Source organism: Nocardia neocaledoniensis (assembly GCF_003182135.1).
In the GTDB taxonomy this organism is placed as follows: domain Bacteria; phylum Actinomycetota; class Actinomycetes; order Mycobacteriales; family Mycobacteriaceae; genus Nocardia; species Nocardia neocaledoniensis.
In genome coordinates, this window is sequence record NZ_QGTL01000011.1 from 56,779 (window position 1) to 168,372 (window position 111,594).

The window sequence follows — 111,594 nt, forward strand, 5'->3', positions numbered from 1 at the left end:
TCCGGACCGGGATCAGCGAGCGGCGCACGAAGTATCTGGCCGCGGACTCGGTGTTCGCGGCCGACTTCGCCACCGTCATCGGGCGGCTGGACGCGAACGAGCGTCGTGGGATCCCGGCCGAGCGGGTCGCCGCGACGGTGCTGCGCGCGATCGAGGCCGAGCGGCCGCGCCCCCTCTACGCCGTCGGCAGCCGCGCGCCGCTGGCCTTCACCGCGCGTCGGCTGCTGACCGGGACAGCGATGGCGACGCGGGTTGCCCGCGCGCACGGGCTGACACGGTGACGACAGCCGGGACCTCTACATTTGCGAGAATCGTCGGTCCGATATTGGTGGTATGGATGAATTTCGGGTGGTCTTGCGGGATTCGTGGCCGGACTCCTTCTGAATCGTGCAATCTTCACTTTGATTGCATCGCTGTGATGCGATCTCGTTCCGAAGGAGAGTTTCATGTCCGGTTCCGCTTCCGATTTCCTGGCGTCGATCTTCACGCGCATGATCCAGAACATGTTCAGTTCGATCAGCGCCGGCTGAGCCGGGATCCGTCGGTACCGACCCTTCGCGCGGGAGGGTCGGTACCGGGCAGGGCGGCTGGGAGAATCGGGCGCGGATGCCGCTGTACCCGACAGGATCGAGCGTCCGGTATCGGAGGGCATTCTTCGCTGTCGCTGGTCGGATCACTGCGGGTTGGCTGCGCCTGACGTCTCGGGAGTGGTCGTGAGTTCGTGGACAGTCAGGGCCGCAGCCAGGATCCGGGAATCGTGGGGATCGGTCGGATCGAAACCGGTGAGGTCGGCGACGCGACGTAACCGGTAGCTGAAGCTGTTCGGGTGTAGGTGAACTGCCGCTGCCGCGTGTTTGCGATTCCAGCCGAAGCGGATGTGTGCCCGCAACGCCTCGAACAGATGGGGGTGGGCGTACAAAGGGGTGATTCGTGAGGCCAATCGATCGCGGGCCGGGCCGGGTCGGGTGAGCTGGTACTCGAGCATGAGGTCGTCGAGAGTGTAGGATCCGGCGGGTCGGCCGATGCCTCGGGCCAGCTCGGCCAGTTCGCTGATATCGGCCGTGGCATCCGCGAGGTCGGCGCGGGGAACGTTGTGCAGCTCGACGATGACCACTGGCTGTTCGAGCCGCCCGGTGAGCTCACTGGCGAACTCGTGATAGCGGGTGCCGTCTGCGCTCGACGTCGGCGGCAGGAGGGCGAAGCCGGCTCTGCCGTCAAAGGTGTACAGGGCGCTCGACCCGGCCAGGTCGTCGACCAATTCTCGCGCCAGCCGCGCGCGACGACGCGCGAGGAGCTCGGCGGCGGGTGGTGTCCGGCCCCCCTCGTCGAGAACCTGGATCGAGAGCAGGTCGTACTCGTCGCACAGGGTGACATCGGCCCTGACTGTGAGCTCGTCGACGGGCCGGCCGTGTAGCAGGGCCGCGGAGAGTTCGCGCCGGGCATCGCGTTCGCCGCAGCGCACCGGGTGCGCGAGATCGACATAGGTGCCGGCCATGGCGGTGATCGTGTGCTCGAGCAGATCCAGATACCGCGCGGAAATCAGGGCCAGATCGTCGATGTCCTCGGACGCGGCCTGCTCGGTGACCTCCTGCCAGACCCGTCGCATCCCGGCGAAGTAGCCACGGGTGACGAGGGCGAGGGGAATACGTTCCTCGACCGCCAGCTCGATCACTGGGGTCACGATCGCGACGACATCGTCGGCCTCGATTGGGCTCTCCTCGGCGATGGATCGAGCGACCACCGTCACCGCTTGGACGATGCTCGTCGCCAAGTGGGGGCCGAAGTGATCCGCGGGCAACTGATCGGTCCCCGGGATCTGCGCCGTACCCACGGCAGCGAACTCCGCCGCCAGCTCGATCAGCCGCGGAATCGACCGTGTGATCAGCGGTGAATCAATGCCGCTGCCTCGCCTTGTCGCCATGTCTGTCGTCCAGTGCTTGTCGAATAGTCCGTCTAGTCCGTCGGAGTTTCCTGCACGCCGTGTGGGGAGCGGACCCGATCACTCTAAACAGGAAACGATCATTCTCCAAATTACACCGGTCGGCGTACCGATGACATACTGTCGAGATGACCGCATCCACACCGCGGGCCCGGCGATCCCAACAGGAGCGACGGGCCGTCACCGTCGACCGCCTCGTCGCGGCCACCGTCGAGACGATCCTGGAACTCGGCTATTACCGCACCTCGGTGAAGGAGATCTGCACCAGGGCCGGTCTCTCGGTCGGTGCGATGTTCCGGCAATTCGATTCGCGCCTCGAGCTGATCGGCAAGGTGGCACTGGATCTCACCGAACAGATCCTGGAGTCCTACCGATCCGCTGCGAAAGTTCTCCAGGCGCAACCTGATCCCCGGAGATCTGCGATCGAATTCCTGGCCGCGTCGGCGTCGGCTCCGCTGACGGACGTGTGGCGTGAACTGATGATGGCGGCCCGCACCGATGCTGAGCTGCGGGCGATGATCGCTCCGTCGCTGCCGCTGCTCTACGAAGGTGCGTACGAGCTGACCGAGGAACTCGGGCTCTTCGGGAACGTCCCGGAATCCGAGCGCCGAGTGCTGCTCTTCTCGATGATGCACATGTTCTCCGGCGCCACGTTGACCCGGCCGATCTACCCGCTGCCCGACATCGATGAGCAGCGGGTTTCGCTGGCGGCGCACTACCTTTCGCTGGCGGCGGATCTCGAACCGTCAATTCCCGGTGAGGTCACGACGTAGCAGCTTGCCCGTCGCGGTCCGCGGCAGGTCGTCGACGAAGGTGACATCCCGGGGGACCTTGAAGCGGGCGAGGTTGTCGCGGACATAGCGCCGGACGTCGTCGGCATCGAGCGTGTGACCGGGCCTGCGCACGATGTAGGCGGCCAGTCGCTGCCCGAACTCCTCGTCGTCGACGGCCGCGATCGCCGCCTCCGCGACGCCGGGGTGGGCGTAGAGCAGCTCCTCCACCTCGCCTGGATAGACGTTCTCGCCGCCGGAAACGATCATGTCGTCGTCGCGGCCGTCGATGAACAATCGGCCGCCGTGGTCCCAGTGTCCGACATCGCCGGAGGAAAGGAGCCCGTCGATGGCCTTCTTTCCACCGCCGCCGGAATAGCCGCTGAACGACAGCGCGCTGCCGACATAGATCGTGCCCGACCGCCCCGGCTCGGTGATCTCCACATCGTGTTCGTCGTAGATCCGCACGGTGCACGAACGCGGCGGCGAGCCCACGGTGCCGGGGGCGGCATCCCACTCCTCGGGGGTGGAAATCGTGGCGACGCCGACCTCGGTCGAGCCGTAGAAGTTGTAGATCACCGGCCCGAAGGCCGCGTGCGCGGCGTTGCCGAGAGCGGCGGGCAACGCCGCGCCGGCGCAGAACACGATGCGCAGACTCGAGGTGTCGTGGAGTTCGCGCACCGCCGTGTCGACATCGAGGATGCGACGCAGCATCGTCGGAACCACCACCAGCGCTGTCGCCCGGTGGGTGGCGATGCTCGCGATCGTCGCCTCGGCGTCGAATCGGCGTCGGATCACCACGGTCGATGCCAAGGACAGCGCCATGATGAACTGAGTCAGTGCGGTGCCGTGGAACAGGGGCGCGGCCGACACGACAACCTCGTTGCGGCGCAGCGGAACCCGATCCAGGAAGGCCGCAGCCGCCAGGGGAGAGGACACCTTGCGTGGAACGCCGCGTGGGGTGCCGGTGGTTCCGCCCGTGAGCAGGACGAATCCGCCTTGGCCGACAGGCGGCTCCAGCTCGTCGTCGCTGTTGGCCGCGATGATGTCTTCGATGCGCGCGACCGAGTCCGTCGTCGTGCTCCACGCCAGGAACCTGGTGACCGAGGGCGCGACACCTGCGAGTAGCTCGCTGAATTCTTCGTCGTAGACCAGCGCCGTGACATCCTCGCGGACCGCCACATCCGCCAGTTGTGGGCCGCTGAATCCCGTGTTGAGCAGCACCAGCCGTGCCCCGATCTTGGCGGTGGCGATCATGACGTCGACGAGACCGCGATGATCGCGGCACAGTGCTGCGACGGTGGCGCCGGGGCCGACACTCGCGGCGGTGAATCCGCGCGCGAGCGCGTTACTGCGCTGGTCGAGTTCGCGATAGGTCAGCGAGCCGATCTCGTCGATCAGCGCGATGCGATCCGGTTCCCGGCGCGCAGACGCCCGGAGGGGCCCAGCGATCGCGCCGTAGGTACGGACTGTGCGCGAGGTGTGCAACACCTGGGCGGGAGCGGTCAGATCGATCATCCCGGCGCGCTGCAATACCCACACCGAATGGGCGTTCACGGCGATCGCGCGCAGTGTTCTGCCGAGGGAGCTCATGGATGCCTCTACTTGCGTTCGACGGTCGTGCCACCGGATGGGGCAACTAGCGCCATCATAAACAGGAAGCGATCGTTCTCCAAGAAATTGTGTCCGATGGTCGTCCGTGTGAGCCGCCACTCTATGATTCGGAGAAGATGCCCTGCTGTATTGGTCATAAGACACCAATCGCCCATCGAATCGCTGGGTCGACCCGGCCGTATTCGCGACCTGATTGCGAGCCGGGTGTCCTGCGACACTTCCGGAGTTTCTTGCAGCTTGGATCACAGTGCTGCATAGTTCCTGACAGTCGAACAGCGGTTTGAATCTCGCAAAGGAGCAGAAGTGAAACCGGGAACACGGAAACGTCGAGGAATCGCCGTCGTCCTCACTCTGGGTGCGATGCTGTGGGGAACGGCGCAGGCGAATGCGGAGCCGGTCGTGGTCGAGCCCGCCGCCGTGGTTCCCTCGCCGCCGGAGCTCGACCCCGGTTTCTATCGCCCCTCTGCCGACAAGTACGCCGACAAGGCGCCCGGTGAGATCATCGCCGCGAGGCAGATCAATGCCGCCAACTTCGGATTGATCCCGTTGAACGTCGACGCCTGGGCGATCTCGTATCGGTCGAACAACAGCCGAGACGAAGCCATCCCGGCGGTCGCGACGATGTTGAAGCCACGCGGCTCCAGTCCCGACAAACTTCTGTCGATGCAGATCGCCGAGGACTCGCTGGCCGGCTACTGCGCTCCGTCGTACACGGTGCAGCAATGGTCGCTGGGCCTGCTGGGCGGCCAGGTCACAGTTCCGGCGGAGTTCATCGCCGCCCAGGGCGCGTTGCAGCAGGGTTGGGCGGTCGTCATCCCCGATCATCAAGGGCCCGACGAGGCCTACGCGGCGGGGCCGCTCGCCGGTCGGATCACGCTCGACGGTATTCGTGCCGCCCGCGCCTTCGAACCGCTCCGGCTGGCCGAGCAGGCGCGCATCGGGATGGTCGGCTACTCCGGCGGTGCGGTGGCGACAGGACATGCGGCGGAAATGAAGCGGGACTATGCGCCGGAGTTGAACATCGTCGGCGCGGCCGAGGGTGGCGTCGCGGCAGACCTCGCCGCGGTGGTCAACCAGAACAGCGGCCAGCTGGGGGCGGGTGTCATCATGGCCGCCATTCTCGGAGTCGGCCGGGAGTATCCAGAGTTCGGTGACTTCCTTCGTCGCGATCTCGATCCGCTCGGGCAAGGTTTGTCCCAGGTGAAGAGCGGGCTGTGTGTGGCATTGCAGGCCTCGGTGTTTCCGTTCCTGAATATCAAGGGACTGATTCGCGGCGACGGCGATCCGCTGCAGCACCCGGTCGTTCGCAACGTGTTGAACGAGATCCGGATGGGTAAGCAGGTGCCGGATATGCCGATGTTCATCTGGCAGGCCAACCCCGACGAACTCATTCCGGTCGGTCAGGTCAACACCTTGGTAGACACCTACTGCGCCGACCCGCGAGCGCAAGTCCAGTACACGCGTGAGCACCTCGGCGAACACATCGCCACCGCGGTCTCCGGCCTGCCCACCGCCATGCTCTGGCTGCGGGACCGGCTCGAAGGCATTCCCGCGGCCGCCGGATGCAGCACCTTCGACGCAGGGTTCATGGCTCTGAACCCCGAGGGGTTTGCGTTGCTGTCCTCGGTCTTCGGCGAGACTGTCGCTTCGTTCTTCGGTAAAGCGATCGGAACGAAGTAGGCGAAATCTCGACTGGTCACCCGGCGCTGCGGTGGTCGATGTAGATAGTCAGTTCAGCCGGTTGGATTCGCGTACATTCCAACCAAGACAAAGGATTTCGGCACAATGCACTTGCCTGACCGGTCGATCGACCGCGTTTCGATGTCGATCGATTACCGTTTTCGGTCGGTCGCCGACAAGTTCTTCCGGTATTTCGAGAGATCAGCCGGGACTGGTGGAGCGTTGGCGATACGACTACACGGCGAACCGGTACTCGACATCTGGGCGGGCTGGGCCGAGAAGGGACGTCCCTGGACCGCAGACACTCTCGCGCTGTCGTACTCGACCGGCAAAGGCGTAGTCGCCACGATCGCCAACCGCCTGATCGACCGAGGCGTTCTCGACCTCGACAGTCCGGTCGCGCACTATTGGCCCGAATTCGCGGCGGAGGGAAAGGCGGAAATTACTGTCGGCCACCTCTTGGCCCACCGGGCGGGGCTGCAAGGCATCCGACGGCTGGGCCTCGAGCCAGACGAGTTGCTCGATCACGACCGGCTCGCGAACGCCCTTGCCGCCTCCCGTCCAGATCGAATGCGCTACAAGGCGTCCGGCTATCACGGACTCACCTTCGGCACACTGGTCGCCGAGATCGCACAGCGCGCTTCCGGCCGAAGCCTCGCCGAGCTGATCAGGACCGAACTCGCCGAACCACTGGGTGAGTCCGACTTCTATTTCGGTGTCCCCAAGTCCCAGCGCAGCCGCGTCGCGCCTGTGCCGCCGGGTCTGCACATCGCCAGAGTCCCGGTCGATACCCTGGCCGGCCCGCTGGTCCGCTGGCCGATCGCGCGGACCCCTCTGAGTGCGATGTACACGGGCTGGATCGAGTCGACCACCGGCGAACATGCCTACGACATCGTCATGCCGAGCTGGAACGGCGTCTTCTCGGCGCGGTCACTGGCCACGATGTACAGCGCGATCGCCGGCGGCGGTCAGGTTCGCGGGCGACGCCTGTTCACCCACGAGACCAACCGGTTGATCGTAGATATGCCCGCCAACAGCAACTGGGACTACGTCCTCGGGGCTGGGCCGCACTGGTCGCGTGGCTATCACCGCGGCGTGGTCGGTGCCCGGATCAGCCGCCGAGCAGTGGGGCACTTCGGATTCGGTGGGTCCGGCGGCGTCGCGATTCCAGACCTTGGGTTGTCGATCGGATTCGTCACCAATCAGCTCGGAAACGCCGCGATGTCGGTTGCCGACTCCCGTCTACCGAGGCTGGCTCTGCTCGCTGCTCGGGCGGCTCAGGTCGGGCTGCTCGGGCGGTGAGTACCTCGAGACATTTTCAGGCTCGAGCCTTGTCGGGATCTTCTGGGTGACTCAAGCCGCCTGCTCCGCTGGAAATGGACAGAACCTGGTCATCGTTGCGTTCGACGAGCAGCGCAATGAAGTCCCGGTCTGGGGCGTAGGCAATGACGCGGACATACCCGCCACCGTCGACTTCGCGTGCCGATCTCGGCAGTTTGGCACCAGCCGCGACGACCTTCCTGGCAGTGGACCGCTGCCGAGGCTGGTCGGAACGGGGTGCTCGCCTTCGCGACCACCATTGAGGTGGGTTCGTTCCGGCCTGACCAACGGGGGGCAACACACACGCCGTTCGAACGGCCGACGATGAGCGAACGTGCGGAACCAGCTGAGCGGACCCGCTCGCACCGCATCCGGCCGGTGGTCGAGCGTGACCCCGACGAACCGCACCGCGCGGCGATGCCGCTCGAGCTGCGCTTCGATCTGAGCTTCGGTGTCGCCAGCTCGATGGCACAACGCGGTCTGCTGGTGGCGACCGGCCGGACCGGTTCGACTTTCACGAGGACGAACAGGTGACCCGGCGCACGAGCGGCTAGCGTCGGGCACGAGGGGCCCCGCCGTCGGGTCAGGTGAACTCGGCGCGCCAGATAGTCGCCGCGCGGCGGACCGGTCCTCACGCGAAGCCACCGAACTCTTCGTTGGGCAGCGGGTTCCAGTCGGTGTCGTAGTAGACGGCGTCGAGGTGGGTCAGCGGGAGTTCGTGGTGGGCGGCGAGCTGGTTGGCGAGGTGTGTCTTGCCGCTGCCGCCGCAACCGATGATCACGATTGGCTGGTCCACGCCCGGCCACGTTACCGGCCCCGACCCCAGCGGTCGGAGAGGGCTTCTAAATGGTGTTGCATCCTGTACCTGGGTACAGGCTTACCGTCGAAGCATGACGATTTCACCTGGCCCCGAGGGGTGGGTACGCGGTGCCTGCACCCTGCCCACGGCGCAGCAGCCGATCCGTATCGCCGGGCGATTTCGTCTTCTCGGGCCAGGTGGGATCCAGAAGTGGATCTGCGGCGCGGTGGCGTCCGTGAGCAGGCGTGTCGATATCCGGGAATCCCGTTCGACCTAGGAATGAGTAGGCCTCGAAAAGAGACCTGACCAACCATTCGAGCGAGGTAAACACATGACTGGCAACGATCTCGATGTCCTGCTCGGCTCCTGGGAACTGACCGGGCGCTCGCACCGGTCGGATCAGGACGACATCAGCGGGGTGCTCACCGCCACCCGTGTTCTCGACGGCGGCCTCTTGCAGCTCGACGGCAGCATGCGGGTGGGAGACACAGAAATCCGCAGCCTGGAATTGATCTGGCCGGACGAGCCCTCCGGCGGTTTCGCCGCGCACGTGTACTCCGGCTCCGGTGTGCCGCTGGACTATCGATGGAGCCGTCAGGGAGACACGCTCGTCCACGCCGGTCTCGGCATGACCTACACCGGCACCATCAGTGCCGACGGTGCCACGATCACGGGCACCTGGTTGCCCGACACGGACCGCCCGGACATGGCCGAGGCGGCCTACGACGCCACGATGCGCCGGGTCTGACCGAGCCGTCGCGGTGTCGTCACGGCACGTGAGCCGTGGCGAAGGTGGTGAATTCGGTGCGGAAGGCGCGGTAGGCGTGGCGGAGGTCGGCGCCGGGCCAGGGTTCGGGCAGGAATTCCGGGGGGAGGATCGGGTCGTGCAGGATGTGGCGGACCACCGCTGCCGCGACCTCGAGGCGGTCGCGCATCGTGTCGGCGGTGTCGAGGGCGGCCAGGAGCTTTGTCGCGGTGTCGGCCCAGTCGGCGGGGTGGAACAGGCGGGTGGCGAGTTCGGCTGGGTCGTCGGGGCGGCCGCTCACGTAGGTCAGCCGGTGGGCCGCGGTGATCCGGGCGGCGGTGCCCAGGTTGTCCGGGCGACCCCAGACGCCCTCGCGGAGCTCGCCGAACTTGTTGGCCTGCAATGATTCCCGGAGTAGGGTCCGGTCGGCCGCAGCCTCGGCGCCGGTGGTGACGATCGCCAGGCGCCAGTCGCCGTCGTAGGGGCGCAGCACCGGATCGAGGGCGAGGTCCTGCAGTTTCTGGCGGTTCAGCAGTCGCGGGGTGAGCCGGTAGGTCGCGTCGTCACGTTCGAGGTCGCCGGCCGACACCATGCGGGTCAGGGCCGCGCGCACCGTCGAGTCCTGCAGGCCGAGTTCGGTCGCCAGATGCACGATCGCCGCCGCGGGCGCCTGCGCCGGATGCGCGCCCAGCAGCACGCTCAGGATCGCCGATCGCGCCGTGAGCCTGCGCAGCGGCAGCGAGTTCCGCACCATCGCTCGATGGTAGCCAGTCGGCGAAGCGTATCTGCCAACGATCTCGATCGGCCTGACCATGACGACGCCAGCGGGGTTCTCACGGGTGCACCTGGTGCCCGAGCCGGACCGCGCGGACACGGCCGAGGCGACCTACGACGCCCCCGTGCGCCGGGTCCGTCCACGCAGCCACAGGTAACCGACGAGCACGGCGGCGAGAACGAGGAAGTGGAACACGATGTCGTCGGTCCGTCCACCATTGGCGACGAGGAACAGGCCGAACAGCCACAGGGCCAGCACGGCGCCGAGGCAGCCGTCGAGGCGATGTCGCCCACTCCAACCAGGGCGCGCCACCCAGCGGCGCAGAATCGTGGCGAGGGCCGCGGCGAATAGCAGTGCGGCCAGCGTCCACACCACGAACGGTGCCGGGGTGCCGATGAAGGCGACCAGGTACAGCATCAGCCACGCCAGTCCCGCACCGAAACCGATCCAGCCGACGGTCGCGGGTCCGGGGCATCGCTTCGTCGATGTGGTGGCCCACGGTCGGCGGCACCTGCCCGCCGACCACACCAAGAGGATCGCCGCCGCGACACCGCCGATGATCTGCGCCGCGGACAGGCGGAAATCGGACCGAACGAGCGAGATGAACACGAACACGGCGAACCCGAGGGCGAACACACCCGCGAAGACGTTCAGCATCGACCGCGACAGCCAGGCGGTGTGTCGCTGGGCGGGAAAGATCAGGTGCGTCAACACGATCGGGATGACGATGCTCCACACCGCGTGGTATCCGGTGACCACGACCGCCCACAGCCAGTTCACTTCGAAGGCCCGCCCGTAGACGGTTTCGCCGTCCATGCCTCGCGGATTGAAGATCGTCTGTAGTCCGAGCCCTTCCTCGAGGACGGCGAAGGCGACGGCGAGCAACAACAGCCCCCACCCGTTGAGGCCCCGGCGATGCACTGTTTCGCGGATCAGCAGTGCGCCTGCGCCGTAGAAGCAGAGGATGGCGACGGCTCGCAGCGGTTGGGTGAGATAGCTGAATCGAAAGGCCGCCCCGACGATCTCGCCGATCAGGGGTGACAGCACGAACAACACAGAGACCGCCAGCGCGGTCGTGGAAGAGCGCTGAGAACGCGCGAGCCGGCCTGTGCAGCGGCCACTACGTTGCACCATGATCGGCTCCCTTTACTGTCGTGGCGATGCCGCTGACGAACAGCGACGGCCAATCGCGTTCGAACACCGCGCGATCGGCATCGCCGCGATCGCGGATCTCCCGTGGCAGGTCCGTCATCGCGTTCATCAGTACCGAGGCGACGAGCCGGGCGTCCGTCGGCCGGAACTGGCCGCAGTCCTGTCCTTCGGTGACGAACGAGCGCAATTCCGCCAAGCCCTTGACCCGCTCCGCGTCCTCGGTCACCCCACCCGCCTGGTCGTGGCGGGTGAACTGCGTCAACACCAGCATGGCAGGCAAGTTGTCGAGGCAGTACGTGGCGAACCGCCGCAGCATCCCTTCCAGGGCCGAGACGTAGCTGTCGTCGACCTCGACGGGCTGCATCGCTTCGTCGACTCGCTGCTGGATCGTCGCGCGCATCTGGTTGATCAGACCCTGCCGGGACCCGAAGTGATAGTTGATCAGTCCCGGGCTCACCTGCGCGCGCGCCGCGATCGCGGCGTTCGACGCCTTCGCCAGTCCTACCTCCGCGATCGTCTCGATCGCGGCATCCACGAGTTGCCGCCGCCGTGCCAGCTCGATGAAGCTGGTCTTCACCTTCGCTGATGCCATAATCAGGATTTTAATCGATGAATCAAATTTTCGACGCAGACGCGGGCATTGCAAAATTTCGTCATGCGATTCAAACTTGCAATATCGCGTGAGTGACCCGCGACACGGACTGCCGGAAGGATCAGCATGGCAACCCACGAGGTGACGAATCAGGTACCGCCGCTGGTCGACTACGACCCGGCCGACTATCCGGTGGTGCTCGAAGCGCTGCACCGCGCCGACGCCGGCCACGCCCTCGACGAGTTGCACGAGGTCGGCAGGCTGGCGGGCAGCGCGCGGGCGCAGGAGTGGGGCGACCTCGCCGAGGCGCACCCGCCGGTGCTGAAGACCCATGATCGCTACGGTCATCGCGTCGACGAGGTCGTCTACGACCCCAGCTACCACCAGCTGATGACCAAGGCCATCGGCTTCGGCCTGCACGCCGCGCCGTGGGCCGACGACCGCCCGGCGCCGCACCTGGTCCGGGCCGCCAAGATGAGCGTCTGGGCGCAGGTGGACGCGGGCCACGGTTGCCCGATGTCGATGACCTACGCGGTGGTGCCGGCGCTGCGGGCGAACCCCGAACTCGCCGCGCGCTACGAGCCGCTGCTCACCAGCGCGGTCTACGACCCCGAATTGCGGGTGCCCGCAAGCAAGCTCGGCCTCACGGCGGGCATGTCGATGACCGAGAAGCAAGGCGGCTCCGACGTCCGCGCGAACACCACCACCGCCGTGCCCCAACCCGACGGCTCGTACCGGATCACCGGCCACAAGTGGTTCACCTCGGCGCCGATGTCGGACTTCTTCCTCGTGCTCGCGCAGGCGCCCGGCGGCCTGTCCTGCTTCTTCGTGCCCAGGGTGCTCCCCGACGGCACGCGCAACCCGTTCCGTCTGCAGCGGCTGAAGGACAAGCTGGGCAACCACTCCAATGCCAGCAGCGAGGTCGAGTACGACGACACCGCCGGCTGGCTGGTCGGCGACGAGGGCCGGGGCGTGCCGACCATCGTCGAGATGGTGAACCTCACCCGCCTCGACTGCATTCTCGGCAGCGCCGCGGGCATGCGGGTCGGGGCGACGAACGCGGCCCATCACGCCGCGCACCGCAGTGCCTTCGGCGCGACCCTCATCGACCAGCCGTTGATGCGCAACGTGCTCACCGATCTGGCCGTGGAGGCCGAGGCCGCGACGCTGGCCGGACTGTGGCTGGCCGAGCTCACCGACCGCGCGACGGCCGGGGACGAGCACGCCTCGACCCTGCGCCGGATCTCGCTGGCGGTGACCAAGTACCACGTCTGCAAGCGCGGTCCGATCCACGCCGCGGAGGCACTGGAATGCCTGGGCGGCAACGGGTATGTCGAGGAGTCGCGGATGCCGCGGCTGTACCGGGAAGCGCCGCTGATGTCGGTGTGGGAGGGCTCGGGCAATGTCGCGGCGCTGGACACCCTGCGCGCCATGGCCAAGCAGCCCGAGACCCTCGGCGTCTTCCTGGACGAGGTGAAGTCGACGGCGGGCGCCTCGGCCGAGCTCGACGCCGCGATCGCTCGCCTCGAGCGGGAATTCGGCGACTTCGAGACCATGCAGTACCGGGCTCGCCGCGTCGTCGGGCTGATGGCGCAGGTGCTGCAGGGTGCGCTGCTGGTCCGCTACGGCCACCCGGCCGTCGCCGACGGGTACCTGCGGACCCGGCTCGCGGGCGACCGCGGCGACGTCTTCGGCACGCTTCCACTCGGCATCGACACCGCCGCGATCCTCGAACGATCCACACCGAAGCTCGCCTGAGCCGGACAAGGAACTCACTCCCCGTCTGATCCGAAGGAGCCACATCGTGTCCCACCCCGAGCCCGGCGAACGACCGGCGGCCTGGTACGAGAGCTGGACCGAAGGGCCCGACTCGCCGTGGCGGCACCGCCCCGATCCGGACTTCGAGCGCGAGTACTCCACGCTCACCTACGAACGCGACGGCCGGGTCGCCCGGATCACGTTCGACCGCCCGGACAAGGGCAACGCGATCACCCCGCACACCCCGCGGGATCTGGCGCACGCGGTGGAGCGGGCCGACCTGGATCCGCGCGTGCACGTGATCGTGGTGTCCGGGCGCGGCAAGGGGTTCTGCGGTGGCTACGACCTGGACATGTTCGCCGAGCAGAGCTTCGCGGGCGCGGACGGGCCGGACGAGGTCACCGGGACGGTGCTCGACCCGGTGGTCAACGCGATCAACCACAACCCGCAGGGGGTGTGGGATCCGATGATCGATTACGCCATGATGAGCCGGTTCACCAAGGGCTTCGCCAGCCTGATGCACGCCAACAAGCCGACGGTGGCGAAGCTGCACGGCTTCGCGATCGCCGGTGGCACCGACATCGCGCTGCACGCCGACCAGATCATCTGCGCCGACGACACCAAGATCGGCTATCCGCCCACCCGGGTCTGGGGCATTCCGGCGGCGGGCCTGTGGGCGCACCGGCTCGGTGATCAGCGCGCCAAGCGGCTGCTGTTCACCGGGGACTGCATCAGCGGCAAGCAGGCCGCCGAATGGGGACTCGCGGTGGAGTCGTGCCCCGCCGAGGAACTCGACGAGCGCACCGAGGCGCTGGTGGAGCGCATCGCGCGGATGCCGGTCAACCAGCTGATGATGGCCAAGCTCGCGCTCAACTCCGCGCTCACCACCCAGGGCGTCGCCAACTCGGCCATGATCAGCACCGTCTTCGACGGCATCTCCCGGCACACCAGGGAGGGCTACGCCTTTCAGACCCGTTCTGCCACTGCGGGTTTCCGCGAGGCGGTGCGCGAACGCGACGAGCCCTACGGCGACCACAAGCGCGCCCAGTTCGAGCGGTGACGCAGCCTCGACCGGCTCGTCGGTCGCGCGGGGGGCAGTACAGCCGGCGGAGCATCCGCGCCCAGCGGTTGGTGGCCTGGGCGCGACGGCGGGAGTCAGCGCGAGTTCGCTCTGGTCTCGGCCCGCGTCCGCTCTCTACACTGGATTCATGCAGGCAAACGTAGGCGATCGGCTCGTTTTGCACGGCAGGACCGTCGGTCAGCAGGACCAAGAGGCGGAGATCATCGAGGTGCTCGGTTCGGACAGCGAACCCCTGTTCCGGGTGCGGTTCGAGGACGGGCACGAGACGGTGTTCTCGCCGGGGCCCGACACCGTCGTCCAGCATTCAGCGCGCTAGGCGCCGGCAAACGGTCACTCGGCGGACGGCGGTGTCACCGTCGGGTGCGGAGACCGTTGTTCGGCGCTTTCGCCGCGTAGAGGGCCCGGTCGGACTGATCCAGCAGGCTCGACACCTCGGCACCGGCCGGGTGGACGAGCACCGCGCCGACGCTCATCGTCATGGTCGATTCGGCGCCGCCGAGGGTGAACGGCTCGCGCAGTGCGGCGCGCAGTGAGGCGACGACGGCGTCGAGCCGAGCGGCGTCGGCCGGTGGGCCGACCAGCACGATGAACTCGTCACCGCCGGTGCGCGCGAGCAGGCAGTCGTGTTGCGCGGCGGCTGATTCCAGCCGGGCCGACAGCGCGGTCAGAATGCGGTCGCCTGCACTGTGGCCGTAGGTGTCGTTCACGTGTTTGAAATTGTCGAGGTCCAGCGCGCAGATGCCGGCCCGCGCGTCGGCGTCCGCTTCGGCGATCACGGTCGCGAGGCGATCGAGCAGGAATCGGCGGTTGGGTAGCGCGGTGAGCGGGTCGTGCAGGGCCTGCCATTGCAGTTGCTCGGTCGCGGTGCGGCGTTCGGTGATGTCTTCGGCGAAGGCGAGAAGGTAGCCGCGGTCGGCGTCGGCGGATCGGCACCGCTGAATCGTCCACGCGACGATCGACATCGTCCCGTCGGTGCGCGGGAAACGGCCCTCGACGGTGAACGCGTCGGCGCGGGAGGCCTCGATCCCGGAGCGCACCAGGTTCCGCATCTCCGCGCGCCGCTCCGGGGTCATGAGTTCGTACCCGCTGCCGGCCGTGCGCAGTTCGGACAGGCTCCGGCCGGTGAGGCGTTCGAAGGCGGGATTGGCGTCGAGGATGCGGCCCTGTTCGTCACTGATCGAGACCGCGGTCGGCGCGTGACGGAAGATCATCTCGTAGCGTTCGCTCTCGGCGCGGGCCGCTCGCAGAGCGCCGGCGTAGCCGGTGCCGAAGCCGCCGAGGACGGCGTCGAGGGCGGCGGCGTCGGCGGGGCGCACCCGGTCGAGGAACCGGCGCAGCACCGGGACCGACACGGCGATCACCGCCGGGTCGGTGAATCCGAGCGCCCCCAGTTCGCCGCCGACCCGCGTGGCCGGGGCGGGGTCGGGAACGGTTGTCGCGAGCTCGCCGAGCGCCTGCGTGAGCGTACGGCCGAGCGAGGCGGCGGGCACAGGCAAAGGGCCGAGGCCCGCCAAGGCATGGATCCAGTCCTGAACGCTGTCATCGAGGGGCGTCATCGCGGTCTCCACGTCGGTCCGGGCCCGGGTTGTTCGAAGCGCTACGACCGCTGCCGGCGGGCCGACCAGGCGGTTCCCGACCGCGGCGTGCGCCGTGGTGGATCGGCGACGCCATGGTAGCCGCGAATTCGCTGTTCGCGACGTAAGGCGCCGAGCGACGGACCCACCGCGGTCCGTAGCCCACTCTATGCAATGTAAGGTAAGCCTACGCAAAATACGAGAGGTGAGTTCATGCGCATCGTGTCGTTCGGCTTTCAAACCTGGGGTCGCAAGACTTTGCAGGCGCTCATCGACTCCGAGCACGAGGTGGTCCTCGCGGTCACCCACCCGGCCGCGGATTCCGCCTACAAGGCGATCTGGAACGACTCGGTCGAGGAGCTGGCCCGCGAGCACGGCATCCCGGTGCACCTGACCGAGCGCGCCGACGCGGAGACCATCGCCCTGGTCAAGCAGGCCGAACCCGACGTGATCGTCGTGAACAGCTGGTACACCTGGATGCCCGCCGAGCTCTACGACATGCCGCCGCACGGCACCCTCAACCTGCACGACTCGCTGCTGCCGAAGTTCACCGGTTTCTCGCCGGTGCTGTGGGCGCTGATCAGCGGCGCCGAGGAATTCGGCCTCACCGTGCACCGCATGGACGAGCAGCTCGACACCGGCGACATCCTGGTGCAGAAGCGGCTGCCGATCCCGGCCGGCGCCACCGGCACCGAACTCGTCCTCGCCGGCATGGAACTGATCCCGGGCGCCGTGCACGAGGCGCTCGCCGCGCTGACCGACGGCACCGCGGTCTGGACGCCGCAGAACAAGGCCGAGCGCACCTACTTCCACAAGCGCTCCGATCGGGACAGCCGCATCGACTGGTCCTGGGACGCGGTCGACCTGGAACGGTTCGTGCGCGCGCTGTCGGCGCCCTACCCGCGCGCCTACTCCCACTACCGCGGTGAGCGCGTCGAGGTGCTCGACGCGGTGATCTCCGAGGCGCGCTACGGCGGCACCGCCGGTCGGGTCATCGTGCAGGAAGGCGGCGGCGCGGTGGTCTGCGGCGCGCACGCGCACCGCGGCGGCAATCCCGCGCTGGTCATCACCCGGGTCAGGACGGCCGACGGCGTCGAGCACGACGGCGCCGAATTCTTCGCCCGCGGTGGCTATCTCACCGACGACCCCGCCTGACCCCACGCTCAGTCCGGTGCCCGCGCGCGGGCGCCGGTTCGCGCTCCCAGCTCCAGAGGCACCATGACCCACCCTGATGAGACCAGCCACGCCCGCCGACCGCTCACCGCGGCCCAACGGGAGGTGTGGCTGGCTCAGCAGCTGCTCGGGCCGGTGCCGCTGACCGTCGCGCAGTACGTCGACCTGAGCGGGCCGCTCGACCTCGCGCTGTATCAGCGCGCCGCGCGCGCGGCGGCCCGGGAGCTCGGCGCCTACGTGCGGTTCACCACCGTGGACGGCGAGCCGGGCCAGCAGCTCGATCACGGTCTCGAGGACCGGGTGGTCGTCCGGGACCTCTCCGCCGACCCGGACCCGCACGCCGCCGCGATGGCCTGGATGCGCGCGGACCAGTGCGCGCCGTTCGACCTCGCCGTCGACCCGCCGATCGTGACCACCGTGCTGCGGCTGGGCCCGACCCATCACCTGCTCTACACGCGCGCCCATCACGTGGCGCTCGACGGCTACGGCGCCCTGCGCATGCAGCAGCTGCTGGCACGGCACTACGAGGCCGGGCTGGCCGGGGACGAGCTGCCCGTGGTCGCCACCGACTCGACGGCGGTGCTGGCCGCCGCCGAACGCGACTACCTGGCCTCGCGCCGGTACGAGACCGACCGGCGGTACTGGAGCGAGCGGATCGGCGCACTGCCGGCGCCGGTCAGCCTCGCGGCGCGGCCGGGCGATCCCGATCCGCTCCCGCGCCACGCACGTGCCGAACTCCCCGAATCGCTGGTCGCGCGGCTGGCCGACCGTGGTGGTCTGCCCGGCAACGCCGTGGTCCTGGTGGCGGCCTTCGCCGCGTTCCTCGGCAGGCTCACCGACGCGGACCCGGTGCCGCTCAGTCTGCCGGTCACTGCGAGAACCGTTGCCGCGCTTCGTGAATGCGGCGGCATGACGTCCAATATCGTGCCGCTGTGCTGCTCGGGCGCCACCGTCGGCGCGGCCGTGGCCTCCGCCCGTGCGGCGCTGAGCGGGGCCCTGCGGCATCAGCGTTATCGCGGCGCCGACATGCTTCGCGACAGCGGGCGACAAGCGCGCTCGCTGGGTTTCGGGCCCGCGGTGAACATCATGAACTTCCACCGTGAGCAGGTGCTGGGGGAGGCGCGCGGCACGATCCATCTGCTGTCGACGGGACCGGTCGAAGATCTCGCGCTCAACGTGTATCCCGTCGGCGGGGCAGGGCTGCGGGTCGAGTTCGAGGCGAACCGTCATCGGTACACCGACGCCGAGGTCACCGCGCATCTCGACCGCTTCGTCGGCTTCCTCACCGCCTTCGCCACCGCCGCCGACGACGTGCCGATCGTCGACCTGCCCGTGCTCAGCGACGCCGAACACGAAGCGCTGGTGCCCTGGCGCGGGCCGCGGACGGTGGCACCGGCGACACTGAGCGAACTGATCGCCGCCGCCGTCGCCGAGAACCCGGACGGCATCGCCGTCGCCTACGACGGAAAGCGCTGGACCTACCGGGAATTCGACGCGTGGACCGACCGGATCGCCGAGACGCTGCGGGCCGCGGGCGCGGGCCCGGAGACCCTGGTCGCCATGGTCATGGAGCGCTCGGCCGCCTCGGTCGGCGCCGTGTGGGCCATCACCAAGACCGGGGCCGGGTTCGTGCCGATCGACGCGGGCTATCCCGCCGAGCGCATCGCGCACATCCTCGGTGACTGCGGCGCGAGCGTCGGGGTGACCACCGCCGAGCACCGCGCGAGCGTGCTGGACTCGGTGGCGTGGACGCTGCTGGACCCGGCGGGCCCCGGCCCCGGCGACACGGTGCCGGCTCCGCCCCGCACCCGGCCGACGATCCGCCCCGAGAACCCCGCCTACCTGATCTACACCTCCGGCTCGACCGGCGTTCCCAAGGGCGTGCTGGTGACACACGGCGGCCTGGCCAACCTCGCGGCGGAGCGGCGCGACCGCTACGCGCTGCGGCCCGGCGCGCGCACGCTGCACCACGCCTCGCCCGGTTTCGACATGGCGGTCGGCGAGATCCTGTGCGGCCTCGCGGGAGCGGCCACCCTCGTCGTAGCCCCGCGCTTCGTGATGGCCGGACCCGACCTGGCCGAACTCATCCGCCGGGAACGCCTGACCAACGCCATCATCACCCCAGCCGTTCTGGCCACCCTCGATCCCGAGACGCTGCCCGACCTGCGCGTCCTCGGGGTCGGCGGCGAGGCGATCCGCCCCGACCTGGTCGCCGCATGGTCGCGAACCAGGTTGATGCGCAACGGCTACGGGCCGACCGAGGCCACCGACATCGCCACCATCGCCGAGCTCGAGCCCGAGCGCGCGGTCACCATCGGCGCGCCGCTGCGCGGGTTCCACGCGCTGGTGCTGGACGCCCGGCTGCGGCCGGTGCCGCCCGGGGTCATCGGTGAGCTGTACATCGGTGGGCCCGCGCTCGCCCGCGGCTATCACGGCAAGCACGCGCTCACGGCGGCACGTTTCGTCGCCGACCCGTTCGGCCCGCCCGGTGGCCGGGTATACCGCACCGGTGACCTCGTCACCATCACGCCGGGCGATCGGCCCGAGCTGATCTACCACGGCCGCAGCGATTTCCAGATCAAGGTGCGCGGGCACCGCATCGAGCCGGGGGAGATCGAGACCGCGCTCACGGGCCTGCCCGGGGTCGCCCGCGCGGCCGTCACCGCGCACGAGGACGCGCGCGGCACCCATCTGGTGGCGTACCTGGTGCCCGAGGGGCCGCTCGAGGTGAGCGCCGTGCGCGCGCGGATCGCCGAGAACCTGCCGCCCTATCTGCGGCCGAGCGCCTACATGGTGCTCGATTCGTTGCCGCTGACGCCCAACGGCAAACTCGACAGCCGACGCCTGCCGCCACCGGTGTTCGCCCACAACGGTTCCCGCGCCGCCACGACGGCGGCGGAGCGGACCGTCGCGGGCGCCGTCGCCGAGGTCCTCGGGATCGACGCGCCCGGCGCCGAGGAGGACTTCTTCGAACTGGGCGGCACCTCGCTCACCGCGACCGCGCTCGCGGCCCGGCTCGGCGTCGGTGTCCGCGCGGTCTTCGACGCGCCGACGGTGGCGGCGCTGGCACTCCGGCTCGACGACCCGGCCCGGGCCGAAATGCCCGCGCCGGTACCGGCGCCACGACCCGAGGTCCTCGCGCCCGCCCCCGCGCAGCTGCGGATGTGGCTGCTGAACCAGCTCTACCGCGAGTCCGCGGCCTACCATCTGCCGCTCGTCCTGCGCCTGCGCGGACCGCTGGACGCGGCCGCGCTGGCCGCCGCCGCTCGCGACGTGGTGGACAGGCACGAGGTGCTGCGCACCGTGTATCCCGACAGCAGCACCGGACCGCGGGTGCGCGTGCTGCCCGCCGACGCGCACGCGCCGCTCCTCGCGCGACCGGTCACCGCGACGGAGCTGGGCGCCGAACTCGCGAGCATGATCGCCGCACCGTTCGACGTGACCACCGACCTGCCCATCCGCACGGCGCTGTGGCGGCTGGCCGCCGAGGAGCACGTCCTCGCGCTGGTCGCGCACCACATCGCCGCCGACGGCTGGTCCTACGGACCGCTCGTCGCCGACCTGACCACGGCCTACGCCGCCAGGGCCGCCGGTATGCCGCCCCGCTGGGACCCGCTGTCCCTGCAATACGCGGACTACACCCTGTGGCAGCACCGGCGGCTCGGCGACCGCGGCGACTCGCGGTCGCTGGCCGCGCGCCAGCTCGCCCAGTGGATGCGCGCGCTCGACGGCGGGCCCGAGCGGCCGCCGCTGCCCACCGATCGGGTGCGCGCGCCCGGCGCCGGACGACCCGGCGGCGGGGCCGGCGCGACGGTGGACTTCGCGCTCGGCGCGCGGACCGCGGCGGGACTGGCCGACCTGGCCAGGCAGCACGAGGCGACCCCCTTCATGGTCGGCTACAGCGCCTTCGCCGTCCTGCTCGGCCACCTCGCAGGCGCGACCGATGTCACCGTCGGAACCCCCGTGGCCGGGCGGGGGCATCCCGCGCTCGACCCGCTGGTCGGCATGTTCGTCAACACCCTGCCGCTGCGCCTGACCATGGACCCCGACGCGCGCTTCACCGCCGTGCTGTCGCGGGCGCGCGAGGTGACCCTGGCGGCCCTCGACAACGCCGACGTGCCCTTCGACCACATCGTGGAGGCCGTGAACCCGCCCCGCGACGACACCAGGCATCCGCTGTTCGACGCGGTGTTCTCCTACGAGAACCTCCCCGAGCCGCCACCGCTGCGGCTGGGCCAGGCGTCGGTGGACATGCTCGAAACCCCCACCGGCACCACCCATTTCGACCTCTCGCTGACCTTGCGCGCGCACTCGGGCAGCGACGGGCTGGCGGGCAGCTTCCACTTCGCCACCGACCTGTACGACCCGGCCACGGTCCGGGGCTTCGCGGCGCGGTTCGAGCGTCTCCTCGCCGAGATCCTCACCCGGCCCGACGCCACGATCGCGCAGCTGTGGGACGGCCTCGCCGCCGGACACGGGACGCCGGACCGGACCGCGGGGGAGACTGCGCCCACCGTCGAGGCGTCCGTGGCACCCGCGGAACCGCCCACCGTGCGCGAGCTCGCGGTCGCCCGGGTCTTCGCCGACGTGCTCGAACGCGACTCGATCGGGGTCGACGAGAACTTCTTCACCCTCGGCGGCACCTCCCTGCTGGTGTTCACCCTGCGCGCCGAACTGCGCGCCCAGCTCGGCATCGACGCCGATCCGCGCACGCTGTTCGAATCGCCGACACCCCGCGCGGTGACGGCGGCGGTCTCGGCGGAATCGATCGCGGCGTCCGACGCGCACTGGCTCGCGACCCTGACCGCCGATGCCCGCCTCGATCCCGAGATCGTGCCGCCGGAGCGGTTCGCGCCCGCGCCGCTCGACGCCCGCGAGGTGCTGCTGACCGGCGCGACCGGATTCGTGGGCATCCATCTCTTGCGCGAATTGCTCGACCGCACCGGCGCGCGGATCTGGTGCCTGGTCCGCGCCGAGGACGCCGATGGCGTGCGCAGCAGGCTCCGCGCGACCCTCGAGCGGTACGGGCTCGCCACCGACGGGCTCGCGCGCGTCGTCCCGGTGCCCGCCGATCTGGCCGCGCCGCGGTTCGGTCTCGGCGACGCCGAGTGGGCGGAGCTGGCCGAGCGCGTCGAGGTGATCTACCACAACGGTGCCCGCGTCAACCATCTCGAGTCGTACGCGACGTTGCGCGCCGCCAATATCGCGGGCACCGCGGAGATCCTGCGGCTGGCGGTGGACACCACGGTGAAGACCGTGCACTACGTCTCCACGGTGTCGGCCGCGGTCGCGACCGGGCACACCGGCGTCGTCACCGAGGACAGCCGCATCACCGTGGACCAGGTGCCGCGCAACGGATACCTGGCCACCAAGTGGGTGGCCGAGGAACTCGTGGTGGCGGCGGCCGAACGCGGGCTGCCGGTCACCATCCACCGGCCCGGACTGGTCGCCGGCGCGATCGGCAGCGGCGCCATCAGCACCGACGACGCGTTCTGGACGCTCATCCGCTCGGCGGCGCACCTGGGGGTGGCGCCCGACATCGAGGGCGCCGAGGTCACCTTGGCCCCGGTGGACTATGTCGCGCGCGCCCTGGTGGCGCTGGCCACGCAGCGGCCGGCGCGCGGCGAGGTGCATCACCTCGTCAACAGCGCGCCGACCGGCGTCGGTGACATCCTGAACACCCTGCGCCGCAGGGGGTTCCCGATCGAGACCGTGTCGGTGGAGGTCGCCGCCGACCGGCTGAGCGGCCGGCTCTCCGAGCACGCCGATCTGATGCGCGCGGCCCTGATCGCCGAGAACTATCTGAACGGCGGTGGCGACGCACTGCTCGTCGACGACACCGCCACCCGGGCCGTCCTCGCCGAGCTCGGCGTGCGGTGCCCGCGCATCGACGGGACCGTCCTCGATCGCTACGTGGCAGGGTTCATCGCCGCGGGTCTGCTCCCCGCGCCGATCGGCTGAGGAACGCGAGGTCGCACCGCCCGCCCGAGATTTTTCGGGCGGGCGGGCCATCCGGACCGATGGGCTGGCCGAACTCCGTGGCATCCAAACCAATGCGGCCTCTTCGCCGCTCGACGGAAGTGACGGAACGACCATGCGAACCCTTCGCACCACCCTCGCCGCGACCGCTGTGCTCGGAGCCGTGCTCGGCGCCACGGCCTGTTCCGATGACGACACCACCACCTCGGCGTCGACCTCGGCCATGCCGACGACCTCCGCGATGGGCACCACGACGGCATCCGCGGCCGCCGGCCTCGTCGGTCCCGGTTGCGCCGACTACGCCGCCCAGGTCCCCAGCGGCCCCGGCTCGGTGAACGGAATGGCACAGGACCCGGTGGCCGTCGCCGCGTCCAACAATCCGATGCTCACCACCCTGGTGTCCGCGGTGTCGGGCAAGCTCAACCCCCAGGTCAACCTGGTCGACACGCTCAACGGCGGCCAGTTCACCGTGTTCGCGCCCGTGGACTCCGCGTTCGCGAAGATCGACCCGGCCACGATCGACTCGCTGAAGACCGACTCGGCCACCCTCACCAAGATCCTGACCTACCACGTGGTGCCGGGCCGGATCGAGCCCCCGTCGATCGCGGGCAAGCACAAGACGGTCGAAGGCGCCGAGGTGACGGTGACCGGCTCCGGTGACACGCTCGCCGTCGGCGACGCGAAGGTCGTCTGCGGTGGAGTCCAGACCGCGAACGCCACCGTGTACATGATCGACAGCGTGCTCATGCCGCCTGCCGCATGACCGCTCCGGCGCTCGGGCGAGAGAGGATGATGGCGACAGCGAAGAAAGTTGCCGACGGCGCCCATCCGAACCGTGGCGCTGGCCGAAGTCCCTCTCATGCTGATGCGAGCAGGTACCACACGATGACGAACGGGCAGCGCGCCGTACCGATCCGGCTGCGGTCGGTGAGCGATCCCGCGCCCGCGTGCCCCGCCGTGGCCAAGCCCGACCACGCCGTCCAGGCCCGGCTCATCACCTTGCTGGACGAGGTGGCCGCCGGTGACCGTCGCGCGTTCGCCGAGTTCTACCGGGCGACGAGCCCGCGGGTCTTCGGGCTCGCGTTACGGGTGGTGCGCAACCACGGCGCCGCCGAGGACATCGCGCAGGAAGTCTTCCTGCAGGTGTGGTCGCTGGCGGGGGAGTACGACGCGAGCAAGGCCAGCCCGATCGGCTGGTTGATGATGCTCACCCACCGCCGCGCGGTCGACCGGGTGCGGGCCGAGCAGTCCGCCACCAACCGTGACCTGGTGTTCGGCCACGCCCACCTCGGCCGCGATCACGACATCGTGGCCGAGGAGGTCGGCCAGCGGCTCGACGAGCAGTCCGTGCTGGACTGCCTCGACACCATGACCGAGCTCCAACGCCAAGCGGTGGCGTTGGCCTACTACAGCGGGCGCACCTACGCCGAGGTGTCCGAGACCTTGGCGGTGCCGTTGCCGACGGTGAAGAGCCGGATCAGGGACGGGTTGAAGCGCCTGGAGAACTGCCTGACCGGAGGTGCCGCCCGATGAGCGAGACAGAGCGGCGGACACCGCGACCATGGCTCGACGAAGCCTATCCATACGCGCTCGACGCGCTCGATGACGACCAGCGCCGCGCGGTCGACGAGTGGCTCGACGCCGCGGGCCCCGACACGGCTGCGGAGTTCCGTGCCGCTGTCCGCCGTATCCAGGAGACCACGGCGGCGATGACCGTCACCGACGCCGTGCAGCCCCCGGCCCGGCTCGAGGCCGCGTTGATGCGTGCCCTCGACCAGCTCGACCCGCAGGTACGCCCGCTCACCCGGCGGGACCGAACCGGAGGTCAGTGGCCGTTGCGGTGGCTGCTGGCCGCGGCCGCGTTGATCGTGGCGGTCGGCGCGGGTTCCTGGCTCGCGGTGGTGGTGGACCGGCCCGACGGCGGGTCCGGCGCGATCACCGCGCAGCAGGTGCTCGACGAGCCCGACAGTCGCGAATCGTCGGTCCCGATCGACGGTGGCGGGGCGATGACGGTGTCGCAGTCCGCGGCGCTGGGCGCCGCGGCGGTGTCCTTCCAGGACATGCCGCCGCTGCCCGCCGACCGGGCGTATCAGCTGTGGCGCATCCCGACAGGAAACGCGCCGAAGTCGGTGGCCGTCATGACCGATGAAGCCTCCGTGGTCACCGCCGTCGATCCCGCCGACACCCTCGCGGTGACAGTGGAACCCGCAGGCGGGTCGCCGGGGCCGACCTCACCACCGATCGTCAGCATGACCGTCGGCTGACCCGCCGTCGGCGGGCCGTGCCGGCACTCGAAACCCCAGGAGTGACAGCATGGTTCGCAGACTACGTGCGCTGAGCCGCACCGCGGCCGCGGTGGCCGCGACGGCGGCCGCCGCGGCGATCCTCGGCGTCGGCCACCTCGTCGCGGCGTTCGTCGATCCGAACGCGTCCCCGTTCTTCGTCCTCGGCGCCACGGTCGTCGACCGGACGCCGAAGTGGCTGAAGGACAGCGCCATCCGCTGGTTCGGCACCAACGACAAACTGGCGCTGGCGATCACGATGGCGGTGGTCATGGTGGGGGCGGCGGTGCTGATCGGACTCCTCGCGCGGCGTGCCCCGTGGCTCGCCGCGGGCGTGCTCGGGGCGCTCGGCGTCGCGGTGGCGGGTCTGGCGCTGCTGCGGCCCGGCGCGGGCCCGCTCTTCGCGGTTCCGGCCCTGGTGGGAACCGCGGTGGGAACCGCAGCGTTCTGCCTGCTGGTGACCGCGCCGGCCGCACACCGGCGCGGTGACGGGCCGACGCGCCGCGGCTTCCTGTTCGCGGTCGCCGCGGTGGCAGCCGGTGCCGCGACGGCGGGAGCGGCAGGCAGGTTCATCGGGACCAGACTGCGCGACATCGCCGCCGACCGTGCGGCTTTCGTGCTGCCCCGGGTGGCCGAAACCGCCGCGCCCGTGCTGCCCGAAATGGATCTCGGGCTGCCCGGACTGACCCGCATGGTCACACCGGCGGCGGATTTCTACCGCATCGACACGGCCCTGCAGCTGCCCGCGCTGACCCGGGCGCGGTGGCGGCTGCGCATCCACGGCATGGTGCGGCGCGAGATCGTGCTGGACTTCGACGCGCTGACCGCTCGTCGCGCCGTCGAGTCACTGATCACGTTGACGTGCGTGTCGAACGAGGTCGGCGGTGATCTGGCCGGCACGGCCGTGTGGACCGGTTACCGCCTCGCGGACCTGCTGGCGGAGGCGGAACCCGAGCCGGGCGCCGACATGGTCCTCTCGCGCAGTGTCGACGGATTCACCGCGGGCACACCGCTGGACGCGATTCTCGGCAATCCGGACGCCCTGCTGGCCGTGGGAATGAACGGCGCCCCGCTGCCGGTCGCGCACGGCTATCCGGCCCGGCTGATCGTGCCCGGCCTGTACGGCTATGTCTCGGCCACCAAGTGGGTGGTCGACCTGGAGCTCACCCGTTTCGACCGTGCTCGTGCGTATTGGACCGAACGTGGCTGGGCCGCAAGGGCGCCCATCAAGACCGCGTCGCGGATCGACGTCCCCGCGGCGTTCGCGACGCTCGCGCCTGGCCCGGTGACGGTGGCCGGAGTCGCCTGGGCGCAGGGGCGGGGAATCGCGGCGGTCGAGGTGCGGGTCGACGACGGCCCGTGGCAGCAGGCCACCCTCGCCGCCGCGTACTCCCAGGACACCTGGCGGCAGTGGACGTGGTCCTGGGACGCCTCGCCCGGCACCCACACGCTGCGCGTGCGCGCGATCGACGGCACCGGGACGGTGCAGACCGACACCAGGACGACGCCGTTCCCCGACGGCGCCACGGGCTGGCACAACCGGGTGGTGACAGTGCGCTGACGCGAGGTCGGCGCACACGAACGGAAGGGAGTACCGCATGGGCGAGATCATTGTCGCGAGCACCGTCCGCGACGGCGAGCGTGAGTTCGGTATCGAGATCTCCGAACCGGAACAGGACGCGGCCACCCGGGGCTGGCAGTGCACCTACCGGGTGGACGGCACGCGGACCCGCCGCGTGCGCGGCCCGGACCGCTTGGCCGCCCTGTACGCGGCGCTGGTCGATGTCGACAGTCCCGCAGTCCTTTTCGGCCTCGCGCAACGGGGCGAGGACGGCCGCCGGGAACCGCCGATGGCCCGCCGACCCGATGGCGACTCGGGTGCGCGCGTGCCGAACGCTCGCGAGTTCGGACCGCCGCTGGGCGCCCGCGCTGTCGAGACGGCGCATGGTCCGGTGGTGGTCGTTCTCGGACGCCCCCGCCGCGATCCGAACCGCACCCACACCTGCCTGTGCCCGTTCCGCATCGCCGACCGCACCGAAGCCTTCGGCCACGGCTTCGACGACGTGCGCGCCGTGCTGTCCGCCATCCGCGGCGTGAGCGCGATCCTGGGCATCCGCCCCGACTGGCCGTCCCCACCGGATCGACCGAAACCCGCCGCCGTGCGGCCGCAACCGCTCGGTGTCCGGCCCCCGCTCCCACCGCTCGACGAGAGGATTCCCTGACAGTGCGAACACAGCGACGAACCGGCGGCGCGAGAATACGGTCGCTGACGGTGGTGAGCGCGATAGTCACGGCCTGCGTGGTGATTCCGGCCGCGGCGGCACACGCCGAGCCGGAACCCGCGCGCATCGTGTCGGTCGCCTCGATCGGCGATCGGCGCGAGGACATCGCGGTCTTCTCACCCTCGATGGGCAGGCCGATCACGGTGCAGGTGCTCCGCGCGGCGGACTCCGCCGGCGCGCGGCCGACGTTGTATCTGCTCAACGGGTCGCAGGGCGGACCGAACGGGAGCGGGTGGGACGCGCAGACCGATGTCCACCAGTTCCTGCGCGGCAAGGATGTCAATGTCGTCACCCCCGTCGGCGGCGCGAGTTCGTACTACACCGATTGGCTGCGCGACGACGCGGTGCTCGGTCGCAACAAGTGGCAGACGTTCCTGAACGAAGAACTGCCGCCCGTGGTCGAGGGCTACCTGAACGCGAACGGCGACCGCGCCGTCGCGGGTGTCTCGATGAGCGGCACTTCCGTGCTGAATCTGGCGATCGCCAAGCCCGGTTTCTGGAAGGCGGTGGCCTCCTACAGTGGTTGCGCGCAGACCTCGGATCCCCTCGGCCAGGAGTTCGTGCGGATCACCGTCGAGAACTGGGGCGGGGGACAGAGCATCGAGAACATGTGGGGGCCGCGCGACAGTCCACACTGGCGAGCGAACGACCCGCTGATCAACGCGGAGAAGCTGCGGGGGACCGGCGTCTATCTGAGTACCGGCACCGGACTTCCCGCCGCACCGCACGACACCCCCGCGGACCCGCGCGTGCGGGACGGCAAGATCCCGCTCCCGATCCAGATCGCCTTCGGCGGCCCGATCGAGGCGGCCGTGCGCTACTGCACCCTCAACCTCGCCGGCCGTCTACACGACTTGGACATCCCGGTCACCGTCGACGAGCGTCCGGTCGGCACGCACTCCTGGGGCTACTGGGAGGACGATCTGAAGACCTCGTGGCCGTTCCTGGCCGGATCGATCGGCAGCCAGACGCCCTAAGGGTTGCCTTGCCTTACTCGATGTCCTAGGGTTCGCGGAACGGTAGCCGTATCGAGGAGGGTCGTCATCGCGAACGAAGATCGACAGGGCAGTGCCCTCAGCCGCCGCCGCTTCTTCGCGGTGGCCGGGGCGGTCGGGTTGGGTGCGGCGCTGGCGGCCTGCGCGGGTGGTGCCGACGAGGCGGCCGACGGCGCGGGGAGCTGGGAGTTTCCCGACGGGCGCGGTGGCACCATCCGGGCCGGGCAGACGCCGGCCCGGGTCGTGGCGTTCACCGGGTCCGCGGGCGCGCTGGTCGACTACGGGGTGCGCGAACGCATCACGGGCATCTTCGGCGAGGCGCGGTCGGCGGAGCTGCTGGGCGATCTCGATCCGAACGCGGTGACGGTGATCGGCGACGCCTGGGGCCAGTTCGACATCGAGAAATACGCGACCCTCGAACCCGACCTGCTCGTCACCGATTCCTATGTGCCGGGGCGGCTCTGGTACGTCCCCGACGACAACCTGGCCAAGATCGAGTCGGCGAACCCGAACGTGGTCGCCGTGGAGATCGCCGGTCACCGCCTGCCCGACATCATCGGGCGGTACCGGGCGCTGGCCGAGGCGCTCGGCGGCGACACCGCGTCCCCGGCGGTCGCGGCCGCCGAGCAGCGCTTCGCCGCCGCGTCCCAGGCGGTGCGCGACGCCGCGGCCGCGAACCCCGGCGTGCGCGTGCTCGCGGCCTCCGCCGGTCCCGAGCTGTTCTACGCGTCCGACCCCCGCGCGTCCGCCGATCTGAGCTATTTCACCGAGCTCGGTGTGGATGTCGTCGTCCCCGATCAGGTGGACCCCGGCGGCTATTTCCAATCCCTGAGCTGGGAGATGGCCGACCGTTATCCGGCCGATCTGATCCTGCTCGACGATCGCGACTCCAGCTTGCGGCCGAACGCGCTCGCCGACCGCCCGGTCTGGCGCAATCTCCCCGCGGTGGCCGCCGGTCAGGTCGCCCCGTGGTCGCCGATCTTCCGCTTCTCCCACGCCGCCACCGCGCCGTTGCTCGAACGGCTGGCGGCCTCGATCCGCGACGCGAAGAAGGTGCGCTGACCGCACGGGTATCCGCGAGGCCCGGCTGATAACACGGCCGCGAGGAATGGCGATCTTGTCACGCTGTTCACTTCGCACCCAAGGAGTTCCGTGAGCCAGCCGCAATATCCCCTCGGTCCGTACCCGCCGCACCCGCCGCGCCGGAACAACACGACGCTGTGGGTGTTGCTCGCGGTCTTCGGCGTCCTGTTCCTGGTGTTCGGCAGCTGCACCGCCGCGGTGCTCGTCGCCGCGGACGGCGCCGAGCAGCGCCCGAGCACCGAGGTCGCCCCGCCGAGCGGCAGTCCGGGCGTGCCGTCATCGACGAAGCCTCCGCGCACGAGCGCCCCGCGCCCGACCACCTCGACACCGAACGCGACGGTCGACCGCAAGCTGGCGGAGCAGGTGTACATCGCGACACTGGACGAGCAGGGCATCTACTACTCGTCCCGGCAGGCCGCCCTGGACCTGGCGACCGCGGTCTGCGACGAACGCGCGGCGGGCGTGTCCGAGGTCGAGATGGTCACCGCCCTCGCGGAGAAGGGCTACTCGATCGACGACGCGGCCTACCTGGTCGCCGCCGCGGAGACCCAGTTCTGCCCCGAATACGCCTGACCGGTACCGGGCTCGTCGTTCACGGCACGAAAGGCGTTGCGGCGCGGGCGGTTCGCAGGGCGCAGGCCCACCAGGTGAGCTGGTCGAGGGTGGCTTCGACGGCGTCGTGCAGGTCGGGGTCGCGGCGGGGCCAGGAGCCGTCGACGGTGAAGCGCTGCCAGGCCCGTGAGACGGTGACGGTGCGGCGGATCGGGACGGCGTTGAGCTCGCCGAACACCTGCCGCAGCTGAGCCGCGCCGTGCCCGCCCTCGGCATCGCGGCAGTAGGTGACGACCGAGACCGGCTTGGCGGCCCACTCGCTGTCGAACCAGTCGATGGCGTTCTTCACGGCGGCGGGGAAACTGCGGTTGTACTCGGGCGTCACGACGACGAAGGCGTCGGCGCCCGCGAGCCGGGAACCCAGCGCGCGCACCGGTTCCGGGCGCGGCTCGTCGAGGTCGGGCAGCTGGTCGGGAAGCGCGGCGGTGGCCAGGTCGATCCGGTCGACCGTGAGGTCGGGACGGCGGGCGCAGCGTCCGGCGAACCAGTCGGCGACCAGCGGCCCGAAGCGGCCGGAGCGGGTGGAGCCGAGGATCAGCGCCACCCGCAGCACGTCGCTCATCGCGCGTCCTTCACGGGCGCGTCGAGGAAGGCCGGGATCATCGGCAACAGCAGTTCGGGACGATGCGGCGCGGTGATGTGCGAGGTACCGGGCAGAATCGCCAGCTGCGCGTTCGGCAGGCCTGCGGGCGTGTCACCCATGACGCCGCCGCCGAAGAGACGGAACATCTCCACGGAGTGCTCGGGCCGGACGATGTCGGAGTCGCCGATGATGGTGAGCGTCGGCGCTGTCACGGTGCGCGCGGCCTCCGGCGACACCGAGGGCATCCCGTTCAGGTCGTGGTCCAGAACCCGGGCGACCAGTTGCGGGAAGTCCGCAGGGCGCGGGGCGTTCTTCAGATAGTCCGTGTGGAAGGTCGAACCGTGCAGGTGCTCGGGCTTCAGCTCGCCCATCCCCTCCATCAGCCCGGGATGCATCGCGTCGGCGCCGAGGCCGCCGGAGAGCAGGATCTGCTTGCGGACCAGCTCGGGATGACGCAGCGTGATGTCGAGGGCCACCCCTGCGCCCATGCTGTAGCCGAGGAGGTCGACCTCGCCCAGACCCAGCTGACCGAGCAGGGCGACGGTGTCGTCGGCCATCTGCGGGGTCCGCAGCGGCCGGTCGATGTCGGCGGTGCGCCCGTGCGCCTGCTGCTCGATCGCGATCACCTCGCGGGTCTTCGACAGTTCCGGGATCAGCTCGCCGAAGTCGGTCCCGATCCCGGACAGCGCGCCGTGCAGCAGCACCAGCGGCGGCTGCTCGGTGGCGACGCCGTACCGCTCGTAGTACATGCGCAGACCGTTCACCTCGGCGTACGCGCCGGGCTCCACGGTGTCGACGGTCCGGCCGCCGCAGGCGGACAGCAGTGCGGCGGCGGTGAGGCCGGCGGCGAGGGCGAGTGCGGTGCGCTTCATGGTGTTCTCCTGGTGTCGAGTGCGTCGAGACAACAGTGCGCGCGGGTCCTTCCGGTTTGTTTACGGTCCGATTCCGGTGCGACCGGCAGCGGTTAGGGTGCGGATATGCGTTTCGGAGTGCTCGGTCCGTTGACGGTGTGGACCGACGGTGGCGCCGTCGTCCCGATCCCGGGCACCAAGGTGCGGGCCCTGCTAGCCGACCTGCTGCTCGCGGCCGGTCAGCCGGTGTCGGCCGACCGGCTCGTCGACGACATCTGGGGCGAGGACCCGCCCGGCAACCCGGCGGGCACCCTCGCGGCCAAGGCCTCGCAGCTGCGCCGCGCGCTCGACGACGCCGAACCCGGCAGCCGGGACCTGGTGGTCTCCCCGCCGCCCGGCTACCGCCTCGCGAGCACCGAGGTCGACGCCCTGCGCTTCCGTGCCCTGCTGGCCGAGGCGCGCACCGGCACCGACCCGGGCGCGCGGATCGCGACGCTCACCGAGGCACTCGGCCTGTGGCGCGGACCGGCCTTCGACGACTTCCGCGACGCGGAGTTCACCCGATCCGGCATCGCCCAGCTCGACGAACTGCGCCTCGTCGCGGTGGAGGAATTGGCGGAGACACGGCTGTCCCTCGGCGAATACGGCACCGCCGCAGGCGAACTCGCGCCCTTCGTCGCCGCGCATCCGCTGCGGGAGCGGCTGCGCGCCGCCCAGCTGCGCGCGCTCTACGGCGCGGGCCGCCAGGCCGACGCGCTCGACAGCTACGAGGACCTGCGCAGGCAGCTCGCCGACGAGCTCGGCCTCGATCCCAGCCCGGAACTGGTCGACCTGCACCGCTCGATCCTCGGCCAGGACCCCGGCCTGGTGATCGCGCGTCCGGCCGCCGTGGTGCGCAGGCGGGCCACCAACATCCGCGCCGAGCGGACCGAATTGATCGGCCGGGCCGCCGATCTCGCGGCACTGACCGCCGCGGTCGGGGAGTCCCGCCTGGTCTCGCTGATCGGGCCGGGCGGAGTCGGCAAGACCGGGCTCGCCACCGCGACCGCGGCGGGCCTGACCTTTCCGCACGGCACCTGGCTCGTCGAACTCGCGCCGCTGGCCCCCGAGACCACCGACGCGGACCGGGTCGCCGACGCGGTCGCCCGGGCCGTCGGCGTGCGCCCGGGGGAGGGCGCCGACCCCGTCGAGGCGCTCGAGGACGCCCTGAGCGAGCAGGAGTTGCTGCTGGTCGTCGACAACTGCGAGCACATCATCGAGCACGTGGCCGATCTGGTGGCAGCCCTGCTTGGCGCGGCGCCCGGCCTGCGCGTGCTCGCGACCAGCCGCGAACAGCTACGCCTGGCGGGGGAGCACGTGGTTGCGATCGAGCCGCTGGCCCTTCCCGCGCCGGGCAGCGACCCGGCCGCGGTCGCCGAGTCGGACGCGGTGCGGCTCTTCGTGACCCGAGCCAGGGCCGGGGCGCGCGAGTTCACCCTCGACGCGGGCAACGCCGACGCCGTCGCCACCCTGTGCCGTCGGCTCGACGGCATTCCGCTGGCGCTGGAACTGGCCGCCACCCGGGTGCGCGCGCTCGGCGTGCACGAGATGGTGGCCCGGCTCGACGACCGGTTCCGGCTGCTCGCCACCGGGCATCGCGGCGCGCCACCGCGCCAGCAGACGCTCGCGGCCATGATCGACTGGAGCTGGGGACTGCTGGACGGCGACGAACGACTGGTCCTGCGCAGGCTCGCGGTCCACGCCGGTGGCTGCACCTTGGCGGCGGCCGAATCCGTCTGCGCCGCTCCCGCATCCGACGCGGAGTCGATCGATCCGGCGCTGGTGGTCGATGTGATCGCGCGGCTGGTCGACCGCTCGCTGGTGTGCCAGGCCGGCCGCCGCTACCACCTGCTCGAATCCGTCGCCGCGTTCAGCCTGGACCGCCTCGCCGAGACCGGTGAGGAAGCGGCCGTCCGTCGCGCGCAGCACGCCTACTACCTCGCACTGGCCGAGCGGGCCGCGCCGGAACTGTACGGCGCAGATCAGCGACGGTGGCTCGCCGCCCTCGACGCCGAGGACGCGAATCTGCAAGCTGCCCTTGATGGTTACCTCGCGCTCGGTGACGCCGAGGGCGCGCTGCGGCTGGCCGACGCGCTTGCCTGGTACTGGCTGTTGCGCGGCAGACTGCAATCGGCCCGCCGGCGGTTCGCCGCGGCGCTGGCGCTGGGCGGCACCGCCCGCCGTCGCGCACCCGTCGCGGCGTGGGAGCTCGCCGCCGCGTTCCGGCAGGGAGACTTCGCCGACGTCACCGCGCGACGCACCGAGGTGACAGCCGGATTGGCGGCCGTCGACGATCCGATCGAGCGGGTCAGGGCGGAGGTCGTCCTGCTGGTGTCGGCGCTCGAGGCGGGCGCCAACCAGGATCTGGAAACCTCCGTGCGCGCCCTGCTGGCCGACGCCGAACAGTTCGGTGACCGGTGGACGATCGCGACCATCCAGGTGGCACTGGCCAAGTCGGCGCACAGCCGGGCCGATGTGGACGCCCTCGCCCGCCACGCCACCGAGGCCGCCCGGCTCTTCGCCGAACTCGGCGACCGCTGGGGACGCCTGCAGGCCGCCGAGTGGCTCGGCGGCCTGGCCGAACTCACCGGCGATCTGGCCGGCGCCGCCGAGATCCACCGCGAGGCACTGGTACTGGCGAAGGAGCTCGAGCTGTGGGGGCAGGTGTCCGCGCACCTGTGCTGGCTGGGCTGGATCGCCATGCAGCACACCGAGTTCGGCGAAGCCCGCGACCTGGCCGAGCAGGCGATGGTGCTCGCCGCCGAACAGGGCGACGGCGCCGGGCGGCTGTTCGCCTCGATCGTGTTGGCGTTCACGGCCCGCCGCGGCGGTCGGCCCGAGGAGGCCGAGCGGCTGCTGCGGGCACTGCTCGCCGACGCCGCCGACGACACCGAAACCCCGTTGTTCGTGCCGATGCTGCAGGTCGAACTCGGCTACCTGCTGGAACTGCGCGGCGAACCGGCGGCCGGTCTGGCCGAGCATCTACGCGCATTCGACGGCTCGCAGCGTATCGACGCGCCCCGCGACGCCGCGTTCGCGCTCGGCGGCGCTGCGGCCGCTACCGCCGCGCTCGGCGAATTCGACACCGCCGCACGGCTGCTCGGCGCCGCCGAAGCACTGCGCGCCGACACCGGGATGCCCCTGCTGCCCGCCGAACGGCCCGACATCGACCGCGCCACCGATCGGGTCCGCGCGGAAATGGGCGCAGACGCGTTCACCGCCGCCCACGCTGCCGGTCTCGGCCTGACCGCGGCCGAGGCACGCCGCCTCATCGACGCCGCGGCGATGTCCTCGACTCCGTGAGGGCGTCGACCGTGGCCGCCGTCTGAGCGCAGGCCCGAACAGCTGCTATCCCGTACCGTCAGGACGCGGCGGGAACGTAACGCAGGCCGACGATTCCGCACTCGAACCGCGTCGCCGACGCGAGCGCGAACCGCTGATCGGCTCCGGTCGCCGCGAAGACCGGCAGCCCGGCGCCGATCGCGGTCGGGTTGACGAACAGGTTCAGCTCGTCGAACAGGCCGTCGGCGATCAGGCTCGCGACCAGTTCCCCGCCGCCGTAGGCGATGATGTCGCCACCCGGCTTCGCCTTGAGCTCGCGAAGGGCGGCGGCCGCGTCGGCGGCGACAACGGTGTTGTCCCAAGGGGATTCGGTGAGCGTGCGCGAGATGACCACCTTCGGCGTCTTGTTCATGGTGTCGATCGCCTCCTGCGGCTCGTGCTCGGGCCCCGCCGCCCAGTGCGGGATGAAGCCCTCGGCGAGCTTGCGCCCCAGCACGATGGTGTCGACCGGCTCGGTGAGCGCGCCGATGTGGGCAGCGAGGTCGTCGCTCCAGTCGAACGTCAGCCAGTCCATCTCCCCGTTCGGGCCTGCCATGAAGCCGTCGATGGTGGTCTGGACCTGGAGCTTGAACTTGCGCATGATGGGCATCCCTTCGCGTTGTCGCCGGTGTGATGCCACTGTCGCCGAACCGCCTTACGGAATGTTTACGCTGCCGCCGACCAGCCGCAGCACGCTCTCCCGGAGCGCCTTCTCCGCCTCCGGTTGCTCCATCCGGCCGGACCTGACCTCGTCGCCCGCTGCGTGGCTGACCGCGACGATCGCGGCGACCAGCCAGGGCGCGCTCAGGGTGCCGTCGAACTCGCCCGCCCGCTGGCCACGCCGGACGAGCCGCAACAACCGGTCGTTGACGGGCAACTGCCGGTCCTCGTCCCGCTGCCGGGCGAACGCACCGACGTGGTGGGCCAGCGGGGCGACGCGGAAGAACCGCCAACCCACCGCGAGCATGCGCAGCAGGGCATCGCGCGCGGGCCCGCTGTCCAGGTCGGCCTCGCGCATCGCCGCCGCCGCCCGCTCGGTCGTCCGGGTGATCACGGCGTCGACCAGCTCGTCGCGAGAAGTGAAGTGCGCGTAGACGGTTTGCCGCGTCACGCCTGCCTCGGCGGCGATGGCCGCCATCCCCGCGTCGGGGTGGGTTGCCAGCAGCCGGGTGGCGGCGTCGAGGACGGCGGCTCGGCTGCGGGCTGCGTCCGCGCGCCGCTTCGGTTCCCGTGGTCCGGTCAAAGTCTTACACCCTTGTCAAATTTATCGGCCGAACTTAACCTTTACATGTCTGTAAGAATTCTACGGCTGGAGTGCTGTGAAGTCCCTGTCCACGCTGGCCCGCCCGCTCGCCCTGTGCGCCACCGGCCTGCTCGCCGGTGCCTTCGGCTACGGCGCCGCCAATCTCGTCCCGACGTTCCATCGCGTGCCGCTGCAGATGCGCCTGGAATTCCATACCGAACTCATGCGCAACAACAGCATCAGCATGCAGGCCACCATGGCCGCGGCCGCCCTGAGTTGCCTGGTCGTCGCCGTGTTCGCGGCCGGGCGCGCCCGATGGCTCGCCGGAGTGGCGACGGCGTTGATCGTCGCCTCGTTCGCGATCACCCGGCTGGGCAATGTGCCGATCAACCATCAGATCAACCGCTGGGCCGTCGACGGGGCACCGCCGGACTACGCGTCGATCCTTGCTCGCTGGGATCAGTTCCACCTGTTCCGCACCGGGACCGCCCTGGTGGCCTTCGCCCTGGTGATCGTGCTCGTCACTGTTGATGCCGGCAATCGGAGGGATGCCTAACCGATATCGGGCGTCATAACGGCGGCGATCCAGTCCGGATGGGGCCAGGCATGCGCGCTGCTCGCGTTCGCGCTGCTCGTGACGACGATCGAACTCCAGGTACGCGTCGTCGAAGAGCCCTACCTGTCCAGGGTCCACGGTGCGGACTATCGCGACTATCGCGCCACGACAGGAAGATTCGTCCCCGGCCTCGGTCGCGCGGCCGACGCGTGACGCGACGGCGGTGCGCCCACCCGGCGCACCCCCGCACGTCGTCCCGCTCAGTGACCGCGGGCGATCCAGTCCGCCAGTGCCGGCTTCTCGGCGCCGATGGTGGTCGTGTCGCCGTGGCCGGTGTGGACCGTGGTCTGCTCCGGCAGGGTGAGCAGCCGGTCGCGGATGGAATCGATGATGGTGTCGAAGTCGGAGAACGAACGTCCGGTGGCGCCGGGGCCGCCGGCGAACAGGGTGTCCCCGGTGAACAGGGCCGCCAGCTCCGGCAGGTGCAGGGAGACCGAGCCGGGGGAGTGGCCCGGGGTGTGCAGGATGTCGATGTCGGTGCCCGCCACCGTGATCCGCTTCGTGTCGGCCAGGGAGCGATACGCGGCATCCGGGTGGGTCATCCGCCACAGCGGCTCGTCACCCGGATGGAGCAGCACCGGCGCGTCCAGGCGGGCGGCCAGCTCGGGGGCGACGGTGACGTGGTCGTTGTGGCCGTGCGTGCACAGGATCGCGGTGACGTGCCGGGAGCCGACCGCGGCCGCGATGGCCTCGGCGTCGTGCGCCGCGTCGACGACGAGGACCTCCTCGTCGTCCCCGATCAGCCACACATTGTTGTCGACCTCCCACGTGCCGCCGTCGAGCGCGAAAACGCCCGAGGTCACGACCTTCTCGACGCGGGCGGTCACCGGACCACCACCGAGCGCAGCACCTTGCCCGCGCCCATGGCCGCGAACGCGGCCTCGACGTCGTCGAGGCCGATGCGCTCGGTGACGAAGCGGTCCAGCGGCAGCCTGCCCTGCCGGTAGAGGTCGACGAGCATCGGGAAGTCGCGTTCGGGCAGGCAGTCGCCGTACCAGGACGACTTGAGCGCGCCGCCGTGCGAGAACAGGTCGATCAGCGGCATGTCCAGGGTCATGTCCGGAGTCGGCACGCCGACGAGCACCACGGTGCCCGCCAGGTCGCGGCCGTAGAACGCCTGCTTCCAGGTCTCCGGCCTGCCGACCGCGTCGATCACCACGTCGGCGCCCCAGCCGTCGGTGAGCTCCTTGATCCGCTCCACGACGTCCTCGGTGCTCGCGTCGATGGTGTGGGTGGCGCCGAACTCGGTGGCCCACTCCAGCTTCTGCGGATCGCGATCGATCGCGATGATGGTGCCCGCGCCGGCGAGCCGGGCCCCGGCCACGGCCGCGTCGCCGACACCGCCGCAGCCGATCACCGCGACGCTGTCACCGCGCGAGACGGCGCCGGTGTTCATCGCGGCGCCGATGCCCGCCATCACGCCGCAGCCGAGCAGGCCGGCGACCGCGGGATCGGTCTCGGGATCGACCTTGGTGCACTGCTTCTCGTGCACGAGGGTCTTGTCGGCGAAGGCGCCGATGCCCAGCGCCGGGGTGAGCGGGGTGCCGTCGGTGAGCGTCATCGGGACGCTCGCGTTGTGGGTGTCGAAGCAGTACCAGGGTCGGCCGCGGCGACAGGCCCGGCACTCCCCGCAGATCGCGCGCCAGTTCAGCACCACCACATCACCCTCGGCCACGTGGGTGACCGCGGATCCGACGGTCTCCACCACGCCCGCGGCCTCGTGGCCGAGCAGGAACGGGAACTGGTCGTTGATCCCGCCCTCGCGGTAGTGCAGGTCGGTGTGGCAGACGCCGCAGGCCTGGACGCGGACGACCACATCGTGCGGTCCCGGATCGGGGATGACGATGTCGACGGTCTCGACCGGCGCGTCCTGCGCTCGGGCGATGACGGCGCGTACGGTCTCGGGCATGCGGTACTCCTCGGGTCGGGATGATCTCCTCCCACGCTAGCGCCGCGCCCGCCCGCTCAGTCGGGGATGGGTGGTATCCCGCCGGTCGGCGTGCCGAGTTCCTCGCGCACATGGTGTTCCACGAGCAACGGCACGAAGTCCCGGACGTGCACCTTCGCGAAATGGTCGTAGGCGTGCTGGACGATGTCGGCGATCTCGGCGGGGGCGATCGTGGGGTAACGGATGGTCAGCCGTTCGATGACCTCGTCGAGTTGCTGGTCCTCGTGAGCAGTCATACCTCAGGATTACCCCTCACCCCGCCGGGGCAACAGGTCATTTCTCGTCGAAGACCAGATCCGCGGGCGGATGGGTCAGGCGCACGGTGTCGCCCTCGACGACGGTGATCGTGTCCAGGCCGGTGGTGGAGTGTCCGGTGGACAGGATGAAGAAGCGGTCGGCGGCCTGGGCGAGGAAGGCGGGGAACCCGGCCAGGGAGAGATCGCCGTCGCCGAGCTCGAGATAGTCGGCCAGGCGGCGGAAGAGCTTGGGCAGCAGCACCAGATCGTCGGTGAGCGAGGTCGGGGAGGTCACCGCCGCGCCGGTGGTCGTCACGTCGGACGCCCACACCCCGAGCGGGGTCGGCGCGGTGGCGGCGGCCGCCGAGACCGCGGCGAACTCCGCGCGCAAGGTGGGGAACAGGCTGCGGTAGAACGTCGGATAGGCCAGTCCGGTCGCCAGCTGGTGGTGGTTGAGGGTGAGCCGCAGCAGAGCGACGTCGACGAACATCTCGCTGCCGGATTCCTGCGGCGCGGCCCCACGACCGGCGAAGGCGACGCAGCGGCCGTGCAGATCGGCGCCGCGCGTGAGGACGAAGCCGGGGACGGTGTCCTGGTCGGTGGCTGTCACGGTCTCCGCCTCGTTGCGCACCACGCCGGTGAAGCCCAGCCAGGCGAGCAGCTCCGCCGCGGCCGCGTGGGCCAGGGACAGCGGCTGGTGGGTGCGGGTGCCGTGCCGGGGCGTGTAGTGCGTCTCGAGGGAGTCGATGCCGTCCAGCCGCAGCTGAGCGGCGCCGGCGGCATTGCGCTTGACGCGATGGGGGCCGGGCACACGGTCCCATTCGGTCGGGTCGTCGGGCCGGAAGCGCACCGAGTCACCGTCGGGCTGGGCGCCCTCGGCGACGAAAACTCCGGAGATCAGCAGAAACGGCATCGCGTGTCATTCGTCTCGTGCGCGGCCGGGCGGGGCGAGGCGGTCGCGCGGGCGTACCGCACCCAGTCTGGATATGCGCTGGCGCGCAAGGCAATACGACGGCCTCGATGGTTCGCCCGCTGTTCACGCGACGGTCACCACGGCTGCCATAGACAGCGTCGATCGAGATGATCGGCGCTGCGTCCTGGACGCGATCGCCGCTGGTGGGCACGGTGGAGGCGAGCTGACCAGAGGAGAAAACATGAATCCCGCTCGATCGACAGTCCGTGGCGCCCGCGCGAGTGTGCTCGCCCTCGCTGTGCTCGCGGTGGGCGTCGGTGCCTGCTCCGCCGACCCGGAGCCGCCCGCGGCGGCGACCTCGACCTCGGCCGTAGCGCCCGCGGGCACGACCACGCAGGCCCCGCTGACCACCCGTCAGCTCGACCACAGCCTCGACGACGACCTGTTCGACGCCGCCGAGGACGACGACGCGAACCGCGTGCGTGACCTGATCGCACGCGGCGCCGACCCGGAATCGCGCCACGACGACGGCCGCACCCCGCTGGTCGAGGCCACCAAGAACCGCGCGAGCGCGGCCGCGCTCGCGCTGATCGACGCGGGCGCCGACGTGAACGCCAAGGACGACCTGCAGGACTCGGCGTACCTCTACGCGGGCGCCGAGGGCATCGACGACATCCTCGCCGCCACCCTCGCGCACGGCGCCGACCTGCGCAGCGTGAACCGCTACGGCGGCACCGCGCTCATCCCCGCCAGTGAGCACGGGCATGTGAGCACCGTGCGGATGCTGATCGCCGCCGGGGTCGACGTCAACCACATCAACACGCCGCGGTGGACGGCGCTGCAGGAGGCGATCGTCTACGGCGACGGGTCCCAGCGCTACCAGGAGACCGTCACTGCCCTGCTCGACGCGGGCGCCGACCCGGACATCCGCGACGCGGACGGGCGCACCGCGCTGCAGAATGCCGAACGCCTCGGGCAGGACGCCATCGTCGCGTTGCTGCGCGAACGCTGAGACGCACCACCGTTCACCTGCGCGGACTATCCTCTTCCCATGGCCGAGGAAGCGCTGTTCCTGGACCCCGTGATCGGTCGACCGGCGATCAAGATCGGCTACTTCCCCGATCAATGGGCCTTCGACCGGTTCGCCGCCGCCTACAACGCCTCCATGGCGGTGTTGCCGCGGCCCGATGCCATCGCCGCGGTCTCCACGACCTTCGGCCCGGTGCGCGCCTACCGCTTCGGCCCCGGCGGGGATACGCCGCTGGTTCTCCTGGCCGGACGGCAGGCCAGTACCCCGATGTGGGCGGCGAATCTGCCGAGCCTGCTGGCCCAGCGCACCGTGTGGGCCCTCGACAGCATCGGCGAACCGGGTGCGAGCGCCCAGCATCGCGAACTGGCCGACGGTCGCGATCAGGCGACGTGGATCGCGGAAACCCTTGCCGGACTGGGTGTTGCGCGCGCGCACCTGCTCGGAGTGAGCATCGGCGGCAACCTGGCCGTGCAGACGGCGCTGCACCGGCCGGACGCCGTCGCCTCGATCACCCTGCTCGATCCGGCCAACACGTTCGCGCCACTGAGCTGGAAGATGATCGCGGTGTCGCTGGGCAGCACCGTGCCGATGATGCCGGACGGCGTGCGTCACCGGTTGCTGAGCTGGATCGCCGGCGGCGCCCCGGTCGACGAGACGGTGCCGGAAGGGCGGCTCATCGCGTCGGGCATGAAGGACTACCGGGTCGCGCAGCCGCTGCTGCCGCGCCCGACCGAGGAGCAGTTGCGCGGCCTCACCGTCCCGGTGCTCGCCCTGTTCGCCGGTCGCAGCATCGTGCACGACGCGGCGAAGGCCGCCGAGACCGCGCGGCTGATCCCCGGCGCCCAGGTGGAGGTGTGGGCGGACGCCTCGCACGCGATCAACGGCGAGCACCCGGACCGGATCGCCCGGCGCTTCGCCGAATTCACCGCGACGATCTGACCGTCCCGGTGTCGCCGTGCCGCGCGAGCGTGGCCCGGTAGTGCGCGGGCGCGACACCGAACTGCCGCACGAACGCCTGCCGGAGCGATTCGGCCGTCCCGAAACCGCAGCGCGACGCGATCGCCGCGACCGGCGTCGTGGTGTGCACGAGCAACTGCGCCGCCGCCTCGACCCGCGCGCGGCGGATGTGGCGGCCGGGCGTGACGCCGAGATACCGGCCGAACAGGCGGGTCAGATGACGCGCGCTCACCCCTTCGCGCGCGGCCAGCGCCGCGGTGGACAGATCGTCGGCCAGGTGCGCGGCGATGTGGGCCGTGACCCGGCGCACGAGCGCGTGCTCGGCCTGCGGCTGCGCGAGGAACATGCTCATCTGCGCCTGCGAGCCCGGCCGCTGCAGATAGGTGACCAGACCCCGCGCGACCTGCCTGGCCGGCTCGGCGCCGTGGTCCTCCTCGACGAAATCGAGCATGAGATCGATCGCGCTGGTCATGCCCGCGGCCGTCGACACCCGGCCGTCGCGGATGTAGATCGGTTCGGAATCGACAGTGATCTCGGGGTATTCGGCGGCCAGTTCGCCCGCCGTGATCCAGTGCGTGGTCGCCCGCTTGCCGTCGAGCAGCCCGGCCGCCGCCAGCACGCTCGCGCCCGTGCAGACGGAGGCGACGCGGCGGCTCACCGCGGCGAGCCGCCGGACATGGGCGACCAGGGCGGTGTCGCGCGCCGCGTCCTGGTGACCGAGGCCGCCGGAGACGACCAGCGTGTCGAGGGGACCGGTGATCTGCTCCAGCCGCGCCTCGCCGTGCAGCCGCAGCCCGGAATCGCAGGTGATCGTTCGGCCGCCCCTGGTGGCCAGCTCGACCCGGTACGCCGGGTCGACGCCGATCCGGTTCGCCAGAGCCAGCGTCGTGGTGACGCACGACAGGTCCAGCAGTTCGGCGCCGTCGTAGCCGATGACGACGACGGTCCTGGCGCTCATGTGGTCAGTGTAGGGGCGTCCGGGCGCATCGGCGCGGGTCTGTTCTGCCAGGAATCCCAAGAAAACAGACGCGGTGGGCCGGGGCGGTCGACCTCCGCCGGATCGGGCGCGACGCTGGGCGGACATCGATCCACGGAGGCCCGACATGACTGCCCGAACCGAACGTATGTCCCTGCGGCGCGGGTCTTTTCCGGACGTGGTCGTCCACCGTTGGCCCAGCCTGCTCGCCCTCGGACTGGTGCTGCTGATCTGGCCGACCGGGGCCGAGAACACGGTGCGCGTGCTCGCCGAGGTGCTCGTCGTCCTGCCGCTGATCTATCTGGTCACCGCGGCGCTGGGCAGGCCCGATCGCACCTGGGTGGTCTTCGGCGTGCTCACCGTGCTGTTCGGCGCGCTCGCCGCCCAGGACGTCGTGCCGACGACGGCGGGCCTGTCCGTGGTGGCCGTGCTCGCGGTCGCGGTGGCCGCGCGGACCGGTCGGGTCGACCGCGCCTTCCTGCTGCAGGTCGCGGGCTTCGTCCTCTTCAGCACGATCGCGGTGCTCGCCCAGCAGGTCGGCCTCGGCTGGGCGCGGGTCCTCGTCGCGGCGGGCTGGTTCGCCCACGGTCTGTGGGACTACGAACACCGCCACGCCCACCGCACGGTCGCCCGCACCTTCGCCGAGTTCTGCGGCCTGATCGACGTCATCGTCGGCGCCGCCGTCCTCCTGGTGCCCTAGCGCGACCACGGACCACGACGACGCCACGGCCGACGGGGCCGTGGCGTCGTCGACCGGCGATCAGCCCAGCACCGACACCGCGAGCCCGAGCAGCGCGCCGCCGAAAACCACGGTGTTGCGGACCTTCTGGAGGGTCCAGGTCCAGGCGGGGAAGCCGGCCTCGGCGCGGTCGAGCAGGGCGGGGACGTCGATGCGGGCCAGCTCGGAATCCCCGGCCCGAGCGAACGCGGCCTTCACCGACTTCGTCGCGGTGAGATTGCTGTAGACGATCACACAGTTTCCGAGCAGGACCAGGCCCAGCACCACCCAGTTCACCGGGCGGGCGAGGTCGAGGCCCGCCAGGTTCAGCGCGGCCGCGCCGAGCATGATCGCGGCGACCCCGAGCGGTGCGGCGCTCTCGTGCCCACTGGCGTCGAAGCGCATCCCGTGCTCGTGCAACGCGGACGTGCGCACACCCTGCCTGGCCAGCTCGGTCTGTGCCGACGCCATGGCGGCTCCGCCGTAGCGGTGCCGCACGACCGGCATGCTCAGAAACGCGGCGGCGATGGCGATCTCGATGACGGCGACGAGGGTGCGCGCCTCTCGTGACGGCATGGCACGCGACACCTTGACCAAGGAGCAGATCGTCGGCGCGGCGATCGCGCTGCTCGACGAGGAAGGGCTCGACGGGCTGAACATGCGCAGCCTCGGTCAGCGCCTCGACTCCGCCGCGACCGCCATGTACTGGCACGTGAAGAACAAGGACAATCTGGTCCGCCTCGCCGTCGACGAGGTGTGGGGCGAGATCGCCCTGCCGGATCCGGCGGCCACCGACTGGCGGGCCGCGGCCGAGGCCATGGCGACCGGGATGTACACCGTGCTCGCCCGGCATCCCTGGCTGGTGCAGGCGCAGGCGAGCCATCTGCTCTACGGCCCCAACAAGTCCCGGCACGACGAGCGCGCGCTGGCGATCTTCGAGGCGGCGGGATTCGACGACGACGATGCCGATCGCGCGGTCGCCGCGATCTTCCTGTTCGTGCTCGGCAACGCGACCGGACCTGCCGCGAATGTCTCCCTGCGCCGCCGGCTGGGCAAGGGTGGCGCCGATCCGGAAACCCAACTGGCGCAGGCGATGACGGAGGCCACGGCGATCGCGGGGAAGTTCCCGCGCCTGCGCGCGCGGATCGAGCGGGCCGCGGGCACGGGCTACAACGCCGCGCCCGACAGCACCTTCCGGTTCGGGCTCGCGGCGCTGCTGGACGGCCTCGGCGCGCGAACGGCCAGCTGACGCAGCCCTATTCGGTGGTGGTGGCGATGCGGGCGAGGACGGCGGTGACGACCAGGAAGCCGCTGTCGACGACGTCCTCGAGGGGTTGGCGGTAGTCGTCGAGGACCCACTTCTGGGCGATGATCAGGATGGCGCCGACCAGGCCGAGGACGACCATCCGCACGCTCACCTCCGGGTGGTTGTCCAGGTCCACATACGGCGTGAGCAGGGCCAGGCAGATGTCGACCAGGGCGTCCAGGACGTCGTGATAGGCGCGATCGACCGTCGGGCTCACGCCGAGGATCTCGAAGAAGGCGATCCGCGGCACCCGGGGGTCGTCGCGGATGAGCCGGAAGTACGCCGTCAGCGCGCCGCGCACCCTGGTGTCGATGTCGGCCTCGGTGTCACCGATGCCGAAGTGGATCGCCTCGAGCATGCGGGCGGTGACCTCGCGATAGACCTCGAGCAGCAAATCCTCACTGTCGGTGAAGGATTCGTAGAAGTACCGCTTGCCGACCCCGGCCGCGGTGCACAGTGTGATGACGGTGGTGTTGCGGTAGCCCTCGGTGCCGAAGGCCTCGGTCGCGGCCTCGATCAACCGGGTCCGGCGCTCCCGCTGCCGCTGTCCGGGCGCGGCACCGCGGTACCTGCGTCCGTCGGGATCGAGTTCGGGCGCGCTCACGACACCGATTCTGTCAGGTGCGGTCGCGGAGCCGCCGCGCGCGGGGGGATCGCCGGGAACATGTTCTTGCGATCGAACGTGACGCAGGCTACGTTACTTCCCGGTACGGGAACGTTGTGGTTCCCGATGGTGGAGGGCTGAGACCGAAGCATGATCAAACATCGAGGGCGTTTCGCCGCCCTGGTCGCGTCTGTCGTGGTGCTGGTGGGGGCGGTCGCCTCGGCCCCGGTCGGCCAGGCCCTGCCTGCCAACGGCGGCCTGGACGCGCAGTTCGTCGCCACGCACAACGGGCCGCAGCAATACCCGAACGTCTTCATCGAATGGGACGTGCCGATCACCATGAGTGACGGAACGGTATTGAAAGCCAACGTCTATCACCCGGCGGGCGCTGACGGTCAGCCGATCGCCGAGCCGACGCCGACGATCGTCAACATGACGCCCTACACCAAGCTGGTCTCCAACATCGCGGACTCCACGCTCGCGGTGCCGGCGCTGTCGGACCTGCTCATGCCGGTGCTGCAGAACCTGGACTTCTCGCCGTTCGGCTTCAGCACCCTCAGCGACATGATGAAGGCGCTGCCCGGCGGCGCCGCCCGCACCTTCGGCGTGGACCGCAACCTGATCCGTGGCGGCTACACCCAGGTGGTCGTCGACGTGCGCGGCACCGGCTTCTCCCAGGGCACCTGGCAGGTGTTCGGCGAACGCGAACAGCTCGACGGCGTCGAGGTGGTCGACTGGGCCGCGAAGCAGGGCTGGTCGAACGGCAAGATCGGCATGAGCGGCATCTCCTACTCGGGGATCAACCAGCTGCAGACCGCGCAGCGGCAGCCCGAGGCGTTGAAGGCGATCTTCCCGATCGTGCCCGGCAGCGACCTCATCCGCGATGTCGCCGCGCCCGGCGGCGCGCTCGGCATCGGTTTCATCCCCGCCTGGCTGCTCGCCGTCGACGGCGCGAAACTGCTGCCGGACCTGGTCTCCATCCTGAGCGGCAAGTTCGACTGGCAGTGGCTGGCCGATCGGGTACGCGACCCGTTCACCTTCTTCAACGTCCTCATCGCGGCGCTGACCACCCCGACGGTCGAGCAGATCCCGCCGGAGATGGCCTCGATCCTCGACGACGAGAGCCCGCTGCGCACCGCCTGGGTCGGCGAACCCGATCAGGTGCGGGTGCCGACGTTCCTCTACGGCGGCTGGCACGACATCTTCACCTACTCGACCCCGCGCATCTACAACGCCGTCGACGTGCCCGCCGAGCAGAAGAAGCTCATCATGGGCGACGTCTACCACGTGACGGTGAGCTCCGGGCTGGGTCAGGCCGGCGCGCCCGCACCGCTGGAATCGTTGCAGCGGGCCTGGTTCGACAAGTGGCTCAAGGGCATCGACAACGGCATCGACCGGTACGAGCCGGTCACCCTGTGGCAGCAGGGCAGCGAGCAGTGGACCTCCGACGTCGCGTTCCCGCGTCCGGGGATGCAGCACCGGCGGCTCTACCTGGACGGCGCGCCGTCGGGGACCGCGCCGGGCGCCAGGTACGACGGCAGCCTGGTCGCCTCGCCCGGTGCGGCACAGCGACTCTCGGTCGACCCGAGCCTGACCACGATCTGCTCGCGCGACGCCGCGCAGGGCACGGCGGGCCTGGTGCCGCTGCCGGACATCTGCGTGGAGGACGCCAGGATCAGTGAGGGCGCCGCGCTCACCTTCACCTCCGCCCCGGTCACCCAGCCGACCCGGATCTCCGGCGCGATCGCCGCGCACCTGAACACGGTGCTCGACGCGACCGACGGATACTGGACGGTCACGGTGAACGATGTGGCCCCCGACGGCCGCTCGACGGTGTGGACGCAGGGGCAGCTGATGGCCTCGCTGCGCGCGGTCGACGACGGCAAGTCGACCCGCTCGCCCAACGGCGACTACACCGATCCGTATCCGATCCTCACCCTCGACACCCGCCAGCCGGTGGTGCCGGGCGAACCGACCACCATCGACATCGGCATCCGCGCCACCGACGGCGTGCTGCAGCCGGGCCACCGGCTCCGGGTGGACGTGTTCGCGAGCAACTTCCCCAGCGGAATCCCGTTGCGGCCGTTGCTGAACGAGAGCGGTCTGCGCACCCAGCACCTGGAGCTCGATCCGGCGCGGCCGAGCTGGATCAACGTGCCGATGGACACCGATCCGGGCTGGTGACCCGGCCTCACCCCGCCGCGAACAACCGCCGCAGGTCGTCGACGAACGCGGTGTAGGCCTGCGCGCGGTCCTCGGCGCGCAGCACCGCGGCGGGGTGCACGGTCACCCCGACCCGGTGGTGCTCGCCGTCGACGACCTGTCCGCGCAGTGCGGTGACCTTGGCCTTCGGGCCGAGCACCGCCTGCGTGGCGATCGCGCCGAGGCAGATCACCAGCCGCGGGGCGATCAGCTCCAGTTCGGTCGCCAGCCACGGAGCACAGGCCACGATCTCGGTCCGGCGTGGTTGCTGATGGATGCGGCGCTTGCCGCGTTCGACGAACCGGAAGTGCTTGACCGCGTTGGTCAGATACAGCGTGTCGCGGTCGACGCCGATTTCGGCGAGCGCGCGATCGAGCAGGTGGCCCGCCGGTCCGACGAACGGGTGCCCGTCGAGATCCTCGTCGTTGCCGGGCTGTTCGCCGACCAGCACCGTGTCGGCCGTGGCCGAGCCCTCGCCGAAGACGGTCTGGGTGGCGTCGCGATAGAGATCGCACCCGTGGCACCGTTCGGCGGCGGCGCGCACCGTGGCCAGGTCCTCGGTGCGCGGAACGTACTGCGCCGCACCCGGATACTTCGTCATCGGGAGCGCCCCGCCGTGGCCGTCGCAGGCTCGGGTACGCGGGTGACGGGCGCGCCCGCCCGGTCGGCCAGCCGCGCGAAGGTGATCGCGTCGCCGACCGCCGCCCCGCCCGGATCGTTGTTGAAGTAGACGTGCAGGTCGGCATCGGCGGGCCAGCTGTCGAGCAGCCGGTGCACCCAGCTGTCGAGGGCCTGGCGGCCGTAGTGCGGTGGCGGGTAGGCGCGGCCGGCGTGCAGACGCAGATAGGCCCAGTCGGTGGTGCGCCAGCGCGGCGTCACCGGATGCGAGTCCCGATCGGCCCAGGCCAGGGCCGCGCCGTGCGATTCGAGCACTGTGCGGACGTCGTCGGTCCACCAGGATTCGTGGCGCGGTTCCACCGCCACCCGCACCGAGCGCGGGAAGCAGCTCAGGCAGTCGTCGAGCAGGGGCGCGTCCGCGCGCAGGGTCGGCGGCAGTTGCAACAGGATCGGCCCGAGTTTGCCGCCGAGGCCCTCGGCTCGGTCCAGCAGGCGGCGCACCGGTTCGGCCGGGTCGCGCAGGCGCTTGATGTGCGTGAGGTAGCGGCTGGCCTTCACCGAGACCAGGAAGTCCTTCGGTGTGCGGGTTCGCCACGCGCCGAAGGTGTCCCGGCTCGGCAGCCGGTAGAAGGCGTTGTTGGACTCGACCGTCGCGAAGGACTCGGCGTAGTGCTCGAGCCAGCGGCGCACCGGCATGTTGTCCGGATACAGCAGCCCGCGCCAGTCGCGGTACTGCCAGCCGGAGGTTCCCACCCGGATCACCGCATCACCTCCCTTTCCTGTGGTCAGCCGGGCGCGGCGCGCAGGAGCGGATCGAGTTCACTCGCGTAGAAGTCCAGGAACGCGTCCATGTCCGGGCCCGCGTTCATCAGGACCACGCGATCGAATCCCGCGTCGGTGTACTGCCGCACCGCCTCGACATAGCGTTTGGGGTCGTTGCCGCAGACGAAGGCGTCGAGCATGTCGTCCTCGCGGACGGTCGTCGTCGCGGCGGCGAAGTTCGCCGGGTTGGGCAGCTCGCTCATCACCTTCCAGCCGCCGACCGCCCAGCGATTGGTCGACAGCGCGGCGGCCGCGGCCTCGAGCTCGGTCTCGGCGAAGGCGACGCCGAGTTCGGCGTAGCGCGGCCCCGTGCCGCCCGCGTGCTGGTAGGTCCGCACGAGTTCGCCGTTGGGCTCCGTGCTGAACAGCCCGTCACCCAGTTCGGCCGCGACCCGCGCGGCCGCGGCGCCACCCGCCGCCACCGCGATGTCGGGCAGCGGGTCGGGCAGGTCGAACACCCGCGCGTCCGACAGCGACAGGTAGCGGCCGTCGTAGCTGCGATACCCGCCCTGCCAGAGCAGCCGGATGATCTCGAGCGCCTCGCGCAGCATGGCCTGGCGCGTCGCCACGGGCGGGAACTCCCGGCCGACGACGTGCTCGTTGAGCCGTTCCCCCGAGCCGATGCCCAGGGTGAAGCGGCCGTCGGAGACCAGCGCGGTGGTCGCGGCGGCCTGCGCGATGATCGCGGGGTGGTAGCGGATGATCGGGCAGGTCACGCCGGTGGCCAGGCCGATCCGTTCGGTACGCGCGGCGAGCGTGCCCAGCACGGTCCAGACGAAGGGGGAGTGGCCCTGCTCGTCGAGCCACGGATGGAAGTGATCGCTCATCTCGACGAAGTCGAAGCCGGCGGCCTCGGCCCGAACGGCTTGGCGCACCAGCTCGTTCGGGCCGAACGCCTCGGCGGCCAACTTGAATCCGATCTGCATGGCGCGCCTTTCGTTGCGGGGTCAGTCGCGGCCGAGGGCGTGGGCCAGTTCCTGCTTGTTCATCTTCGAGCGGCCGTCGATGTTGCGACGGCGGGCTTCCTCGTAGAGCTGGTCGCGGGTCAGCCCGCGCGGCCCCTTGCGATGGGCGCGCTGACCACCGCGCCGCTGCGGCGAGGTGTCGGTGCGCGAGAGCTTGCTCGAGCGCTTGGCCTCCCCGGACTGCGCCCGGTTCTTGTTCACCGTGCGCGCCGCGATCTCCTCGGCCCGGTCCTCACCGACGCCCTTCTCGCGCTGCGACTCCTTGATGTGCTTGTACTGCCGTTCGCGCTTGTCACTCCATGCTTGCTGCGGCATCGCTACACCTCCACATCTCGACGGGTGCTTCTGCCTGCCGTCTACCCGGGCAGCGCGAACGGAAACAGCGCGGGCCGGGCCGTCCCGTCCCTGGCCGCCGCGGAGAAGAATTAGGTGTTACTTCGAATACTACATATGTGTATCATTGGGCCAACCGCACCACCGGCGCAGCGGCGCGCCGGGTACTCGACGAGTATCGCGGGAGGACGAGGAGTACCGATGAAGTTGCTTCGGCGTAGCGCGCGGCGACCGGAACTGGATCCGGGAAAGGTCGCGCTGCAGGCCCGCAATGTGGCCTTCGACTGGTCGGCTGTCGACCTGCACTGGATGTCGGCGGAACCCTACGCGTCACACCTGATCAGCGCGTTGAACATGCTGCTGCCCGAGGGTGAGCGCATGTTCATCGTCACCTATCGCGAGGCGCTGGCCTATGTGAAGGACGAGAAACTGCGCGAGGACATGCTCGGCTTCATCGGGCAGGAGTCCATGCACGCGGAGACCCACGAGAAGGTCCTGCGCGAGGTGCTCATCGCCAACGGCATCGACGCCGAACCCTATGTGCGGCAGATGGAGTACCTGTTCCGCAAGACGCTGGGCCCCCGGGGCGGCGACGACCGCGCGGGCAGGCAGATGCTGGTCGAACGGCTGGCGTTCATCGCCTGCCTCGAGCACTTCTTCGCCTGGCTCGGCGACTGGGTGATCAACGCCGACCTGGAGAAGTTCGGCGCCGACCCGCGCATGGCCGACCTGTTCCGCTGGCACGGTGCCGAGGAGGTCGAGCACCGCAACGTCGCCCACGATGTCGCCGAGTACTTCGGCGTCGGCTACGTGCGCCGCTGCGCCTCGATGGTGCTGGTGTTCCCGATCTTCATCGCTTTGGTGGTGCGCGGCGCGAAGTTCCTGGTGCATCAGGATCCGCGCTTGCCCGATCACGGCTATCCGCGCGTCATCGCCTCGGTGCTCGGCGCGATGTGGCGTGGCGCGCTGCCGGGCATTCCGTCGCTGCTGGTCAGCGCGCTGTCGACGTTCCAGCCCGGCTACAGCCCGGAGAACGTGGGGTCGACCGCCCAGGCCGTCGCCTACCTGGCCCAGTCGCCCGCCGCGCGGGCGGCGGCCTCGTGACCGTGCGCGAGGTGCCGGACGCACTGCCCGGCGACCTGTACGGCAAGCACCGGCACGATCCCGGCACCAGGGTGCTCGACGCGATCGCGACGGCCCGGCTGCGCTGGAGTTCGCTGGTCAATCGACGGGACCTGCGCCCGCGCGTGGACGATCGGCGGTTCCCGGTGGTGGTCACCGAGCGCCGGATCGTCGCCCATGATCAGGACGTGGTGAGCCTGCGGCTGGCCAGGCCGGACGGCCGCGAGCTGCCCGCCTGGCGGGCGGGCGCGCACCTGGATCTCGAGCTGCCCTCCGGCCGGCTGCGTCAATACTCGCTGTGCGGCGACCCGGCCGACACCCGCGCGTACCGGATCGCGGTGCGCCGCATCCCCGACGGCGGCGGCGGTTCGGTCGAGGTGCACGACGAGCTGCGGGTCGGCAGCGAATTCGTGGTCCGCGGCCCGCGCAACGCCTTCCCGTTCGCGGTGCCGGGGCACGGCTCGCCCGCCGAGCGGCTGCACTTCGTGGCAGGCGGCATCGGCATCACCCCGATCCTGCCGATGGCGCGGCTCGCGCACCGCCTCGGCGTGCCGTGGACCATGGTCTACACCGGGCGTTCCCGCGACACCATCCCGTTCCTGGCCGAGCTGGAGAGCTTCGGCGAGCACGTGCTGGTGCGCACCGACGACGAGCACGGCCTGCCCGACGCGGCGGCACTGCTGCCCGGCGTCGGCGCGGGCACCGCCGTGTACGCCTGCGGGCCCACCCCGATGACCTCCGCGATCGTCGCCGCCGTGCGCACGATGCCCGAGGTCGAACTGCATTTCGAACGGTTCTCCCCGCCTCCGATCGTCGACGGCGCCGCCTTCGAGATCGAGCTCGCCGCCTCCGGCACGGTGCTCGAGGTGCCCGCCGACCGCAGCGCGCTCGACGTCATCCTCGCCGCCCGCCCCGACCAGCCGTACTCGTGCCGCCAGGGCTTCTGCCGGACCTGCGTGGTGCGGGTGCTGGCCGGCGACCCCGATCATCGGGAGAACACGCTGTCCGCCGACGAGCACGCCGCCGGGGCGATGCTCGCCTGTGTATCCCGTTCGCACGGTGAGCGATTGGTGCTCGACCTGTGAGTTCCGTTCCAGGACAAGGAGTCCGAACCGACATGACCGCCGACACCCCAGCGCCCGTGAACCGGCGCACCGTCCGCAACGGCGATTTCGACCTCGCCGTGTTCGAATACGGTGACGCCGCCGCCGACACCGTCGTGCTGGTGCACGGCTGGCCCGACACCCATCACCTGTGGGACAAGGTGATTCCGCTGCTGGCCACGCGCTTCCACGTGGTCGCCTACGACACCCGCGGCCACGGCGAGTCCACCCGCACCCAGCGCACCGCCGACTTCCGTCTCGACGAACTCGCCCGCGACTTCTACGCGGTGATCGACGCGGTGAGCCCGGACCGCCCCGTGCACGTCCTGGCTCACGACTGGGGCTCGGTGCAGGTGTGGGAGGCGGTGTGCGAACCGCAGGCCACCGAGCGGGTCGCCTCGTTCACCTCGGTGTCCGGGCCCAATCTGGACCATCTCGCCGCGTGGGTGCGTGCCCGCCTGTCCCGGCCGACCCCGCGCAACATCTGGCAGCCGGTCACCCAGGCGCTGTCCTCGGCCTACACCGCCTTCTTCATGACGCCGGTGCTGCCGCGCGCCACCTTCACCGCGATCGGCACCGAGAAGGTCTGGCAGCGCGCGGTGTCGCTGATGAACGACACCGCGCCGAGCAACGTTCGGCTGGCCCCGACGTTCCGCCGCGACATCGTCGACGGACTGCTCATCTACCGCGCCAACATCGTGCAGCGCATGCTCGCGCCGCGCGAGCGGCGCACCGAGGTGCCGGTGCAGCTGATCGTCGCGGGTCGCGACGTCGCCGTGCGGCCCGCGGGCTACGACGACTCGGGCAAGTGGACCGATCGGCTGTGGCGCCGCGACGTGCCCGCCGGCCACTGGATGCCGTTCTCGCACCCGGAACTGCTGGCCACCGCGACGACCGAACTGATCGACGCGCTCGCCGGCAACGGCATCCCGCGCGGGCTGGCCAGGGCCGAGGTCGGCCGCAGCCGCCGCGAGTTCGACGACAACCTGGTGGTCGTGACCGGCGCGGGCAGCGGCATCGGCCGCGAGACGGCGCTGGCCTTCGCCCGCCTCGGCGCCGAGGTCGTGGTCTCGGACGTGAACGAGAACGCCGCGAAGGAGACGGCCGAGCTGGTCGCCGCCGAAGGCGGTGTGGCGCATTCCTATTCGCTGGACGTGTCGAACGAGGACGCGGTGCGCGCGCACGCCGAGACGGTGATCGCCGCCCACGGCGTGCCCGACATCCTGGTCAACAACGCGGGCGTCGGCCAGGCGGGCGCGTTCCTCGACACCCCCACCGAGGAATTCGATCGGGTACTGCGGATCAACCTCGACGGCGTGGTGCACGGCTGCCGCGCGTTCGGCGCCGCGATGGCCGAGCGCGGCCTCGGCGGCCACATCGTGAACCTGTCCAGCATGGCCGCCTACAGCCCGCAGCGCGACATGGCCGCCTACGCCACCAGCAAGTCGGCGGTGTTCATGTTCTCCGACTGCCTGCGGGCCGAACTGGCCGATCGCGGCATCTCGGTCTCGACGGTGTGCCCCGGCATCGTGCACACCAATATCGTCGCCACCACCCGGATCTCGGGCGTCTCCCCGGAAGAGGAGGCGGCCGCGCAGACCAAGTTCGACAAGCTCTACGAGCGGCGCGGCTACACCCCCGACCGGGTCGCCGCCCAGATCGTGAAGGCGGTGCGCAAGCGCCGCGACATCGTGCCGGTGACCCCGGAGTCCTGGCTGCAGTACCGGGCCAACCGGATCGCCCCCGGCGCGGTGCGCTTCGCGGCCCGCCGGATGAAGCTGGTCTAGCCGAGGTCGGCCCGGCGCAGTCGCTCCTGGACGGCGGCGACGTGCCGGGCGTCCACGCCCCACGGGTCGGTCACCCCGACGTGGCGGTCCAGGTCCCACAGCACGCACTGTTCGTCCGGCGCCGCCACCAGCGACCAGGCCACGACGGTGCGCCCGAGCTGCTCGATCATCGAGCCGTGGTCGGGCGCGCTGTCGCCCGCGCCGTCGGGGAAGTGGTGCAGGAACCGGCCGTAGGCGGCGGCGCAGAACGCCGCGTACTGCTGGGTGCACAGGATGAAGCCGTGCCAGGCCTCGTCGACGGCGTGCGAGGGCATACCGATCACCTGGTCGTCGCGCATCGCGGCGCCGCAGCAGCGCAGCCATTGGCGCAGACCGGTGTCGACGAGCTCGCGCGGTTGCCACGGGCAGGTCTTGAAGATCGCGTCGGGGAACCGCAGGTCGGCGACGACGCGGTCGACCGTGTCGAGATCGATCGGTCGCGGACCGCGTCGCAGGAACGAGAGCACCACGAATTCACTGTAAGGCCACTACGCGTGGTGGCGTCGGGTCCGGCCTCGGCGGCTAGCCTGCTGAGATGGTGTTGATGCTGATCATCCTGTTCGTCCTGCTCGCGGGGCTGGCCGTCGCGGGTCTGGTCGCGCTCGTGATCTCGCTGGCCGGGCGGACCGACCCGAGGAGCCGTCGCGGGCACGCCGATCCGGGCTGGACGGCGGGAACGGCCGGGACCTACGGGGCGTACGACGGAAACTCGGGCCCGCCGCACGAGCACGGGCCCGGGTGCGGTGGCGGGTCGTCGAACAGCGGCTGCGGCGGTGGGTCCGGCAGCAGCTGCGGTGGCGGCTCCAGCAGTAGTTGCGGCGGGGGATCCAGCAGCAGCTGTGGCGGCGGGAGCAGCAGTAGCTGCGGTGGCGGGTCCTGATCGAGTGATCCACGCCGCACCGACTTGACCTCGAGTTCTCTTCAGGTTTCATGCTTGACCTCGTCCGGTCACAGGCCATGAAGGAGTCACGATGCGTGCGGTGCAGGTCAAGGAATTCGGCGGTCCGGAAGTGCTCGAGGTGGGCGAAATGCCCACGCCCCGGCCGGATTCGGCGGAGGTCGTCGTCGATGTCGAGGTCGCGGACGTGATGTTCCTCGACACCAGGCTGCGCGGCGGCTGGGGGCGGGATTTCTTCCCGCTGAGCCTGCCGTACGTGCCCGGCGGCGCGATCGGCGGCGTCGTCTCCGTCGTCGGCACCGAGGTCGATCCGCGCTGGCTCGGCAAGCGGGTCGTCACCCAGACCGCGGCCAGCGGCGTCGGCGGCGGGCTGCCGATCGGCGGCTATGCCGAGCAGGCCCTCGCCAAGGCCGACACGCTGGTCGAGATCGAAACCGGGTTGAGCACCGAGCAGGCCGTCGCGCTCGCCCACGACGGGCGCACCGGCCTCGCGGTCTTCGACCGCGCCGCCCTCACACCGGGCAGACGGGTGCTGATCACCGCGGCCGCCGGTGGGCTCGGCACCCTGCTCACCCAGCTGGCGGTGGCCGCGGGCGCCGAGGTGGTCGCCGCGGCACGAGGCGCGGAGAAGCTGGCGCTCGCGCGTCGGCTCGGGGCGAGCGCGGTCGTCGACTACTCCGTCGACGGCTGGGCCGAGCAGGTGCGTGAGATCACCGGCGGGGGAGCCGATGTGGTCTTCGACGGGGCGGGCGGGGCGATCGGCGGCAACGCGCTCACCGCGACGGCGGACAAAGGCTTGTTCCTCGGGTATGGCTCCGCCGCAGGAGATTTCGCGCAGGTAGATGCCGAATCAGCTGCCGCGCGCGGTGTCTCGGTGCTCGGGTTGTTCGACATCGTCGGCGGTGAGGTCGACTGGCAGGCGCTGGCCCGGCGGGCGCAGCGCGAGGTCGCCGACGGCCGGGTGGAAGTGATTGTCGGGCAGACGTTCCCGCTCGATCGCGTCGCCGCCGCGCATGCGGCCATCGAAAACCGCTCCGCGCTGGGCCGTACCCTGTTGACGATCGGCGCGTCATTGTAACTTATTGTGCGCCGCAACGGAATACACGATAAGTTCATACTGTGCAGGGACTGATTGTTATCGCAGTAATAGTTGCGGTTCTCCTGCTGGTCGGCGGCGTCATCAAGCTGGCCAGCAATCCAGGGGGAAATATCGAGCGCCGTGATCGAGAACGCGCGCGGGAGCGCGCCGACAGGAGTTAGCTCCACGGTGCTCGGTCGGCACGCCGGCATCGCCCGCCGCGCCGACCGAGCACCGTGAGCCACCCCCTCGCCGAGTGGTCAATCTCGCACCCCACCGGGTACCATGCGACACGCCCGCGGACTCCCGCGGCCAGGGGCGGTAGCTCAGTCGGTTAGAGCCGCGGACTCATAATCCGCTGGTCGTGGGTTCGAGCCCCACCCGCCCCACTTCACCCGAAAATCGGTCGTGCCTCCGGCCGTGCCCTTGCTACCGTGCCGGTCATGAAGGTCGATCCCACTCGTATCGCCGCCGCCGCGCGAGCTCTCCGCTCGCCGGTTGCCGCCGCCTGACCTTCATTCCCACCCGGCGACCGGAAACGGTCCGCTGGTATGTGTCGGTTTCGGTATCCGTTCCGTCCTGTGTGATCGTTTTCCGGTCGATTTCCCTTTCGAGGAGCAATCGCCATGATCACCACGGAACAGACCATTCGGAACTTTCTCGACTTCTTCCGCGAATGTGGGCACGAACACATTCCCGGTGGCTCACTCATTCCGCCGCCGGGAGATCCGGTGCTTTTCACCACCTCCGGGATGCACCCGTTGACGCCCTACCTCAGGGGGCTGCCGCATCCGAGCGGCCGGCGCCTCACCGGCGTCCAACGCTGTTTGCGCACCACCGATCTCGACGAGGTCGGCGACGACACGCACCTCACCGTGTTCGGCATGCTCGGGTCCTGGTCGCTCGGCGACTACGGCGGGTCGCGAAGCCTGCGTTGGGGATTCGAACTCTTGCGGGACGGCTTCGGCATCGAGCCGGACCTGCTGTCGGTGACGGTGTTCGGCGGGGGCGGCGGAGTCGAGCCGGATCACGAATCATGGCGCACCTGGGGCGAACTGGGTGTGCCGGTGGAGCCGACCACCGACGAGAACTGGTGGTCCAACGGACCGACCGGGCTCTGCGGACCCGACTCGGAGATCTTCGTGTGGACCGGCGACGGTCCGCCGCAAAACACCCCGACCACGGACGACCGGTGGCTCGAGGTGTGGAACCACGTCATGATGCGCTACGTGCGCCACCCGGACGGCAGTCTCGAACCGCTGCGCAGACCCGGTGTCGACACCGGCCTCGGCCTCGAACGGCTGGTACGCGTCCTGCGGAACACCAGGTCCGTCTACGAGATCGACGTGTTCCACCCCTGGACCGACACCCTGCCCCGGATCTGGGGCCCGCTCGACGAGCTGTCTCTGCGCGTGCTGTCGGACCACCTGCGATCGAGCATCGTCGTCGTCGGCGACGGCGTCACCCCCTCGCCGACCGGCCGCGGCCACATCCTGCGCCGCCTGCTCCGCCGCTCCCTCACCACGCTGTGGCGCGACGATCCCACCCGCACCCTGTCCGACCTGCCGCTCGAACTCGTGGACCACACCCTCGACCACTTCCGGCAGACCGTCCGTCCCGACGTGCTCCGCCCGATCCTGCTCGACGAGGAGCGCAAATTCCGCCTCCTGCTCGAACGCGGCCGAAAGATCCTGTCCCACAGTCGCTTCACCGACCCGCTGACCGAGGACGACTACCACTACCTCCACGACACCCACGGCCTGCCCCGCGATCTCGTCCTGTACCTGACCACCGAGGCCGGTGACCACTGACCGGCAGCTCGGGTGACCCGCGGCGCGCCTAGGCTCGTCGGTGATGCCGTCGCTGCCCTGGGAGGAGAATTCGATGTCGAGTGGCCGTCGCCGTGATACGCCGCCGCCGCGGACCGGGGGGAGTGAGATCGAGACGCTGCGCGGGTTTCTCGACTACCTGCGTGACTCCATCGCCGCGAAGGTCGAGGGCGCGCCGGAGCCGCAGGCCCGGACCTCTGCGGTGCCGTCGGGCACGACGCTGCTCGGGTTGCTCGAGCATCTCACCAACGTCGAGGCGGCGATGTTCCTGGGGCGCACGGTGACCGACTGGCAGGCGACGTTCACGCCCTCGCCCACCGACACCGTGGACGACATCGTCGCCCGGTACCGCGCGACCGTCGCCGAGGCCAACGCCGTCCTGGACAGCTGCACCGACCTCACCGCCGCCGTCCCACGCCCGAAGACCAACCGCCCCGCCCCCACCCTGCGCTGGGCCCTCACCCACATGATCGAGGAGACCGGCCGCCACGCCGGCCACGCCGACATCCTCCGCGAACTCATCGACGGCGCCACCGGCCGCTGAGTCTCACGCGAGAAGCTCACGGGCCAATGTCGTGGCCCACCAGCTCTCGACACGATCCGGCGACCACGCCCGCTCGACGGTGAGCGTGGTGAACACGTCGACGGTGCACAGGGCCGCGTAGATGTCGACCGAGGTCGACAGGTCCTCGCGGAGCGTGCCCGCGGGCCAGGAACCGAACACCTGGACGCGGGTCTCGTCGGCTCGGCGACGGGCGTCGAGATACGTGGAGGCCAGGTCGGGTTCGGTGCGGCCCGCCTCGCGGACGAGCGCGATCACCTCGGCGGCCCGTTCGAACAGGCGACGGTCGAAGCTCGCCATGGCCGCGAGCTGACGCGCCGGATCACCCGCGGCGGCATCGAGCTCGGCGAGCATGCGCGGTGCGTCGGCGGACAGTTCGGCGGCGTCGACGATGGCCTGGACCAGGCCGGTCTTGGTGCCGTACGCGGAGTACACCGTAGGCACGGAAACGCCCGCCTCCCGGGCGACTTCACGCACGGTCGTCGCGGACCAGCCTCGGGCGGCGAACAGCCGCCGCGCGGCCTGGGCGATCTCGGCCCTCGTCGCCTGGGCCTGCAAGGTGCGCCGCAGCGAGTCGTAGCGGCGGCGTGGTGGATCGCTGGACAACTGGGTTCCCCTTTCGATTTACGCTCACTATATTCAAAAGATGAGTGTTGAATCCAATAGCGCGGTAGACGTGCGGTTCCAGCGGCTGGCCGGGCTGGCCGGGATCGTGTTCGTGCTGGTCATCGTCGGCGCGAATCTGATTCTGGTCCCTGCCGGACTCCCGACTCCGGGTACCGATGCCGCAACGGCTACCGCCTTCTTCGCCGAGCATCGCGGACTGCTCGGCATCGCGATGGCGCCGACGCCGCTCGCCTGGTTCTGCGCCGTGCTCTTCGGCGCCGGGGTGGTCCGGGTCCTGTGGTCGGCCGAACGTGCCGCGGGCACGGCGTGGTCGCTCGTCGGCTTCGCAGGATTGCTTTTGCAGAACGCCACTTTCACGGTGATCGTCGGAATCCGATATGCGCTGGGGATCTCGCCGGACACGGGCGCGCTGTGGGTGTTGCAGGACGCGCTGCTCGCGCTCAACGGCACCTTCCTGGCGCTGGCCCTGGTCGGCCTGTCGATCGCCGGGCGGATCGGTGGGCTGGTCGCGCGCTGGCACGCCGCGCTCGGATTCGCCGCCGCCGCATTGCAATTCACCGCGGCCGTACTCGCTCCCGTGGTCATCGAGGCCAAGAGCCCGCTCGGCCTGATCGGGCTGACCGGCTGGCTGCTGTGGGCGATCTGGTTCGCGGCGTACGGCATCGCGCTGCTGCGGACCGCACCGGACGGTCGCGTGGCCGGATGACTTTTGTCATCGCTGACCCGTGCGGAACTCATCGGAAATCGGTGATCGCGCGTACTACTGGCGCACGCGCGTTCCCGGGACCGTAGAGGGCAGGAGAAAGGGGAACGCGATGACAGACATCGTTGTCTCCGCGCAAGGGCTGCGACGCAGCTACGGGCGTGGGGAGCAGGCGTTCGAGGCCGTACGCGGGGTCGACCTCGAGATCGCCGAAGGGGAGGTGTTCGCGCTGCTTGGCACCAACGGCGCGGGCAAGACCTCGACGCTCGACATGCTCGAGGGGCTGGTCGCCCCCTCGGCGGGGCGGATCGAGGTGTTCGGGCTCGACCCGGTGCGCGATCGGGCGCAGGTGCGGGCGCAGGTCGGCATCATGTTGCAATCCGGTGGCTTGCCCGCCGAGCTGACCGTCGCCGAGACACTCGAGATGTGGCGGGGCACCTGCAGTAACCCGACCACCGTCGACGCGGTGCTCACCCAGGTCGGGCTGGTCGAGCGCGCCGGCGTGCGGGTGGGATCGCTGTCCGGCGGCGAGCAGCGGCGCGTCGACCTGGCCTGCGCGCTGCTCGGACAGCCCCGGCTGCTGTTCCTGGACGAGCCGACCACCGGCCTCGACCCGGAGAGCCGCCGCCGCACCTGGCAACTGCTCACCGACCTGAAGGCCGCCGGCGTGACGATGGTGCTCACCACCCACTACCTCGACGAGGCCGAGTCCCTCGCCGACCGCATCGCCATCATGGACAAGGGCGCCGTCGCGCGGCGCGGCACGCTGCGCGAGATCGTCGCAGGCCATCCGGCCCGGATCGTCTTCGACCACCCCGGTCTGCCGATCCCGCACCTGCCCGGCGCGCGCGTGCAAGCCCGCGAACGCGTCACCGTCACCACCGACGATCTGCAGGGCCACCTGTTCGAATTGCTCGCCTGGGCCCGGGAGTCCGGGGTACGGCTGGCCGGGCTCGACGCCAGCGCGGCTTCCCTCGAATCGGTCTTCCTCGACATCGCGGGCGCGCGCCCGAACACCCCCGAACTGATCGGAGCACGCCGATGACCACGATCACCGCCGCCCGCCCGCGGCCGCTCGCCGCCCTCGCCAAGGCCGAATGGCTGCAGTTCCGGCGCAACAAGACCCTCGTCTACCTGGCGACCCTGTTCCCGATCGGCATCCCGCTGGTCACCTATTTCCTCGTCCGCAAGGACAACGAGCCCACCACCGCGATGGCGGCGATAGCCTTCGAACTGCTCGCGCTGATGGCGTTGCTGTTCGTGCAGTACTACTCGGTGCTGTCGCTGGTGACCACCCGCCGCGGCGAAGGCGTGCTGAAACGGTTGCGCACCGGTGAGGCCGCCGACTGGCAGATCCAGCTCGCGCCCATGGTGCCCGGCATCCTGGCGACCCTGGGCTGCACGGCGGTCGTCACGGTGGGCGTCTACGGCAGCGGCGCGCCCGCGCCGGTGAATCCGCTGCTCATGGTGGCGGCCCTGGTCGGCGGCACCGTGGTGTTCGCGCTGCTCGCCCTGGCCACCAGCGCGGTCACCAAGAACGCCGAGGCCGCCCAGATCACCTCCATGCCGGTGATGATCCTGGCCATGCTGGGCATGATGTCGCTGCGCAACATCCTGCCCGACCGGCTGGCCGCCCTCGCCGACTGGACACCGTTCGCCGCCGTCTCCGATCTGGTCTTCCTCGGCGCCGCGGGCCGGACGGCGACCGCCGCCGAATCCGACCCGGTGCTCAGCCTCGCCGACACCCTCACCGCGTCGGCCCGCCCGTTTGCGACACTGGCGCTATGGACCGTCCTGGCGTTGGCGCTGACGCGCAAGAGCTTCCGCTGGGACGACCGCGGGTGAGCCGCTGGACCGCCTGGTGGCACCAGCTGTCGAGTGCGGCCAAGTTCCGGCTGTACTCGCGGCTGGCCTACCAGGCGGCCATCGTCGCCGTCCTCGTCGCGCTGGCGACCACCGCGGCCTCGGCGCCCGCGGTGGTCGTCATCCTGCTCGGCGGGTTCGCCGCGTGCCTGGCGGTGGAGGCGCAACCGGAGTTCGCCACCGTGCGCGGACAGGTGGCGCGGCCGTGGATGCTGCCGGTGGGAACCCTGATCCTGGCGGCCCTGTGGGTGATCGGCGCGGCGTTCAGCCTGCTGTCGGCAGACGAGTCGATCGTCGACACCGCGCGCGCGGCGGGCGGATTCTCGACGCTGTTCGCCATGTTCGCCGTCGTCCCGTTCGTGCGGCACCGGTGGTGGGTGATGGCCGGGTTCGCTCTGGCCACCGCGATGGTCTTCGGACTGCCGCAGGGCGAGGGGCCGCGGGCCGCGTTCGTCTTCCTGCTCACCGGCGCCTGCGCCGTGGGGGTCACCGTGCTCACCGTGTGGGGCCTCGGCATCATCGACGAACTCGACCGGGCCAAACTCGTCGAAGCCGAACTGCAGGTCGCCGAGGAGCGTCTGCGGTTCGCGCGTGACCTGCACGATGTCGTCGGCCGCGGGTTCTCCGCGATCGCGGTGAAGAGCGAACTGGCCGTGGCGCTGTCGCGGTCGGGGAACCACGAGCGCGCCGAGGCCGAGATGGAAGCGGTGCGCGTGCTCGCGGTCGAGTCGATGGGCCAGATGCGCACCCTGGTGCGTGGGTACCGCAACATCGACCTGCGCGGCGAGGTGGCGGGCGCGCGGTCGCTGCTGTCGGCGGTGGGCTGCGACCTCGTGGTCGAGGGCGACGCGGCCAAGGTGCCGCCGCGCTACCACGAGGTGGCGGCCTGGGTGGTCCGCGAAGGCACCACCAACATCGTCGAGCACTCGGCCGCCTCGGTCGCGACGCTGGCGCTCGGCGACGCCGGGATGTCGCTACGCAACGATCGTCCGCACGCCGCGATCGGCGAACGGTCCGGGCTGCGCGGCCTCGGTGAACGTCTCGCCGCCGTGGGCGCGACCCTCGACGTCACCGCGACCGGCGACCAGTTCGCCCTCGAAATCCACTGGGAGAAACTGTGATTCCGGTCTACCTTGCCGACGACGAGACCCTCATCCGGGCCGCGCTGGCCACCATGCTCGATCTGGAGGCCGACCTCGCGGTCGTCGCCCACGTCGGATCCGGCGCCGAACTCGTCGAACTCTGGCGGCAGCGCGCGGCGGCGGAGGGGCCGGTGGCGGTCGCCGTCCTCGACCTGCAGATGCCGGGCATCGACGGCATCGACACCGCGGTGGAGCTGCAGCGGATCACCCCGGGCGCGGGCACTGTGATCGTCACCAGTCACGGCAGGCCCGGCTATCTCAAACGCGCGCTCGCCGCGGGCGTGCGCGGCTTCCTGCCGAAGACCACCTCCGCGGCGACCCTGGCCGAGGTGATCCGCAGCGTGCACGCCGGCGGCCGCTACGTCGACCCCGAACTCGCCGCGGAGGCGATCAGCGCGGGCGACACCGTGCTCACCGCCCGCGAGGCCGATGTGCTCGAATTCGCCGCCGACGGTTCCTCGGTCGAGGACATCGCCCGCCGCGCGCATCTCTCGCCGGGCACCACCCGCAACTACCTGTCCTCGGCCATGAGCAAGCTCGGGGTCGCCAACCGCTACGAAGCCGCCCTCAAAGCCAGGGAGAAGGGCTGGATCTGAGCCCGCCGCGGTCTAGGGTGTGGGCAGCACGGCCGACGGATGAGGGAGTAGCGGTGACTGCTGCGCTGGTGAAGGGTCAGAACGCCGGGCCGACGCCACCTGAGGTGGTGTTGCGCGTGCACGGCGGTGTCGCGGCGGACCTGTCGGCGCTGCTCGTGACCGCCGCCGGAAAGGTCCGCTCGGATGCCGACTTCGTGTTCTTCAATCAGCCCGCCGCGCCGGGTGTCCGGCTCGACGGTGCCGCGCTGACCGTGACGTTCGCGGCCGTGCCCGCCGAGATCGCGCAGATCCGCGCCGTGCTCACCGTCGCGACCGACGGGGAGACGTTCGGCGGTGCCGTCGCGCCGGTCGCGTCCGTCGCCGATGCCGCGGGGAACCCCCTGTACGAGTACGTGATCGACGGGCTCGACCGCGAGTCGGTGGTGATCGCGGTCGAGCTGTATCGGCGCGACGCGCAGTGGAAGGTGCGGGCCTTCGGGCAGGGCTACGCGGGCGGGTTCGCCGACCTGGTCACCGATCACGGGGTGAGCGTCGACGACGAGCCGGAGGCCGCGGCCCTTCCGCAGGTGCGGACCGTGCCGGGGGAGGCGGCGCTGTCGTTCGAGAAGCGTGAGCGGCTGGACCTGCGCAAGCGCGAGGTCGCCAAGGTGCTCATCGACAAGAGCGCGTTCGGGGTGCGGGCGCGGGTGGTCCTGGTGATCGACAAGACCGGCAGCATGCAGAAGCTGTATCGCGGCGGCACCGTGCACCGCGTCGTCGAACGGATGATCCCCATCGCCACCCAGCTCGACGACGACGGCACGCTCGAGGCCTACCTGTACGCGCTGCGCCACGCGCGGCTGCCCGACATCACCGTCGCGAGCGGGGAGCACTGGGCGCAGACCTACCTGCACCTGACCGGCACCCACGACGGCATCGACTACGACGCCATGGGTGGGCGCAACGACGAACTGCCGATCATGCGCGCCGTCATCGACACCCTCGCGGGCACCACCGAGCCGACACTGGTGCTGTTCTTCACCGACGGCGGCTTCGCCAAGAAGCGTGAGATCGCCGCCCTCATGCGCGAGGCCGCGCATCTGCCCGCGTTCTGGCAGTTCATCGGCCTCGGCGCGGGCAACTTCGGTGTGCTGCGCACCCTCGACGAACTCGACGGCCGGGTCGTCGACAACGCCGGCTTCTTCGCCATCGACGACATCGACCGCGTCGAGGACGCCGAGCTCTACCGTCGCCTCCTCGGCGAATTCCCCGACTGGCTCCGCGCCGCGCGCGCCGCGGGCATCGTCGGCGGGTAGAAAACTCGGTTGTCAGTGGTCAGGGTGCATCGTTAGCGTGTCTACCGTTTGTTCACCGACAACCGAAAGGGCACCACCATGGAACCCGTCACCGAACGCGACATCAGGTCGTCGTTCGTCAACTGTTCGAAGGGCGACGCCAAGCGGCTGTCCGTGCCGCGTGATCTCGCCGACCGGCCCTGGGGCGATCTGGACTTCCTCGGCTGGACCGACCCGTCGTACGCGGGGCGCTGCTACCTCGCCGTGCCGCGCGACGGCGAACTGGTCGCGGTCGCGATGCGGCACGAGACCGGCGGCTCGGGCAAGACCCAGATGTGCGCCATCTGCCTGACCACCCACACCGGCGGCGGCGTCGCGCTGATGACCGCGGCCAAGGCCGGGGAATCGGGACGGCGCGGCAACACGGTCGGCAGCTACATGTGCACCGATCTGGCGTGCTCGCTGTACGCCAGGAACAAGAAGCGACCGGCGCTGGGCAGCAGGTACCGCGAGGACCTGACGGCGGAGGAGAAGGCGCAGCGGGTGCGCGAGAACCTGTACGCCTTCCTGGATCGCCTGTACACCTAGCCGACCCGGCCCCCCGGGTACAAGGAGGTAGATGCCATGCGCCGACACTCGACACCCGGAACCCCAGACGATCCGGGTTCTGTTGCCCCGCAATCGAACCCGGGTCGATTCCTCGCCGGTCGCGGCGGCCCGGAGCACCCACGGGCCGTCGCGAGCGGAAAGGAATCTAGAGCATCGCGTTCATGATGGTGCCCGCGCTGGTGGCCACCGCGCCGCCGATCATCGCGCCCGCGATCATCTTCGGCGACTCGAGCCCGCCGCCGGTCCACTTCTCCCAGGCGAACTTACCGCCGGCGTATGTGATGGCGATCACACCGGAGAGCAGGATGAACCAGGTGAAGTAGCGCACCAGTTGCAGGATCTTGTCCGACATCGGCGGTGCTTCAGGCGTCGGATTGCCGATCTGCGCCAAGGTATCGGTGACGGCGGCCAGAATCATGTTTGCTCTCACTCGGTACTCGGAGGAACGGCGACGAAGTGCTGAGGCTGATGTTATCCGGTCGAATCGGGCGCCGCAGCCGCCCACCCGGAGCGGACCACGCGGTTTTGTTGGTGTGCTGGGGGTTCGCGCCCTTATCCTGGACTCGTTCGAATACGACAGTGCTGGAACGCAGTTCGCATCACGCGAAAAGGGGAGCAGGCTATGAGCATCATTCTGACGTCGATGGCCGAGACCGTCACGACGTTCGCGCAGGTCGGCAACCCCACGCCCGAGGCGCCACCGCTGTCGGACAAGATCATGCAGATGGTCCAGTACCTGACCTGGTTCATGATCCTGTCCGGCGTGCTCGCCATCACCGTCGCCGGTGGAAAGTTCGCCTGGGAGAAGTGGAACGGCAGCGCGATGGAGTCGCCGAAGATGATCGCGGGCGCGATGATCGGCGGCGTGGTTGCCACCAGCGGTGGCACCATCATGAACGCGATCCTGGGCTAGATCCGGGCGCCCTTGGCGCGGTTGCAGGCCCGGCACAGGATCTGCAGGTTCGCCGCGCTCGTCGCGCCGCCGCGGCTGAGCGGGATGATGTGGTCGAACTCCAGGTAGTGGCCGTCGCCGCACTCGACGCAGCGACCGCCGTCGCGCTGCCACACCTGGGCCTTCACATCCTGCGGGATGCTGCGGCTGTCGCGCTGGCCCGGCGTGAGGACCAGGCGTTTGGCCACGCGCAGCGCACCTTCCAGCGCGGCCGCCACGTAGTCGGGATCGGTGACGCCGAACGTCGCGCCGCCGCGCGCCGAGGTGGCGGCGAGCACCACGGTGCCGTGTTCGGGGTGCACCGACACGACCCGGTTCCACGGCAGCTCGATCCCCGTGCCGTCGCCGACGAACCGCAGCTTCTTGGAGCTGCCGATCAACCGGCCCTCGGTGTTGCGCGGTCCGCGCGCCAGCATTCTGATGTGCACCGCGGGCAGGTCGAGGTGCACGCGCTCCTCGGGGTCCAGGTGCAGACCGGGGGTATCGATGGTGGGCAGTTCGCCCGCGCGTAGCCGGGACAGCGTGCGGCCCCGGTGCATCCGGCGGCGCAGGTCGTCGACGATCGGGCCGGACAGCGCCAGCTCGCTCACCACGTGCTCGAACGCGTCGAGCTCGTCGGCGAACACCTCGCCGTCGGCGAAGGCGAACGCGACCATTCGCTCCACCTGGGTCAGGCCCGCCTCGCGCAGGACCGCGCGCCCGAGCTCCTCGTCGATGCGCTGGTAGCGCAACGACGCCCAGACCGCGAGCCACTCCTCCGACAGCGTGCCGGGACCGGTGAGCACCCGCCGCGCCCTGGTGCGCCAATGCGTGAGGAACTCCTCCACCTCACCGGCGCACGCCTTGCAGGGGCCGTGGCCGCCGAAGAGCTTGCGGCGCAGCGGGGCGGTACAGCGCGCGCAGCGGACCCGGTCGTCCTGGATGTGCGGCCGGGTGCTCGTCGTCCACTCCTCGCCGTCCCACCAGCGCAACCGGCCGGGGTCCTGCGGGTCCGGATGCCAGTCGGCCAGTTCCGGATCCGGCGGGGGCGGGGGTGGGAGGTCGATGACGCGCCGGGTCAGGGCCGGCGAACCCACCCGGGCTCCGTGCGGGCGGTCGTCTCCGCCGAGCTCCGGTGATCCGGCACGCGGGTCGTGCGAGCGGGTCTGCGTGAGAGGCGTCGCCGGCACTCGAGGGGCACGATGCGGGCCGGGGCCGGGCCGCCGTGCCTCGCCGGGCTCGTCCACGGTGACACCGAACTCGGTTGCCAGCCCGGGCAACCCGCCCGCCCACCCCTGACCGATCGCGCGGAACCGCCAGCCGCCGTCGCGGCGATAGAACTCGCCGAACATCATCGCCTGCACGTCCTCGATACCCTCCAGCACGAACCGGGCGACCGGCCCGTCGGCGGCGTGCACCGTGAGCGTGAGCTCGGCGAGCTGATCGAAGGTGCCCTCGTCGAGGGACGCGCTCACCACGATCCGCGCCACCTCCGCCTCGGTCCGCGGCAGCGACACACTCAACCGCGCCGTTCCCGGCGCGGGCTCCTGATCCAGCGTCACCGCCTGCGAGGCATGCCGCGGCGCGTTGAAGAACACGAAATCCCGATCGTCACGCACCAGCCCCGACTCCGTGACCAGCAGCGCGTGCGCGTCGACGGCATGCGCCGACCGCCATGAAAGAACCACGGCGAGAAGCGATGTCGGCACCGGCGCGTGCGCGCCCTTACGGAGTTCCATGGTCCCCGCATGATGCCACGCCGCACCGACAGTGTTTGTGGAGCGCTGGCGCGCTCGAGGTCGCGGCCCCTCCTGTCCTGCCGATCAGGCGCCGTGGCTTGCTCCTTCGTCGCCTACGCCACGGCACCTGATCGGCGGGACGGCCGCGACCCGCCGACCGCGTCGGCGGACCCTCCTCGAGGTCGGGTCGTCGGGGCCGGGAAGGCTGTCGGCGCTCCGTCGGATCCGGATGCGGCACGGTGGGCCGGTCGACAATCCGGATGACGTCGCCGCCCGCCGCGGGTTGGCGTCGGCGGGTGAATCGGCAGTGGATCCTGGTCGCGCGGCCGACGGGCCTGGTCGACGAGAGTTGCTTCGAACTCAGGCGGGCCGAGGTGCCCTCGCCGGGTCCGGGTGAGGCGCTGGTGCGGGTGGTCTGGCTGGGTTTCGATCCGACGCAGCGGGGGTGGCTCAACGACGGCCCCAACTATCTGGACCCGGTGCCGCTGGGGGCGGTGATGCGCGGCAGCGGCGTGGGGCAGGTGGTGGCGTCGAACAGCGCGGAGTACGCGGTGGGCGACTGGGTCTACGGGATGGTCGGCTGGCAGGACTACGTGCTCGCGTCGGGGCAGGGGCTGCTGGGACTGAATGTCGTTCCGCCGGGCGTCGATCCCAAGGCGATGCTCGGGATCTTCCTGGACTACCTCGACCGCTTCCCCGAGGCGTTCGCCCGGCTGCACCGCTGGCTGGCCGAGGGGCGGATCATGTACGCCGAAGACGTCGCCGAGGGCTTCGACCGCGCGCCCGCGCTGCTGCGCGGCCTCTTCGAGGGCCGCAACGTCGGCAAGCAACTGCTGCGCGTCGCGGAGTGTTCCTCCCCGCGCGGCGGGCGGGAGTGGGGCACAGTGGTGTCATGACCAACCCGAAGAAGCGGGGGCGTGGCGAACCGGTGCCGGAGCCGCAGGCGCGCAAGGTGCCCGGCGCCGATCTGCTGTCGGCGGCGCAGGCCGCCGTCGGCGCCGCGCAGACGGCGGCGGGGCAGGCGATCGACGCGGCGCAGCAGACCGCGGGATACGCCTTCGACGCGGCGGTCCGGCTGCCACCGGCCTCGGCGCAGCTGGCCGCGCAACTGCCGGATCTGGTCGAGAACCTGTCGATCGCGGTGGACCGGCTCAACAGCACCATCGACCGGCTCGATCGCACCCTCGCCCTGGCCGACCCGGTCTTCGCCACCTACGACCGCCTGCTGCCCCGGTTGGAGGCGATGATCTCCCTCGGCGAGGATCTGTTCGGCGCCCTGGCGAAACTGCCCGGCGTCGGGCTGCTCGGCCGGATCGCCGGCCGCGGGGGCGAGGAGCCGCCACCCGAGCCCGAGCCGAAGAAGCGCGGGCGGCGCTAGGACCCGGCCGGCGTCACGGCACGGAAGGTCGCCGCCGCCTTGAGCACCATCTCGGCGTATTCGTCCTCGGCGTCGGAATCGAGGACGATGGCGCCGCCCGCGCCGATCCGCCACTCGTCGTCGTAGCGGACGGCCGTGCGGATGACGATGTTGAGGTCGGCGGTCCCGCCGAGCCCGAGGAACCCGATGGTGCCCGAATAGATCCCGCGCGCCTGGGTTTCCAGCTCGTCGAGGATCTCCATGGTGCGCAGCTTGGGCGCGCCGGTCATCGAACCGCCGGGGAAGCAGGCCCGCAGGCAGTCGATCACGCCCGCGTCGGCGCGCAGCGTGCCCCGCACGGTGGACACCAATTGGTGCAGGGTGGAATAGGTTTCGGTGGCCATCAGCTCCGGCACGTGCACCGAGCCCACCTCGCAGACCCGGCCCAGATCGTTGCGCAGCAGGTCGACGATCATCAGGTTCTCGGCGCGGGTCTTCGGATCATCGGCCAGCGCCCGGCGCAGCTGGTCGTCCTCGGTGACGGTCCGCCCGCGCGGCGCGGTGCCCTTGATCGGCTTGCTCTCCACCACGCGCTCGCGGTCGATCTTGAGGAACCGCTCCGGCGACGAACACGCCACATCGAGCCCGTCGAACCGGAGGTAGGCGGCATACGGCGCCGGGTTGCAGCGGCGCAGCCGCCGGTACACGGCCAGTCCGTCACCGGGCGTCGCGGCCACGGCCGCCGCGTCGGTCAGGCAGATCTCGTAGGACTCGCCCGCGTGCAGCCGCTCCTGGCAGACCGCGATGTCGGCCAGATACCGGTCCCGGCCCCGGATGAGGTGCGCGGGCACGGCGTCCGGGTCGGCGGGCACGGTGAGGTCGGCCGGGTTCGCCCAGGTCGGCAGGTCGGTCAAGGCGGCGTCGGTCTCGGCCAGCCAGCGGTCGGCGGCCTCGAACCCGTCCTCGGTCAGCGCGAGCAGGTGGGTGCGGCCCGCCTCGTGGTCGACCACGATCAGCCGGTCGGCGAAGATCCACTGCGCGTCGGGGGTGGCCGCGCGGTGTGCCGCGCTCGCGCCGCAGTCGGCCTTCACCTCGTACCCGAGGTAGCCGACGTAGCCGCCGGCGAAGTCGAAAGGCAGCGGGGGAGTTTCGCAGTGGCGTCGGCGCAGTTCGCGGTCGAGATAGTCCAGGACGGTGCCGGGCACGGTCCTGGCGCCCGCGCCGTCCGTCACCGTGACGGCGCCGTCGCCGACCCGATAGGTCACGATCTCGGCCCCGGGACCGGACGCGTCCCCGAGGAAGGAGAACCGATCCAGGCCGGGTTCGACGTGCTCGCTGTCGAGCCAGAACGCCGTGGGGGAGCCGGCGTAGCGGCGCAGGAAGATCGCCTCGGTGTCGATGGCGCGCTCGATGGCCTTGTGCCGCAACCGGAATCGCCGCTCCGGCGGCGACGGCGGTGGCGCGACCTCGCGCGGTCCGCGCACGAGCAGCGGCGCGCCGTCGTGGGTGCGGGCCTTGGTGAGCGCCGCGAAATTGCGCAGCAGCGCCGCCCCGAATTCGCTCGACACCGACTCGGGATGGAATTGCACACCCCACTGCGGCCGCTCCCGGTGCCGCACACCCATGACCACGCCGTCGCTCGTCGAGGCGGTCACCTCGAGCACCTCGGGCAGTGGTTCCCCGGCGGCGAGCGAGTGGTACCGCACCACCGTGAAGTCCTGCGGCAGACCGGCGAACAGGTCGCGATCGTCGTGGGTGACCTGATCGAGGTATCCGTGCCTGGCCCGCGGCGCCCGGCCCACCGTGCCACCCGCGCCGATCACGATGCCCTGATGGCCGAGGCAGACACCGAGCAGCGGGAGTTCCGCCGCCGCGATCACCGCGGTCGAGACCCCCATGTCCCGCGCGCGATCGGGACGGCCGGGTCCCGGGGAGATCACCACATTGTCGAAGCGGTCGAGCCCGAGCTCGCCGAGATCGGCCTCGTCGTTGCGCACGACGGTCGGCTCGTTCCCGTTGACCTCGCTGATCAGCTGATAGAGGTTGTAGGTGAACGAGTCGTAGTTGTCGATCAACAGCGTGCGCATCCTGGCAGAAACCCTACGCCGGGCCCACGGACGGCCCGCCTCGGGCACAATGATCGCCATGTCTGTTTCGCAACCGGTCGAGGTCGACCCGACGATCGCGGATTTCGCGGCGATCGGGCGGTGGATGGACGAGCGTGGCCTGCCCGGGGGCTCCTTCGGCGCGGTCACCCCGATCGGCGGCGGCACCCAGAACATCATGGTGCGCTTCACCCGTGGCGACCGCGAGTACGTGCTGCGGCGCGGCCCCCAGCACCTGCGCGCCAAGAGCAACGACGTGATCCGCCGCGAATCCCGCCTGCTCGGCGCCATCGAGGACACCGAGGTGCGCGCGCCCCGGGTGATCGCCGCCTGCGACGACGAGTCCGTCATCGGCGCGGTGTTCTATCTGATGGAGCCGATCCACGGCTTCAACCCGCAGACCGAGCTGCCGGAACTGCACGCGAACGACCCGGAGATCCGGCGGCAGATGGGCCTGTCCGCGGTCGAGGCGATCGCCCGGCTCGGCGCGCTCGACTACCGGGCGCTCGGGCTCGAGGACTACGGCAAGCCCGAGGGATTCCTGGAACGCCAGGTGCCGCGCTGGCTGCGCGAACTCGATTCCTACGCCGCCAACGAGGGCTATCCGGGTCCCGCGATTCCCGGCCTGGACCGGGTCGGCGACTGGCTGGAGAAGCACCGCCCGGCCGAGTGGACGCCGGGCATCATGCACGGCGACTGTCACCTGGCCAACATGATGTTCGAATACGACGGCCCGCAGGTGGCCGCGATGGTCGACTGGGAGATGTCGACCATCGGTGACCCGCTGCTCGACCTCGGCTGGCAGCTGGCGACCAGGCCCGTGCCCGGCACCGTCGGCGCCGGGCTGATGGGCACGCTCGGCACCGTCGGCGGCCTGCCGACGCCGGAGGAGATGATCGCGCACTACGCCGAGTTCTCCACCCGCGATCTGAGCGCCGTCACCTGGTACGAGGTGCTCGCCTGCTTCAAGCTGAGCATCGTGCTCGAGGGCACGCACGCGCGCGCCTTCGCGGGCAAGGCGCCCAAGCCGGTGGGTGATTTCCTGCACGCGGTGACCATGGAACTCTTCGAGAAGGCCAACCGCCTGATCGAGTGATGCCGGATCTCGCCGGAAATTGGCGGAATATCGATGGATCACAAGATGCGGACATCCTAGGCTGACCGCATGATTCTTCCCGACACCAAGAACTGGACGTGGGTCCTCGAACGTCCCTGCGTCGAATGCGGTTTCGACGCCGACGCGATCGCGTTCGAGACCGTCCCCGAGCGTGCTCGCGACAGTGCCACCCGTATCGGCGCGGCCCTCTCGCGCGCCGACGCGCGCGTGCGCCCCGACGAGACGACCTGGTCGGTCCTCGAATACGGCGCCCACGTGCGCGATGTGTGCCGGATCTTCGACACCCGGCTGGCCCTGATGCTGGCCGGGGACGGTGTCGCCCCGCCTGCCTTCGAGAACTGGGATCAGGACGCGACCGCCGTCGCCGACCGCTACGGCGAGCAGGACCCGGCCACCGTCGCGGACGAGCTCTCGATCGCGGCCGAGTCGGTCGCCGCCGCCTTCGCCGCGGTCCCCGCCGGCAGCCTCGAACTGCGGGGCGCGCGCAGCGACGGGTCCCTCTTCACGGTCACTTCGCTGGCCCGCTACTTCCTCCACGACCTCGTCCATCACGTCCATGACGTGCGTGGATAGATAATTCTCGGCAATATTTCTAGAACGTGTTTCAGAATTGGCCGATTCTTCGTTAGGGTGAGTGCAGTCACAACGAGGCACCAGCTTGGCGAGAGGTCTACACGAGATGAAGACGAAGGGCGCGATCCTGTGGGGCACCGACCAGCAGTGGTCGGTGGAGGAGATCGAGGTCGGCGACCCCGTCGCCGGTGAAGTGCAGATCCGGATGGAAACGGCGGGCATGTGCCACTCCGACCATCACATCGTCACCGGCGCCACGCCGATGCCGTCGTTCCCGGTGATGGGCGGCCACGAGGGCGCGGGCGTCATCACCAAGCTGGGCCCCAACTGCCCGAGCGACCTGGCCGTGGGCGACCACGTCATCCTGTCGTTCATCCCGGCGTGTGGCCGCTGTCCCGCCTGCGTCGCCGGGCACATGGCGCTGTGCGACCTGGGCGCGGGCCTGCTGATGGGCCAGGCCATCTCCGACGGCACCTACCGCATCCAGGCGCGCGGTGAGAACGTCATCCCGATGTGCCTGCTCGGCACCTTCGCGCCCTATATGACCGTGCACCACACCTCGGTGGTGAAGATCGACCCCACCATTCCGTTCGAAGTCGCGTGCCTCGTCGGCTGTGGCGTACCCACCGGCTTCGGCTCCTCGACCCACGTCGCCGAGGTGCAGCCGGGCGAGACCGTGGTGATCGCCGGCATCGGCGGCGTCGGCATGAGCGCGCTGCAGGGCGCGGTGCTCTCGGGCGCCTCGAAGGTCGTCGCGATCGACCCGAACCCGTGGAAGCGGGAGCAGGCGCAGAAGTTCGGCGCCACCCACACCTTCGAGAGCATGGCCGCCGCGATCATGCCGCTGATGGACGCGACCGAGGGCCGGATGGCCGAGAAGGTCATTCTCACCATGGGTGAGATGCACGGCGACTACGTCGAAGAGGGCCTGATCCTCACCGCCAAGGCGGGCACCCTGGTCGTCACCTCGATGGGCCGCATGGACGCGGGCGAGGTCAAGATGAACAGCTTCCTGCTGTCCATGCTGCAGAAGACGGTGAAGGGCTGCATCTTCGGCGGCGGCAACGCCCGCCAGGACGCCCCGCGCCTGCTGTCGCTGTACAAGTCGGGTCAGCTCAACCTCGACGACATGGTCACCCGCAGCTACTCGCTGGAGGAGATCAACCAGGGCTACCAGGACATGCTGGACGGCAAGAACATTCGCGGCATCATCCGCTACACCGAGGCCGACTGGTAGGTCAGCCCCGTCGTTCCCGTTCGGCGAGCCGCACCGCGATCTGCGCGATCAGATCGTACGGAATCGGTTCTCCGAGCGGGAATTTCAGTGTGCCAGGACCCGCGACGTACGGCGCGACGGCACGTTCGAACGCCTCGTCCCCGTCGGGGACGGGGTACACGCTCACATGCGCCTTCCAACCGGCGAAGGACATGAACGCCCGGCCGTCGAGGGTGGCGGCCGGCATGGCGTAGCTGATCTTCTCGCCGGAACCCGGTACGGCGCGGTGAATGGTCTCGCGGATCCGCTCGAGGACCGCGCGGGCATGGTCGGGTTGCGCTGCGAGGTAGTCCTCGACCGAAGTCGGTGTCGCGGCCATGGTTGTCCTCCTGCTGCGCGGTGCGCCGGTGACCTGCGATTCTAAGTCCGCGCGGGTGCCTGCTCCGGCCGACTCGCGGTCAGGCGGCCGTGCTCGAGCCGCAGGGACTGATGGGCCCGCCCGGCCTCGGCCGGATCATGCGTCGCCTGCACGACGGTGACCCCCGCGGCGGCCACCTCGCGCAAGGTGGCGGAGATGGCGGTCTGCGAGGCCGCGTCCAAGCCGGCCGCCGGTTCGTCGAGCAGCAGCAGCTCGGACTGCTGCGCCAGCGCCTGGGCCAGCAGCGTGCGCTGGCGTTGGCCGCCCGAGAGGGTGTCGAGCCGCCGTGACTCCAGCGCGGTGAGGTCCATTCGTTCCAGCGCCGAGCGCACGATCGCGCGGTCCGCCCGGGTGAGCCTGCGCCAGAGTCCCCGGTGCGCCCACCGCCCCATCGCGACCGTCTCGCCGACGGTGATGGGCAGCGTCGGCGGAATCGCGGTGTGCTGCACCACGAATGCGGGGCGCCCGGTGATGCCGTGGCGCACGTTGCCCGATTGGATCGGCACCGTCCCGGCGAGGACGCCGAGCAGCGTCGACTTGCCCGAACCGTTGGGGCCGACGATCGCGGTGATCCGCCCGCGCGGGATCGTCGCCGACACCTCCGTCAGCACCGGCGTCGTGCCGTAGCCCGCCGTGACCTGCTCGATCTCGAGCGCCGCGTCCTCTGTGTGTTGCATCTCACCTCGATTGAAACGATAATCGTTTTCAGTATATCGTTCCGCGCTATGGATTGGCTGATGACCCCGTTCGAGGTGGCCTTCGTGCAACGGGCGCTGTGGGGCGGACTGCTCGTCTCGTGCGTCTGCGCCCTCGCCGGAACGTGGGTTGTCGTGCGCGGCATGGCTTTTCTCGGTGACGCGATGGCGCACGGCATGCTGCCCGGTGTCGCCGTGGCCGCACTGCTCGGCGGGAATCTGCTGATCGGCGCCGCGATCAGTTGCACCGCCATGGCTTTCGGCGTCTCGGTGCTCGGGCGCAGCAAGCGCTTCGCGCCCGACACCGCGATCGGGCTGCTGTTCGTCGGCATGCTCGCGGCAGGGGTGATCATCGTCTCGCGTTCGCAGTCCTTCGCGGTCGACCTGACCGGATTCCTGTTCGGAGATGTGCTCGCCGTGCGGACCGTCGATCTGCTGTATCTCGTGGTGGCACTGGTGATCGCGCTGGCGGTGACGGTTCTCGGGCACCGCGCGTTCGTGGCCTCGACCTTCGATCCGCGCAAGGCGCACACGCTGGGCCTGCGGCCCAAGGCCGCCCAGGTGGCGCTGGTCGGGTTGGTGACGCTGGCGATCGTGGCGTCGTTCCACGTCGTCGGCACGCTTCTGGTGTTCGGGCTGCTCATCGCGCCGCCCGCCGCGGCCGTGTACTGGTCGGACCGGATCCCGCTGGTGATGCTGATCGCCGCGGTGCTCGGTGGACTGTCCACCGCGGTGGGGCTGCTCGTCTCCTGGCACGCCGGGACCGCTGCGGGCGCGACGATCGCCGCGGTGGCTGTCGGATTCTTCTTCCTGTCGGCGATTCTCGCCGCGCTGCGTGATCGCTTCGGCGCCCGCCGGGTCGGCGCGGCCTCGGTGGCCGCGCTCGCGGCGCTGCCGCTGGTCGGGTGCGGATCGGGGGAGACCGCGCCGGTGGTGGAGGAAACTCCGCACGGGTTCGTCGCCGGCGCCGAGGAGATGCCGGAGGCGCAGCACCGGTTGATCGTCGCCGACGCGCAGACCGGCGCGGTGCGCGTCGTCGACCTGCTCGGCGAGAAGGTCACCCCGGTCGACCTGGAAGGTGCTCTGCCCCAACCGGATTCGGCCGCCGGGTTGCGGCTCGCCGGCGACGGCCGGTTCGGCTACGTGTCCGTGGGCGGGCGGCTCGCGGTCGTGGACAGCGGTGCGTGGACGGTCGATCACGACGATCACCGGCACTACTACGCCGCGCCCATCCGCGCGATCGGCACCGTCGACACGCCCGCGGCGGTCGTCGCGGCGCACAGTGACCCGGCGCTCGCGGCGGTGGTGCTCGACGGCGGGCAGTCCCTCGTCTTCGACCGCGCCGCACTGGATCAGGGCGAGGTTCGCGAACCGCGTCGCGTCGAGGGCATCGCCGTGCCGTATGCCGAACGACTCCTCGTGGCCGACGGCAGCGGACGTGTCGAGGCCCGTGGCCGCGACGGAGCCGCCGGGCGGCCCCTGACCGAGTCCTGCCCGCAGCCGCGCGGCCAGGCGGTGACCCGGCGCGGCGTCGTCTTCGGCTGTGCCGACGGCGCACTGGTGGTGGCGCAGCGTGACGGCGAGCTCGTCGCGGAGAAGATCGCCTACCCGGCGCCCACCGCAGACCGCGCCACGGCCTTCACACACCGACCGGGTAGCACGACGCTGACCGCCCTCGCCGGCCGCGACGGTGTCTGGACGCTCGACATCAGGAAGAAGACCTGGACCAGGACGGCCGTCGTCGATCCGGTGGCGGTGAACACCGCGGGTGAGGGATCGCCGGTGCTCGTCGCCACCCGCGACGGCGTGGTGCACGGTCTGGACCCCGAAACCGGCGCGGAGACAGCCCGTCTCGCGCTGCTGTCCGCCCCGGTCGACTCCGTCGCGGCGATCCGGGTGGACCCGGATCGGGCCTACGTCAACGACTCCCGCACCCGCACCGTGCACGAGATCGCCTACAACGACAATCTGCGCGCCGCCCGCGCCTTCCCGCTGGACATCGCGCCTTCGCAGATGGTGGAGACCGGACTGTGAGTACGAACCACGAAACACCTTCCGGTCCACCTCTGCCCGCTATCGCGCGCTCTCGCCGAGTACCCCGGCGGTCAGGGGACGGTCCGCCGAAACGCGGTGCGGCACAGGCCCGCGTGCGTGCCGTGCTGGCGGCGGCCGTGGTGATCCTGGGCATCGTGCCGTTGATCGCCGCGTGCTCGGGCGACGGTGACCGTTCCGGAATCGTGGTCACGACGAACATTCTCGGGGATCTCACCAAGGCGGTCGTCGGCGACGCGGTCCCGGTGACCGTCCTCATGCAGGCGGGCACCGACCCGCACTCGTTCGGGATCTCCGCCCGCCAGGCCGCCGAGATCGAACGCTCGGCGCTGGTGGTGCACAACGGCCTCGGGCTGGAAGAGGGCATCGCCCGGCACGTCAGGGCCGCGAGCGAGGCGGGGGTGCCGACGCTGGCCGTGGCCGAGCACGTCGACCCGATCGACTACACCTCCGACGAATCGGCGGGCAAGCCGGACCCGCACTTCTGGACCGACCCGCAGCGGGTGCGCAAGGCGGTCGAGGCGATCAGGACGGCCGTGCTCGCCGAGGTCGACGGCGTCGACGAGACGGCGGTGCGCGCGTCGACCGACCGCTACCTCGGCGAACTCGACCAGCTGGACCGCTGGATGACCGACCGCTTCGCCGCCGTCCCACCCGAGCGCCGGAATCTGGTCACCGACCACCATGTATTCGGCTACCTCGCACAACGTTTCGGCTTCCGGGTGATCGGGGCCGTGATCCCGAGCGGCACCACCCTGGCCTCGCCCAGCGCCGCCGACCTCGACGGCCTCGCCTCGGCGATCCGGGCGGCGGGCGTGAGCGCCCTGTTCGCCGATTCCGCCCAGCCCGACCGGCTTTCGCGCGTGCTCGCCGAACACACCGGCCTGCGCGTGCAGGTGATCGGCCTGCACACCGAGTCGCTCTCCGAGCCCGGCGGCGGCGCGGACACCTATCTGGAGATGGCGCGCACCAACACCGAGGCGATCGCCCGTGGTCTGTCCGGGCCGACACCGTAGTTCACGCAGCAGAATGGAGCAGTACATGCACAGGTCACGGACCGCCACCGTGGTGGCCATCGCCGCGATGGTCGCCCTGAGTGGTTGTGGCGCCGACGATTCCGGCACCCACGAGCACGAGCACACGCCGGGCGCCGAACCGGTCGCGCTCACCTACGACGGCGGCATCTACGTCCTCGACGGTGCGAGCCTGGCACAGCAGGGCGAGGTGAAGCTCGACGGCTTCAACCGGCTCAACCCGGCCGGCGACGAGGACCACCTCATGGTGTCCACCAAGGACGGCTTCCGCGTCTTCGACGCCTACGACCGCGAATTCACCGGCACCGACTTCCCGGCGAGCAAGCCCGGCCACGTCGTGCGGCACGCGGGCAAGACCGTCCTGTTCGCCGACGGCACCGGCGAGGTCACCATCTTCGACTCGGACAAGGTGGGCGGCAAGCCCGAGACCGAGGTGTACCGCGCGGCCGCCCCGCACCACGGCGTCGCCATCGAACTGAGCACCGAGCAGCTGATCGTCACCCTCGGCACCGAGGACAAGCGGGTCGGCGCCGTCGCGCTCGACGGCGCCCGCAAGGAGATCGCGCGCAACGAGGACTGCCCCGGCGTGCACGGCGAGGCTACCGCCCAGGGCGAAGCCGTGGTGATCGGCTGCCAGACCGGCGCGCTGGTCTTCCGCGACGGCAAGTTCACCAAGGTCGCCAGCCCCGACGCCTACGGCCGGATCGGCAACATGGCGGGCAGCGAGGTCTCGCCGATCGTGCTGGGTGACTACAAGGTCGACAAGGACGCCGAACTCGAACGGCCGCAGCGCATCTCGCTGGTGAACACCGCCGACGGCTCGTTGCGCCTGGTCGACATCGGCACCAGCTACACCTTCCGCTCGCTGGGCCGCGGCCCGGCCGGGGAGGCGCTGGTGCTCGGCACCGACGGCAAGATCCATGTCATCGACCCGGTCGCGGGCACCGTCACCCGGACCATTCCGGTGCTGGGTACCTGGCAGGAACCGCTCGACTGGCAGGACCCGCGCCCCGCGCTGTTCGTGCGCGGCGGCATCGCCTACGTCTCCGACCCGGCCGCCAAGCAGGTGCACCGGGTGGACCTGGCCGAAGGGAAGGTCACGGCCAGCACCACCTTGGCGGCAGCTCCGAACGAGATCAGCGGCGTCGCCGGACACTGATCCGGATCAGCGCGCGTCGGTGGGAACTCGCTGACGCGCGCTGTCGCCGGATAAAGGCAGGCGTCGACGGTGCCCGGCCGATCGCGCGCCCAGCCGACCGTCAGCGCGCGCAGCGCAGAAGGGCCTCGCGCAGGTTGCGGCTGCGGACGTCGTCGAGGATGGCCATGCCGAGGCGGTTCATGCTGTAGCCGAAGCCGAGTCCCGTCGTGGGGTCGGCGAAACCGAACGAGCCGCCCAATCCCGTGGTGCCGTAGGCGCGCTTGTCGGAGCCGAAGCGGAAACTGCCGCGCGACTTGCGGAACCCCAGGTGGTAGCGGCTCTTGGTGTGCAGCACCAGATCCTCGGCGGGCACGTCGTCGGCGGTGTCGGCCGCCGCGAGCCGATCGAGCACCTCGTCGGTGATCGGCAGCGCGCCGGTCCGGCCCGCCGCCGCGCCGTACACGCGAGCCAGCGCGCGGGCGTTGCCGACGCCGTTCATGCCGGGCCACTCGATCTCGAGGAACTCCCGGCGGGCCGCGCGGGCCGGTGCGCCGGGACGCGGATTGGTGAGCGCGGCATAGGAGAGGCCGCGCTTGGCGTAGACCTCGGCGCCGATCCGCACCGGGATGTCGGCGAGCTCGTAACGCAGGATGTCGAGCCCCTTGGTCGCCGACAGCTGCGCGACCCGCTCCATCGGTTCGGTCGCGGGCAGTCCGATGAACAGGTCGGCGTCGACGGGTTCGGCGATCTCCTCGGCGAAGAATCGGCCGAGGCTGCGGCCCGCCGGATCGACGCGGCGCAGCAGCTCGCTCTGGTACAGCCCGAGCGTGAGCGCGTGATAACCGTGCCGGGTGCCCGGTTGCCAGGCGGGCTTCTGCGCGGCGAGCACCGCGGCCAGCGCGTCCCGGTCGGTGAGTTCACCCAGCTTCACGATCCGGTCCAGGCCCGACAGCCCGGCCTGATGATCGATCAGCTGCCGCACGGTGATCCGTTCCTTGCCGTGCTCGGCGAACTCCGGCCAGTACCGGGCCACGGGCTCCTCGTAGTCGAGCAGCCCGTGCGCCACGGCGGCGGCGATCGCGAACGCCGACATCCCCTTCGACGAGGAGAAGACCGGCACGATCGTGTCGCGCTCCCACGCCACCTCGCGCTTGCGGTCGCGGTGCCCGGCCCACAGATCCACCAGCGGCTCGTCACCGGCGTAGACCGCGACGGCGGCGCCTATCTCGGCGTGGTGGGTGAAGTTGCGGCGGAACGCGTCGGCGACAGGGCCGAAACCGGCCGCCACGTCGCCGTGGATCGATGGTGCGGGACTCATGGTGACCACGATCGTAGCGGCGTCTCGTACGCTGCCGATATGCGCTCGTTCGAACAGGTACAGCACTGGCCGGCCGCCAACGCCGCCGCCGCGGTCGTCACCGCCGACGGCGTGTCGACCACCGGCGACACCGCGCTGGTGTTCCGCCTGGCCTCGGTCACCAAGCCGCTCGTCGCCTACGCCGCCCTGGTGGCCGTGGAGGAGGGCGCGGTCGAGCTCGACCAGCCCGCCGGCCCGCCCGGCTCGACCGTCCGGCACCTGCTCGCCCACACCTCCGGCGTCGCCTTCGCCACCCCCGAGGTGATCGCCAAACCTGGCGCACGCCGCATCTACTCCAGCGCCGGTTTCGAACTGCTCGCCGACTTCCTCGCCGCGAACACCGGCATCGCCTTCCCCGCCTACCTGCACGAGGCGGTGTTCGAACCGCTCGGTATGCGCGACGCGGTCCTCGACGGTTCCGCCGGGCACGCCTGCCGCGCCTCGATCGACGATCTCATCCGATTCGCCACCGAGTTGCTGACACCCCGATTGATCTCTCAGCAAACTCTCGACGAGGCGACCTCGGTGCAATTCCCCGGCCGCGACGGCATCCTGCCCGGATTCGGTTCCCAGCGCCCCAACGACTGGGGACTGGGATTCGAAATCCGCGACGGGAAAACCCCGCATTGGACCGGCGACGCCAATTCCGCGCGCACCTACGGGCACTTCGGCCAGTCCGGCACGTTCCTCTGGGTCGACCCCGCAATTCGGGTGGCGACGATCGCGTTGAGCGACGAGAATTTCGGGGACTGGGCCCGCGCGGCGTGGCCGAAATTCAGCGATTCCGTGATCGCAGAGACACACAACACGCTGTGAAGTAACACCCGCAACACCGAGCACTTCAGTACACTCGGGCCACGCCAGTCCGACGGGTCGTTGGGGAAGACGCTCCTTGTCGAGGCTGGAGGTGTTGTGTAGTGCGCGCATCGAGTCAGTTCGCTGATGCGACGGCGGGTGTGGTCTACATCCACTCATCGCCCGCCGCGTTGTGCCCGCACGTCGAATGGGCGCTGTCCACCGCGCTCTCCGCGCCCGCGAAATTGCGCTGGACCGTGCAACCCACCGACGGACAACTGCGCGCCAGCAGTGATTGGATCGGGCCGGTCGGCACCGCGTCCCGGATAGCCCAATCATTGCGCGCCTGGCCGGTTCTGCGCTTCGAGGTGACCGAGGACCCCAGCGAGGGCGTCGACGGCGAGCGCTACAGCTTCGTCCCCGCGCTCGGCCTGTGGCACGGATCCACCGGCGCCAACGGCGATGTGATGCTGGGCGAGATGCGATTACGTGCCTTACTGCAAGCCGCCAGGGAACTCGGCGGTCACGGAACCTACGACCTGTCCGCCGAGATCGACCGCGCGCTCGGCACGGCATGGGACGACGATCTCGAGGCCTACCGCCAGGGAACCGACTGCGTCGGAGCCGAAGTCACCTGGCTGCGCCGCGACGTGGGCTGATCAGCCGCCTGCCGCACCGGCGCCTGTCTCGGGGATCTCCTTCGCCCAGCACATGCCCCGGCCCGACTCGCCGGGCGTCTGACGCTCCCGCGGGCCGATGCTCTCCAGCCGGTACCCCAGCCGACGCGGCACCGCCGCACTGCGGAGGTTGGCGGCGTCGCACCGGATCTCGAGGCGGGTGATGCCGGGCAGCGCGCCACCGAGGGTGGTCAGCGCGCCTGCCGCGCGGGTGATGATGCCGCGGCCGATGTGGTCGACGTGGCACCAGTAGCCGATCTCCAGCGTTCCCGGGCCCACACGGTCGTGTAAGCCGATCGCGCCGAGTGCGGCGCCGTCGCCATCGAAGATGCCGTAGGTGAAACCGCCGTCGGGCGTGGGCCAGTGGGCGACCTGCCGCTCGTGCTCACCCCGCAACGTGTCGAGTTCGGGTGGCTCGGCCGCCCAGGGCATCCACCGGTGCAGATGCTCGAACGACCTGCTGAGCGCCGCGAACTTGGCGGCCAGATCATCGGGTTGCCAGCGGCGGATCACCATGTCACCGAGCACGATCCGTTCCGGCGGGCATACTCCCGGTGGCAGCGCTGGGGGCGGCGTCGGGTCCATCTCCCCAGCGTGACCGACCGTCCGCACCTGCCGCAACGCGATTTCGGCGTGGGTCTCCGCTGTCACCGTGGTGCGGCGACGACTGCGGGGATTCTGGGCCGTGGAACGCCGGAAGGAGACGCGGCGCGCCGCCATGTCTCGCTGCCGGTGCGGGTTCGGGGCACACACGGGCCGACCTGTCCGCGCGGCATCGCCGTCCGCCTAGGTGAACCGGGACGCGTTGGCGGTGGCCCAGTCCGCGAAGATGGTCGCGGGACGGCCGGTGATATCGGGGACGCTGGTCAGGGGAAGGGTCTCGGGGGCCGGGTTGTAGTCGGTGAGAACGTTGTCGACGTACCAGGTCGCGGTGTCGCCCATGGTGGGGGTCAGGGCGGCGATGGTGTCCTCGCGGGACGCGCGTTCGAAGGCGAGGTCGCGGCCGAGGGCGGTGGCGAGGTGCCGGACGAGATCGATGCGGGACAGGATCTCCGGGCCCGCGAGGGACAGGGCGCGGCCGCGCAGGCTGTCGTCGAGCAGCGCGACGGCGGCGACGGCGGCGATGTCGTCCATGGCGATCGGGGCGGTCGCGGTGTCCGGATGCGGTTCGCGGATGACCCCGGCCTCGCGGATCTGATGCGACCAGGTCAGCGTGTTCTCCATGAAGTCGGCGGGCCACAGGTGCGTCCAGGCCGGCCCGCTGTTCTCGACCGCGGTGCACACCGTGCCCCACCAGCTCTCCGGCTCACCCGACAGGTCCACCACGTGACGCACCCCGGCCGCGGCAGCCAGCTCCAGCACCTCCCCGACGTTGTCGGGAGTCGGCGCCAGATACATCCGATCCACCCCGTCGAACGCGGCGGGCAACGTCTCCAGCCGGCGCAGATACCCCTCGGCCACTTCCACGCCCTCCGGCAGCGCGGCTTTCCGCGGATTCGTCGTGAGCGCCCGCACATCGGTGCACCCCGCCGCGACCAGATGGTCGACCACCTTGCGCCCGATATTCGCGGTTGCTCCGGTCACCAGAACGGTCATCTGTGTCCTCCAGGTCGGTCGATGGGCCACCATTCTGCCCACCCGATCGGCCGCTCCGCACATGCCGATTTTCGGTGCGGTCACCGTCCCTGATCGAGCCACACCGGGAGGGGTTCCCGCGCGGCCAGCCACTGCGGCGGCACTCCGACACCGCCCGGCCCGGTCCCGATCCCGGTGTAGGCGGCCACGATTCCGCCCACGATCGCACCGGTCGTATCCATGTCACCGTCCGCCTCGAGGCAGGCGGTGACCGCCGCCGGGTAGTCGCGCAGATGCGTGGCGGCGGCCCACAGCGTGAACGGCACGGTCTGTTGCGCCGTCACCCGCGAACCGTTCCCCAGCTCGCGTGCCGCCTCGGCGACGTCGGCACCGAGCAGGCCGCGGGCCCGACGGATTCCGCCGGCCGTCTCTCCTCGGGGCGTCCGATCGAGCACATGGTCGAGGAATTCCGCTGGGCCGAGCAGGTTTCCGCGCTGTCGCGCCTCGGCGGCCAGACCCGCCGCGATCGCCACCGCCACCGCTCCCGCTACGCCCTCGGGATGCAGGTGGGTCACCTCCGCCGACCGGATCGCCTCGGCCGCGATCCGATCCGGATCGCCGGCGAAGTAGGCGCCCAGCGGTGCGACCCGCATCGCCGCCCCGTTCCCGCACGATCCCTGATCCTCGAAGACGGCCCCGGCGGCCCGGCGCCACGGCACACCGTCCCGGATCCGGCGCAACGTCGAGACAGCGGTGTGCCCGTAGTCGCGGGCCGGATCGCACCGGCGGGCGAAGGTCGCGGCCAGGCGGTCCTGGTCGATTGCGCCGTGTCGCCGCAGCTCCGCCACCAGACCGGCGGCCATCTCGGTGTCGTCGGTCCACACCCAGGGCCCCGAGGGCGGGTCGCCCGCCCGCAACCGCGGAATCGACCGGCCCATGAGGAAGAACTGCGCACCCAGCGCGTCACCCACCGAAAGACCGTCCAGCGCGTCGAGCATCCGCGCGCACCGCTCGTCCCGGGCACGCGCCCGCCACCACCGGATCATGGTCTCGATGATGCCTTCCGCGCGCGCCCGCCAGTTCGCGCACACGCTCGAACTCGCCGGAGTTCCCCGGCGAGCCGGTGATGTTTTTCCGGTATCACCGCTGGTGGGTTCCTTGCCTGTGGCAACGATGCGAAAATGTCGGCGGACCGAGATCCGGTCCGAGAGAGGATGTTCCGCCGGCTCTCGGCGGGCAGACTGGAGGGGCAAGATGTTTTTCGTGTCTCGAAATAATTCGGCCGCACGGCGATTCGGCACTGTCGCCGTCCTCGCCGCAGGGGCTCTCGGCGTCACCGCCGCCACCGCACACGCCGGACCGGCGACCGCGGTGCCGGTCGTGCACGGCGTCGACGGGGGAGTGGCCTTCACCGCGAGCCCGCTGGCCGACGGTTCCGGAATCACCGCCGCCGCGCCCGAGGGAGCCTTCCAGCTCGCCGGGGGCGCCGTCACCCTGACCGCCCCGGATGGCCGCGTGGTCGCCACCGTGCCGACCCGGATCGTCACCGGCGCAGGCACTTTCGATCTGACCGCCGGGGTCGCCGCCGACGGGCACTCGGTCACGTTACGGCCCGTGGCCGCGCCCGCCGTCGTCACCCAGAACCTCGCGAGCTTCGTCGACGAGGCGTCCGACACCCTCGCCCGCAAGCAGCACAACGCGGGCATCGGCGCCCTCGTCGGTGCCGGGATCGGCGCCGTGCTCGGCTTCTTCCTCGGTGGTGTCGGCGCGCTGATCACCATTCCGATCGGTGCGGGCATCGGCGCCCTCATCGGCTACTCGACGCCGTAGCGCCACGCGTGTGGTGGTCCGGCCGGGGTCGGACCGCCACACGCCGCGGCGTGGTGAGATGGGCACACGGACTTCGAGAGGACGTGGTGATGCCCGATGAACGCGGTGACTCGCCCGAGACCGACCTGTTCGACTACGACGCGGAGTTGCGTCGGCACAACGCGCGTCTTCGTGCCGCGGCCCGCGTCGGCGCCGGTGACCGCGTGCTCGACATCGGCTGTGGCACCGGGCTGACCACCCGCGAGGCCGCCCGCGCCGCTGCCGGCGGGAGCGCGCTCGGTGTCGACATCTCGGCGCCGATGCTCGCGAAGGCCCGCGAGCTCAGCGCCGCCGAGCAACTGTCGAATGTCGCTTTCGAGCTCGCGGACGCGCAGGTCCACCGCTTTGCGCCCGAGTCTTTCGATCTCTGCGTCAGCCGGTTCGGATCCATGTTCTTCGACGATCCGGTCGCCGCGTTCACCAATATCGGGCAGGCGCTCCGGCCCGGCGCGCGGCTTGTGCTGCTGGTGTGGCGGGAATACGAGCGCAACGAGTGGGCGTCGGGGCTGATGCCGATCCGGCCCGCGAAGCCGGCCGACGGGCCCGGTCCGTTCGCTCTGGCCGATCCGGGCCGCACCGAAACCATTCTCACGGCCGCCGGTTTCACCGATGTCGCGTTCGATGAGGTGCACGAGCCGGTCTACTTCGGCACCGACCCCGCTGCGGCCCTCGCGAATCTGCTGCGGCTGCAAGGGTTCAAGGAGATGTTCGCCGACCTCGATGTCGACGCGGCCGAGGCCGCCCGAGCGAAGCTGCGTGCGGCCTTGACCGACCACATGACCGAAACCGGCGTGTATTTCGATTCGCGCGCGTGGATCGTCACGGCATGCCGCCCTTGAGGTCGTAGGCACCCGAAACCCCCGGACGTCCTGCGCGGGATCGTCATCGCCGCCGAGCAGGCACCGTTTTCGGCGGGTGCGCACGTCGTCGGCACGGTCGCGAGTGTCACCGTGTCAGGGTCGGCGCTGCTCGGCGCGATGGGCCAGGGCCTCGACGATGCGGCGCCACGCTGGGGAATCCGCGGCGACGTGGGCGACCACGAGCTGTCGTGACCTGCTGTCGCGCTGCTCGTTGGCCATCTCCCAGGCGTCGAGGTCGTCGATGAGCTGATCGAGGCGCGGATCGGTGGGGGACCAATCGACCGCCTCATCGCAGGCGAGATACAGGCGCGTCGTCTCGGGGTCGTCGAAGGCGGCGTTCTTCTCCCTGACCCGCCGCGCCACGTTGTCGGGTTCCAGTGCGCGCAACAGGATCCAGGCGTCCCGTTCGAGGCGGACGCGACGTTCGCTGACGCCGAGCGCGCGCATCCGGTGCAGTAGGGCGACGACCTCAGGCGGCAGGACCAGGCTGTCGCCCTCGGCCAATTCGGCTATGCGACGGCGGTATTCGGTGAGTTCGTCGATCCGCCGCCGCAGGTCGGCGTCGAGTTCGGTGATCGAGGCGGCGAACTCGGGCGACTCGGCGCGCAGCAGCGCGTCCACGCGGGCGAGCGGGACGCCGGCGTCGGCGAGGGTCCTGATGCGGATCAGGTCCACCGCGGCCTGCGCGGGGTAGCGGCGGTAACCGGAGGCGTCGCGCTCGGGCTCGGGCAGCAGACCCACGTGATGGTAGTGGCGGACGGCACGCACGGTGACCCCCGCGGTCGCGGCGAGCTGGCCGATCGTGAGCACCGTCCTCCTCTGGTCGTGGCTCGAGTCTAGGCGTGGGTCGCGCGGGTGACGACGTCGCGGATCGCCTGGACCACGGCATCGGGACGATCGAAGCAGAGACGATGGTGCGCGGTGTCGTCCACGAGGCGCTGCTCACCGTGCGAGACCGAGCCGACGACCGCGGCGTCCATCCGGATCCTGCCCGCACGCGCCGCCGGATCCGACTCCGCGCCGACCACGCTCAGGGCGATCAACGGCACATCGGGCAGCCCAGGGCCGGAACGCAATTCGTGCGCGAGGTCGCACAGATTCGCCCGCTCCGCGATTCCCGCGCGCAGTGCGTCCCGGCTCACCTTCCTCTCGACGAGCTGCTGCCGAAGCTCCTCGGGATAGTCCGCGTACAACTCGCTGTGCACCTGCCGCAGCCCCGGAACCATCCGCTCGAGCTCGCCGACATCGGATCCCATGTCCTGAGCCGCCGCCAGATTCGAGGCGGGCGGCATGAAGTCGTCCCAGGTGTGGTGCAGCGCATCCAGCCACACCAGCCCGGCGACCTCCGCCGGAAACAACTGCGCGAACCGGTGCGCGTAGAACCCACCGAGCGAATGCGCCGCGAGGATGTAAGGGCCGCTGATGTTCTCCGCCCGCAACAGCGCACGCAGTTCCTCTGCAACCTCGGCGGCGCCACGCGGCAAGGTCATCGGCTCGCTGTACCCCGTCCCACCGCGGTCATACACCACAGCCGTCGTGAACTCCGAAACCCCTTGCTGCACACCGTAGTAGTCCAGCCCGATGGCACTGGCCCCCGGCAGAAACACCACAGGCGGCCCACCTCTACCCACCCGATGTGCAAAGATCCGTCGCCCCTCGACCTCCCGAACCCCTCCGACCGGGGGAGAGTCTCCCTCCGAGAACACACTGAAATTCGCCATACCCCACCTTGCAACCCTGACGCAGCGTCAACGTCAAGCCTGCGATCCTGCCGAGCGTTAAGAATTTCGAAGGTTGCTCGCCCTACTTTGACGTGGTGACCAACGAAAGATTCTCTGGCGCAGAAGAAGTCGAGACCAGGCGACGGAGCCGACGGCGGTTTCGGCGTCGCAGCGGGCGAGGCGGTACCTACGAACACGGTGGTGCGGCCGTCGAGGTGGTCGGCGGCGCGCTCATCGAGGTCGCCGGGGCGTTGGTCCGGGTGATCGGGCGGGTGCTGTCGGGGATCGTGCACGCGCTCACGTGAAAGGCCGGCGGGTCTACCCTTGATCTTGTGGGTCTGGCGGTGCCGGCACCGATGCTGGCCAAATCCGGACGGCCTCCGCGGCCGCCAGGCGGGTGGTGCGCGGAGATGAAGTGGGACGGGGTCCGCGCGATCGCTCGGTGTACCGGGGGTGGGGTCAGTCTGTGGAGCCGGAACCTGCGCGAGATCAGCGGCTCCTATCCCGAGGTCGTCGGCGCGCTGACCGAGATGACCGCGGGGCGCAGCATGCTGCTGGATGGTGAACTGGTCGCCCCCGACGACCGGGGCGCGCCCTCGTTCGCGCGGCTGCAGCGGCGGATGCATGTTCAACGTCCCCTGCCGGCGCTGATCGCCGAGGTCCGGGTGGACTACGTGGCGTTCGACCTGCTGGCCCTCGACGAGGACATCCTGTTCGAGGACCCCTACTCGTCGCGGCGGGCGGAGCTGACGGGGGTTCGGATCGACGACGGCGCCCGCGTCCGCGTCCCGCCGAACTGGTCACTGGCCGACACCGACGCCGACCAGCTGTTGCACGCGGCCGCGGAGAACGGGCTGGAAGGCATCGTCAGCAAGCGGATCGACTCGAGCTACGAGCCCGGCCGTCGCTCCTCGGCGTGGATCAAGACGGTGCTGCGCGCCACCACCGAGGCCGTCATCGTCGGCGCGGTCCCCGGCACCGGCCCCAACGCCGCCACCTTCGGCGGTCTGGTCCTGGCCGGTCACACCCCCGAAGGTCACCTGCACTGCATCGGCGGGGTCGGAACCGGCTTCACCACCGAGGCTCGGCGCAGCATCCGCGCCGCGCTCGAGGAAGTCCGCCGCGAGACCAGCCCACTGGACGATCCACCGCCACCGACGGTGACACGGGCGGCATGGTGGGTGGAACCGGTCTTCGTGGCCGACATCGAGTACCGCGAGATCAGCGGCGACGGGCTGCTACGACACCCGAGCTTCCGCGGGATCCGCACCGACAAGACCCCAGACGAAGTCGGCCTGCCCGGCTGACAAGGTGGGCGCAGAGGGGATCGAACCCCCGACCGCTGGTGTGTAAAACCAGTGCTCTACCGCTGAGCTATACGCCCGAGTCCCGCCGGGCGTACCGGCGGGATCGGTCTATGAATCTAGCGCGGCGAGGGCTTTCTCCCAAGCCGCCTGGTCACGGGCCTCTCCTGGCCCGTTCATCTCCGCGAAAGTGATGTAGCCGGCCTTGTCGATGACGAAGGTGCCCCGGTTGGGGTAACCGGACTTCTCGTTGAAGACGTCGTAGGCCTGGGTGACGGCGCCGTGCGGCCAGAAATCCGACAGCAGGGGGAACAGGTAGCCCTGTTCGGCCGCCCAGATCTTGTGGGTCGGCGGCGGGCCGACCGAGATCGCGAGGATCTCGGCGTCGTCGTTCTGGAACTTGGGCAGCTCGTCGCGCACCTTGCACAACTCACCCTGGCAGATGCCGGTGAAGGCGAGCGGATAGAACACCAGGAGCACGTTCTTCTTGCCGCGGTAATCCGACAGCGTGACGGGCTGGTTGTTCTGATCTTTGAGCGTGAAGTCCGGCGCGAGAGTGCCAACCTCTAGCGGCATAGGGCGAATCCTCCGTCGTGTCGGGTCTCAGCCGAGCGTTCTCGTCCGGCTGAGACCTTAGCGAACGGCGAATTCAGCGCTGTTTGGACGGTGCCTTCGGCTGGACCAGGCGCGAGCCCGTCCAGCTGCCGAGACTGATGGTCGAGGTCTGGGTCAGGCCGGCCGTTGGCGCGGCTTCGGCGATCTCGCTCGGATCGACATGGCCCGAGTGACCGGTCTTGGGGGTGAGTACCCAGATGAAGCCCTCGTCCGACAGCGGGCCGATGGCGTCCATCAGCTCGTCGGCCAGGTCGCCATCACCTTCTCGCCACCACAACAGGACCGCGTCCACGACCTCGTCGGAGTCCTCATCGACCATCTCGCCGCCGCTGACCTCCTCGATCTCGGCGCGCAAGTCGTCGTCGGTGTCCTCGTCCCAGCCCAATTCCTGAACGACCAAGCCGTGAGAAATGCCAAGCTTCTGAGCGTAGTTCTGCGCGTCCGCCGCGGCGACCACGGTGGTGTCCTCCCTAAACTGCCGACAATAGATAGGTGCAAGCGAACATGGTTATCGGCCGCAGCGCAAGCCGATCGGATGAATTGGGACCGTATGCCGCGTGTCGGCGGGACGAATTCAGCGGCTCGAGCAGGCGTCGTGCACGTCGGTGCGCGCCTTGTTGATCTTTCGGCTGGCGTCGTTGAGCTTGGCCACCTGGGAGGTGTAGGTCATCTTCCTGGTCTCGGCGGAGAGCTCGCGCGCCGCGACCACGTAGGCCGTGAACTTCTCGGCCAGTTCGGGGGGTAGCGCGCCGACGGCCGCGGTGACGCCGGTCTCCACCTTGGTCGCGGCGTTGTCGAGGGTGCTCGCCGCGGCCTCGCGCTTGTCGGCGTAGTCGGGGGCGTTGCGGTCGTGCGCGGTGACGAAGTCGTTGAAGGCGGTGACCCCGGCGCCGGTGGTGACGGGGAACTGGGTGCAGTTGTCGGTGATCGCCTTGGCCTGCGCGGCGGCCGCTTTCGAGGACGCGGCGGCCGAGGACGAGGCCGCGGCGGCGGTCTTGTACGCCGCGACCTCGGCGGCGTCGGTGGTCGGAGTACCGGGCACCTGCTTGCCACATCCCGCCACCGCCAGGCCGGTGGACAGGGCCACGGCGGCACAGGCCAGCCCGAAGCGGCGCGCGTCCAGCACCCTCATCGTCGTCCGATCCCTCTCGTCCCGCTCGTGCGCTTCCCCTGCCGAACTTAGTGGATCCTCGCCGACCGTGGATCGCGGCGGCCACCCGGGGTGGCATGGCGGCCTTCGGCGCGCCGACTTCGGTGTATACCGGGCAGTACCTGCCTGGAGAGGATGACCCGCGACACCTTTTCGGTAAGGATGGGGGTGCGCCCGAAACGTTCGTGACGGGTGGCCCGCACACCTAGCGGGCAGGCCCGGGGAAAGCGACGCCAACAAGCAGTTCAGCCCCCTGTACGAGGAGCAGATTTGACCGACCTGATCCACCCTGTGTCAGCGAATTCCGCGAACGAACCCGCCGCGGGCAGCGACGCCGCCACGAGAACGAGCGGTGAACGCGTCCGGGTGATCCGCGAGGGAGTGGCGTCGTATCTTCCCGATATCGACCCCGAGGAGACCAGTGAATGGCTGGAATCCTTCGACGACATGCTCGATCGCGAAGGCCCCGGCCGCGCCCGCTACCTGATGCTGCGGCTGCTCGAGCGCGCGGGCGAGCGTCGGGTGTCGATTCCCGCGCTCACCTCCACCGACTACGTCAACACGATTCCCACCGAGAACGAGCCGTGGTTCCCCGGTGACGAGGAGGTCGAGCGCCGCTACCGCGCCTGGATCCGGTGGAACGCCGCGATCATGGTGCACCGCGCGCAGCGGCCCGGCATCGGCGTCGGCGGCCACATCTCCACCTACGCGTCCTCGGCGGCGCTCTACGAGGTGGGCTTCAACCACTTCTTCCGCGGCAAGGACCATCCCGGCGGCGGCGACAGCGTCTACATCCAGGGTCACGCCTCGCCCGGCATCTACGCCCGTGCCTACCTGGAAGGCCGGCTCAGCACCGACCGCCTCGACGGCTTCCGGCAGGAGTACAGCCACGGCGGACCCGGCCACGGCCTGCCGTCGTACCCGCACCCGCGGTTGATGCCGGACTTCTGGGAGTTCCCGACGGTGTCGATGGGCCTGGGCCCGATGAACGCCATCTACCAGGCGCGCTTCAATCATTACCTGCACGACCGCGGGATCAAGGACACCTCCGACCAGCACGTGTGGGCCTTCCTCGGCGACGGCGAGATGGACGAGCCGGAATCGCGCGGCCTGATCCAGGTGGCTGCCAACGAGGCGCTCGACAACCTGACCTTCGTCATCAACTGCAACCTGCAGCGGCTCGACGGGCCGGTACGCGGCAACGGCAAGATCATCCAGGAGCTGGAGTCGTTCTTCCGCGGCGCGGGCTGGAACGTGATCAAGGTGGTCTGGGGCCGCGAGTGGGACGCGCTGCTCGGCGCCGACCGCGACGGCGCCCTGGTCAACCTGATGAACACCACCCCCGACGGTGACTTCCAGACCTACAAGGCCAACGACGGCGCCTACGTGCGCGATCACTTCTTCGGCCGAGACCCGCGCACCAAGGCGCTGGTGCAGAACATGTCCGACAGCGAGATCTGGAACCTCAAGCGCGGCGGCCACGACTACCGCAAGGTCTACGCCGCCTACGCGGCGGCGATGGCGCACAAGGGCCAGCCGACGGTGATCCTGGCCAAGACGATCAAGGGCTACACCCTCGGCAAGCACTTCGAGGGCCGCAACGCCACCCACCAGATGAAGAAGCTGGCGCTGCAGGACCTCAAGGACTTCCGCGATCTGCAGCGCATCCCGATCACCGATGCCGAGCTGGAGAAGGACCCGTACCTGCCGCCGTACTACCACCCCGGCATGGACAACCCGGCCATCCAGTACATGCTGAGCCGCCGTCAGGCCCTCGGCGGTTTCGTGCCTGAGCGCCGCTCGGTCGCCAAGCCGCTGACACTGCCGGGCGACGAGGCCTACCGCTCGGTGCGCAAGGGCTCGGGCAAGCAGAAGGTCGCCACCACCATGGCGCTGGTGCGCCTGGTCAAGGAGCTGTTGCGGGACAAGGAGATCGGCAAGCGGATCGTGCCGATCATTCCCGACGAGGCCCGCACCTTCGGCATGGACTCGTGGTTCCCGACGCTGAAGATCTACAACCGCAACGGCCAGCTCTACACCTCGGTCGACGCGGAACTGATGCTCGCCTACAAGGAGAGCGCCGTCGGGCAGATCCTGCACGAGGGCATCAACGAGGCCGGGTCCACGGCGTCGTTCACCGCGGTCGGCACCTCGTACGCCACCCACGGCGAGCCGATGATCCCGCTCTACATCTTCTATTCGATGTTCGGGTTCCAGCGCACCGGCGACGGCCTGTGGGCCGCGGCCGACCAGCTCGCCCGTGGCTTCGTGCTCGGCGCGACGGCCGGACGCACCACGCTCACCGGTGAGGGCCTGCAGCACAACGACGGGCACTCGCTGCTGCTGGCCTCGACCAACCCGGCCGTGGTGACCTACGACCCGGCGTTCTCCTTCGAGATCGCCCACATCATGCGCGACGGTCTGCGCCGGATGTACGGCGGCGTCACGCCCGAACAGGGGCAGCTGCCCGGCACCAACCCGCCCGAGGACGGCGCGTTCGCCGGGGAGAACATCTTCTACTACATCACCCTCTACAACGAGCCGTACCAGCAGCCGGCCGAGCCCGAGGGCATCGATGTGGCCGGTCTGCTCAAGGGTCTGTACCTGTACCAGCCCGGCGGTGACGGTGAGGTGCGCGCGCAGATCCTGGTCTCCGGCGTCACCGTGCCCGACGGCCTGCGCGCCCAGGAGATCCTGGCGCAGGACTGGGGCGTGGCCGCCGACGTGTGGTCGGTGACCTCCTTCGGCGAGCTGCGCAAGGAGGCGCTGGACAAGGAGATCCAGGCGCTCAAGCATCCCGACACCGATCCGGGCGTGCCCTACGTCACCCAGGCGCTGGCGGCGGCGCGCGGACCCGTCGTGGCCGCCACCGACTGGATGCGCGCGGTGCCCGACCAGATCCGGCAGTGGGTGCCGGGCGACTACATCACCCTCGGCACCGACGGGTTCGGCTTCTCCGACACCCGTCCCGCCGCCCGCCGGGTGTTCAACGTCGACGCCCAGTCGATCGTGGTCGCGGTGCTCGAGGGCCTGGTCAAGGACGGCACGCTGGACAAGTCGAAGGCGGTGGAAGCGGCGGCGAAGTACCGCATCGACGACGTGGCCGCCGCGCCGAAGCCGAGTGCGGACGCGGCCGAGGAACTCGCGTAGCGGACGATAGGACTGTGGAGCGCAAACCGCCGCGGCCCCGTCGGATCACCGAGGGCACCAGCGAACACGAGGTGTATCTGCCGACCGGGGCACTGTCCCCGAATCGGCAGACTCGTGATCCGCTGCCCGACACGCTGCTCAAGCGGGTCAAGCAGTTCTCGGGCCGGCTGTCCACCGAGGCGGTGGGGTCGATGCAGGATCGGCTGCCGTTCTTCGCCGATCTGGACGCCGCGCAGCGGGCGGGCGTGCAGATGCTGGTGCAGACGGCGGTCGTGAACTTCCTGGAGTGGTTGCAGGATCCCGACTCCGACATCCGCTTCAGCCTGGACGCGTTCCAGGTGATCCCACAGGATCTGGCGCGGCGGCTCACGCTGCGCCAGACCGTGGACATGGTGCGGGTGGCCATGGACTTCTTCGAGCAGTGGCTGCCCGCGCTGGCGCGCAACGACCGTCAGCTGGTGGCGCTCACCGAGGCGGTGCTGCGATACGGGCGTGAGCTCGGTTTCGCGGCCGCCTCGGTGTACGCCAGCGCGGCCGAGTCGCGCGGCGCGTGGGACACCCGCCTGGAGGCGCTGGTGGTCGACGCGGTCGTGCGTGGGGACACGGGCCCGGACATGCTCTCCCGGGCCGCCACGTTGAACTGGGACGCCACCGCGCCCGCCACCGTGCTCGTCGGGACGCCACCCGCCGATCAGGGCGTGTCCACGGTCGGCGCGGTGCACACGATCGCGACCAGGCACGGCAGGGCCGCGCTGGCGGTCGTGCAGGGTGCCCGGCTGGTGATGGTGGTGAGCGGGCACCTCGGCGGGGAGGCCGGGATCGCCTCGCCGTTCCTGACGGATCTGCTGGCCGACGTGTTCTCCGACGGCCCGGTGGTGATCGGTCCGACCATGCGCACCCTGGGCGCCGCGCACGCCAGCGCGATCGAGGCGCTGGCCGGAATGGAGGCCGTCGTGGGCTGGCGCGGCGCGCCAAGGCCCGTTCACGCCTCGGAATTGCTGCCCGAACGCGCCCTGCTGGGCGATAGAGCTGCGATAGAGGCGCTGAACGAGTATCTTGTGCTCCCGTTGGCTGCTGCCGGATCTTCGTTATCCGACACACTCGACGCCTACCTGGATTGTGGCGGAGCAGTAGAAACATGCGCGCGTCAGCTGTACGTCCATCCAAATACCGTTCGGTACCGACTCAAACGAATCGGTGAGATCACCGGACGTGATCCCATGAATCCCCGAGACGCTTATGTGCTCCGGATCGCGGCGACAGTGGGTCGTTTGACACGAACCCATAACGAATCGTCACCCCCCGTCACAGAAACCCCGCCTTCCCCAGTGGGCTTCGAGCCCCTGTAACGAGATCGGGGAATCGGTCGATCGGGACACCCCACCTCGGATTTTGTGGGACCCCTACAAAACGCGTCCGCAAGCTTCATTCGCGCCGACATCTCTTGCGGCGGGGGTCACAGTGTTTTCTTAGGGAGTGATCGCGTTGTTCACCCCTGGACAGGGGTCCCAGACACCCGGCATGCTCGCGCCCTGGCTCGCCCTTCCCGGTGCGACCGACCGCCTCGAGCTGTGGTCGAAGGCCGCCGGCCTCGACCTGGTCCGTCTCGGTACCACCGCGACGGCCGAGGAGATCGTCGACACCGCGGTGACCCAGCCGCTCGTCGTCGCCGCCGCCCTGCTGGCGTTCGCCGAAATCGCCCCCGAGACGATTCCGGCGGATACCATCGTCGCCGGACACTCGGTCGGCGAATTCGCCGCCGCCGCTGTCGCCGGCGTCATCACCGCCGACGAGGCGGTCAGCCTGGCCGCCATCCGCGGCCGGGAGATGGCCAAGGCGTGTGCGCTGCAGCCGACCGGCATGTCCGCGGTGCTCGGTGGTGACGAAGCCACCGTGCTCGCACGGCTCGCCGAACTCGATCTCGTCCCGGCCAACCGCAACGCGGTCGGCCAGATCGTGGCGGCGGGTACCTTGGAAGCTCTGGCGGAGCTCGCCGCGAACCCGCCGGAGAAGGCACGGGTCCGCGCATTGCCCGTCGCCGGTGCGTTCCACACCGCTTTCATGGCCCCGGCCCAGGCTGCTGTCGCCGATGCCATCGCTCAGATCTCGCCGAGCGACCCGATCCGGACGCTGCTGTCGAACTTCGACGGCAAGCCGGTCAGCTCGGGCGCCGACGCGATCGACAAGCTCGCGGCTCAGGTCACCCGCCCCGTGCGCTGGGACCTGTGCACCGAGACCGTCCGCGCGGCGGGTGTGTCGGCCGTGGCCGAACTGCCTCCGGCGGGCACCCTCGTCGGAATCGCCAAACGGGAACTGAAGGGCACGCCGAATCTGGCGCTCAAGACGCCCGAAGACCTCCCCGCGTTGGCCGAGCTGACCATCTCCGGCTAGCTTTCCCCCCGGCGGTCGCGCACGACGAGGTGCGGGACCGTTCAGACCCTACAAACGAGAACAAGAAGGGAGCCACCAAAGTGGCCGCTCTGACCCAGGAACAGATCGTCGAAGAGCTCGGCAAGATCATCGAAGAGGTTACGGGTATCGAACCCTCCGAGGTGACCATCGAGAAGTCCTTCGTCGACGACCTGGACATCGACTCGCTGTCCATGGTCGAGATCGCTGTGCAGACCGAGGACAAGTACGGCGTCAAGATCCCCGACGAGGATCTCGCCAGCCTGAAGACCGTGGGTGACGCCGTCTCCTACATCCAGAAGCTCGAGGCGGAGAACTCCGACGCCGCCGCGGAGCTCAAGGCCAAGTTCGACGCCGAGTAGGGCTGAACCAGTGACCACTCCTTCCACCTTGAACGGGAATTTCCCCAACGTCGTCGTCACCAGCATGGCGGCGACCACGTCGATCGCGGGTGATGTCGATGCGACGTGGAAGGGACTCCTCAACGGTGAGAGCGGAATCGACGTTCTCGAGGATTCCTTCATCGAGGAATACGACCTGCCGGTGCGCATCGGCGGTCACCTGAAAGTCAGCCCCGACACCCTCCTGAGCCGGGTCGAGATCCGCCGCATGGCGTATGTCGAGCGCCTGGCGACCGTCCTCGGTCGCGAGGTGTGGAAGAACGCGGGCAGCCCGGAGGTCGACCCCGACCGCCTGGGCGTCGCGATCGGCACCGGCCTCGGTGGCGGCGACGCGCTGATCGACTCGGTCGACAAGCTGAAGAACGGTGGCTATCGCAAGATCTCGCCGCTGGCTGTTCAGATGGTCATGCCGAACGGTCCGTCGGCCGTCGTCGGTCTCGAGCTGAAGGCCAGGGCGGGAGTGGTCACTCCGGTCTCGGCGTGCTCGTCGGGTTCGGAAGCCATCGCCAACGCGTGGCGGATGATCGTGATGGGTGACGCCGACATGGTCGTCACCGGCGGTGTCGAGGGTTTCATCGACTCCGTGCCGATCGCGGCGTTCTCCATGATGCGGGCGATGAGCACGCGCAACGACGATCCCAAGGGTGCGTCGCGTCCGTTCGACAAGGATCGTGACGGTTTCGTCTTCGGCGAGGCCGGCGCGCTCATGACGATCGAGACCGAGGAGCACGCGAAGGCTCGCGGTGCCACCATCCACGCGCGCCTGCTCGGCGCCGGTATCACCTCCGACGGCTTCCACCTGGTGGCGCCGGATCCCGAGGGCACCGGTGCGGCCAGGGCGATGACCCGCGCGATGCAGACCGCCGGTCTGTCCAAGCAGGACATCACCCACATCAACGCCCACGCGACCGCGACCCCCATCGGCGACACCGCCGAGGCCAACGCGATCAACAAGGCTGTGGGCAACCACGCTTCGGTGTACGCGCCGAAGTCGGCGCTGGGCCACTCGATCGGCGCCGTCGGCGCGCTCGAGTCCGTGCTCACCGTGCTGGCCATCCGGGACGGGGTCGTCCCGCCGACGCTGAACCTGGACAACCAGGATCCGGAGATCGATCTCGACGTGGTGCACGGGCAGGCCCGGCACCAGGAAATCGAGTACGCGATCAACAACTCCTTCGGCTTCGGTGGGCACAATGTCGCGCTCGCCTTCGGTCGGGCCTAGCCGCTCCGATCGAACAGCTCCACGATCCCCGGTGGGGTCGCCCAACTGAATGGGTCGGCCCCACCGGTGTTTTCGGTATACGAGCCGCGGCAGCGGCATGATTCCCCACGAAGGTAGGAGGATGCGATGACGATCATTGCTCCCGCGTTCAACGACGCGACGACCGATCCGCGTGACCCCCTCGGTCGGCTCCAGCGATTCTTCGATCCCGGTACCGTGCTGCCGCTGCACCCGCGTGACAAGTCCGGCGTCCTTGCCGCGATCGGCGAGGTCGACGGCGTTCGTACCGTGGCCTACTGCTCCGACGCGACCGTCATGGGCGGCGCGATGGGTGTGGCGGGCTGCAAGCACATCGTCGACGCGATCGACACCGCCATCGAATCGGGCATTCCCGTTGTCGGCCTGTGGCATTCCGGTGGGGCGCGCCTCGCCGAGGGTGTCGAGGCGCTGCACGCGGTGGGCCTGGTCTTCGAGGCGATGGTCCGCGCGTCCGGTCTGGTGCCGCAGATCTCGGTGGTGCTCGGCTTCGCCGCCGGTGGCGCCGCCTACGGTCCCGCGCTCACCGACGTCGTCATCATGGCGCCCGAGGGCCGTGTCTTCGTCACCGGTCCGGACGTGGTGCGTTCGGTGACCGGCGAGAACGTCGACATGGAGACGCTCGGCGGGCCCACCACACACTTCAAGAAGTCCGGCGTGTGCCACATCGCCGCCGACGACGAGGCCGACGCGATGCACCGCGCCCGGCGCCTGGTGTCGATGTTCGCCGAGCAGGGCGAGTTCGACCTGGTCGCGGCCGAGCACGGCGACGTCGATCTCAAGGCGATGCTGCCGGAGTCGGCCAAGCGCGCCTACGACGTGAAGCCGATCATCCACGAGCTGCTCGACAACGTCGACGGGGAGTCCTCGTTCGAGGAACTGCAGGGTGGTTACGCCCGCAGCATGGTCGTCGGTCTCGGCAGGCTCGGTGGGCGCACGGTCGGTGTGCTCGCCAACAACCCGCTGCGCCTCGGTGGTTGCCTGAACTCCGAAAGTGCCGAGAAGGCTTCGCGTTTCGTGCGCCTGTGCGATGCGTTCGGCATCCCGCTGGTGGTCGTCACCGACGTGCCCGGCTACCTGCCCGGCGTCGGCCAGGAGCTCGAGGGCGTGGTGCGCCGCGGCGCGAAGCTGCTGCACGCCTTCGCCGAGGCCCGTGTCCCGCGCGTCACCCTGGTGACCCGGAAGATCTACGGCGGCGCCTACATCGCGATGAACGCCCGCGCGCTCGGCGCGACCGCCGTCTACGCCTGGCCCGGGTCCGAGGTCGCCGTGATGGGCGCCAAGGCCGCGGTCGGCATCCTGCACAAGAAGGCACTCGCCGCCGCGCCCGAGGACGAGCGCGAAGCCCTGCACGAGCGCCTCACCGCCGAACACGAGAAGATCGCCGGCGGCGTCGAACGCGCCGTCGCCATCGGCGTCGTCGACGAGGTCATCGACCCCGCCAAGACCCGCAGCATCATCGCCGCCGCCCTCGCCTCGGCCCCGGCCCGCAAGAGCCACCACAAGAACATCCCGCTCTGACCCGACGCCCCACGGCCGCCGCCACCTCCCCGAAACCCGGAGGCGCGGCGGCCGTTTCGCTGTCTTCCCCTCGCGGCCGATGGCAGTGAAACTCGCGTGCGGTGTGGTGTGTTGGTGGGTAGCGTGGCCGCCGCAACGACGAGGGATGGGGGATCGGTGGTTCGGCGGAGTCCGCAGGAGAAGAAGGCGCTCAGTTACGCGAGGGATCGGCGTAACTGCTATGGCGAGAACGACAAGAGTTCGCGGAAGAACATTCCGCGTCGCAAGCGCATGCGGAATCGGGCCGATCGACGGCGGGAAGGCCTTTTCGCCGGTGCTGTCGGGGCGGTGGACCTGGCCGCCGCCGAGCGGTGTGAAGTCGAGCTGTTGGCGAAGGGGCCCGCATCGCGCTGGCGGAAGCGGCCGGATGTGCCGCTGGGTGAGGTCGTGGAGTGGAAGCTGCAGCGCCGGGCTCGAAAGGCTGCCGCGTCGGCGAGCAGCCAGGCGTAGTGGCGGCCCTTCGGGGCCGTCAGGCGCGGTCGTGCAGCGTGATCCGGTAGCCGTCGGGGTCGGCGAAGGTGAAGGTGCGCCCGAAAGGGCCGTCGACGGGTGGGGTGACGATAGCGTGGCCGTCGGCGACCAGGGCGTCGTGGATGGCCTGGACGTCGGTGGCGTGCAACCAGATCGCGGCGCCGAGGCCGGGGTGGGCGGCGTCGGCGAGATCGGTCCCGGGGACGACGTCGCGCAGTGCGAACGCGATGGGTTTCGTCTCGAAGACGACGGCGTGCGGCGGTCCGGCCGGTGAGCGGACGAGGCCGAGGTACTTCTCGTAGAACGCCCGCGAGGCGTCGAGGTCACGCGCTTGCAGCGAGAGGAAGTCGGGTCCGGTGACAGGCACGGTGTTGCTCCTTCTGGTTGTGTCAGGTTTCTGACACAAACCACGCTATGTCAGAATACTGACATGAGTCAAGACGGTGTCGACCTGGAGACGTCGCTGGGCTATCTCCTCAAGGAGGCGTCGAGCGCGCTGCGGGTCGCCATGGAGGAGGTGCTGCGGCCACTCGGGATGAGCATCACGCACTACGCCTGCCTCGAACTGCTGGCGCAGCGGCCCGGCCTGTCCAATTCCGAGCTGGCACGGGGTGCGTTCGTGACCCGGCAGACGATGAACGTGCTGCTCCAGGCTTTGGAACGCGACGGGTGCGTGAGCAGGCCCGCGGCGGCGCCGGTCGGCAAAGTGCTGCCCACGCGGCTCACACCCCGGGGCATGCGCAGCCTCGAGGAGGCCACCGCGGCGGTCCGGTCCGTCGAGCTCAGAATGGTCGCCGGGCTGAGCGAGGCCGAGCGGTCGGACGCGCTGCGGATCCTGCGAAGCATGATCGTGTCCCTGCGCGACAACGCTTAGCTCGCCTGGGTCGGGTCGCGCGCATAATGGCAGGGTGCGCTATGAGGAACTCGCCGATGTCCCGTGTTCGATCACGCGGCCGTTGGTGATCTTCGGGGATCGGTGGACCTTGCTGATCCTCAAATACTGCTTCACCGGGGTGCGGCGGTTCAATGCGTTCCAGAGTGCCCTGGGGATTTCCCGGAGCCGCCTCGGTGATCGGCTGGATCGTTTGATCGAGCACGGGATCCTGGAGAAGCGGCCCGCGCAGGACGGCGCCTACGAGGAATACCGTCTCACCGAGAAGGGCCACGCGATCTACCCGATTCTCATGGCGATCCGCGACTGGGGTGACACCTACATGGCCCCCGACGGCCCACCGGTCGAATACCGCCATCGCGGCTGCACCGGCGAGGCTCACACGAGCTTGACCTGCGACGCCTGCGACTCCACCCTCACCGCCCGCGACATCACCCCCGAACCGGGCCCCGGCCTCACCTCGTCGCCTCGCTCCGCCTAGTCGCTGGACACGTGATCACCACGCTGTGGTGCGAGCATCGGCCGAGAACCCGCCTGCACCAGAGCGTGGTGATCTCGGTCAGCTGGTGTGCCAGGTGATCTGGTCGGCGAGGGGCGCGCGAGCGGTGCGGAAGGCGTTGACGGGATGGTCGAGGTCGGGGTAGCCGAAGGAGACGCCGAAGACGACCTTGCGGTGGTCGGGGAGGCCGAAGTACTCGCGCAGGAAAGGGGCGTACGAGGCGAGAGCGGCCTGGGGGGCCGCGCCCAGGCCGAGCGCCTGGGCGCCGAGGAGGAAGTTCTCGAGCCAGAGGCCGCAGTCGACGGCGCCGTAGACGCCCAGATCTTCTTCGGAGGTGACGATCGCGACGTGCGGCGCGTCGAAGAACTCGAAATTGCGCACCATCTGGCGCATGGTCTTCTCGTGGTCGCCCTTGGCGATGCCGACGCTGTCGTACAACTGGAACCCGCACGCGCGCCTGCGGTCGCGGTACACGCCCGCGTACTGCGCGGGGAACTCGAAATCCGGTGCGGTGCCATGGGTCTGGATGTAGGCGAGCAGTTCCTTGCGGAGCCGGTCGGTGCCCTCGCCGCTGGTCACCACGACCTGCCACGGCTGGGTGTTGCACCACGACGGCGTGCGCTGGGTCAAGCTCAGCACCTGCTCGATGGTGGCCCGGTCGACCTCGTCGGGCCGGAATTGCCTACAGGTCCACCGCTGTTCGGCCAGGCGCCGCAGGGCCGCGAAGTCGTCGGTGTCGTGATCGGTCGGCCGCATCGCCGGGCTCCCTTGCTGGACCTAGTCTCATTTTGAGACCAGGCTAGCAGCTGACCCGGAAACACGGAACCCGCCCGCGGCACCGAGGCGCGGGCGGGTTCGCGGTCCGGGATCAGGCGCGGCGGCGGGCGAGGGCCCAGATCGCGGCGCCGATGCCGACCAGCGCGATCACGCCGACGCCGATCCCGGCGAAGACCGGCCACGGCGTGCCCGCGTCCGAACCTTCCACGGCGACAGCCTTTTCGGTCGACGGTCCGTTCTGCTCGCCGAGCACGTCACCGCCGCCGCCGACGTAGACAGGGCCGGCTTCCTTGTCGCCCACGACCGCCACGTCGAGTTCCACCGGCGTCGGCGGCATGGTCGTGGCCCCGCTGGGCAGGCCGACCTTGACCGCGAGGTAGTGCCAGCCGGCCACCGAGAGACGCCGCACCTCGGAATCGTTCGCGTCGCGGTTCGCGTAGCGGACCGGCACCGTCGACAGCGTGAGATCGGTGCTCGTCCGGCCGGTGTAGGCGGTGGTGTCGGCGTCGATCTCCCGGCCGAGCGGGGAGTACAGCGTGGTCTCCACGTTCGTGGCGGAGGTGTATCCGGCGCCGCCGGTCTCGCCGAACCGGACCCGGTACGCCAGGCCCTGTCCCCAGTCCAGGCGCACCTTGTAGAAGACGTATTCGCCGGATTGCACGGTGTCGGTGTACTTCCCGCTGCCGTCGAGCTCCGCGGCGACCGTGAACGAGCCTCCGCCGCTGATCGGCTCGGGCGCGCCCGCCGGGTCGGTGAACGCCACCGGGGCTTCGACGGGCGCCGGGCCGGGATCGGTGACCCCGGGCTCGATACCGACGAGGAGTTCCACCGGCAGCCGCTCCGGCGCGCCCTGCGGCGCGAGGTCCCAGGCGAGCTCGAAGTAGTAGCGGCCCGCGCCCTTGCACGGACCCGATTCCGTGGCCGCGGCGCCCTCGAAGGTGTGGCTGACGGTGAGCGCGACCCCGTCGCTCGTGCGGGTCTCGAGCTCCCGCTCCCTGACCCCGCAGTCGGTGCCGTCGCGACCGTAGACGCGCAGGTCCATGGCGGCCATGTCGTCGGTGATCGACACATCCGCGGCGCGCGGGAACGAGACGATCCCGGTGAAGTAGGCCGTCGCCCCGGCGGGCACGTCGACGGCGTAGAACCGCTTCTCACGCTGACCGATGGTGTCGAGGTACTGGCCCGGCGTCGCCACCGGCGCGGTGCGGTACTCGGCGGTGCCGGTGATCGGGGTGCCGGTCGCCTGGTAGTCGCGCAGCGCGGCCGAGCTGACCCGGGGCAGGACGCGTTCCAGCGCGGCGCCGTCGGCGGCGTCGCTGTAGGTGCCGCCGGTCGCCTGCGCCATGCAGGTGAGCTGGGCGCGGGCCTTCTCGTCGACGGCGAAACCGATCGTGTGCACGACCAGGTCAACGCCCTGCTGCTTCAACTCCGCCGCCACCTCGCACGGATCGGGCGGCGCGCACGTGTCGTCACCGTCGGAGACGAGCACGATCGAGCGCGGGCCCTGCGCGGGCAGCGCCGCCGCGGCCTGACGCAGCGCGGTGCCCATCGGGGTCCAGCCGCGCGCGGTGATGCCGTCGACGGCGGCGGTGAGCGCGGGTTTGTCGATCCGGTCCGGCTGCCGCAGCACCTGGACGTCGTGGCAGCCCGCGGTCTTGTCGGCCTCGTCGTTGCTGGTGCCGGTGCCGTAGGTGGTGAGCCCGACGGAGGACTCGGCGGGGGCCGACGCGACGAACGAGCGCACCGCCCGCTTCGCGGCATCCATCATGGTGCCGCCCTGATCGGGACGTTCCATGGACCCGGACGCGTCCAGGATGAGCATGGTCGGCGTGTACTGCGGGGTGTCCGCCTGCGCCACCGCGGGCAGCAGGGACAGTGCCGCGGCGGCCAGTACCGCCGCCAGCGTGGTGAATCTCGACATCGTCCTCGTCTTCGGCTACATCACGATCGCAACGGACCGACGTTACCGAGCGCCGGGAACGCCCTCCAGCGGAGTCGCGGTGGCGCAACCCACGGTTTGAAACCGGTCAGGAGGTAGGCGCTGGTCAGGGGGTCGTTACGAACCCGTTCCGCGGCCGTGTCTCGCGCCTGCGCCGCGTCGCCGGCGGCGCGGGGCACAATCGAGCCCATGGCTTCGCACGCCCGCGACGCGCACGAGCGCAAACGGCACGGCAGGCACTACACACCGCCCGAGCTCGCGCGATTCCTGGCGCGCCGGGCGCTGCTGCACGCGCCGCGCGGTGCTGAACTGCGGGTACTCGATCCGGCGTGCGGGGACGGCGAACTCCTGCTGGCGGTGCACCGGGAGGCGCCACCGGGCGTCACGGTCCGGCTGACCGGCTACGACCTGGACCGGCACGCGGTCGCCGAGACCGCGGCACGCGCGGCCGCGGCGGGCATCGAGGTCGACTGCCACTCCGGTGACTTCCTGGCCGCCTCGGCACGCCTCGACGACGGCTCGTTCGATCTGATCATCAGCAATCCGCCGTATGTGCGCACCCAGCAGCTCGGCGGTTCGACCGCCCAGCTGTTGAGCAAGAGGTTCGGTCTCCGGGGGCGTATCGATCTCACGCACCCGTTCGTCGCTGTCGCGCCCCGGCTGCTCGCGGCGCGGGGTGTCCTCGGATTGCTCTGCGCCAACAGGTTTCTCACCACCCGCGCCGGTGCGAATCTCCGCCGGATCCTGACCGAGGACCTGCACCCGGCCGAACTCTACGACCTCGGCGACACCAAACTCTTCGCCGCGGCGGTGCTGCCCGCGATCACGATCGCCACCCGCGCGCCGACGCTGCGCGCCTGCCGGTACGTCTCGGTCTACGAGGAGCCCGGTGCCGTACCGGACTGCGCCACGGAGCTTTTCGACGCGCTCGCCGGTGACGCGGCTCGCCTGGTCGGCGCCGGTGGGCGCGTCTTCGCCGTCGAGGTCGGCGTGCTGTCGACCGGCGCCGAGGGATCGGCCACCGACGGACCGGCCACCGAAACCGCACGCCGCTCGAAACCACCCGCCGACCCCGCGTGGCGCATGTCCCGCCCCGCGGTCGACCGCTGGCTCGACCGGATCGGCGAGCGCACCTGGCGGAGCTTCGGTGACACCGCGCGGATCCGGGTGGGTATCAAGACGACCGCGGATCGGGTGTTCATCTCGGATCGGTGGGAGCAGATGGACCCCACCCCGGAACCGGAACTGTTGCGGGAGTTGATCACTCATCACGATCTGCAGCCGTGGCGGATCGGCAGGGAGCGGGGCACGAAGGTGCTGTACCCCTACGACCTGCTGCAACCGCGCCGCACACCGATCGACCTCGCCGAATTCCCCGGCGCGGCGGAGTACCTGCGCTCGCACGAGCGGGTGCTCGCCGGCCGCAGGTACGTCCTGGACGGCGGCCGGAAGTGGTTCGAGATCTGGGTACCGCAGCGTCCGCATCTGTGGGGTGCGCCGAAACTGGTGTTTCCCGACATCAGCGAACGGCCGCGCTTCGCCCTCGACCGGTCGGGCGCGGTGGTCAACGGGGACTGCTACTGGATCTCGCTCACCGATCTCGGCGCGGGCGCGCAGGCGACGGAATTGGCGTATCTGCTGATGGGCGTGGCGAATTCGGCGCTGGGGCTGCGGTTCTACGACGCGGTGTGCGGCAACCGCCTCTATTCGGGACGGCGGCGCTGGATCACCCAGTACGTGGCGCGCCTGCCCCTGCCCGACCCCGCGCGACCCGCCTCGGCGGTGATCGTCGACCGGGTCAGGGCGGTGGTGGAAGACGGGGTGCCGGTGGCGCGGGCGGGCATCGACGAGGCGGTGGCCGCCGCCTTCGGCGTGCCCGCTCAGTGAGCGCGGTGGATCCCGACCATCGGCAGTAGTGTGCGGCGGGCGAACTCGCGACCGGCCTCGGCGTCGTCGAGCGGGATGAGGCCGTCGGGGGTGAGCGCCAGCGACAGCGCGAGCCTGGCCATGATCTCGGCGACCAGGTCGGGATCGAATTCCGGCACCGGCGCGCTGGCCTGCAGCTCGCGCAGCTTGTCGGCGAGGTAGCCGCGCCCGACCGCGAGGATGGGACCGGCGTCGGTGGTCAGGCGCGGCAGGATGATCTCCGGCTCGGTGCCGAGCAGCCGGCGCAGCAGTTCGTTGCCCGCGATGGTCGTCACGAACGCCACGAAGATCTCGACCAGCTGCTCGCCGGGCTCGGTGACCGCGCTGACCCGGGCGTCGATCTCGGCGACATAGCGTTGCGCCTCGCGCACGCCGACCGCCTCGACCAGGTCGTTCTTGGATTCGAAGCGGCGATACAGGGTGGCCGGGCTGATGCCGGCGCGCCGGGCGATCTCACCCATGCTGGTGCGCTTGATGCCGAAATCGAGAAACGCCGACAGCGCGCTGTCGAGCAGCTTCTCCCCGTCGGTGACGGGCTTTTCCAGGATCCGCGCGAGGATGGACGAGACGGTGGGCATCGCCCCATTATCCCTGTGGCGACAAATCCAGCGCGGCCATCTCTCGCTCGATCGCGTTGGCGGCGAAGTCGGCGCCGCGGGAACGTAATTCGTGGACCCGGCACTGGAGTGCCTCGATTCCGCCTGGCTGGGCGGCGATATCGGCGACGCTGAGCCGCCGCTCCGCCAGGTGCACACCGGTCTGCCTGTATGCCACCGTGAAACCTCCTGCCTCGCGTACCCGGTGCCGGCCGCCGAACTCCTGGCCGGACGCGATACGCAGGGCAAATGCTATCAGGTTTCCCTAATGGTCACTTGATCAGTGTGACGTCTCACAAGATCTCGGCACTCCGGTGCGCCGCGAGATTGTGAACGTAGACGGCGGCGTTGAGCTTGATGCCGTCCTGCTGCGCCTCGGTCAGCTCCTTGCGCACCTTGCCGGGCACGCCCGCCACGAGCGAGCCGGGCGGAATCTGGGCGCCCTCCGGGATCAGGGCGTTCGCCGCGATCAGGCTGCCCGCGCCGATCACCGCGCCGTTGAGCACGGTCGCGCCCATGCCGACGAGCACGTCGTCGCCGATGGTGCAGCCGTGCAGAATCGCGTTGTGGCCCACCGAGACTCCGCTGCCGACGGTGAGCGGGAAACCGGGGTCGGCGTGCAGCACGCAGCCGTCCTGGATATTGGTGCGCGCGCCAAGGGTGATCTGCTCGAGATCGCCGCGCAGCACCGCCGAGTACCAGATGCCGACCTCCTCGGCCAGGCGCACCCGCCCGATGACGGTCGCGTTCGGCGCGATCCATGCGGTCTCGTCGATCTCCGGAGCGAATCCGGCCACCTTGATGATCATGGTCGCGATTATCGCGCTGTCCCGCGGAACTGGGCACGGTGGGCCGCCGGGGAGGTGCCCAGCGCGCGGTGGAAGTGGTGGCGCAGGTTCACCGCGCTGCCGAAACCGGTGTCGCGGGCGATCCGGTCGACGGTGTCGTCGGTCGATTCCAGCAGCAGCCGGGCGTGATCGGTGCGCTGACGCAACAGCCAGCGCTGCGGGCTCGTTCCGGTGCGCTCGCGGAAGCGGCGGGTGAAGGTACGCCGTGACATGAACGCCGCCCGTGACCAGGCATCGAGGTCGATGGTGGTGCCGAGGCGGGCGCGCGCCCAGACCATCGCGTGCTCGATCGGATCGTCGGTGTCGTCGTCGATCGGATCGATCGGGATGAACTGGGCCTGGGAGCCGTGCCGGTGTGGCGCGGTGACCAGCGCGCGGGCCAGTTCGGTGGTCGCGCGGGCGCCGAGGTCACCACGGACGATGTGCAGGCAGCAGTCCAGTGCGGCGGCCACGCCCGCGGAGGTGATCACGTCACCGAGGTCGGTCCACAGCACATCGGCGCGTACCCGCACGCGGGGGTAGGCGGTGGCCATCGCCGTCGCGGCGGCCCAGTGCGTGGTGACTTCGCGGCCGTCGGCCAGACCGGTCGCCGCGATCGCCCACGATCCCAGGCAGAGGCCGACGAGCCGGGCGCCGCCGGCGTGCGCGGCGCGCACGGCCGCGTCCAGGGCGGGGGACAGGGGCTTGTCGCGCAGCCAGCCGGGGAAGATCACCAGCTCCGCTTCGGCCACCGCGTCGAGTCCGTGGTGCACGGTGATGTCGAAACCCGCGGCGGTGGACAGGGTTCCGGGTTGTTCGGCGCAGACTCGCACGTCGTAGGGCAGGTCGCCGGCGACGCCGACGCCGGAGCGGCCGAAAACGAGGGTCGGCACCGACAGGTGGAAGGGGCTGATTCCGTCGAACGCGATGACGGCCACCGAACGCATGGCCCGATCTTAGCGATGCGCGGCCTGACGGCCACTCTCCGGCGGGTGACGCGGTCGGCCAGAGTGGTCGACATGACCGAAATCGTCACCAGCCCCGCGCTGCTGGACGCCGTGCACGTGGGCGGCCCGACCCTGCGGTTCCGCTACGCGAGCACCACCTGGCTCACCGACCCGACCTTCGACGAGCCCGGCGACTACCCGGGCCCGATCACCCTGCACAAGCTCAGCGGGCCCGCGGTGCCGATCGAGGCCATCGGGCCGATCGACGTGGTCCTGCTCTCGCACGACCAGCACGCCGACAATCTCGACACGGCGGGCCGCGAACTGCTGGCCGGGGTCGACACGGTGCTCTCCACGCCCGACGCCGCGGCCCGCATCGCGGGCGTGCGCGGGCTGCGGCCGTGGGAGAGCGTCACGCTCGGCGCGGTCGAGGTCGTCGCGGTGCCCGCGCTGCACGGGCCCGAGGGATGCGAACCGCTCAGCGGCGTCGTCACCGGGTTCGTGCTGCGCGCCGCGGGGGAGCCGGCGGTGTACGTCTCCGGGGACAACGCGTCGGTGGAGGTGGTCGAACAGATCGTGGCGCGGATCGGGCGCATCGACGTCGCGGTGCTGAATATCGGCGCCGCCAATGTCGGCCGGTTCGGCGACAGCGATGTCACCTTGAACGCGCGCACCGCGGTGCGGGCCGCCGAGGTTCTCGGCGACGCGATCGTCGTCGCGGTGCACGCGGAGGGCTGGGCCCACTTCACCGAATCGCTGGATCATCTCGAGCGCGCCTTCGGTTACGCCGGTCTCGCCGACCGGCTCCGCATCCCGGTGCGGGGCGAAGTGTTCGCCGTCTGAGCGATCTCGAACCAACAGTTTTCATACCTGTCCGGTGGTCTGCGGGGTGCTCACCCGACGGGAAGGATCGACGCGCGTCCGGCTCCTCGGGCGCGGGTCTCGCGACAGGAGAGACGTTGCCCGAGAAACTGCTCGGCACAGCCGCGCGTGTGCTGATGACGCTGGTCGCCGTGGTGCTGGCGCTGGCGGGATGCTCGTCGAGCGAACCGGAGCCGACGGCCCCGGCGTCGAGCACGGTCTCGACCACCCCGACGATGACGAGTGCGGTCACGTCGACACCCGGCGCGGCGCCCACCGGCGACGGCGCCTCGGGTGGCGGCGTGACCGGTTCCCCGGGCACGCAGGCGACCGGCGGCGACCAGACGCCCCCGCCGGGCTACAACTGCGTGCCGGGACCGGATTGCGGGACCGACAGTTGTGGTTTCGGTGAGTGCGGGCTTCCACCGGGGCACACGTGTCAGCCCGGACCGGATTGCGGGACCGACAGTTGTGGTTTCGGTGAGTGCGGTCTCCCGCCGGGACACACGTGTCAGCCCGGTCCCGAGTGCGGCACCGACAACTGCGGCCCCGGCCAGTGCGGTGAGCCGCCGACCACGACCGAGGCGCCCGTGCCCACCACGCCCGCCGCGACCTCGGCGCCGGTGACGACGACCCCCGCCACGACGGCCGAGGCGACCACGACCTCGGCCGTGCCCGCCGCCGCGAGCACGACGCCGACGCCGTGACAACACGCGTTCGGCAACCGCCGGACTCCCGTCGACGCGCGTCCTAAGCTGGGCGGATGACGGGAACAATCGGGGTACCTGCCGAGGTCAAACCGCAGGAGTTCCGGGTCGCGCTCACGCCCGCCGGCGCCTCGGAACTGGCCGCGCACGGGCACCGGGTGCTCGTACAGGCCGGGGCCGGAACCGGCTCGGGTTTCGGCGACGAGGACTACGTCGCCGCGGGCGCGACGATCGGCGCGGACGCCGAGCAGGTCTGGGCCGAGGCCGACCTGATCCTGAAGGTGAAAGAGCCCATCGCGCAGGAGTACTCGCGGATGCGGCGCGACCAGGTGCTGTTCACCTATCTGCATCTGGCCGC

General features: G+C 70.2%; 113 protein-coding genes, 2 tRNA genes and 1 pseudogene (2 of these 116 cut by a window edge). 70 read left to right on the plus strand and 46 right to left on the minus strand.

Annotated features, from left to right (window positions below):
• Window positions 1-281, plus strand: the 3' end of a protein-coding gene (locus tag DFR69_RS25445; protein ID WP_110040164.1) for an SDR family oxidoreductase. The gene continues 547 nt to the left of window position 1, outside the view; the window shows 281 of its 828 coding nt (coding positions 548-828); the start codon falls outside the window, past its left edge; the stop codon is at window positions 279-281.
• Window positions 282-673: 392 nt separating this feature from the next.
• Here the strand turns inward: DFR69_RS25445 and DFR69_RS25450 are convergent, their stop codons facing one another.
• Complete coding sequence (locus DFR69_RS25450) at window positions 674-1,921, minus strand: PucR family transcriptional regulator (RefSeq protein WP_110040165.1); 1,248 nt, start codon at window positions 1,919-1,921, stop codon at window positions 674-676.
• A gap of 146 nt (window positions 1,922-2,067) precedes the next feature.
• Between DFR69_RS25450 and DFR69_RS25455 the strand changes: the two genes are divergently transcribed.
• Entirely contained in the window at window positions 2,068-2,712 is a 645-nt protein-coding gene (locus tag DFR69_RS25455) for a TetR/AcrR family transcriptional regulator (protein ID WP_110040166.1), read from the plus strand.
• Here DFR69_RS25455 and DFR69_RS25460 read toward each other — a convergent pair.
• Window positions 2,686-4,422, minus strand: coding sequence for an AMP-binding protein (locus tag DFR69_RS25460; RefSeq protein WP_308633192.1), 1,737 nt, complete (start codon window positions 4,420-4,422; stop codon window positions 2,686-2,688). The genes DFR69_RS25455 and DFR69_RS25460 overlap by 27 nt on opposite strands.
• Before the next feature lie 261 nt (window positions 4,423-4,683).
• Between DFR69_RS25460 and DFR69_RS25465 the strand changes: the two genes are divergently transcribed.
• The 3 genes from DFR69_RS25465 to DFR69_RS35815 all read left to right on the plus strand — a co-directional run bounded on the left by DFR69_RS25465 (window position 4,684) and on the right by DFR69_RS35815 (window position 7,857).
• On the plus strand, window positions 4,684-6,003 hold the full coding sequence (locus tag DFR69_RS25465) for a lipase family protein (protein WP_110040168.1): 1,320 nt from the start codon (window positions 4,684-4,686) through the stop codon (window positions 6,001-6,003).
• A 141-nt stretch (window positions 6,004-6,144) separates the two neighbouring features.
• Window positions 6,145-7,305, plus strand: a complete 1,161-nt coding sequence (locus DFR69_RS25470; RefSeq protein ID WP_341867805.1) for a serine hydrolase domain-containing protein — start codon at window positions 6,145-6,147, stop codon at window positions 7,303-7,305.
• A 255-nt stretch (window positions 7,306-7,560) separates the two neighbouring features.
• The gene (locus tag DFR69_RS35815) at window positions 7,561-7,857 is read left to right on the plus strand and encodes a hypothetical protein (RefSeq protein ID WP_146229421.1); all 297 of its coding nucleotides are present in this window, start codon (window positions 7,561-7,563) and stop codon (window positions 7,855-7,857) included.
• 97 nt (window positions 7,858-7,954) lie between these two features.
• Here DFR69_RS35815 and DFR69_RS34620 read toward each other — a convergent pair whose 3' ends face one another.
• Entirely contained in the window at window positions 7,955-8,119 is a 165-nt protein-coding gene (locus tag DFR69_RS34620; RefSeq protein WP_167456404.1) for a P-loop NTPase family protein, read from the minus strand.
• Between the two features lie 334 nt (window positions 8,120-8,453).
• Between DFR69_RS34620 and DFR69_RS25480 the strand changes: the two genes are divergently transcribed.
• Window positions 8,454-8,870, plus strand: coding sequence for a DUF1579 domain-containing protein (locus DFR69_RS25480; RefSeq protein WP_110040171.1), 417 nt, complete (start codon window positions 8,454-8,456; stop codon window positions 8,868-8,870).
• A gap of 19 nt (window positions 8,871-8,889) precedes the next feature.
• Here DFR69_RS25480 and DFR69_RS25485 read toward each other — a convergent pair whose 3' ends face one another.
• The 3 genes from DFR69_RS25485 to DFR69_RS25495 form a co-directional block, all read right to left on the minus strand.
• A complete protein-coding gene (locus DFR69_RS25485; RefSeq protein WP_110040172.1) occupies window positions 8,890-9,621 on the minus strand; it encodes a PaaX family transcriptional regulator C-terminal domain-containing protein in 732 nt (243 codons plus the stop codon).
• 132 nt (window positions 9,622-9,753) lie between these two features.
• On the minus strand, window positions 9,754-10,689 hold the full coding sequence (locus DFR69_RS25490) for a hypothetical protein (RefSeq protein WP_146229422.1): 936 nt from the start codon (window positions 10,687-10,689) through the stop codon (window positions 9,754-9,756).
• A 73-nt stretch (window positions 10,690-10,762) separates the two neighbouring features.
• On the minus strand, window positions 10,763-11,371 hold the full coding sequence (locus DFR69_RS25495; RefSeq protein ID WP_167456405.1) for a TetR/AcrR family transcriptional regulator: 609 nt from the start codon (window positions 11,369-11,371) through the stop codon (window positions 10,763-10,765).
• Window positions 11,372-11,512: 141 nt separating this feature from the next.
• On the opposite strand from DFR69_RS25495, the gene DFR69_RS25500 reads away from it, so the two are divergent.
• The 3 genes from DFR69_RS25500 (at window position 11,513) to DFR69_RS25510 (ending at window position 14,541) form a co-directional block, all read left to right on the plus strand.
• Complete coding sequence (locus DFR69_RS25500) at window positions 11,513-13,144, plus strand: acyl-CoA dehydrogenase family protein (RefSeq protein ID WP_110040175.1); 1,632 nt, start codon at window positions 11,513-11,515, stop codon at window positions 13,142-13,144.
• A 46-nt stretch (window positions 13,145-13,190) separates the two neighbouring features.
• Entirely contained in the window at window positions 13,191-14,204 is a 1,014-nt protein-coding gene (locus tag DFR69_RS25505) for a crotonase/enoyl-CoA hydratase family protein (protein ID WP_110040176.1), read from the plus strand.
• Between the two features lie 148 nt (window positions 14,205-14,352).
• Complete coding sequence (locus DFR69_RS25510) at window positions 14,353-14,541, plus strand: DUF1918 domain-containing protein (protein WP_110040177.1); 189 nt, start codon at window positions 14,353-14,355, stop codon at window positions 14,539-14,541.
• Window positions 14,542-14,575: 34 nt separating this feature from the next.
• On the opposite strand, the gene DFR69_RS25515 is transcribed toward DFR69_RS25510, so the two are convergent.
• The gene (locus tag DFR69_RS25515; RefSeq protein ID WP_146229424.1) at window positions 14,576-15,781 is read right to left on the minus strand and encodes a sensor domain-containing diguanylate cyclase; all 1,206 of its coding nucleotides are present in this window, start codon (window positions 15,779-15,781) and stop codon (window positions 14,576-14,578) included.
• Window positions 15,782-16,012: 231 nt separating this feature from the next.
• Between DFR69_RS25515 and DFR69_RS25520 the strand changes: the two genes are divergently transcribed.
• The 10 genes from DFR69_RS25520 (at window position 16,013) to DFR69_RS25565 (ending at window position 30,166) form a co-directional block, all read left to right on the plus strand.
• Window positions 16,013-16,954, plus strand: a complete 942-nt coding sequence (locus DFR69_RS25520; RefSeq protein ID WP_110040179.1) for a methionyl-tRNA formyltransferase — start codon at window positions 16,013-16,015, stop codon at window positions 16,952-16,954.
• Between the two features lie 63 nt (window positions 16,955-17,017).
• Window positions 17,018-22,933, plus strand: a complete 5,916-nt coding sequence (locus DFR69_RS25525; RefSeq protein WP_110040180.1) for a non-ribosomal peptide synthetase — start codon at window positions 17,018-17,020, stop codon at window positions 22,931-22,933.
• 133 nt (window positions 22,934-23,066) lie between these two features.
• Entirely contained in the window at window positions 23,067-23,714 is a 648-nt protein-coding gene (locus DFR69_RS25530; protein WP_110040181.1) for a fasciclin domain-containing protein, read from the plus strand.
• A gap of 122 nt (window positions 23,715-23,836) precedes the next feature.
• Window positions 23,837-24,484 carry an ECF RNA polymerase sigma factor SigK gene (gene sigK, locus DFR69_RS25535; RefSeq protein WP_110040182.1) on the plus strand — a complete coding sequence of 216 codons (648 nt, stop codon included), beginning with the start codon at window positions 23,837-23,839 and terminating at the stop codon, window positions 24,482-24,484.
• Window positions 24,481-25,215, plus strand: coding sequence for an anti-sigma factor (locus DFR69_RS25540; RefSeq protein WP_110040183.1), 735 nt, complete (start codon window positions 24,481-24,483; stop codon window positions 25,213-25,215). Before sigK ends, DFR69_RS25540 begins: the two co-directional genes overlap by 4 nt.
• 49 nt (window positions 25,216-25,264) lie before the next feature.
• The gene (locus DFR69_RS25545) at window positions 25,265-26,794 is read left to right on the plus strand and encodes a molybdopterin-dependent oxidoreductase (RefSeq protein ID WP_110040184.1); all 1,530 of its coding nucleotides are present in this window, start codon (window positions 25,265-25,267) and stop codon (window positions 26,792-26,794) included.
• 37 nt (window positions 26,795-26,831) lie between these two features.
• Entirely contained in the window at window positions 26,832-27,455 is a 624-nt protein-coding gene (locus tag DFR69_RS25550) for a DUF6968 family protein (RefSeq protein ID WP_110040185.1), read from the plus strand.
• A 44-nt stretch (window positions 27,456-27,499) separates the two neighbouring features.
• On the plus strand, window positions 27,500-28,492 hold the full coding sequence (locus DFR69_RS25555) for an alpha/beta hydrolase (RefSeq protein WP_373867121.1): 993 nt from the start codon (window positions 27,500-27,502) through the stop codon (window positions 28,490-28,492).
• Between the two features lie 120 nt (window positions 28,493-28,612).
• Window positions 28,613-29,572 carry an ABC transporter substrate-binding protein gene (locus DFR69_RS25560; protein WP_244198457.1) on the plus strand — a complete coding sequence of 320 codons (960 nt, stop codon included), beginning with the start codon at window positions 28,613-28,615 and terminating at the stop codon, window positions 29,570-29,572.
• A gap of 90 nt (window positions 29,573-29,662) precedes the next feature.
• A complete protein-coding gene (locus DFR69_RS25565; protein ID WP_167456406.1) occupies window positions 29,663-30,166 on the plus strand; it encodes a DUF732 domain-containing protein in 504 nt (167 codons plus the stop codon).
• A 19-nt stretch (window positions 30,167-30,185) separates the two neighbouring features.
• On the opposite strand, the gene DFR69_RS25570 is transcribed toward DFR69_RS25565, so the two are convergent.
• Complete coding sequence (locus DFR69_RS25570; RefSeq protein ID WP_110040187.1) at window positions 30,186-30,767, minus strand: NADPH-dependent FMN reductase; 582 nt, start codon at window positions 30,765-30,767, stop codon at window positions 30,186-30,188.
• Window positions 30,764-31,660, minus strand: coding sequence for an alpha/beta fold hydrolase (locus tag DFR69_RS25575; protein ID WP_110040188.1), 897 nt, complete (start codon window positions 31,658-31,660; stop codon window positions 30,764-30,766). Before DFR69_RS25575 ends, DFR69_RS25570 begins: the two co-directional genes overlap by 4 nt.
• A gap of 105 nt (window positions 31,661-31,765) precedes the next feature.
• Between DFR69_RS25575 and DFR69_RS25580 the strand changes: the two genes are divergently transcribed.
• Window positions 31,766-34,981 carry an AfsR/SARP family transcriptional regulator gene (locus DFR69_RS25580; protein WP_110040189.1) on the plus strand — a complete coding sequence of 1,072 codons (3,216 nt, stop codon included), beginning with the start codon at window positions 31,766-31,768 and terminating at the stop codon, window positions 34,979-34,981.
• Between the two features lie 58 nt (window positions 34,982-35,039).
• On the opposite strand, the gene DFR69_RS25585 is transcribed toward DFR69_RS25580, so the two are convergent.
• Both DFR69_RS25585 and DFR69_RS25590 read right to left on the minus strand, forming a co-directional pair.
• Entirely contained in the window at window positions 35,040-35,600 is a 561-nt protein-coding gene (locus tag DFR69_RS25585; RefSeq protein WP_110040319.1) for a dihydrofolate reductase family protein, read from the minus strand.
• A 54-nt stretch (window positions 35,601-35,654) separates the two neighbouring features.
• Window positions 35,655-36,242: a TetR/AcrR family transcriptional regulator gene (locus tag DFR69_RS25590; protein WP_110040190.1), complete on the minus strand. Its 588-nt coding sequence runs from the start codon at window positions 36,240-36,242 to the stop codon at window positions 35,655-35,657.
• Between the two features lie 76 nt (window positions 36,243-36,318).
• Here DFR69_RS25590 and DFR69_RS25595 point away from each other — a divergent pair, with 76 nt between their 5' ends.
• Together DFR69_RS25595 and DFR69_RS25600 are read left to right on the plus strand one after the other, a co-directional pair.
• The gene (locus DFR69_RS25595) at window positions 36,319-36,798 is read left to right on the plus strand and encodes an anthrone oxygenase family protein (RefSeq protein ID WP_244198458.1); all 480 of its coding nucleotides are present in this window, start codon (window positions 36,319-36,321) and stop codon (window positions 36,796-36,798) included.
• Window positions 36,799-36,852: 54 nt separating this feature from the next.
• Window positions 36,853-37,011, plus strand: a pseudogene (locus DFR69_RS25600) (isoprenylcysteine carboxylmethyltransferase family protein); the annotation flags it as partial.
• A 47-nt stretch (window positions 37,012-37,058) separates the two neighbouring features.
• On the opposite strand, the gene DFR69_RS25605 reads toward DFR69_RS25600, so the two are convergent.
• From DFR69_RS25605 to DFR69_RS25620, 4 genes are read right to left on the minus strand one after another with little or no spacing between them, the layout of a single operon-like run.
• Complete coding sequence (locus DFR69_RS25605; RefSeq protein ID WP_110040191.1) at window positions 37,059-37,685, minus strand: MBL fold metallo-hydrolase; 627 nt, start codon at window positions 37,683-37,685, stop codon at window positions 37,059-37,061.
• On the minus strand, window positions 37,682-38,767 hold the full coding sequence (locus DFR69_RS25610) for an S-(hydroxymethyl)mycothiol dehydrogenase (protein WP_110040192.1): 1,086 nt from the start codon (window positions 38,765-38,767) through the stop codon (window positions 37,682-37,684). Before DFR69_RS25610 ends, DFR69_RS25605 begins: the two co-directional genes overlap by 4 nt.
• 56 nt (window positions 38,768-38,823) lie before the next feature.
• Window positions 38,824-39,042 carry a three-helix bundle dimerization domain-containing protein gene (locus DFR69_RS25615; RefSeq protein WP_110040193.1) on the minus strand — a complete coding sequence of 73 codons (219 nt, stop codon included), beginning with the start codon at window positions 39,040-39,042 and terminating at the stop codon, window positions 38,824-38,826.
• A 37-nt stretch (window positions 39,043-39,079) separates the two neighbouring features.
• Window positions 39,080-39,955 (minus strand): nuclease, encoded by an 876-nt coding sequence (locus tag DFR69_RS25620; RefSeq protein WP_110040194.1) that lies wholly within the window; start codon window positions 39,953-39,955, stop codon window positions 39,080-39,082.
• Window positions 39,956-40,196: 241 nt separating this feature from the next.
• On the opposite strand from DFR69_RS25620, the gene DFR69_RS25625 reads away from it, so the two are divergent.
• Together DFR69_RS25625 and DFR69_RS25630 are read left to right on the plus strand one after the other, a co-directional pair.
• Complete coding sequence (locus DFR69_RS25625; RefSeq protein WP_110040195.1) at window positions 40,197-40,967, plus strand: ankyrin repeat domain-containing protein; 771 nt, start codon at window positions 40,197-40,199, stop codon at window positions 40,965-40,967.
• A gap of 39 nt (window positions 40,968-41,006) precedes the next feature.
• Window positions 41,007-41,924, plus strand: coding sequence for an alpha/beta fold hydrolase (locus tag DFR69_RS25630; protein ID WP_110040196.1), 918 nt, complete (start codon window positions 41,007-41,009; stop codon window positions 41,922-41,924).
• Here the strand turns inward: DFR69_RS25630 and DFR69_RS25635 are convergent.
• Window positions 41,908-42,900 carry a GlxA family transcriptional regulator gene (locus tag DFR69_RS25635; RefSeq protein ID WP_110040197.1) on the minus strand — a complete coding sequence of 331 codons (993 nt, stop codon included), beginning with the start codon at window positions 42,898-42,900 and terminating at the stop codon, window positions 41,908-41,910. The two genes, DFR69_RS25630 and DFR69_RS25635, sit on opposite strands and share 17 nt — an antisense overlap.
• A gap of 145 nt (window positions 42,901-43,045) precedes the next feature.
• Here DFR69_RS25635 and DFR69_RS25640 point away from each other — a divergent pair, with 145 nt between their 5' ends.
• Window positions 43,046-43,618, plus strand: coding sequence for a hypothetical protein (locus DFR69_RS25640; RefSeq protein ID WP_146229425.1), 573 nt, complete (start codon window positions 43,046-43,048; stop codon window positions 43,616-43,618).
• Between the two features lie 60 nt (window positions 43,619-43,678).
• Here the strand turns inward: DFR69_RS25640 and DFR69_RS25645 are convergent, their stop codons facing one another.
• The gene (locus DFR69_RS25645; RefSeq protein ID WP_110040199.1) at window positions 43,679-44,212 is read right to left on the minus strand and encodes a hypothetical protein; all 534 of its coding nucleotides are present in this window, start codon (window positions 44,210-44,212) and stop codon (window positions 43,679-43,681) included.
• Between DFR69_RS25645 and DFR69_RS25650 the strand changes: the two genes are divergently transcribed.
• Window positions 44,211-44,885, plus strand: coding sequence for a TetR/AcrR family transcriptional regulator C-terminal domain-containing protein (locus tag DFR69_RS25650; RefSeq protein ID WP_110040200.1), 675 nt, complete (start codon window positions 44,211-44,213; stop codon window positions 44,883-44,885). The two genes, DFR69_RS25645 and DFR69_RS25650, sit on opposite strands and share 2 nt — an antisense overlap.
• A gap of 7 nt (window positions 44,886-44,892) precedes the next feature.
• On the opposite strand, the gene DFR69_RS25655 is transcribed toward DFR69_RS25650, so the two are convergent.
• A complete protein-coding gene (locus DFR69_RS25655; RefSeq protein ID WP_110040201.1) occupies window positions 44,893-45,546 on the minus strand; it encodes a TetR/AcrR family transcriptional regulator in 654 nt (217 codons plus the stop codon).
• Window positions 45,547-45,696: 150 nt separating this feature from the next.
• On the opposite strand from DFR69_RS25655, the gene DFR69_RS25660 reads away from it, so the two are divergent.
• Window positions 45,697-47,730 carry a CocE/NonD family hydrolase gene (locus tag DFR69_RS25660; RefSeq protein ID WP_110040202.1) on the plus strand — a complete coding sequence of 678 codons (2,034 nt, stop codon included), beginning with the start codon at window positions 45,697-45,699 and terminating at the stop codon, window positions 47,728-47,730.
• 7 nt (window positions 47,731-47,737) lie between these two features.
• Here the strand turns inward: DFR69_RS25660 and DFR69_RS25665 are convergent, their stop codons facing one another.
• Genes DFR69_RS25665 through DFR69_RS25680 form a run of 4 tightly spaced genes read right to left on the minus strand, consistent with a single transcriptional unit; the run spans window position 47,738 to window position 50,468 of the window.
• Entirely contained in the window at window positions 47,738-48,349 is a 612-nt protein-coding gene (locus DFR69_RS25665) for a UdgX family uracil-DNA binding protein (protein ID WP_110040203.1), read from the minus strand.
• Window positions 48,346-49,128 carry a DUF72 domain-containing protein gene (locus DFR69_RS25670; protein ID WP_110040204.1) on the minus strand — a complete coding sequence of 261 codons (783 nt, stop codon included), beginning with the start codon at window positions 49,126-49,128 and terminating at the stop codon, window positions 48,346-48,348. The genes DFR69_RS25665 and DFR69_RS25670 overlap by 4 nt, the downstream gene beginning before the upstream one ends.
• A 23-nt stretch (window positions 49,129-49,151) precedes the next feature.
• Entirely contained in the window at window positions 49,152-50,114 is a 963-nt protein-coding gene (locus DFR69_RS25675) for a TIGR03557 family F420-dependent LLM class oxidoreductase (protein ID WP_110040205.1), read from the minus strand.
• 21 nt (window positions 50,115-50,135) lie between these two features.
• On the minus strand, window positions 50,136-50,468 hold the full coding sequence (locus tag DFR69_RS25680; RefSeq protein ID WP_110040206.1) for a plasmid stabilization protein: 333 nt from the start codon (window positions 50,466-50,468) through the stop codon (window positions 50,136-50,138).
• Window positions 50,469-50,687: 219 nt separating this feature from the next.
• Here DFR69_RS25680 and DFR69_RS25685 point away from each other — a divergent pair, with 219 nt between their 5' ends.
• The 3 genes from DFR69_RS25685 to DFR69_RS25695 are packed head-to-tail and all read left to right on the plus strand — an operon-like array spanning window position 50,688 to window position 54,498.
• Entirely contained in the window at window positions 50,688-51,590 is a 903-nt protein-coding gene (locus DFR69_RS25685) for a metal-dependent hydrolase (protein WP_110040207.1), read from the plus strand.
• Window positions 51,587-52,693, plus strand: a complete 1,107-nt coding sequence (locus DFR69_RS25690; protein ID WP_110040208.1) for a PDR/VanB family oxidoreductase — start codon at window positions 51,587-51,589, stop codon at window positions 52,691-52,693. The genes DFR69_RS25685 and DFR69_RS25690 overlap by 4 nt, the downstream gene beginning before the upstream one ends.
• A gap of 32 nt (window positions 52,694-52,725) precedes the next feature.
• Window positions 52,726-54,498 (plus strand): SDR family oxidoreductase, encoded by a 1,773-nt coding sequence (locus DFR69_RS25695; RefSeq protein ID WP_110040209.1) that lies wholly within the window; start codon window positions 52,726-52,728, stop codon window positions 54,496-54,498.
• Here DFR69_RS25695 and DFR69_RS25700 read toward each other — a convergent pair.
• Window positions 54,495-55,007, minus strand: coding sequence for a glycine-rich domain-containing protein (locus DFR69_RS25700; protein WP_110040210.1), 513 nt, complete (start codon window positions 55,005-55,007; stop codon window positions 54,495-54,497). The two genes, DFR69_RS25695 and DFR69_RS25700, sit on opposite strands and share 4 nt — an antisense overlap.
• 65 nt (window positions 55,008-55,072) lie before the next feature.
• Between DFR69_RS25700 and DFR69_RS34900 the strand changes: the two genes are divergently transcribed.
• From DFR69_RS34900 to DFR69_RS25725, 5 genes are all read left to right on the plus strand, one after another.
• On the plus strand, window positions 55,073-55,417 hold the full coding sequence (locus DFR69_RS34900; RefSeq protein ID WP_186817334.1) for a hypothetical protein: 345 nt from the start codon (window positions 55,073-55,075) through the stop codon (window positions 55,415-55,417).
• 91 nt (window positions 55,418-55,508) lie between these two features.
• Window positions 55,509-56,513 (plus strand): zinc-binding dehydrogenase, encoded by a 1,005-nt coding sequence (locus DFR69_RS25710; protein WP_110040211.1) that lies wholly within the window; start codon window positions 55,509-55,511, stop codon window positions 56,511-56,513.
• A 315-nt stretch (window positions 56,514-56,828) separates the two neighbouring features.
• Window positions 56,829-56,902, plus strand: a tRNA-Ile gene (locus DFR69_RS25715).
• Window positions 56,903-57,139: 237 nt separating this feature from the next.
• Window positions 57,140-58,324, plus strand: coding sequence for an alanine--tRNA ligase-related protein (locus tag DFR69_RS25720; protein WP_110040212.1), 1,185 nt, complete (start codon window positions 57,140-57,142; stop codon window positions 58,322-58,324).
• Window positions 58,325-58,397: 73 nt separating this feature from the next.
• On the plus strand, window positions 58,398-58,886 hold the full coding sequence (locus DFR69_RS25725; protein ID WP_110040321.1) for a DinB family protein: 489 nt from the start codon (window positions 58,398-58,400) through the stop codon (window positions 58,884-58,886).
• A gap of 3 nt (window positions 58,887-58,889) precedes the next feature.
• Here the strand turns inward: DFR69_RS25725 and DFR69_RS25730 are convergent, their stop codons facing one another.
• Complete coding sequence (locus tag DFR69_RS25730) at window positions 58,890-59,510, minus strand: TetR/AcrR family transcriptional regulator (protein ID WP_110040213.1); 621 nt, start codon at window positions 59,508-59,510, stop codon at window positions 58,890-58,892.
• A gap of 40 nt (window positions 59,511-59,550) precedes the next feature.
• Between DFR69_RS25730 and DFR69_RS25735 the strand changes: the two genes are divergently transcribed.
• The 7 genes from DFR69_RS25735 to DFR69_RS25765 all read left to right on the plus strand — a co-directional run bounded on the left by DFR69_RS25735 (window position 59,551) and on the right by DFR69_RS25765 (window position 65,697).
• Window positions 59,551-60,237, plus strand: coding sequence for a hypothetical protein (locus DFR69_RS25735; protein ID WP_110040214.1), 687 nt, complete (start codon window positions 59,551-59,553; stop codon window positions 60,235-60,237).
• Between the two features lie 109 nt (window positions 60,238-60,346).
• Window positions 60,347-61,279: an ABC transporter ATP-binding protein gene (locus DFR69_RS25740; RefSeq protein ID WP_110040215.1), complete on the plus strand. Its 933-nt coding sequence runs from the start codon at window positions 60,347-60,349 to the stop codon at window positions 61,277-61,279.
• On the plus strand, window positions 61,276-62,079 hold the full coding sequence (locus tag DFR69_RS25745) for an ABC transporter permease (protein ID WP_110040216.1): 804 nt from the start codon (window positions 61,276-61,278) through the stop codon (window positions 62,077-62,079). The genes DFR69_RS25740 and DFR69_RS25745 overlap by 4 nt, the downstream gene beginning before the upstream one ends.
• Window positions 62,076-63,218: a sensor histidine kinase gene (locus DFR69_RS25750; protein ID WP_244198459.1), complete on the plus strand. Its 1,143-nt coding sequence runs from the start codon at window positions 62,076-62,078 to the stop codon at window positions 63,216-63,218. Before DFR69_RS25745 ends, DFR69_RS25750 begins: the two co-directional genes overlap by 4 nt.
• A complete protein-coding gene (locus tag DFR69_RS25755; RefSeq protein WP_110040218.1) occupies window positions 63,215-63,835 on the plus strand; it encodes a response regulator transcription factor in 621 nt (206 codons plus the stop codon). Before DFR69_RS25750 ends, DFR69_RS25755 begins: the two co-directional genes overlap by 4 nt.
• Before the next feature lie 53 nt (window positions 63,836-63,888).
• Entirely contained in the window at window positions 63,889-65,130 is a 1,242-nt protein-coding gene (locus tag DFR69_RS25760) for a vWA domain-containing protein (RefSeq protein ID WP_167456407.1), read from the plus strand.
• Between the two features lie 78 nt (window positions 65,131-65,208).
• Window positions 65,209-65,697 carry an FBP domain-containing protein gene (locus DFR69_RS25765; protein ID WP_110040322.1) on the plus strand — a complete coding sequence of 163 codons (489 nt, stop codon included), beginning with the start codon at window positions 65,209-65,211 and terminating at the stop codon, window positions 65,695-65,697.
• 166 nt (window positions 65,698-65,863) lie between these two features.
• On the opposite strand, the gene DFR69_RS25770 is transcribed toward DFR69_RS25765, so the two are convergent.
• A complete protein-coding gene (locus DFR69_RS25770; RefSeq protein WP_110040220.1) occupies window positions 65,864-66,136 on the minus strand; it encodes a hypothetical protein in 273 nt (90 codons plus the stop codon).
• 204 nt (window positions 66,137-66,340) lie between these two features.
• On the opposite strand from DFR69_RS25770, the gene DFR69_RS25775 reads away from it, so the two are divergent.
• A complete protein-coding gene (locus DFR69_RS25775; RefSeq protein ID WP_110040221.1) occupies window positions 66,341-66,631 on the plus strand; it encodes a hypothetical protein in 291 nt (96 codons plus the stop codon).
• Here the strand turns inward: DFR69_RS25775 and DFR69_RS25780 are convergent.
• Window positions 66,628-68,388, minus strand: coding sequence for a TerD family protein (locus DFR69_RS25780; protein ID WP_110040222.1), 1,761 nt, complete (start codon window positions 68,386-68,388; stop codon window positions 66,628-66,630). The two genes, DFR69_RS25775 and DFR69_RS25780, sit on opposite strands and share 4 nt — an antisense overlap.
• 296 nt (window positions 68,389-68,684) lie before the next feature.
• Between DFR69_RS25780 and DFR69_RS25785 the strand changes: the two genes are divergently transcribed.
• Complete coding sequence (locus DFR69_RS25785; RefSeq protein ID WP_244198460.1) at window positions 68,685-69,284, plus strand: MDR/zinc-dependent alcohol dehydrogenase-like family protein; 600 nt, start codon at window positions 68,685-68,687, stop codon at window positions 69,282-69,284.
• The gene (locus tag DFR69_RS25790) at window positions 69,281-69,766 is read left to right on the plus strand and encodes a hypothetical protein (RefSeq protein ID WP_186817333.1); all 486 of its coding nucleotides are present in this window, start codon (window positions 69,281-69,283) and stop codon (window positions 69,764-69,766) included. The genes DFR69_RS25785 and DFR69_RS25790 overlap by 4 nt, the downstream gene beginning before the upstream one ends.
• On the opposite strand, the gene pabB is transcribed toward DFR69_RS25790, so the two are convergent.
• Window positions 69,763-71,832, minus strand: coding sequence for an aminodeoxychorismate synthase component I (gene pabB, locus DFR69_RS25795; RefSeq protein ID WP_110040224.1), 2,070 nt, complete (start codon window positions 71,830-71,832; stop codon window positions 69,763-69,765). The two genes, DFR69_RS25790 and pabB, sit on opposite strands and share 4 nt — an antisense overlap.
• Window positions 71,833-71,881: 49 nt before the next feature.
• Here pabB and DFR69_RS25800 point away from each other — a divergent pair, with 49 nt between their 5' ends.
• From DFR69_RS25800 to DFR69_RS25810, 3 genes are all read left to right on the plus strand, one after another.
• Window positions 71,882-72,946 (plus strand): phosphotransferase family protein, encoded by a 1,065-nt coding sequence (locus DFR69_RS25800; protein ID WP_110040225.1) that lies wholly within the window; start codon window positions 71,882-71,884, stop codon window positions 72,944-72,946.
• 69 nt (window positions 72,947-73,015) lie between these two features.
• Window positions 73,016-73,540, plus strand: a complete 525-nt coding sequence (locus DFR69_RS25805; protein WP_110040226.1) for a DinB family protein — start codon at window positions 73,016-73,018, stop codon at window positions 73,538-73,540.
• 106 nt (window positions 73,541-73,646) lie between these two features.
• Window positions 73,647-74,777: an NDMA-dependent alcohol dehydrogenase gene (locus DFR69_RS25810; protein ID WP_110040227.1), complete on the plus strand. Its 1,131-nt coding sequence runs from the start codon at window positions 73,647-73,649 to the stop codon at window positions 74,775-74,777.
• A gap of 1 nt (window position 74,778) precedes the next feature.
• On the opposite strand, the gene DFR69_RS25815 is transcribed toward DFR69_RS25810, so the two are convergent.
• Together DFR69_RS25815 and aztA are read right to left on the minus strand one after the other, a co-directional pair.
• On the minus strand, window positions 74,779-75,135 hold the full coding sequence (locus tag DFR69_RS25815; RefSeq protein ID WP_110040228.1) for an iron chaperone: 357 nt from the start codon (window positions 75,133-75,135) through the stop codon (window positions 74,779-74,781).
• A gap of 41 nt (window positions 75,136-75,176) precedes the next feature.
• Window positions 75,177-75,851 (minus strand): zinc ABC transporter ATP-binding protein AztA, encoded by a 675-nt coding sequence (gene aztA, locus DFR69_RS25820; RefSeq protein WP_110040229.1) that lies wholly within the window; start codon window positions 75,849-75,851, stop codon window positions 75,177-75,179.
• A 48-nt stretch (window positions 75,852-75,899) separates the two neighbouring features.
• Between aztA and aztB the strand changes: the two genes are divergently transcribed.
• The 3 genes from aztB (at window position 75,900) to aztD (ending at window position 80,114) form a co-directional block, all read left to right on the plus strand.
• Window positions 75,900-77,903 (plus strand): zinc ABC transporter permease AztB, encoded by a 2,004-nt coding sequence (gene aztB, locus DFR69_RS25825; protein ID WP_110040230.1) that lies wholly within the window; start codon window positions 75,900-75,902, stop codon window positions 77,901-77,903.
• A 113-nt stretch (window positions 77,904-78,016) separates the two neighbouring features.
• The gene (gene aztC / locus DFR69_RS25830; RefSeq protein WP_244198461.1) at window positions 78,017-78,937 is read left to right on the plus strand and encodes a zinc ABC transporter substrate-binding protein AztC; all 921 of its coding nucleotides are present in this window, start codon (window positions 78,017-78,019) and stop codon (window positions 78,935-78,937) included.
• Window positions 78,938-78,962: 25 nt separating this feature from the next.
• On the plus strand, window positions 78,963-80,114 hold the full coding sequence (gene aztD / locus DFR69_RS25835; protein ID WP_208644051.1) for a zinc metallochaperone AztD: 1,152 nt from the start codon (window positions 78,963-78,965) through the stop codon (window positions 80,112-80,114).
• Window positions 80,115-80,214: 100 nt separating this feature from the next.
• On the opposite strand, the gene DFR69_RS25840 is transcribed toward aztD, so the two are convergent.
• Window positions 80,215-81,411: a serine hydrolase domain-containing protein gene (locus DFR69_RS25840; protein ID WP_110040325.1), complete on the minus strand. Its 1,197-nt coding sequence runs from the start codon at window positions 81,409-81,411 to the stop codon at window positions 80,215-80,217.
• A 39-nt stretch (window positions 81,412-81,450) separates the two neighbouring features.
• Between DFR69_RS25840 and DFR69_RS25845 the strand changes: the two genes are divergently transcribed.
• Complete coding sequence (locus tag DFR69_RS25845; RefSeq protein ID WP_110040232.1) at window positions 81,451-82,266, plus strand: serine hydrolase domain-containing protein; 816 nt, start codon at window positions 81,451-81,453, stop codon at window positions 82,264-82,266.
• A gap of 101 nt (window positions 82,267-82,367) precedes the next feature.
• The gene (locus tag DFR69_RS25850) at window positions 82,368-82,904 is read left to right on the plus strand and encodes a DUF3145 domain-containing protein (RefSeq protein WP_110040233.1); all 537 of its coding nucleotides are present in this window, start codon (window positions 82,368-82,370) and stop codon (window positions 82,902-82,904) included.
• Here DFR69_RS25850 and DFR69_RS25855 read toward each other — a convergent pair whose 3' ends face one another.
• From DFR69_RS25855 to DFR69_RS25865, 3 genes are all read right to left on the minus strand, one after another.
• Window positions 82,905-83,642, minus strand: coding sequence for a GNAT family N-acetyltransferase (locus tag DFR69_RS25855; RefSeq protein WP_244198462.1), 738 nt, complete (start codon window positions 83,640-83,642; stop codon window positions 82,905-82,907). It abuts the gene before it with no gap.
• Window positions 83,643-83,708: 66 nt separating this feature from the next.
• The gene (locus DFR69_RS25860; RefSeq protein WP_110040235.1) at window positions 83,709-84,518 is read right to left on the minus strand and encodes an SDR family oxidoreductase; all 810 of its coding nucleotides are present in this window, start codon (window positions 84,516-84,518) and stop codon (window positions 83,709-83,711) included.
• 80 nt (window positions 84,519-84,598) lie between these two features.
• Entirely contained in the window at window positions 84,599-85,543 is a 945-nt protein-coding gene (locus DFR69_RS25865) for an ADP-ribosylglycohydrolase family protein (protein ID WP_244198463.1), read from the minus strand.
• 217 nt (window positions 85,544-85,760) lie between these two features.
• Here DFR69_RS25865 and DFR69_RS25870 point away from each other — a divergent pair, with 217 nt between their 5' ends.
• Together DFR69_RS25870 and DFR69_RS25875 are read left to right on the plus strand one after the other, a co-directional pair.
• Window positions 85,761-86,327 carry a DUF8020 domain-containing protein gene (locus tag DFR69_RS25870; RefSeq protein ID WP_244198464.1) on the plus strand — a complete coding sequence of 189 codons (567 nt, stop codon included), beginning with the start codon at window positions 85,761-85,763 and terminating at the stop codon, window positions 86,325-86,327.
• Between the two features lie 89 nt (window positions 86,328-86,416).
• Window positions 86,417-87,205 (plus strand): class I SAM-dependent methyltransferase, encoded by a 789-nt coding sequence (locus DFR69_RS25875; RefSeq protein WP_110040328.1) that lies wholly within the window; start codon window positions 86,417-86,419, stop codon window positions 87,203-87,205.
• Window positions 87,206-87,319: 114 nt separating this feature from the next.
• On the opposite strand, the gene DFR69_RS25880 is transcribed toward DFR69_RS25875, so the two are convergent.
• Window positions 87,320-88,036, minus strand: coding sequence for a MerR family transcriptional regulator (locus DFR69_RS25880; protein ID WP_110040236.1), 717 nt, complete (start codon window positions 88,034-88,036; stop codon window positions 87,320-87,322).
• Between the two features lie 26 nt (window positions 88,037-88,062).
• A complete protein-coding gene (locus DFR69_RS25885) occupies window positions 88,063-88,947 on the minus strand; it encodes an alpha/beta fold hydrolase (protein ID WP_110040237.1) in 885 nt (294 codons plus the stop codon).
• Window positions 88,948-89,042: 95 nt separating this feature from the next.
• Here DFR69_RS25885 and DFR69_RS34190 point away from each other — a divergent pair, with 95 nt between their 5' ends.
• Together DFR69_RS34190 and ligD are read left to right on the plus strand one after the other, a co-directional pair.
• A complete protein-coding gene (locus DFR69_RS34190; RefSeq protein ID WP_146229426.1) occupies window positions 89,043-89,252 on the plus strand; it encodes a hypothetical protein in 210 nt (69 codons plus the stop codon).
• 51 nt (window positions 89,253-89,303) lie between these two features.
• Window positions 89,304-90,254: a non-homologous end-joining DNA ligase gene (ligD, locus tag DFR69_RS25890; RefSeq protein ID WP_167456412.1), complete on the plus strand. Its 951-nt coding sequence runs from the start codon at window positions 89,304-89,306 to the stop codon at window positions 90,252-90,254.
• 5 nt (window positions 90,255-90,259) lie between these two features.
• Here ligD and DFR69_RS25895 read toward each other — a convergent pair.
• The 4 genes from DFR69_RS25895 to DFR69_RS25910 form a co-directional block, all read right to left on the minus strand.
• Window positions 90,260-90,331, minus strand: a tRNA-Val gene (locus tag DFR69_RS25895).
• A gap of 31 nt (window positions 90,332-90,362) precedes the next feature.
• Window positions 90,363-90,827, minus strand: a complete 465-nt coding sequence (locus tag DFR69_RS25900; protein ID WP_110040239.1) for a peroxiredoxin — start codon at window positions 90,825-90,827, stop codon at window positions 90,363-90,365.
• A 73-nt stretch (window positions 90,828-90,900) separates the two neighbouring features.
• Window positions 90,901-91,323 (minus strand): DUF3052 domain-containing protein, encoded by a 423-nt coding sequence (locus tag DFR69_RS25905; RefSeq protein WP_110040240.1) that lies wholly within the window; start codon window positions 91,321-91,323, stop codon window positions 90,901-90,903.
• Window positions 91,324-91,440: 117 nt separating this feature from the next.
• The gene (locus tag DFR69_RS25910) at window positions 91,441-91,998 is read right to left on the minus strand and encodes a hypothetical protein (protein WP_110040241.1); all 558 of its coding nucleotides are present in this window, start codon (window positions 91,996-91,998) and stop codon (window positions 91,441-91,443) included.
• A gap of 288 nt (window positions 91,999-92,286) precedes the next feature.
• Between DFR69_RS25910 and aceE the strand changes: the two genes are divergently transcribed.
• The 7 genes from aceE (at window position 92,287) to DFR69_RS34195 (ending at window position 101,244) form a co-directional block, all read left to right on the plus strand.
• Window positions 92,287-95,166 carry a pyruvate dehydrogenase (acetyl-transferring), homodimeric type gene (gene aceE, locus DFR69_RS25915; protein ID WP_110040242.1) on the plus strand — a complete coding sequence of 960 codons (2,880 nt, stop codon included), beginning with the start codon at window positions 92,287-92,289 and terminating at the stop codon, window positions 95,164-95,166.
• 44 nt (window positions 95,167-95,210) lie between these two features.
• A complete protein-coding gene (locus tag DFR69_RS25920) occupies window positions 95,211-96,515 on the plus strand; it encodes a PucR family transcriptional regulator (RefSeq protein WP_357168999.1) in 1,305 nt (434 codons plus the stop codon).
• A 127-nt stretch (window positions 96,516-96,642) separates the two neighbouring features.
• Window positions 96,643-97,557: an ACP S-malonyltransferase gene (locus DFR69_RS25925; protein ID WP_110040243.1), complete on the plus strand. Its 915-nt coding sequence runs from the start codon at window positions 96,643-96,645 to the stop codon at window positions 97,555-97,557.
• Window positions 97,558-97,637: 80 nt separating this feature from the next.
• Window positions 97,638-97,937 carry a meromycolate extension acyl carrier protein AcpM gene (gene acpM, locus DFR69_RS25930; protein WP_019046010.1) on the plus strand — a complete coding sequence of 100 codons (300 nt, stop codon included), beginning with the start codon at window positions 97,638-97,640 and terminating at the stop codon, window positions 97,935-97,937.
• Between the two features lie 10 nt (window positions 97,938-97,947).
• The gene (locus DFR69_RS25935; RefSeq protein WP_019046011.1) at window positions 97,948-99,198 is read left to right on the plus strand and encodes a KasA/KasB family beta-ketoacyl-ACP synthase; all 1,251 of its coding nucleotides are present in this window, start codon (window positions 97,948-97,950) and stop codon (window positions 99,196-99,198) included.
• Window positions 99,199-99,324: 126 nt separating this feature from the next.
• The gene (locus DFR69_RS25940; RefSeq protein ID WP_110040244.1) at window positions 99,325-100,755 is read left to right on the plus strand and encodes an acyl-CoA carboxylase subunit beta; all 1,431 of its coding nucleotides are present in this window, start codon (window positions 99,325-99,327) and stop codon (window positions 100,753-100,755) included.
• Window positions 100,756-100,878: 123 nt separating this feature from the next.
• A complete protein-coding gene (locus DFR69_RS34195) occupies window positions 100,879-101,244 on the plus strand; it encodes a hypothetical protein (protein ID WP_146229427.1) in 366 nt (121 codons plus the stop codon).
• Between the two features lie 19 nt (window positions 101,245-101,263).
• Here DFR69_RS34195 and DFR69_RS25945 read toward each other — a convergent pair whose 3' ends face one another.
• Window positions 101,264-101,632, minus strand: coding sequence for a VOC family protein (locus DFR69_RS25945; protein ID WP_110040245.1), 369 nt, complete (start codon window positions 101,630-101,632; stop codon window positions 101,264-101,266).
• Between the two features lie 63 nt (window positions 101,633-101,695).
• On the opposite strand from DFR69_RS25945, the gene DFR69_RS25950 reads away from it, so the two are divergent.
• Both DFR69_RS25950 and DFR69_RS25955 read left to right on the plus strand, forming a co-directional pair.
• Entirely contained in the window at window positions 101,696-102,139 is a 444-nt protein-coding gene (locus tag DFR69_RS25950) for a MarR family winged helix-turn-helix transcriptional regulator (RefSeq protein WP_110040246.1), read from the plus strand.
• Between the two features lie 34 nt (window positions 102,140-102,173).
• Window positions 102,174-102,638, plus strand: coding sequence for a winged helix-turn-helix transcriptional regulator (locus DFR69_RS25955; RefSeq protein ID WP_110040247.1), 465 nt, complete (start codon window positions 102,174-102,176; stop codon window positions 102,636-102,638).
• A gap of 78 nt (window positions 102,639-102,716) precedes the next feature.
• Here the strand turns inward: DFR69_RS25955 and DFR69_RS25960 are convergent, their stop codons facing one another.
• Window positions 102,717-103,412, minus strand: a complete 696-nt coding sequence (locus tag DFR69_RS25960) for a nitroreductase (protein ID WP_110040248.1) — start codon at window positions 103,410-103,412, stop codon at window positions 102,717-102,719.
• 112 nt (window positions 103,413-103,524) lie between these two features.
• Window positions 103,525-105,354, minus strand: coding sequence for a vWA domain-containing protein (locus DFR69_RS25965; RefSeq protein ID WP_110040249.1), 1,830 nt, complete (start codon window positions 105,352-105,354; stop codon window positions 103,525-103,527).
• A gap of 207 nt (window positions 105,355-105,561) precedes the next feature.
• On the opposite strand from DFR69_RS25965, the gene DFR69_RS25970 reads away from it, so the two are divergent.
• Entirely contained in the window at window positions 105,562-107,259 is a 1,698-nt protein-coding gene (locus tag DFR69_RS25970) for an Eco57I restriction-modification methylase domain-containing protein (protein ID WP_110040250.1), read from the plus strand.
• On the opposite strand, the gene DFR69_RS25975 is transcribed toward DFR69_RS25970, so the two are convergent.
• From DFR69_RS25975 to DFR69_RS25990, 4 genes are all read right to left on the minus strand, one after another.
• Complete coding sequence (locus tag DFR69_RS25975) at window positions 107,253-107,876, minus strand: TetR/AcrR family transcriptional regulator (RefSeq protein ID WP_110040251.1); 624 nt, start codon at window positions 107,874-107,876, stop codon at window positions 107,253-107,255. The genes DFR69_RS25970 and DFR69_RS25975 overlap by 7 nt on opposite strands.
• 7 nt (window positions 107,877-107,883) lie before the next feature.
• Window positions 107,884-108,072, minus strand: a complete 189-nt coding sequence (locus DFR69_RS25980; RefSeq protein WP_110040252.1) for a hypothetical protein — start codon at window positions 108,070-108,072, stop codon at window positions 107,884-107,886.
• 115 nt (window positions 108,073-108,187) lie between these two features.
• Complete coding sequence (locus DFR69_RS25985; protein WP_110040253.1) at window positions 108,188-108,703, minus strand: gamma carbonic anhydrase family protein; 516 nt, start codon at window positions 108,701-108,703, stop codon at window positions 108,188-108,190.
• A gap of 8 nt (window positions 108,704-108,711) precedes the next feature.
• Window positions 108,712-109,668, minus strand: coding sequence for a GlxA family transcriptional regulator (locus DFR69_RS25990; RefSeq protein ID WP_110040254.1), 957 nt, complete (start codon window positions 109,666-109,668; stop codon window positions 108,712-108,714).
• Window positions 109,669-109,740: 72 nt separating this feature from the next.
• On the opposite strand from DFR69_RS25990, the gene DFR69_RS25995 reads away from it, so the two are divergent.
• The 3 genes from DFR69_RS25995 to ald all read left to right on the plus strand — a co-directional run.
• Complete coding sequence (locus DFR69_RS25995; RefSeq protein ID WP_110040330.1) at window positions 109,741-110,511, plus strand: MBL fold metallo-hydrolase; 771 nt, start codon at window positions 109,741-109,743, stop codon at window positions 110,509-110,511.
• A 116-nt stretch (window positions 110,512-110,627) separates the two neighbouring features.
• Window positions 110,628-111,236, plus strand: a complete 609-nt coding sequence (locus DFR69_RS34200) for a hypothetical protein (protein ID WP_146229428.1) — start codon at window positions 110,628-110,630, stop codon at window positions 111,234-111,236.
• A 56-nt stretch (window positions 111,237-111,292) separates the two neighbouring features.
• A protein-coding gene (gene ald, locus DFR69_RS26005) for an alanine dehydrogenase (RefSeq protein WP_110040256.1) crosses the window boundary here: on the plus strand, window positions 111,293-111,594 show its beginning. 802 nt of this gene lie beyond the right edge of the window; 302 of the gene's 1,104 nt are visible here — the first part of the coding sequence; its start codon is at window positions 111,293-111,295; its stop codon lies beyond the right edge, outside the window.

Coding starts and splice junctions, on each gene's coding strand:
- DFR69_RS25450 (WP_110040165.1), bottom strand. CDS start 1,921: ATGGCGACAAGGCGAGGCAGCGGCATTGATTCACCGCTGATCACACGG.
- DFR69_RS25455 (WP_110040166.1), top strand. CDS start 2,068: ATGACCGCATCCACACCGCGGGCCCGGCGATCCCAACAGGAGCGACGG.
- DFR69_RS25465 (WP_110040168.1), top strand. CDS start 4,684: ATGCTGTGGGGAACGGCGCAGGCGAATGCGGAGCCGGTCGTGGTCGAG.
- DFR69_RS25470 (WP_341867805.1), top strand. CDS start 6,145: ATGTCGATCGATTACCGTTTTCGGTCGGTCGCCGACAAGTTCTTCCGG.
- DFR69_RS25480 (WP_110040171.1), top strand. CDS start 8,454: ATGACTGGCAACGATCTCGATGTCCTGCTCGGCTCCTGGGAACTGACC.
- DFR69_RS25485 (WP_110040172.1), bottom strand. CDS start 9,621: ATGGTGCGGAACTCGCTGCCGCTGCGCAGGCTCACGGCGCGATCGGCG.
- DFR69_RS25500 (WP_110040175.1), top strand. CDS start 11,513: ATGGCAACCCACGAGGTGACGAATCAGGTACCGCCGCTGGTCGACTAC.
- DFR69_RS25510 (WP_110040177.1), top strand. CDS start 14,353: ATGCAGGCAAACGTAGGCGATCGGCTCGTTTTGCACGGCAGGACCGTC.
- DFR69_RS25515 (WP_146229424.1), bottom strand. CDS start 15,781: ATGACGCCCCTCGATGACAGCGTTCAGGACTGGATCCATGCCTTGGCG.
- DFR69_RS25520 (WP_110040179.1), top strand. CDS start 16,013: ATGCGCATCGTGTCGTTCGGCTTTCAAACCTGGGGTCGCAAGACTTTG.
- DFR69_RS25525 (WP_110040180.1), top strand. CDS start 17,018: ATGACCCACCCTGATGAGACCAGCCACGCCCGCCGACCGCTCACCGCG.
- DFR69_RS25530 (WP_110040181.1), top strand. CDS start 23,067: ATGCGAACCCTTCGCACCACCCTCGCCGCGACCGCTGTGCTCGGAGCC.
- sigK (WP_110040182.1), top strand. CDS start 23,837: ATGACGAACGGGCAGCGCGCCGTACCGATCCGGCTGCGGTCGGTGAGC.
- DFR69_RS25540 (WP_110040183.1), top strand. CDS start 24,481: ATGAGCGAGACAGAGCGGCGGACACCGCGACCATGGCTCGACGAAGCC.
- DFR69_RS25545 (WP_110040184.1), top strand. CDS start 25,265: ATGGTTCGCAGACTACGTGCGCTGAGCCGCACCGCGGCCGCGGTGGCC.
- DFR69_RS25550 (WP_110040185.1), top strand. CDS start 26,832: ATGGGCGAGATCATTGTCGCGAGCACCGTCCGCGACGGCGAGCGTGAG.
- DFR69_RS25570 (WP_110040187.1), bottom strand. CDS start 30,767: ATGAGCGACGTGCTGCGGGTGGCGCTGATCCTCGGCTCCACCCGCTCC.
- DFR69_RS25575 (WP_110040188.1), bottom strand. CDS start 31,660: ATGAAGCGCACCGCACTCGCCCTCGCCGCCGGCCTCACCGCCGCCGCA.
- DFR69_RS25580 (WP_110040189.1), top strand. CDS start 31,766: ATGCGTTTCGGAGTGCTCGGTCCGTTGACGGTGTGGACCGACGGTGGC.
- DFR69_RS25585 (WP_110040319.1), bottom strand. CDS start 35,600: ATGCGCAAGTTCAAGCTCCAGGTCCAGACCACCATCGACGGCTTCATG.
- DFR69_RS25610 (WP_110040192.1), bottom strand. CDS start 38,767: ATGCCCGAGACCGTACGCGCCGTCATCGCCCGAGCGCAGGACGCGCCG.
- DFR69_RS25615 (WP_110040193.1), bottom strand. CDS start 39,042: ATGACTGCTCACGAGGACCAGCAACTCGACGAGGTCATCGAACGGCTG.
- DFR69_RS25620 (WP_110040194.1), bottom strand. CDS start 39,955: ATGCCGTTTCTGCTGATCTCCGGAGTTTTCGTCGCCGAGGGCGCCCAG.
- DFR69_RS25625 (WP_110040195.1), top strand. CDS start 40,197: ATGAATCCCGCTCGATCGACAGTCCGTGGCGCCCGCGCGAGTGTGCTC.
- DFR69_RS25630 (WP_110040196.1), top strand. CDS start 41,007: ATGGCCGAGGAAGCGCTGTTCCTGGACCCCGTGATCGGTCGACCGGCG.
- DFR69_RS25635 (WP_110040197.1), bottom strand. CDS start 42,900: ATGAGCGCCAGGACCGTCGTCGTCATCGGCTACGACGGCGCCGAACTG.
- DFR69_RS25640 (WP_146229425.1), top strand. CDS start 43,046: ATGACTGCCCGAACCGAACGTATGTCCCTGCGGCGCGGGTCTTTTCCG.
- DFR69_RS25650 (WP_110040200.1), top strand. CDS start 44,211: ATGGCACGCGACACCTTGACCAAGGAGCAGATCGTCGGCGCGGCGATC.
- DFR69_RS25645 (WP_110040199.1), bottom strand. CDS start 44,212: ATGCCGTCACGAGAGGCGCGCACCCTCGTCGCCGTCATCGAGATCGCC.
- DFR69_RS25660 (WP_110040202.1), top strand. CDS start 45,697: ATGATCAAACATCGAGGGCGTTTCGCCGCCCTGGTCGCGTCTGTCGTG.
- DFR69_RS25665 (WP_110040203.1), bottom strand. CDS start 48,349: ATGACGAAGTATCCGGGTGCGGCGCAGTACGTTCCGCGCACCGAGGAC.
- DFR69_RS25675 (WP_110040205.1), bottom strand. CDS start 50,114: ATGCAGATCGGATTCAAGTTGGCCGCCGAGGCGTTCGGCCCGAACGAG.
- DFR69_RS25680 (WP_110040206.1), bottom strand. CDS start 50,468: ATGCCGCAGCAAGCATGGAGTGACAAGCGCGAACGGCAGTACAAGCAC.
- DFR69_RS25685 (WP_110040207.1), top strand. CDS start 50,688: ATGAAGTTGCTTCGGCGTAGCGCGCGGCGACCGGAACTGGATCCGGGA.
- DFR69_RS25695 (WP_110040209.1), top strand. CDS start 52,726: ATGACCGCCGACACCCCAGCGCCCGTGAACCGGCGCACCGTCCGCAAC.
- DFR69_RS34900 (WP_186817334.1), top strand. CDS start 55,073: ATGGTGTTGATGCTGATCATCCTGTTCGTCCTGCTCGCGGGGCTGGCC.
- DFR69_RS25710 (WP_110040211.1), top strand. CDS start 55,509: ATGCGTGCGGTGCAGGTCAAGGAATTCGGCGGTCCGGAAGTGCTCGAG.
- DFR69_RS25720 (WP_110040212.1), top strand. CDS start 57,140: ATGATCACCACGGAACAGACCATTCGGAACTTTCTCGACTTCTTCCGC.
- DFR69_RS25725 (WP_110040321.1), top strand. CDS start 58,398: ATGTCGAGTGGCCGTCGCCGTGATACGCCGCCGCCGCGGACCGGGGGG.
- DFR69_RS25735 (WP_110040214.1), top strand. CDS start 59,551: ATGAGTGTTGAATCCAATAGCGCGGTAGACGTGCGGTTCCAGCGGCTG.
- DFR69_RS25740 (WP_110040215.1), top strand. CDS start 60,347: ATGACAGACATCGTTGTCTCCGCGCAAGGGCTGCGACGCAGCTACGGG.
- DFR69_RS25745 (WP_110040216.1), top strand. CDS start 61,276: ATGACCACGATCACCGCCGCCCGCCCGCGGCCGCTCGCCGCCCTCGCC.
- DFR69_RS25765 (WP_110040322.1), top strand. CDS start 65,209: ATGGAACCCGTCACCGAACGCGACATCAGGTCGTCGTTCGTCAACTGT.
- DFR69_RS25770 (WP_110040220.1), bottom strand. CDS start 66,136: ATGATTCTGGCCGCCGTCACCGATACCTTGGCGCAGATCGGCAATCCG.
- DFR69_RS25775 (WP_110040221.1), top strand. CDS start 66,341: ATGAGCATCATTCTGACGTCGATGGCCGAGACCGTCACGACGTTCGCG.
- DFR69_RS25780 (WP_110040222.1), bottom strand. CDS start 68,388: ATGGAACTCCGTAAGGGCGCGCACGCGCCGGTGCCGACATCGCTTCTC.
- DFR69_RS25790 (WP_186817333.1), top strand. CDS start 69,281: ATGACCAACCCGAAGAAGCGGGGGCGTGGCGAACCGGTGCCGGAGCCG.
- pabB (WP_110040224.1), bottom strand. CDS start 71,832: ATGCGCACGCTGTTGATCGACAACTACGACTCGTTCACCTACAACCTC.
- DFR69_RS25800 (WP_110040225.1), top strand. CDS start 71,882: ATGATCGCCATGTCTGTTTCGCAACCGGTCGAGGTCGACCCGACGATC.
- DFR69_RS25805 (WP_110040226.1), top strand. CDS start 73,016: ATGATTCTTCCCGACACCAAGAACTGGACGTGGGTCCTCGAACGTCCC.
- DFR69_RS25810 (WP_110040227.1), top strand. CDS start 73,647: ATGAAGACGAAGGGCGCGATCCTGTGGGGCACCGACCAGCAGTGGTCG.
- DFR69_RS25815 (WP_110040228.1), bottom strand. CDS start 75,135: ATGGCCGCGACACCGACTTCGGTCGAGGACTACCTCGCAGCGCAACCC.
- aztA (WP_110040229.1), bottom strand. CDS start 75,851: ATGCAACACACAGAGGACGCGGCGCTCGAGATCGAGCAGGTCACGGCG.
- aztB (WP_110040230.1), top strand. CDS start 75,900: ATGGATTGGCTGATGACCCCGTTCGAGGTGGCCTTCGTGCAACGGGCG.
- aztD (WP_208644051.1), top strand. CDS start 78,963: ATGCACAGGTCACGGACCGCCACCGTGGTGGCCATCGCCGCGATGGTC.
- DFR69_RS25840 (WP_110040325.1), bottom strand. CDS start 81,411: ATGAGTCCCGCACCATCGATCCACGGCGACGTGGCGGCCGGTTTCGGC.
- DFR69_RS25845 (WP_110040232.1), top strand. CDS start 81,451: ATGCGCTCGTTCGAACAGGTACAGCACTGGCCGGCCGCCAACGCCGCC.
- DFR69_RS25855 (WP_244198462.1), bottom strand. CDS start 83,642: ATGGCGGCGCGCCGCGTCTCCTTCCGGCGTTCCACGGCCCAGAATCCC.
- DFR69_RS25860 (WP_110040235.1), bottom strand. CDS start 84,518: ATGACCGTTCTGGTGACCGGAGCAACCGCGAATATCGGGCGCAAGGTG.
- DFR69_RS25865 (WP_244198463.1), bottom strand. CDS start 85,543: ATGATCCGGTGGTGGCGGGCGCGTGCCCGGGACGAGCGGTGCGCGCGG.
- DFR69_RS25875 (WP_110040328.1), top strand. CDS start 86,417: ATGCCCGATGAACGCGGTGACTCGCCCGAGACCGACCTGTTCGACTAC.
- DFR69_RS25885 (WP_110040237.1), bottom strand. CDS start 88,947: ATGGCGAATTTCAGTGTGTTCTCGGAGGGAGACTCTCCCCCGGTCGGA.
- ligD (WP_167456412.1), top strand. CDS start 89,304: ATGCTGGCCAAATCCGGACGGCCTCCGCGGCCGCCAGGCGGGTGGTGC.
- DFR69_RS25900 (WP_110040239.1), bottom strand. CDS start 90,827: ATGCCGCTAGAGGTTGGCACTCTCGCGCCGGACTTCACGCTCAAAGAT.
- DFR69_RS25910 (WP_110040241.1), bottom strand. CDS start 91,998: ATGAGGGTGCTGGACGCGCGCCGCTTCGGGCTGGCCTGTGCCGCCGTG.
- DFR69_RS25940 (WP_110040244.1), top strand. CDS start 99,325: ATGACGATCATTGCTCCCGCGTTCAACGACGCGACGACCGATCCGCGT.
- DFR69_RS25950 (WP_110040246.1), top strand. CDS start 101,696: ATGAGTCAAGACGGTGTCGACCTGGAGACGTCGCTGGGCTATCTCCTC.
- DFR69_RS25960 (WP_110040248.1), bottom strand. CDS start 103,412: ATGCGGCCGACCGATCACGACACCGACGACTTCGCGGCCCTGCGGCGC.
- DFR69_RS25965 (WP_110040249.1), bottom strand. CDS start 105,354: ATGTCGAGATTCACCACGCTGGCGGCGGTACTGGCCGCCGCGGCACTG.
- DFR69_RS25970 (WP_110040250.1), top strand. CDS start 105,562: ATGGCTTCGCACGCCCGCGACGCGCACGAGCGCAAACGGCACGGCAGG.
- DFR69_RS25975 (WP_110040251.1), bottom strand. CDS start 107,876: ATGCCCACCGTCTCGTCCATCCTCGCGCGGATCCTGGAAAAGCCCGTC.
- DFR69_RS25985 (WP_110040253.1), bottom strand. CDS start 108,703: ATGATCATCAAGGTGGCCGGATTCGCTCCGGAGATCGACGAGACCGCA.
- DFR69_RS25990 (WP_110040254.1), bottom strand. CDS start 109,668: ATGCGTTCGGTGGCCGTCATCGCGTTCGACGGAATCAGCCCCTTCCAC.
- DFR69_RS25995 (WP_110040330.1), top strand. CDS start 109,741: ATGACCGAAATCGTCACCAGCCCCGCGCTGCTGGACGCCGTGCACGTG.